At 71.8% G+C, this 114,390-nt stretch carries 96 protein-coding genes (1 of these 96 cut by a window edge); 36 read left to right on the forward strand and 60 right to left on the reverse strand.

What is annotated here, in order from left to right; translation table 11 throughout:
• Nucleotides 1–1,863 carry the 3' portion of a GH92 family glycosyl hydrolase gene (locus tag ACZ7OH_RS07570; RefSeq protein WP_470280091.1) on the forward strand. It extends 1,260 nt beyond the left edge of the window, so 1,863 of the gene's 3,123 nt are visible here — the last part of the coding sequence; the start codon falls outside the window, past its left edge; the stop codon is at nt 1,861–1,863.
• A complete protein-coding gene (locus tag ACZ7OH_RS07575; RefSeq protein WP_470280092.1) occupies nt 1,860–3,959 on the forward strand; it encodes an FUSC family protein in 2,100 nt (699 codons plus the stop codon). Before ACZ7OH_RS07570 ends, ACZ7OH_RS07575 begins: the two co-directional genes overlap by 4 nt.
• 48 nt (nt 3,960–4,007) lie before the next feature.
• Here the strand turns inward: ACZ7OH_RS07575 and ACZ7OH_RS07580 are convergent, their stop codons facing one another.
• Together ACZ7OH_RS07580 and ACZ7OH_RS07585 are read right to left on the reverse strand one after the other, a co-directional pair.
• Nucleotides 4,008–4,637 (reverse strand): DUF4360 domain-containing protein, encoded by a 630-nt coding sequence (locus ACZ7OH_RS07580; protein WP_470280320.1) that lies wholly within the window; start codon nt 4,635–4,637, stop codon nt 4,008–4,010.
• A 569-nt stretch (nt 4,638–5,206) separates the two neighbouring features.
• Nucleotides 5,207–5,611, reverse strand: coding sequence for a nuclear transport factor 2 family protein (locus ACZ7OH_RS07585; protein ID WP_470280093.1), 405 nt, complete (start codon nt 5,609–5,611; stop codon nt 5,207–5,209).
• Nucleotides 5,612–5,700: 89 nt separating this feature from the next.
• Between ACZ7OH_RS07585 and ACZ7OH_RS07590 the strand changes: the two genes are divergently transcribed.
• From ACZ7OH_RS07590 to ACZ7OH_RS07600, 3 genes are all read left to right on the forward strand, one after another.
• The gene (locus ACZ7OH_RS07590) at nt 5,701–6,132 is read left to right on the forward strand and encodes a MarR family winged helix-turn-helix transcriptional regulator (protein ID WP_470280094.1); all 432 of its coding nucleotides are present in this window, start codon (nt 5,701–5,703) and stop codon (nt 6,130–6,132) included.
• 99 nt (nt 6,133–6,231) lie between these two features.
• Entirely contained in the window at nt 6,232–7,212 is a 981-nt protein-coding gene (locus tag ACZ7OH_RS07595; RefSeq protein ID WP_470280095.1) for a malate dehydrogenase, read from the forward strand.
• Between the two features lie 132 nt (nt 7,213–7,344).
• Nucleotides 7,345–7,929, forward strand: a complete 585-nt coding sequence (locus ACZ7OH_RS07600) for a ClpP family protease (protein WP_470280096.1) — start codon at nt 7,345–7,347, stop codon at nt 7,927–7,929.
• Between the two features lie 170 nt (nt 7,930–8,099).
• Here the strand turns inward: ACZ7OH_RS07600 and ACZ7OH_RS07605 are convergent, their stop codons facing one another.
• The 5 genes from ACZ7OH_RS07605 to ACZ7OH_RS07625 all read right to left on the reverse strand — a co-directional run bounded on the left by ACZ7OH_RS07605 (nt 8,100) and on the right by ACZ7OH_RS07625 (nt 13,508).
• On the reverse strand, nt 8,100–8,546 hold the full coding sequence (locus ACZ7OH_RS07605) for a DUF6294 family protein (protein ID WP_470280097.1): 447 nt from the start codon (nt 8,544–8,546) through the stop codon (nt 8,100–8,102).
• A gap of 199 nt (nt 8,547–8,745) precedes the next feature.
• Nucleotides 8,746–10,800: a M3 family metallopeptidase gene (locus ACZ7OH_RS07610; RefSeq protein WP_470280098.1), complete on the reverse strand. Its 2,055-nt coding sequence runs from the start codon at nt 10,798–10,800 to the stop codon at nt 8,746–8,748.
• Nucleotides 10,801–10,894: 94 nt separating this feature from the next.
• A complete protein-coding gene (locus tag ACZ7OH_RS07615; protein ID WP_400906916.1) occupies nt 10,895–11,602 on the reverse strand; it encodes a histidine phosphatase family protein in 708 nt (235 codons plus the stop codon).
• Between the two features lie 24 nt (nt 11,603–11,626).
• Nucleotides 11,627–12,469, reverse strand: a complete 843-nt coding sequence (locus ACZ7OH_RS07620; protein ID WP_470280099.1) for an undecaprenyl-diphosphate phosphatase — start codon at nt 12,467–12,469, stop codon at nt 11,627–11,629.
• 1 nt (nt 12,470) lies between these two features.
• Complete coding sequence (locus ACZ7OH_RS07625; RefSeq protein ID WP_470280100.1) at nt 12,471–13,508, reverse strand: LLM class F420-dependent oxidoreductase; 1,038 nt, start codon at nt 13,506–13,508, stop codon at nt 12,471–12,473.
• Nucleotides 13,509–13,594: 86 nt separating this feature from the next.
• Between ACZ7OH_RS07625 and ACZ7OH_RS07630 the strand changes: the two genes are divergently transcribed.
• From ACZ7OH_RS07630 to ACZ7OH_RS07640, 3 genes are all read left to right on the forward strand, one after another.
• Complete coding sequence (locus ACZ7OH_RS07630) at nt 13,595–14,563, forward strand: aldo/keto reductase (RefSeq protein ID WP_470280101.1); 969 nt, start codon at nt 13,595–13,597, stop codon at nt 14,561–14,563.
• Nucleotides 14,564–14,654: 91 nt separating this feature from the next.
• Nucleotides 14,655–15,662, forward strand: coding sequence for a YncE family protein (locus tag ACZ7OH_RS07635; protein WP_470280102.1), 1,008 nt, complete (start codon nt 14,655–14,657; stop codon nt 15,660–15,662).
• A complete protein-coding gene (locus ACZ7OH_RS07640; protein WP_400906902.1) occupies nt 15,659–15,883 on the forward strand; it encodes a DUF5703 family protein in 225 nt (74 codons plus the stop codon). The genes ACZ7OH_RS07635 and ACZ7OH_RS07640 overlap by 4 nt, the downstream gene beginning before the upstream one ends.
• Here ACZ7OH_RS07640 and ACZ7OH_RS07645 read toward each other — a convergent pair.
• From ACZ7OH_RS07645 to ACZ7OH_RS07665, 5 genes are read right to left on the reverse strand one after another with little or no spacing between them, the layout of a single operon-like run.
• Complete coding sequence (locus ACZ7OH_RS07645) at nt 15,880–16,602, reverse strand: SRPBCC family protein (protein ID WP_470280103.1); 723 nt, start codon at nt 16,600–16,602, stop codon at nt 15,880–15,882. The two genes, ACZ7OH_RS07640 and ACZ7OH_RS07645, sit on opposite strands and share 4 nt — an antisense overlap.
• On the reverse strand, nt 16,592–17,191 hold the full coding sequence (locus ACZ7OH_RS07650; protein WP_470280104.1) for an ArsR/SmtB family transcription factor: 600 nt from the start codon (nt 17,189–17,191) through the stop codon (nt 16,592–16,594). The genes ACZ7OH_RS07645 and ACZ7OH_RS07650 overlap by 11 nt, the downstream gene beginning before the upstream one ends.
• Before the next feature lie 31 nt (nt 17,192–17,222).
• Nucleotides 17,223–18,116 carry an alpha/beta fold hydrolase gene (locus ACZ7OH_RS07655; RefSeq protein ID WP_470280105.1) on the reverse strand — a complete coding sequence of 298 codons (894 nt, stop codon included), beginning with the start codon at nt 18,114–18,116 and terminating at the stop codon, nt 17,223–17,225.
• The gene (locus ACZ7OH_RS07660) at nt 18,116–19,438 is read right to left on the reverse strand and encodes a M20/M25/M40 family metallo-hydrolase (RefSeq protein ID WP_470280106.1); all 1,323 of its coding nucleotides are present in this window, start codon (nt 19,436–19,438) and stop codon (nt 18,116–18,118) included. Before ACZ7OH_RS07660 ends, ACZ7OH_RS07655 begins: the two co-directional genes overlap by 1 nt.
• 55 nt (nt 19,439–19,493) lie before the next feature.
• Nucleotides 19,494–20,147, reverse strand: coding sequence for a GntR family transcriptional regulator (locus tag ACZ7OH_RS07665; protein WP_470280107.1), 654 nt, complete (start codon nt 20,145–20,147; stop codon nt 19,494–19,496).
• Nucleotides 20,148–20,265: 118 nt separating this feature from the next.
• On the opposite strand from ACZ7OH_RS07665, the gene ACZ7OH_RS07670 reads away from it, so the two are divergent.
• From ACZ7OH_RS07670 to ACZ7OH_RS07680, 3 genes are read left to right on the forward strand one after another with little or no spacing between them, the layout of a single operon-like run.
• Nucleotides 20,266–21,021, forward strand: coding sequence for an HpcH/HpaI aldolase family protein (locus ACZ7OH_RS07670; RefSeq protein ID WP_470280108.1), 756 nt, complete (start codon nt 20,266–20,268; stop codon nt 21,019–21,021).
• Nucleotides 21,018–22,334, forward strand: coding sequence for an MFS transporter (locus tag ACZ7OH_RS07675; protein ID WP_470280109.1), 1,317 nt, complete (start codon nt 21,018–21,020; stop codon nt 22,332–22,334). Before ACZ7OH_RS07670 ends, ACZ7OH_RS07675 begins: the two co-directional genes overlap by 4 nt.
• Nucleotides 22,331–23,122 carry a carbon-nitrogen hydrolase family protein gene (locus tag ACZ7OH_RS07680; RefSeq protein ID WP_470280110.1) on the forward strand — a complete coding sequence of 264 codons (792 nt, stop codon included), beginning with the start codon at nt 22,331–22,333 and terminating at the stop codon, nt 23,120–23,122. Before ACZ7OH_RS07675 ends, ACZ7OH_RS07680 begins: the two co-directional genes overlap by 4 nt.
• Nucleotides 23,123–23,147: 25 nt before the next feature.
• Here the strand turns inward: ACZ7OH_RS07680 and ACZ7OH_RS07685 are convergent, their stop codons facing one another.
• Nucleotides 23,148–24,155: a LacI family DNA-binding transcriptional regulator gene (locus tag ACZ7OH_RS07685; RefSeq protein WP_470280111.1), complete on the reverse strand. Its 1,008-nt coding sequence runs from the start codon at nt 24,153–24,155 to the stop codon at nt 23,148–23,150.
• A gap of 180 nt (nt 24,156–24,335) precedes the next feature.
• On the opposite strand from ACZ7OH_RS07685, the gene ACZ7OH_RS07690 reads away from it, so the two are divergent.
• From ACZ7OH_RS07690 to ACZ7OH_RS07700, 3 genes are read left to right on the forward strand one after another with little or no spacing between them, the layout of a single operon-like run.
• Entirely contained in the window at nt 24,336–25,316 is a 981-nt protein-coding gene (locus tag ACZ7OH_RS07690) for a hypothetical protein (protein WP_470280112.1), read from the forward strand.
• Between the two features lie 22 nt (nt 25,317–25,338).
• Nucleotides 25,339–26,514, forward strand: coding sequence for a CaiB/BaiF CoA transferase family protein (locus tag ACZ7OH_RS07695; RefSeq protein WP_470280113.1), 1,176 nt, complete (start codon nt 25,339–25,341; stop codon nt 26,512–26,514).
• A gap of 42 nt (nt 26,515–26,556) precedes the next feature.
• Nucleotides 26,557–27,783: an epoxide hydrolase family protein gene (locus tag ACZ7OH_RS07700; protein WP_470280114.1), complete on the forward strand. Its 1,227-nt coding sequence runs from the start codon at nt 26,557–26,559 to the stop codon at nt 27,781–27,783.
• On the opposite strand, the gene ACZ7OH_RS07705 is transcribed toward ACZ7OH_RS07700, so the two are convergent.
• Nucleotides 27,780–28,538, reverse strand: a complete 759-nt coding sequence (locus ACZ7OH_RS07705) for a DinB family protein (protein ID WP_470280115.1) — start codon at nt 28,536–28,538, stop codon at nt 27,780–27,782. The two genes, ACZ7OH_RS07700 and ACZ7OH_RS07705, sit on opposite strands and share 4 nt — an antisense overlap.
• A gap of 55 nt (nt 28,539–28,593) precedes the next feature.
• Nucleotides 28,594–29,349, reverse strand: coding sequence for an HpcH/HpaI aldolase/citrate lyase family protein (locus ACZ7OH_RS07710; RefSeq protein ID WP_470280116.1), 756 nt, complete (start codon nt 29,347–29,349; stop codon nt 28,594–28,596).
• 116 nt (nt 29,350–29,465) lie between these two features.
• Between ACZ7OH_RS07710 and ACZ7OH_RS07715 the strand changes: the two genes are divergently transcribed.
• Complete coding sequence (locus ACZ7OH_RS07715) at nt 29,466–29,624, forward strand: hypothetical protein (RefSeq protein WP_470280117.1); 159 nt, start codon at nt 29,466–29,468, stop codon at nt 29,622–29,624.
• Between the two features lie 11 nt (nt 29,625–29,635).
• Here ACZ7OH_RS07715 and ACZ7OH_RS07720 read toward each other — a convergent pair whose 3' ends face one another.
• From ACZ7OH_RS07720 to ACZ7OH_RS07745, 6 genes are all read right to left on the reverse strand, one after another.
• Entirely contained in the window at nt 29,636–30,391 is a 756-nt protein-coding gene (locus tag ACZ7OH_RS07720) for an alpha/beta fold hydrolase (RefSeq protein WP_470280118.1), read from the reverse strand.
• A 16-nt stretch (nt 30,392–30,407) separates the two neighbouring features.
• Nucleotides 30,408–30,776, reverse strand: coding sequence for a DoxX family protein (locus tag ACZ7OH_RS07725; protein ID WP_470280119.1), 369 nt, complete (start codon nt 30,774–30,776; stop codon nt 30,408–30,410).
• Between the two features lie 58 nt (nt 30,777–30,834).
• Nucleotides 30,835–33,132: a glycosyl hydrolase family 95 catalytic domain-containing protein gene (locus ACZ7OH_RS07730; RefSeq protein ID WP_470280120.1), complete on the reverse strand. Its 2,298-nt coding sequence runs from the start codon at nt 33,130–33,132 to the stop codon at nt 30,835–30,837.
• A 99-nt stretch (nt 33,133–33,231) separates the two neighbouring features.
• On the reverse strand, nt 33,232–33,993 hold the full coding sequence (locus tag ACZ7OH_RS07735; RefSeq protein WP_470280121.1) for an SDR family oxidoreductase: 762 nt from the start codon (nt 33,991–33,993) through the stop codon (nt 33,232–33,234).
• A gap of 58 nt (nt 33,994–34,051) precedes the next feature.
• Entirely contained in the window at nt 34,052–37,645 is a 3,594-nt protein-coding gene (locus ACZ7OH_RS07740; RefSeq protein WP_470280122.1) for a CARDB domain-containing protein, read from the reverse strand.
• Between the two features lie 294 nt (nt 37,646–37,939).
• Complete coding sequence (locus ACZ7OH_RS07745) at nt 37,940–38,380, reverse strand: winged helix-turn-helix transcriptional regulator (RefSeq protein ID WP_470280123.1); 441 nt, start codon at nt 38,378–38,380, stop codon at nt 37,940–37,942.
• A 131-nt stretch (nt 38,381–38,511) separates the two neighbouring features.
• Between ACZ7OH_RS07745 and ACZ7OH_RS07750 the strand changes: the two genes are divergently transcribed.
• Nucleotides 38,512–39,708: a thiolase family protein gene (locus ACZ7OH_RS07750; protein WP_470280124.1), complete on the forward strand. Its 1,197-nt coding sequence runs from the start codon at nt 38,512–38,514 to the stop codon at nt 39,706–39,708.
• Here the strand turns inward: ACZ7OH_RS07750 and ACZ7OH_RS07755 are convergent.
• The gene (locus tag ACZ7OH_RS07755) at nt 39,639–40,049 is read right to left on the reverse strand and encodes a hypothetical protein (RefSeq protein WP_470280125.1); all 411 of its coding nucleotides are present in this window, start codon (nt 40,047–40,049) and stop codon (nt 39,639–39,641) included. The genes ACZ7OH_RS07750 and ACZ7OH_RS07755 overlap by 70 nt on opposite strands.
• A 44-nt stretch (nt 40,050–40,093) precedes the next feature.
• Nucleotides 40,094–41,044 (reverse strand): non-homologous end-joining DNA ligase, encoded by a 951-nt coding sequence (gene ligD, locus ACZ7OH_RS07760; RefSeq protein ID WP_400906847.1) that lies wholly within the window; start codon nt 41,042–41,044, stop codon nt 40,094–40,096.
• Nucleotides 41,045–41,083: 39 nt separating this feature from the next.
• Between ligD and ACZ7OH_RS07765 the strand changes: the two genes are divergently transcribed.
• Nucleotides 41,084–41,923 carry a PHP domain-containing protein gene (locus tag ACZ7OH_RS07765; protein ID WP_470280126.1) on the forward strand — a complete coding sequence of 280 codons (840 nt, stop codon included), beginning with the start codon at nt 41,084–41,086 and terminating at the stop codon, nt 41,921–41,923.
• Nucleotides 41,924–41,927: 4 nt separating this feature from the next.
• On the opposite strand, the gene ACZ7OH_RS07770 is transcribed toward ACZ7OH_RS07765, so the two are convergent.
• Genes ACZ7OH_RS07770 through ACZ7OH_RS07800 form a run of 7 tightly spaced genes read right to left on the reverse strand, consistent with a single transcriptional unit; the run spans nt 41,928 to nt 57,833 of the window.
• Entirely contained in the window at nt 41,928–43,961 is a 2,034-nt protein-coding gene (locus ACZ7OH_RS07770) for an MDR family MFS transporter (protein ID WP_470280127.1), read from the reverse strand.
• A gap of 28 nt (nt 43,962–43,989) precedes the next feature.
• Entirely contained in the window at nt 43,990–44,469 is a 480-nt protein-coding gene (locus ACZ7OH_RS07775) for a GNAT family N-acetyltransferase (RefSeq protein WP_470280128.1), read from the reverse strand.
• Between the two features lie 45 nt (nt 44,470–44,514).
• Complete coding sequence (locus tag ACZ7OH_RS07780) at nt 44,515–45,684, reverse strand: glycosyltransferase (RefSeq protein WP_470280129.1); 1,170 nt, start codon at nt 45,682–45,684, stop codon at nt 44,515–44,517.
• Nucleotides 45,684–46,490, reverse strand: coding sequence for an alpha/beta fold hydrolase (locus ACZ7OH_RS07785; RefSeq protein WP_470280130.1), 807 nt, complete (start codon nt 46,488–46,490; stop codon nt 45,684–45,686). Before ACZ7OH_RS07785 ends, ACZ7OH_RS07780 begins: the two co-directional genes overlap by 1 nt.
• Entirely contained in the window at nt 46,487–46,792 is a 306-nt protein-coding gene (locus tag ACZ7OH_RS07790; RefSeq protein WP_470280131.1) for an acyl carrier protein, read from the reverse strand. Before ACZ7OH_RS07790 ends, ACZ7OH_RS07785 begins: the two co-directional genes overlap by 4 nt.
• Nucleotides 46,789–51,075 (reverse strand): beta-ketoacyl synthase N-terminal-like domain-containing protein, encoded by a 4,287-nt coding sequence (locus tag ACZ7OH_RS07795; protein WP_470280132.1) that lies wholly within the window; start codon nt 51,073–51,075, stop codon nt 46,789–46,791. Before ACZ7OH_RS07795 ends, ACZ7OH_RS07790 begins: the two co-directional genes overlap by 4 nt.
• 2 nt (nt 51,076–51,077) lie before the next feature.
• On the reverse strand, nt 51,078–57,833 hold the full coding sequence (locus tag ACZ7OH_RS07800) for an SDR family NAD(P)-dependent oxidoreductase (protein WP_470280133.1): 6,756 nt from the start codon (nt 57,831–57,833) through the stop codon (nt 51,078–51,080).
• Nucleotides 57,834–58,612: 779 nt separating this feature from the next.
• Between ACZ7OH_RS07800 and ACZ7OH_RS07805 the strand changes: the two genes are divergently transcribed.
• A complete protein-coding gene (locus ACZ7OH_RS07805) occupies nt 58,613–59,722 on the forward strand; it encodes a threonine synthase (protein ID WP_470280134.1) in 1,110 nt (369 codons plus the stop codon).
• Nucleotides 59,719–60,336, forward strand: coding sequence for a helix-turn-helix transcriptional regulator (locus tag ACZ7OH_RS07810; RefSeq protein ID WP_470280135.1), 618 nt, complete (start codon nt 59,719–59,721; stop codon nt 60,334–60,336). The genes ACZ7OH_RS07805 and ACZ7OH_RS07810 overlap by 4 nt, the downstream gene beginning before the upstream one ends.
• On the opposite strand, the gene ACZ7OH_RS07815 is transcribed toward ACZ7OH_RS07810, so the two are convergent.
• Nucleotides 60,324–61,718, reverse strand: a complete 1,395-nt coding sequence (locus ACZ7OH_RS07815; RefSeq protein WP_470280136.1) for an amino acid permease — start codon at nt 61,716–61,718, stop codon at nt 60,324–60,326. The two genes, ACZ7OH_RS07810 and ACZ7OH_RS07815, sit on opposite strands and share 13 nt — an antisense overlap.
• 158 nt (nt 61,719–61,876) lie before the next feature.
• Between ACZ7OH_RS07815 and ACZ7OH_RS07820 the strand changes: the two genes are divergently transcribed.
• The 4 genes from ACZ7OH_RS07820 (at nt 61,877) to ACZ7OH_RS07835 (ending at nt 67,414) form a co-directional block, all read left to right on the forward strand.
• Entirely contained in the window at nt 61,877–62,782 is a 906-nt protein-coding gene (locus tag ACZ7OH_RS07820; RefSeq protein ID WP_470280137.1) for a glutaminase, read from the forward strand.
• Nucleotides 62,783–62,826: 44 nt separating this feature from the next.
• Nucleotides 62,827–63,831 carry a LacI family DNA-binding transcriptional regulator gene (locus ACZ7OH_RS07825; protein ID WP_470280138.1) on the forward strand — a complete coding sequence of 335 codons (1,005 nt, stop codon included), beginning with the start codon at nt 62,827–62,829 and terminating at the stop codon, nt 63,829–63,831.
• 80 nt (nt 63,832–63,911) lie between these two features.
• Nucleotides 63,912–66,758 carry a glycoside hydrolase family 2 TIM barrel-domain containing protein gene (locus ACZ7OH_RS07830; protein WP_470280139.1) on the forward strand — a complete coding sequence of 949 codons (2,847 nt, stop codon included), beginning with the start codon at nt 63,912–63,914 and terminating at the stop codon, nt 66,756–66,758.
• A 62-nt stretch (nt 66,759–66,820) separates the two neighbouring features.
• A complete protein-coding gene (locus tag ACZ7OH_RS07835) occupies nt 66,821–67,414 on the forward strand; it encodes a hypothetical protein (RefSeq protein WP_470280140.1) in 594 nt (197 codons plus the stop codon).
• 19 nt (nt 67,415–67,433) lie between these two features.
• Here the strand turns inward: ACZ7OH_RS07835 and ACZ7OH_RS07840 are convergent, their stop codons facing one another.
• Nucleotides 67,434–68,129, reverse strand: coding sequence for a TetR family transcriptional regulator (locus tag ACZ7OH_RS07840; protein WP_470280141.1), 696 nt, complete (start codon nt 68,127–68,129; stop codon nt 67,434–67,436).
• Nucleotides 68,130–68,217: 88 nt separating this feature from the next.
• Between ACZ7OH_RS07840 and ACZ7OH_RS07845 the strand changes: the two genes are divergently transcribed.
• A complete protein-coding gene (locus tag ACZ7OH_RS07845) occupies nt 68,218–69,354 on the forward strand; it encodes an FAD-dependent monooxygenase (RefSeq protein WP_470280142.1) in 1,137 nt (378 codons plus the stop codon).
• A 249-nt stretch (nt 69,355–69,603) separates the two neighbouring features.
• Here ACZ7OH_RS07845 and ACZ7OH_RS07850 read toward each other — a convergent pair whose 3' ends face one another.
• A complete protein-coding gene (locus ACZ7OH_RS07850) occupies nt 69,604–70,281 on the reverse strand; it encodes an NUDIX hydrolase (RefSeq protein WP_470280143.1) in 678 nt (225 codons plus the stop codon).
• 83 nt (nt 70,282–70,364) lie between these two features.
• On the opposite strand from ACZ7OH_RS07850, the gene ACZ7OH_RS07855 reads away from it, so the two are divergent.
• The 5 genes from ACZ7OH_RS07855 (at nt 70,365) to ACZ7OH_RS07875 (ending at nt 74,817) form a co-directional block, all read left to right on the forward strand.
• Nucleotides 70,365–71,366: an SPFH domain-containing protein gene (locus ACZ7OH_RS07855; protein ID WP_470280144.1), complete on the forward strand. Its 1,002-nt coding sequence runs from the start codon at nt 70,365–70,367 to the stop codon at nt 71,364–71,366.
• A complete protein-coding gene (locus tag ACZ7OH_RS07860) occupies nt 71,363–72,232 on the forward strand; it encodes an NAD(+)/NADH kinase (protein ID WP_470280145.1) in 870 nt (289 codons plus the stop codon). The genes ACZ7OH_RS07855 and ACZ7OH_RS07860 overlap by 4 nt, the downstream gene beginning before the upstream one ends.
• Nucleotides 72,233–72,327: 95 nt before the next feature.
• Complete coding sequence (locus ACZ7OH_RS07865; RefSeq protein WP_470280146.1) at nt 72,328–72,633, forward strand: DUF6403 family protein; 306 nt, start codon at nt 72,328–72,330, stop codon at nt 72,631–72,633.
• Complete coding sequence (locus tag ACZ7OH_RS07870) at nt 72,626–73,951, forward strand: hypothetical protein (RefSeq protein ID WP_470280147.1); 1,326 nt, start codon at nt 72,626–72,628, stop codon at nt 73,949–73,951. Before ACZ7OH_RS07865 ends, ACZ7OH_RS07870 begins: the two co-directional genes overlap by 8 nt.
• Complete coding sequence (locus ACZ7OH_RS07875) at nt 73,948–74,817, forward strand: hypothetical protein (RefSeq protein ID WP_470280148.1); 870 nt, start codon at nt 73,948–73,950, stop codon at nt 74,815–74,817. Before ACZ7OH_RS07870 ends, ACZ7OH_RS07875 begins: the two co-directional genes overlap by 4 nt.
• Here ACZ7OH_RS07875 and ACZ7OH_RS07880 read toward each other — a convergent pair.
• The 16 genes from ACZ7OH_RS07880 to ACZ7OH_RS07955 form a co-directional block, all read right to left on the reverse strand.
• Nucleotides 74,805–77,027 (reverse strand): glycoside hydrolase family 15 protein, encoded by a 2,223-nt coding sequence (locus tag ACZ7OH_RS07880; RefSeq protein ID WP_470280149.1) that lies wholly within the window; start codon nt 77,025–77,027, stop codon nt 74,805–74,807. The genes ACZ7OH_RS07875 and ACZ7OH_RS07880 overlap by 13 nt on opposite strands.
• Before the next feature lie 296 nt (nt 77,028–77,323).
• Nucleotides 77,324–78,019 (reverse strand): TetR/AcrR family transcriptional regulator, encoded by a 696-nt coding sequence (locus ACZ7OH_RS07885; RefSeq protein ID WP_470280150.1) that lies wholly within the window; start codon nt 78,017–78,019, stop codon nt 77,324–77,326.
• A 2-nt stretch (nt 78,020–78,021) separates the two neighbouring features.
• Nucleotides 78,022–79,155, reverse strand: coding sequence for a glycerate kinase (locus ACZ7OH_RS07890; protein ID WP_470280151.1), 1,134 nt, complete (start codon nt 79,153–79,155; stop codon nt 78,022–78,024).
• Nucleotides 79,152–79,529, reverse strand: coding sequence for an allophanate hydrolase-related protein (locus ACZ7OH_RS07895; protein WP_400906778.1), 378 nt, complete (start codon nt 79,527–79,529; stop codon nt 79,152–79,154). The genes ACZ7OH_RS07890 and ACZ7OH_RS07895 overlap by 4 nt, the downstream gene beginning before the upstream one ends.
• A 10-nt stretch (nt 79,530–79,539) precedes the next feature.
• Complete coding sequence (locus ACZ7OH_RS07900) at nt 79,540–80,991, reverse strand: NCS2 family permease (RefSeq protein WP_470280152.1); 1,452 nt, start codon at nt 80,989–80,991, stop codon at nt 79,540–79,542.
• 124 nt (nt 80,992–81,115) lie between these two features.
• Complete coding sequence (locus ACZ7OH_RS07905) at nt 81,116–81,598, reverse strand: nucleoside deaminase (protein ID WP_470280153.1); 483 nt, start codon at nt 81,596–81,598, stop codon at nt 81,116–81,118.
• 3 nt (nt 81,599–81,601) lie between these two features.
• Complete coding sequence (gene pucD / locus ACZ7OH_RS07910; protein WP_470280154.1) at nt 81,602–83,893, reverse strand: xanthine dehydrogenase subunit D; 2,292 nt, start codon at nt 83,891–83,893, stop codon at nt 81,602–81,604.
• Complete coding sequence (locus tag ACZ7OH_RS07915) at nt 83,890–84,360, reverse strand: (2Fe-2S)-binding protein (protein ID WP_470280155.1); 471 nt, start codon at nt 84,358–84,360, stop codon at nt 83,890–83,892. Before ACZ7OH_RS07915 ends, pucD begins: the two co-directional genes overlap by 4 nt.
• Complete coding sequence (locus ACZ7OH_RS07920; protein ID WP_470280156.1) at nt 84,351–85,220, reverse strand: FAD binding domain-containing protein; 870 nt, start codon at nt 85,218–85,220, stop codon at nt 84,351–84,353. The genes ACZ7OH_RS07915 and ACZ7OH_RS07920 overlap by 10 nt, the downstream gene beginning before the upstream one ends.
• A gap of 194 nt (nt 85,221–85,414) precedes the next feature.
• On the reverse strand, nt 85,415–87,103 hold the full coding sequence (gene gcl / locus ACZ7OH_RS07925) for a glyoxylate carboligase (RefSeq protein ID WP_470280157.1): 1,689 nt from the start codon (nt 87,101–87,103) through the stop codon (nt 85,415–85,417).
• Nucleotide 87,104: 1 nt separating this feature from the next.
• On the reverse strand, nt 87,105–87,992 hold the full coding sequence (locus ACZ7OH_RS07930; RefSeq protein WP_470280158.1) for a 2-hydroxy-3-oxopropionate reductase: 888 nt from the start codon (nt 87,990–87,992) through the stop codon (nt 87,105–87,107).
• Complete coding sequence (locus ACZ7OH_RS07935; protein WP_470280321.1) at nt 87,989–88,801, reverse strand: hydroxypyruvate isomerase family protein; 813 nt, start codon at nt 88,799–88,801, stop codon at nt 87,989–87,991. Before ACZ7OH_RS07935 ends, ACZ7OH_RS07930 begins: the two co-directional genes overlap by 4 nt.
• 143 nt (nt 88,802–88,944) lie before the next feature.
• Nucleotides 88,945–89,802 carry a 2Fe-2S iron-sulfur cluster-binding protein gene (locus ACZ7OH_RS07940; RefSeq protein WP_470280159.1) on the reverse strand — a complete coding sequence of 286 codons (858 nt, stop codon included), beginning with the start codon at nt 89,800–89,802 and terminating at the stop codon, nt 88,945–88,947.
• Between the two features lie 34 nt (nt 89,803–89,836).
• A complete protein-coding gene (locus ACZ7OH_RS07945; RefSeq protein ID WP_470280160.1) occupies nt 89,837–91,582 on the reverse strand; it encodes an NAD(P)H-dependent oxidoreductase subunit E in 1,746 nt (581 codons plus the stop codon).
• Nucleotide 91,583: 1 nt separating this feature from the next.
• Nucleotides 91,584–93,497, reverse strand: coding sequence for a molybdopterin oxidoreductase family protein (locus ACZ7OH_RS07950; protein ID WP_470280161.1), 1,914 nt, complete (start codon nt 93,495–93,497; stop codon nt 91,584–91,586).
• Nucleotides 93,498–93,510: 13 nt separating this feature from the next.
• On the reverse strand, nt 93,511–94,506 hold the full coding sequence (locus ACZ7OH_RS07955) for a 2-dehydropantoate 2-reductase (protein WP_470280162.1): 996 nt from the start codon (nt 94,504–94,506) through the stop codon (nt 93,511–93,513).
• Nucleotides 94,507–94,684: 178 nt separating this feature from the next.
• Here ACZ7OH_RS07955 and ACZ7OH_RS07960 point away from each other — a divergent pair, with 178 nt between their 5' ends.
• Nucleotides 94,685–95,422, forward strand: a complete 738-nt coding sequence (locus tag ACZ7OH_RS07960) for a GntR family transcriptional regulator (protein WP_470280163.1) — start codon at nt 94,685–94,687, stop codon at nt 95,420–95,422.
• A gap of 31 nt (nt 95,423–95,453) precedes the next feature.
• On the opposite strand, the gene ACZ7OH_RS07965 is transcribed toward ACZ7OH_RS07960, so the two are convergent.
• The 4 genes from ACZ7OH_RS07965 to ACZ7OH_RS07980 are packed head-to-tail and all read right to left on the reverse strand — an operon-like array spanning nt 95,454 to nt 101,971.
• Nucleotides 95,454–96,830, reverse strand: a complete 1,377-nt coding sequence (locus tag ACZ7OH_RS07965; protein ID WP_400906750.1) for an OFA family MFS transporter — start codon at nt 96,828–96,830, stop codon at nt 95,454–95,456.
• Nucleotides 96,831–96,862: 32 nt separating this feature from the next.
• Nucleotides 96,863–98,989, reverse strand: a complete 2,127-nt coding sequence (locus ACZ7OH_RS07970) for an acetate--CoA ligase family protein (protein ID WP_470280164.1) — start codon at nt 98,987–98,989, stop codon at nt 96,863–96,865.
• Between the two features lies 1 nt (nt 98,990).
• A complete protein-coding gene (frc, locus tag ACZ7OH_RS07975) occupies nt 98,991–100,220 on the reverse strand; it encodes a formyl-CoA transferase (protein ID WP_470280165.1) in 1,230 nt (409 codons plus the stop codon).
• Between the two features lie 14 nt (nt 100,221–100,234).
• Complete coding sequence (locus ACZ7OH_RS07980; protein WP_470280166.1) at nt 100,235–101,971, reverse strand: thiamine pyrophosphate-binding protein; 1,737 nt, start codon at nt 101,969–101,971, stop codon at nt 100,235–100,237.
• A gap of 269 nt (nt 101,972–102,240) precedes the next feature.
• On the opposite strand from ACZ7OH_RS07980, the gene sucC reads away from it, so the two are divergent.
• The 3 genes from sucC to ACZ7OH_RS07995 are packed head-to-tail and all read left to right on the forward strand — an operon-like array spanning nt 102,241 to nt 105,119.
• Nucleotides 102,241–103,386, forward strand: a complete 1,146-nt coding sequence (gene sucC, locus ACZ7OH_RS07985) for an ADP-forming succinate--CoA ligase subunit beta (RefSeq protein WP_470280167.1) — start codon at nt 102,241–102,243, stop codon at nt 103,384–103,386.
• Between the two features lie 3 nt (nt 103,387–103,389).
• Complete coding sequence (gene sucD / locus ACZ7OH_RS07990; protein ID WP_470280168.1) at nt 103,390–104,271, forward strand: succinate--CoA ligase subunit alpha; 882 nt, start codon at nt 103,390–103,392, stop codon at nt 104,269–104,271.
• Entirely contained in the window at nt 104,271–105,119 is an 849-nt protein-coding gene (locus ACZ7OH_RS07995) for a LysR family transcriptional regulator (RefSeq protein ID WP_470280169.1), read from the forward strand. Before sucD ends, ACZ7OH_RS07995 begins: the two co-directional genes overlap by 1 nt.
• Here ACZ7OH_RS07995 and fdhD read toward each other — a convergent pair.
• The 3 genes from fdhD to ACZ7OH_RS08010 all read right to left on the reverse strand — a co-directional run bounded on the left by fdhD (nt 105,107) and on the right by ACZ7OH_RS08010 (nt 108,541).
• The gene (gene fdhD, locus ACZ7OH_RS08000) at nt 105,107–105,940 is read right to left on the reverse strand and encodes a formate dehydrogenase accessory sulfurtransferase FdhD (RefSeq protein WP_470280170.1); all 834 of its coding nucleotides are present in this window, start codon (nt 105,938–105,940) and stop codon (nt 105,107–105,109) included. The genes ACZ7OH_RS07995 and fdhD overlap by 13 nt on opposite strands.
• A 1-nt stretch (nt 105,941) precedes the next feature.
• The gene (locus tag ACZ7OH_RS08005; protein ID WP_470280171.1) at nt 105,942–107,252 is read right to left on the reverse strand and encodes an OFA family MFS transporter; all 1,311 of its coding nucleotides are present in this window, start codon (nt 107,250–107,252) and stop codon (nt 105,942–105,944) included.
• 878 nt (nt 107,253–108,130) lie between these two features.
• Nucleotides 108,131–108,541, reverse strand: coding sequence for a histone-like nucleoid-structuring protein Lsr2 (locus tag ACZ7OH_RS08010; protein ID WP_470280172.1), 411 nt, complete (start codon nt 108,539–108,541; stop codon nt 108,131–108,133).
• A 218-nt stretch (nt 108,542–108,759) separates the two neighbouring features.
• On the opposite strand from ACZ7OH_RS08010, the gene ACZ7OH_RS08015 reads away from it, so the two are divergent.
• Nucleotides 108,760–109,659 carry a class I SAM-dependent methyltransferase gene (locus ACZ7OH_RS08015; RefSeq protein WP_470280173.1) on the forward strand — a complete coding sequence of 300 codons (900 nt, stop codon included), beginning with the start codon at nt 108,760–108,762 and terminating at the stop codon, nt 109,657–109,659.
• A gap of 14 nt (nt 109,660–109,673) precedes the next feature.
• Here ACZ7OH_RS08015 and dinB read toward each other — a convergent pair whose 3' ends face one another.
• On the reverse strand, nt 109,674–110,867 hold the full coding sequence (dinB, locus tag ACZ7OH_RS08020) for a DNA polymerase IV (RefSeq protein ID WP_470280174.1): 1,194 nt from the start codon (nt 110,865–110,867) through the stop codon (nt 109,674–109,676).
• 155 nt (nt 110,868–111,022) lie between these two features.
• Between dinB and ACZ7OH_RS08025 the strand changes: the two genes are divergently transcribed.
• Both ACZ7OH_RS08025 and ACZ7OH_RS08030 read left to right on the forward strand, forming a co-directional pair.
• The gene (locus tag ACZ7OH_RS08025; protein WP_470280175.1) at nt 111,023–111,442 is read left to right on the forward strand and encodes a hypothetical protein; all 420 of its coding nucleotides are present in this window, start codon (nt 111,023–111,025) and stop codon (nt 111,440–111,442) included.
• Between the two features lie 166 nt (nt 111,443–111,608).
• Entirely contained in the window at nt 111,609–112,121 is a 513-nt protein-coding gene (locus ACZ7OH_RS08030) for a 2'-5' RNA ligase family protein (RefSeq protein WP_470280176.1), read from the forward strand.
• A 24-nt stretch (nt 112,122–112,145) separates the two neighbouring features.
• On the opposite strand, the gene ACZ7OH_RS08035 is transcribed toward ACZ7OH_RS08030, so the two are convergent.
• Genes ACZ7OH_RS08035 through ACZ7OH_RS08045 form a run of 3 tightly spaced genes read right to left on the reverse strand, consistent with a single transcriptional unit; the run spans nt 112,146 to nt 114,288 of the window.
• A complete protein-coding gene (locus ACZ7OH_RS08035; protein ID WP_470280177.1) occupies nt 112,146–113,234 on the reverse strand; it encodes a hypothetical protein in 1,089 nt (362 codons plus the stop codon).
• A 9-nt stretch (nt 113,235–113,243) separates the two neighbouring features.
• The gene (locus tag ACZ7OH_RS08040) at nt 113,244–113,834 is read right to left on the reverse strand and encodes a hypothetical protein (protein ID WP_470280178.1); all 591 of its coding nucleotides are present in this window, start codon (nt 113,832–113,834) and stop codon (nt 113,244–113,246) included.
• 19 nt (nt 113,835–113,853) lie between these two features.
• Nucleotides 113,854–114,288 carry an XRE family transcriptional regulator gene (locus ACZ7OH_RS08045; RefSeq protein ID WP_470280179.1) on the reverse strand — a complete coding sequence of 145 codons (435 nt, stop codon included), beginning with the start codon at nt 114,286–114,288 and terminating at the stop codon, nt 113,854–113,856.
• Nucleotides 114,289–114,390: the final 102 nt, after the last annotated feature.

The following is a 114,390-nucleotide window of genomic DNA, read 5'->3' on the forward strand; positions in this document are numbered from 1 at the left end:
CAGCTCGGCCGCGTCGAGGTCGAAGGCGCCACCGAAGACCAGCGCACCACGCTGTACTCCAACCTCTACCGGCTGTTCCTGTACCCGAACGTCGCCCACGAGAACACCCCGAAGGGCATCCGGCACGCCAGCCCGGTGGTGCGGCGCCGGTGGCCGAGCACCCGGCGCCGCACCGGCGCGAAGGTCGTCGACGGCGAGCTGTACGTCAACAACGGCTTCTGGGACACCTACCGCACCACCTGGCCCGCGTACGCGCTGCTCACCCCGGAGCACTGCGGCCGGATGGTCGACGGGTTCGTTCAGCAGTACCGCGAAGGCGGCTGGATCGCCCGCTGGTCCTCACCGGGCTACGCGGACCTGATGACCGGCACCAGCTCGGACGTCGCGTTCGCCGACGCCTACCTCAAGGGCGTCCGGAACTTCGACGTCGAGGCCGCCTACGACGCCGCGCTCAAGAACGCCACCGTCACCTCGCCGCACCGCTCGGTCGGGCGCAAGGGCCTCGACCAGTCGATCTTCCTCGGCTACACCCCGGTGTCCGTCCACGAAGGACTGTCCTGGGCGCTCGAGGGCTGCATCAACGACTTCGGCCTCGCGAACCTGTCCGAGGCGCTTTCGCGGGAAAGCGACGGGCCGCGGGCGCGGAGGTACGCGGACTACGCCGCTTACTTCCGCGAGCGTGCGAAGCACTACGTCCACCACTTCGACCCGAAGATCGGCTTCTTCCAGGGCCGCCACCGCGACGGCCGCCGCAAGTTCGGTCCCGAAGGCTACGACCCGGCCGCGTGGGGCGGCGACTTCGTCGAGACCAACGCGTGGAACACGGCGTTCACCGCGCCCCACGACGGCCCGGGCCTCGCCGCGCTGCACGGCGGCAACGACGGCCTCGAAGCGAAGCTCGACGAGTTCTTCGCGACCCCGGAGACCGGGCAGCGCCCCGGCGCGTACGGCGGCCTGATCCACGAGATGACCGAAGCCCGCGACGTCCGCATGGGCCAGTACGGCCACTCCAACCAGCCCTCGCACCACATCCCGTACGTCTACAACCTCGCCGGCGCGCCCGCGAAGGCCCAGCGCGTCGTGCGCGAAGTGCTGCGAAGGCTCTACCTGGGCAGCGAGCTCGGCCAGGGCTACCCCGGCGACGAGGACAACGGCGAGATGTCGGCGTGGTGGGTGTTCAGCGCCCTCGGGTTCTACCCGCTGGCCGTCGGCAGCCCGCGCTACGCGATCGGCTCGCCGCTGTTCGAGAAGGCGACCGTGCACCTGGGCGAGGGCCGGAAGCTCGTCGTCCGCGCGCCCGGCAACACCGACGAGACCGTCTACGTCCGCGGCCTGACCGTCGACGGCGAACCGCACGACACGACGACCATCGCCCACGCCACCCTCGCCGGGGGCGCCGAGCTGATCTTCGACCTCGCCACCGAACCGACCGGCTGGGGTGCGCCGCCGCCACCCGCCGCCCACCCGGCCCCGGTCTCCGACCTCACCGGCACCGCCACCAGCGAGGACGCCAAGAACCTCGGCGCGCTCTTCGACGACACGACCCGCACCCAGGTCACTTTCGGCAGCGCCAAGCCGTCGATCGAGTTCACCGTCACCGGCGAACCCCGCGAGGTCACGCTGTACACGCTCACCTCGGGCACCCGCCGCGGCGACCCCAGCGCGTGGGTCCTCGAAGGCTCCGACGACGGCGAGCACTGGACCACCCTGGACGAACGTCACGACGAGCTGTTCCGCTGGCGCCGCCAGACCCGTCCGTTCGCGCTCGCCGCCCCGGCGGCCCACCCGCGCTACCGGCTGCGGATCACCGCCACCCGCGGCCGCCGCGCCACCCTCGCCCAGTGGGAGCTGCTCGCCCGATGAACCACTTCCGCACCGCCGCACTCGACCGGCTGGCCGCGGCCGACCCCGGCCTGGTCCGGCTGCGGCTGGCCGGGTCCGCCGTGCTCGGCATCGTCCTGGCCGTGGCCGCGCTGCTGCCCACGCACGTCCCGCTCACCGTGATGCTGGTCGGCGCGATCGCCGCGATGATGACGGCGTTCACCGTCAACGACGCCACCCCCGGCGGCCAGGCCGTCACCCTCGTGCTGGCGTTCCTCACCGGGGCCGCGTCCATCACCGTCGCCAGCCTCGGCTCCGCGTTGCCGCCGATGGACAGCATCGTGTTCGTCCTGCTGATCTTCGTCGCGGTCTACGCCCAGCGCTTCGGCGCCCGCGGCACCGCGCTCGGGTCGATCGGGTTCTTCCTGTTCTTCTTCCCGATGTTCCTGCAGGCCCACCTCGCGCAGGTGCCGCAGCTGGTGATGGCGCTCGGGGTCGGCGTCCTCGCCAACGCCATGGTCCGGTTCGTCCTGCTGCGCCACAAGCCCGAGGCGGAGTTCCTGCGCGTGCGCCGCGCCTTCCGCGCGCGGCTCGCCGCCGTCGTGCGGGCCGCCGAGGCCCACCTCGCCGTCAACGGCAGTGAGCGCACCCGCAAACAGCTCCGCCACGCGCTGGCCCGGCTCCACGAGTGCGTCCTGCTCATCGAGGACGCCGCCCCCGACGTCGTCGACGCCCGCGCCGCCGACCGGCTGCGCCGCCGCGCCATCGAGGTCGAGCTCGCCGTCCAGTGGCTGGCCATCACCGTCCAGCGCACCTGCTCCGACGAGCTCGCCGCGGAAGTCCGCGACGACCTCATCGCCCGCCTCGCCCGCTTCCGTGCCCTGATGGAACGCGACCCGCGCGAGCTCCCGCTGATCAGCCAAACCGGCGAGTACAGCCGGATGCTCGTCGAAGGCAGCCGCATCGACGAGCACGCCGCACCCGGCGACGGCGTCCGCAAGGCCCTCGCCGAGCTCGCCCTGGCCGACGACCGCGCCCAGCGCGCCGCCGCCCCGGAGTCCACTGTGGACTCCCTCGACGACGACGACGAAGACGAAGACGACGACGAGCCGACGCCCGCGTTCGCCTACGACAACCGCACCCGCAGCGCCATCCAGGCCGTCGTCGGCGGCGGGCTCGCCGTGCTCGGCGGCACCCTTGTCTCCCACCAGCGCTGGTACTGGGCCGTGCTCACCGTCTTCGTCGTGTTCATCGGCGCCTCCAGCGCCGGCGCCACCTTCGTCAAGGGCGTCCGCCGCCTCGGCGGCACCCTCATCGGCATCGTCGGCGGCGTCCTGCTCGCGCTGCTGGTCGGCGGCAACACCCCGGCGACGCTCTCGCTGATCCTGGTCTGCGTGTTCGGGATGGTCTACACCGCCCGCGTCTCCCAGGTCGTGATGGCCTTCTTCATCACCAGCATGCTCGGCCTGCTCTACAGCCTGCTCGGCACCTTCAGCCTCGCCGTGCTCTGGATCCGCGTCGCCGAAACCGCCGTCGGCGCCGCCGCCGGCATCCTCGCCGCCGTCGTCATCGTCCCGGTCCGCACCCGCTCGGTCATGCTCGACGACATCAGCGCCGTCCTGGACGAACTGGAAGAGTTCCTCGAGCACGCGCGCGACCTGCTCGCCGGCGAAGAGAACGTCAACATCATCGAACTCTCCCGCGACCTCGACCGCGCCGTCGAACAGGTCCGCACCACCGTCGAACCGCTCACCCACCCGGTGAACCTCCGCAGCGCCCGCCGCGACTACGGCTGGCACGTCCTCACCACCCTCGAGACCATCGCCTTCCGGGCCCGCCACGTCGCCGCCCGCGCCCAGCCCGGCATGCTCACCGGCCCCGACACCGACCGCCTCCGCCAGTTCACCGGCCGGCTCCTGGCCAACATCGACGTCCTCCGCAAAGCACTCGACGCACCGGGTGGCCCCACCCCCGGCACGCTCGTGCGCGACGACGGCACCCCGGTGTCCGACCGCGTCGACCAAGCCGAAACCCGCGCCGTCCTCTCCAGCCTCAGCCACCTCGACGAAGCACTCGTCTCCCTCGGCCGCGTCTTCGACCTCCAGGCAACCGACCCCCGCGCCCCCGCGAAGAAGTGACCACCGGGGCGGCGCGCGCCCGCGCCGCCCCGGTTCACCGCGTCCCGGTCACGGGCACTGCAGCCACGCGAAGTGGTACACCGTGGTGATGCTGCCGTCGGTCGAGTCCATCGTGACGTAGCTCGTCGTCTTCTTCGGATCCGACGTCCCGGCCGCGGTACGCAATTCCGTGTTGATGTTCAGATTGCGTTCCTCACCACACGGCTTGAACACGATCGCGCCGACTTCCGTCGAATCGGTGAAATGCCAGTCGTCCTCGAACGGGCCCGCCAGCGGATGCTGGACGTACGCGGTCGGAGAATTGCCCTGAAAATAGTAGTTGGCTCTTTCCAGGCCGGTCGCGCCGCGTTCCAGGTGCGCGAATCCGCGGTAGTCGGCCTGCGCGATTCCGTAGGTGAACCCCTGCGGAACGTGCACGCGCAGGCCGATCTGGCAGTTCTTCCGCGCGTCCAACGGGCCGGCGCCGACCCCGACCAGCGCGGTGTAGGCGCTGTAGGTCACGGTGAACGCCGTGTTGTCCTGCGAAACCGCCACCGCGGACGTGTTCGGCGGACAACCCGTGCCGATGGCGTTCACGACGTCGATGACGATTTTGTCGGGCGGCGGAGGAGTGTTCCACGAATGCGGGGTGACCACAGAGGACAGCGCCAAAACGGCAGCAACGACCGCAGAAAGCATCGGAATCCTTCCCAATACATTCCCAAAGGGGACGGGGGCGCCGACCATGGTAGCGAATGGATCATGGTCCGAAACCCCGCTGAACGGAGCAACACGCAGTAGCCGTCCCGCCACGCGGTATACCGATAATTTCGAGCCGCCATTTAGCGGCCACGAATAAAGGGGACCGGAAAACGATTTCGTGCCTCCGGACCGCCGCCCGCCGTCCGCGATCACCCCGCGACGTCCGGGCTTGATCGTTTCACTCCGCCAGGTAGCCGGCGGCCCGCCCCAGCGTCGCCACGTCGGCCGCCCGCCACGGCCCGGCCGTGATCACCACCGCGTGCTCGATCCCCCACTCCGCGAACTCCGCGCGAACGACTCAGTCGAACACGTCGCACGCGCCGGCGTACCGCGCCACCAGTCGCAGGGTCCTGCGCTCACCCGCCCCGCCGATCAGCACCCGCGGGCGCCGCACCGGGCGCGGGTTCCCGATCGGACGGTCGAGCCGGTAGTGCCCGCCTTCGAACGCCGAGGAGTCGCCGTCCGGCTCGTCACGCGGTCCACCCGCAGGCAGTCCAGCGCGACGCTCATCGCCCGTCTCCTCCCGGCGCGAACGGCAGCGGGCCACCGATCGAGCTCAGGTGGATGCCGGCCAGGCGCCACCGGTCGTCGTCGCGGATCAGGATGTGGGTGGCGCGGAACTTGCCGTTCGCCGGGTTGCCCTGGTGGGTCGCGAGCTGCTCGTGGACGCCGATCGCGATGGCCGTGCCGCCGAAGTCGCGGACCTCGACGTCGGTCCAGTCCAGCTTCTCGGTGACCAGCCGGCCGCCGGCGTAGCGCCCCAGCCACTGGTCGCGGTCCAGGACGAAGCCGAGCGGGCCGACCAGACGGAAGCCGTCGTTGACCAGGCCGGCCAGGACCTCGGTGTCCCCGCGCTCTTCCGCGGCCGCCCACACCCGGCCGAACTCGTGGATCTCTTCCTCGACGCTCATCGCGTCCCCCTTCCGGTTCGATGCGACCAACGTTAGATATCTAATGATTCGATGTCAAACGCTTAGACCTCTGCGGTAAGGTTCACCCCGTGCCAGCACCCGCCACCGCCCCCATCGGCGTCGTCCTCGCCCGCACCGCCAAAACCGCGGGCCGCGCGTTCGACCAGGCCCTGGCCGCCGCCGGCGGCTCCCAGCCCGTCTGGCAGATCCTCATCTCCCTCAAAACCAGACCCGTCGCCAACCAGCGCGAACTCGCCGACGCCGTCGGCATCCAGGGTGCGACCCTCACCCACCACCTCAACGGCATGGAAACGGCCGGCCTGGTCACCCGCCGCCGCGACCCGGAGAACCGCCGCGTCCACCTGGTCACGCTCACTCCGGAGGGGGAACAGCTCTTCCTCCGGCTCGCCTCGGCCGCCATCGCCCACGACGAACGCATGCGAAAAGGCCTGTCCGACGCCGAGATCGCCCAGCTCGCCGACCTCCTCCACCGCCTCGCGGCGAACGTCTCCGATACCTGATCGATCCAGCGAGAGTGACTGGACGCACCCGACCGGCGACCACGAGGAGGGATAGGCTCCAAGGCACTAGCCAAAGTCGTCTCAAGCTGGAGTACCGCAATGACCCAAGCCCCTGTCAACGTGACCGTCACCGGCGCCGCCGGCCAGATCGGCTACGCGCTGCTCTTCCGCATCGCGTCCGGTCAGCTCCTCGGCCAGGACGTCCCGGTGAAGCTGCGGCTCCTCGAGATCCCGCAGGCGGTCAAGGCGGCCGAGGGCACCGCCATGGAGCTCGACGACGGCGCGTTCCCGCTCCTGGCCGGCACCGACATCTTCGACGACCCCAAGCAGGCCTTCGAAGGCACCAACATCGCCCTCCTCGTCGGCGCCCGCCCCCGCAGCAAGGGCATGGAGCGCGGCGACCTCCTCGAGGCCAACGGCGGCATCTTCAAGCCCCAGGGCGAAGCCATCAACGCCGGCGCCGCCGACGACATCAAGGTCCTCGTCGTCGGCAACCCCGCCAACACCAACGCCCTCATCGCCCGCTCGCACGCCCCCGACGTGCCCGCCGACCGCTTCACCGCGATGACCCGCCTCGACCACAACCGCGCCCTCGCCCAGCTCTCCAAGAAGCTCGGCGTCCCCGTCACCGAGCTCAAGAAGCTCGCCATCTGGGGCAACCACTCCGCCACCCAGTACCCCTCGGTCCAGCACGCCGAGGTCGGCGGTAAGCCCGTCGAGGTCGACCAGGCCTGGCTCGAGAGCGACTTCATCCCCACCGTCGCCAAGCGCGGCGCCGCCATCATCGAAGCCCGCGGCCTCTCCTCCGCCGCCTCGGCCGCCTCGGCCGCCATCGACCACGTCTACACCTGGGTCAACGGCACCCCGGACGGCGACTGGACCTCCGCCGGCGTCGTCTCCGACGGCTCCTACGGCGTCGCCGAGGGCATCATCTCGTCCTTCCCCGTCACCGCCAAGAACGGCAAGTACGAGATCGTCCAGGGCCTCGAGATCGACGACTTCTCCCGCGCCCGCATCGACGCCTCCGTCGCCGAGCTCATCGAGGAACGCGACACCGTGCAGAAGCTCGGCCTCATCTGAGCCTCCGCAGTCACCAAGGGCCGCCGTCCGGTGTGGACGGCGGCCCTTTCGCGTGATCGCCGGCAGCGAACTCCGCACGCTCACAGCGAAACCGCCACCTCCGGCCCGCCCCGCGGCCCTACCGTCACCCCCATGACGCTTCTCGCCGCACCCGACATGCAGCAGGCCCCGAGCACCCCACCCGAAGACTCGGTCTACCAGCAGCTCCTGCGCGACCGCATCGTCTTCCTCGGCTCCGAGGTCAACGACGACGTCGCCAACCGCCTCATCGCTCAGCTCCTCCTGCTCGCCGCCGACGACCCGGCGAAGGACATCACCTTCTACATCAACTCCCCCGGCGGCTCCGTCACCGCCGGCATGGCCATCTACGACACCATGCAGCTCGTCAAACCCGACGTCGCCACCTACGGCCTCGGCTTCGTCGCCTCCATGGGCCAGTTCCTGCTCTCCTCCGGCACCCCCGGAAAGCGCTACCTGCTGCCCAACACCCGCATCGTCATGCACCAGCCCTCGGCCGGCATCGGCGGCGCCGCCACCGACATCGCCATCCAGGCCGAGGTCTTCGGCAAGATGAAGCGCCGCATCGCCGAAATCACCGCCCGCCAGACCGGCCAGAGCGTCGAACGCATCACCACCGACGCCGACCGCGACCGCTGGTTCGACGCCGACGAAGCCCTTTCGTACGGCTTCGTCGACCACATCGTCTCCGGCGCCTGACACGCCCCTGGCGACCGACCTCTGGCGCCCCGAAGACCGCTGCTGCTAGCCCGCACTGGCCGCGGGCCATTGGTGCTTCCAGCACCCCGATCGGCTCAACACCGGGCACGCCGCACTCGCGGTCGCTTGCCCCGATGCCACACGGGCACCGGGGCAAGCGACCGCGACGATCAGCAGTGACTCGTCAGCCTCATGCTGTGGATCCGGTCGAACCACGCCGGGTCGAACGACCCCGCGTCGAACCACCACGTCCACTGGTTCTTCACCGTGCCCCGCACGAACTTCGGGTCACCCCCGTGCGTGATCGGGCCCAGCACGAAACCGCTGGTGTCCACGGCCACCGGCCACATCAGCCACGCGTCGTTGCTGTCGCTGCTGACGATCACCGCCTCGAAGGACGCGCTGCCGTTGCGGTTCAGCGTCCACTTCGCCTGGTCCATCGTGCAGTCGCCCGCCGTGATGCGGCCCCAGCTGAACCAGCAGGAACCCGCGCCCGTGCAGGTCGCCTCCGTGGTCGCCGCCGTCTGCGTCCCGGCCGACGCCGGCCCGACGAACAGGCTGCTCAACGCGAGAACGAACAAGGCCACGATGATCGGCGCCCGACGTGATCCGTTCATCGAATCTCCCTCCCCTGGAGTTGTCGAAGCACCAAAACTAGCTCCGCACTGCTCCCGGCGGGGGTCACGGACGTGCGGTTCCGGGGGAAGTCGCCTCCGCCCGTCTTAGCTGTGTTTTCGGGCGGACATAACGACTCGGGGCCGGGTTTTGAAGAACCCAGCCCCGCAGTATAGGCCGTTATACACTAAGAGTAGGAGATCAGACTCCGCTGAGGCCGCGGCGGGCCAGGAGCGGTTCGATCTCGGGGTCGCGGCCGCGGAAGGCCCGGAAGGCGTCCATCGGGTCGATGCTGCCGCCCCGGCCCAACAGGGTGCGGCGGAAGTGGTCGCCGTTCTCGCGGGTCAGTCCCCCGCTCTCCCGGAACCACTGAACCGTGTCGGCGTCGAGGACTTCGCTCCAGATGTACGAGTAGTACCCGGCGCTGTAGCCGCCGCTGAAGACGTGGGCGAAGTACGTCGTGCGGTAGCGCGGCGGGATGGCCTCGACCGCGACGCCCGCCTTGACGAGCGCGTCCGTCTCGAACCGCTGCACCTCCTCCACGCGGTCGTCGACGCCGAGGCGGTGCCAGGCCTGATCCAGCAGGGACGCCGCCAGGTATTCGGTGGTGGCGAAGCCTTCGCCGTACTGCTGGGCGGCGAGGAGCTTGTCGACCTGCTCCTGCGGCAGGGCCTCCCCCGTCTCGTGGTGCTTGGCGTAGTTGGCCAGCACCTCCGGCCACAGCATCCACATCTCGTTGACCTGGGACGGGTATTCGACGAAGTCGCGCGGCACGTTGGTGCCGGAGAACGTCGGGTAGCGGACCGCCGAGACGAGGGCGTGCAGCGCGTGGCCGAACTCGTGGAACGCGGTGACGACCTCGTCGAAGGTGAGCAGGGTCGGTTCCCCCGCCGGCGGCTTGCCGACGTTGAGGACGTTGACCACGACGGTCTTGCGGTCCAGCAGTTCCGACTGGTCGACGAAGGTGTTCATCCACGCGCCGCCGCGCTTGGCGTCGCGGGTGTAGAGGTCGAGCAGGTACAGCCCGAGCGGCGTGCCGTCGGCGTCGAACACCTCGAAGGTCCGGACCTCCGGGTGGTACTTCGGCAGGTCGGTGCGCTCGGTGAAGGTGAGGCCGTAAAGCTTGGTGGCGGCGAAGAAGACGCCGTCGAGGTACACGCGGTCGGCTTCGAAGTACGGCCGCAGCGCCTCGGTGTCGACGTCGAAGCGCTCGCGGCGGACCTGGGCGGCGTAGTACGGCCAGTCCGACGGACGCAGCGTCGCGCCGGGGACGTCGGCTTCCAGCAGCTGCTGCAGTTCCGCGGCTTCGGTGCGGGCGTTCGCGACGGCGGCGGGCGCCAGCCGCTCCAGCAGGCCGGCCGCGGCCTCGGCGGTCTTGGCCGTTTCGTCGGCGATGACGTACGCCGCGTGGTTCGGGTAGCCGAGCAGCGCGGCCCGTTCCGCCCGCAGGTGCGCGATCTCGGCGACGAGGGCGTTGTTGTCGAAGTCGTTGCCGCGGTTGCCCCGCGCCATCGACGCGGCGTGGATCCGCGCGCGGACGTCGCGGTCGGTCAACGTCTCCAGCGGCGACGCCTGGCTCGTCGGCAGCGTCAGCGGGATGACGTACTTGCCGTCCTCACCGCGGGCGGAGGCGGCTTCGGCCGCGGTGGCGATCGCGCCGTCGCCGAAACCGGCCAGCTCGGCGCGGTCTTCGATGACGACGGCCAGCTCGTTGGTGTCCTTCAGCAGGTTCTGCTGGAACTTCGTCTGCAGCGTGGACAGCTGCGCGTTCAGCTCGCGCAAGCGGGCCTGCTCGGCCTCGCCCAGCCCGGCGCCCGCGCGGCTGAAGTCGAGGTGCCGGCGCTCGAGCAGCCGCCGCGACTCGGAGTCCAGGCCGAGCTCGTCCCGCTTCGCGTGCAGCGCGTCGATGCGGGCGAACAGCTTCGGGTTCAGGTGGATCGCGTCGTGGTGGGCGGCGAGCTTCGGCGCGAACTCCGCCTGGATCGCCTGGATTTCGTCGGTGCTGTTGGAGCCGGAGAGGTTGTAGAACACGCTCGCGACCCGGCTCAGCAGCTCACCCGCGCGCTCGAGGGCGACGATGGTGTTCTCGAAGGTCGGCTCGGCGTCCTGCGCCGCGATCTGGTCGATCTCCGCCGCGTGCTCGGCCAGCCCGGCTTCGAACGCGGGCCGGTAGTGCTCGTCGGCGATCCGGTCGAACGGCGGCAGGGCGTAGGGCAGCTCGCTGGGTGCGGCGAACGGGTTGTCCGGCGAAATCATCGGGGCAGGCTCCTGGTGGGGGTACAACACTCGGTCCCGCCACCCTACGTGGTCCGCCTGTGCCGATGTCAGCGCTTTCCGGAGGTGGCCAGGCTCACCGGCCGGTGGTACCGCCGACGACGGCGTCGCTGCCCGAAACGGCCTTCTTGCCCCGCTTCGGCTTGGGCTCCGGCGGCACGATCCCGCGCAGGTCGCCGCCGTGGTCGTTGACGCGCATGACGAACGGCCGCGTCTCGGTGTAGCGCACGACCGAGATGGACGCCGGGTCCACGACGATCCGCTGGAACGCGTCCAGGTGCTGGCCGAGGGCGTCGGCGAGGATGGACTTGATCACGTCGCCGTGGCTGCACAGGAGCCAGACCGCGTGGTCGCCGTGCTCGGCGGAGATCCGCCGGTCGTGCGCGCGGACGGCGGCCACCGACCGCGCCTGCATCGCCGCGAGCCCTTCGCCGCCGGGGAAGACCGCGGCGGAGGCGTGCGCCTGCACGACCCGCCACAGCGGCTCCTTCGCCAGGTGCTTGAGCTCCTTGCCGGTCCAGTCGCCGTAGTCCACTTCGGACAGCCCGGGCTCGACGACCTTGTCCAGACCGCGCGCGGAGGCGAGCGGGCCGACGGTCTGCTTGCACCGCAGCATGGGCGAGACGACGAGCCCCGAAAGGGGCACGCCGTCGAGCCGTTCGACGAGCTTCTCCGCCTGGGCGCGGCCGGTGTCGTCGAGGCTGACCTTCGGGGACCGCCCGGCGAGGATGCCGGAGCCGTTGGCCGTCGACTTGCCGTGCCGGAGCAGAATGACCGTACTCACGGCCCCCACCCTACGTGGACGCGATCAGTGGCCGACCGGGCCCGCGTTCGGATCGAGCACGCCGGTGAAGATCAGCACGAACAGCAGCGCGCCGAGGACCAGCCGGTAGACCACGAACGGCACGAAGCTGCGCGTCTTGATGTAGGACATCAACCACGCGATCACCACGTACCCGACCCCGAACGCCACCAGCGTCGCCAGGATCGTCGGGCCCCACTGGGCTGGCACGCCGCCCGAGCCGATGTCCTTGAGCTTGTACACACCCGAGCCGAACACCGCCGGCAGCGCCAGCAGGAACGAGTACTCCGCCGCCTCGGCGCGGGTGTAGCCCAGCAGCAGGCCCGCGCTGGTCGTGCCGCCGGAGCGGGAGACGCCCGGGACCAGCGCCAGCGCCTGGGCGAAGCCGAAGCCGAGCCCGTGCGGGACCGTCAGCTGGTCCAGCGTCCGCTCCTGCTTCCCGGTCCGGTCGGCGTAGAGCAGGATCAGGCCGAACACGATGAGCACGGTGGCGGTGATCCGCAGGTCGCGGAACGCGCTGTCGATCTGGTCCTGCAGCAGCAGGCCCAGCACCACGATCGGCAGCGAGCCGACGATGATCAGCCAGCCCAGCCGGGCGTCCGGGTCCTGGCGCCACTCCCGCTTGTACAGCGAGAAGAACCAGGCCTGCAGGATCTTCCCGATCTTCTTGCCGAAGTAGATGATCACCGCCAGCTCGGTGCCGATCTGGGTGACGGCGGTGAACGCCGCGCCCGGGTCGTCCCAGCCGACGAGCGCCGCGACGATCCGCAGGTGCGCGCTCGAGGAGACCGGGAGGAACTCGGTCAGGCCCTGGACCAGGCCCAGGACGAGTGCTTCGAACCAGCCCACGTCAGGCCACCCCCGCCAGCTCGAGCGCCTCGACGGCGGTGGTCAGCGCACCGGCCGGGTCGGGGGTGAACGGCGACACCGACAGGGTCGTCACGCCGGCCTCGGCGAATTCGGTCATCTTCTCCGCGATCCGTTCCTTCGGGCCCAGCAGCGACGTCGCGTCGAGGAACTCCAGCGGCACCGCCGCCATCGCCCCGGCGCGGTCGCCGGCCAGGTATTTCTCCTGTACGTCGGCGGCTTCGGCTTCGAAGCCCATCCGGCCGGCCAGCCGGTTGTAGAAGTTCTTCTCCCGGCTGCCCATGCCGCCTAGGTAGAGCGCCGCGTAGCCGCGGACGGCGTCCGCGCACACCTGCCAGTCGTCGCCCGGGACGAGCGGCACCGTGGGCACGACGTCGAAGCCGTCGAGGGTCCGGCCGGCCCGCTCGGCGCCGGTCCGCAGCTGCGCCAGCTGTTCCCCCGCGTGGGCGGGCGAGAAGAACACCGGCAGCCAGCCGTCGGCGATCTCGCCGGTCAGCTCCAGGTTCTTCGGGCCGATCGCGGCCAGGTAGAGCGGGATGTGCTTGCGCGCGGGCCGGACGGTCAGCCGCAGCGCCTTGCCGGGGCCGTCCGGCAGCGGCAGCGTGAAGTGCTCCCCCTCGAACCTCAGCCGCTCGCGCCGCAGCGCCGACCGCACGATCGAGGCGTACTCGCGGGTGCGGCCCAGCGGCGAGGCGAACCGCACGCCGTGCCAGCCCTCGGACACCTGCGGGCCCGAGACGCCCAGGCCGAGCCGGAACCGGCCGCCCGAGAGCGTGTCGAGGGTCGCGGCGGTCATGGCGGTCATCGCCGGGGTCCGGGCCGGGATCTGCAGCACGGCGGCGCCGACGTCGATCCGCGACGTCTGCGCCGCGATCCAGGTCAGCACGGTCACAGCGTCCGAGCCGTAGGCCTCCGCCGCCCACACGACGGCGTAGCCCAGGTCGTCCGCTTGTTTCGCCAGGGCCAGGTTCGCGGGGTCGTTCCCCGCTCCCCAGTAGCCAAGATTCAGTCCGAGTCGCACGGGGCCAGACCCTAACGGGGGCCGTTGGGGCGACACGACTCACCTTGGTCAGGTCCGGAAGGGGGAGCCCACTAGGCTCGGCGGTCGTGGAAAAGCGACTGCTCGGCCGCTCGGGACTGCGTGTCTCGCGGATGGCGCTCGGCACCATGACCTGGGGTGGCGACACCGACGCGGAAGAGGCCGCCAGCCAGCTGGTCGCCTTCGTGGACGCCGGCGGCACCCTGGTGGACACGGCCGACATCTACGGCGAGGGCGAGAGCGAGCGGGTGCTCGGCTCGCTGCTCGGCGACCTCGTGCCCCGCGACGACGTCGTCCTCGCGACCAAGGCGGTCGCCCGGCGCACCGACGGTCCCTTCGGCGGCGGCGCCTCCCGCGGCGCCCTGCTCACCGCGCTCGACGGCTCGCTCAAGCGGCTCGGCACCGACCACGTCGACCTGTGGCAGCTGCACGCCTGGGACACCTGCGTGCCGATCGCCGAGACCCTCGCCGCCCTCGAGTACGCCGTGAACAGCGGAAAAGCCCGGTACGTCGGCGTCTCGAACTACGCGGGCTGGCAGCTGGCGACGGCTGCCGCCGGTGCCGCCGCGGTCGCCCCCATCGTCTCCACCCAGGTCGAGTACTCGCTGCTGGAGCGCGGGGTGGACCGCGAGGTCGTCCCGGCCGCCGAGCACCACGGCGTCGGGCTGCTGCCCTGGGCGCCCCTGGGTCGCGGGGTGCTGACCGGCAAGTACCGCGCCGGCACGCCCGCCGACTCCCGCGGCGCGAACAGCGCGTACGCCGGGTACGTCGAGCACCACCGCACCGACCGCGCCGCCCGGATCGTGCAGGCGGTCGCCACCGCCGCCGACGGGCTCGGCACGTCGCCCCTGGCCGTGGCGCTCGCCTGGGTCCGCGACCGGCCCGGCGTCGTCGCCCCGGTCGTGGGCGCGCGGGACACCGGTCAGCTCACCGGCTCGCTGGCGGCGGAGGACATCACCCTGCCGCCGGCGATCCGCTCGGCGCTCGACGACGTCAGCGCCATCGAGGTCGGCTACCCGGAGCGCTGGCCGCATTAGGTGTCTGTTGGGTGACATGCGCGTGACGGCAAGACGATCGTGGAGGATGCTGGTGTTGACCGCCCGTCGAGGGACACCTGGAGGCAGCAACGTGCGTCGGTTCGCCGCCGTGTCGTGGATCGCGATCCCGCTCGCCGGTGTCCTGGTGCTCTCGGGCTGCTCGTCGGCCAAGTCCGACAGCGACGAACTTCAGATCGTCGCGAACCCCGTCGCGGCGAAGCCGGCGGTCTCCCCCGCCGTGACCGTGCGGCCCGCCGGTCAGGTGCTCCCCACCGGATCGGTGTCGGCCCTCGCCGTCGCCCAGGGGACCCTCGTCGTGGCTCTCGCTCAACCGCCGTCTTTGCAGCTCTACGACCTGAACGCGCTCGCGTCACCTCCGGTGAATATGCCGTTATACGGCAACGCGGAGAAGCTGACCGTGGCGCCGGGGCGGGTCGAGATCGCCGAGCCGGCGCAGGGTGTGGTGCAGCAGCTGTCGTTGCCGGACCGGAAGCTCACGGAGACGAAGACGGGCGGGCAGCCCGCGTCGAGCATCGCCTACGGCGCCGACCGGCTGGTGGCGATGGGGCCGGCGAAGGACATCCAGGTGCTGCCGGCGACGGGTCCGGCGCGGACGATCGGCGGGCAGCTCTACAGCGCCGACGACGTCGTGGACACCGGCAAGGGGGTCGTGGTGCTGGACCGGCTGCGGACCGCGGTGTTCTCGGTCGACGTCGCCGCCGGGAAGGTCAACGAGGGCCTGCGCGCGGGCGACGGCGCCGCGAACGCGGTGGCGGACTCCTTCGGGCGCGTGCTGGTGACGGACGCGCGCGCGGGCGCGCTGATCGCGTTCTCGGCTTCGCCGCTGATCATGCGGCAGCGCTACCCGGTGCCCGGGGGCGCGTACGGGATCGCCTACGACGCGCAGCGGAGCCTGGCCTGGGTGACGCTCACCGAACGCAACGAGGTGGTGGGGTTCGACGTCCGCGGCGGCGAGCCCGTCGAGAAGTACCGGTTCCCCACCGTGCGCCAGCCGGACTCGGTCGGGGTGGACGAGAAGAGCGGCCGCGTGCTCGTCGGCTCGGCCGCCGGAGAAGGGACCCAGGTGATCCAGCCATGACAGCGGTCAGCGAGGCGGTGGTCGAAGGGGATTGGGAGTATCGCCGTCTGCACCTCCCCCCGGGCGTGTCCCGGCGTGCGGCGGCGATCCAGCTCTCCATCCACGCGGAGTTCGCCGGCTGGGAACTGCGGAACGTCCGGCTCTACGCCGACGGCACGCGCCGGGTCTGGCTGCGGCGCAAGAAGACGAACGAAAGCCTCCCGGGCGCGCTGCCGACCTAACCGAACACGCGGTTCAGCCAGTCGGTCCAGGACTTCTCTTCCGCTTCGGCGTCCGCTCCCGAGGCGAAGAGGTGGTGGGACGCGACCATCGGGCCGTGGAAGCCCTTCATGAACCGGAGCATCGCGTCCGCCGTGCGGATCCCCACCGTCTGGTCGTTGGCCGCGTAGACGACACCGCCGAGGGAGACCCGGTCGCCGACCGCAGGCCGCGAAGACAGCCCCAGTGCGTTGCCCAGCCGAGCCCACGCGGAGGGCCAGTCCCCCACCGGCGGGCCGAACGCCGTGACCGGCACCGCCGTGCGGCCGGCGAAGTGCGTCACGTACTCGACCAGCGTGCGGAAGAACAGCGCGTTGCCCGCGGTCATCGCCTCGAACTCGTCCTCCCAGTCGTCGCCGGGCAGGAAGCCGCTGGTGACGCAGCGGATCACCGCACTGCCGCCCTCGCGGCCTTCAATCAGGAACTCGTAGGCGATCTTCCTCCCGTCTGGCGCGGGATCGCTGCCGTAGACGAGCTTTTCGAGCGGATCCCACTCCCGGATCCGATATTCCGGCTGGTACCCGCCGAAGGCACCGCGGACCACCCCGCCGGTGCCGCCCTCGACCTCGTTGCGGCCCATGAACCACGAGTCGATGCCGGGCCCGGTCGCGATGGCGTCCCACACCTGCTCCGGGGTCGCGTCGACCTCGGCGACGTCGGTCGCCTCGAACTCATGCCCCACTGGCGGTCTCCTCCGGGACGCTCGGGTGGACGGCGACGACCACCCGGTGCGGGCGGCCCTTCTCGGCCGTTTCGTCGTGGTACTTCCCGACCAGGGTGGTGACGGCGGTGGCGAGCTCCTCGGCGAACGCGGCCCGGTCGGCCGCGGAGGCGAACCGGATCTCGCCGTCGATCGCGAAGGTCGCGACGCGCCGCTCGGCCTTCGCCGCGCCGGTGATCAGCACGCCGACGTCCCGCACCAGCCGGCCGGCGACGGCGAGCAGCCACCGCGCCGAGAGCCGGTCCGGCGACTGGGCCGGGTCGGGCTGGACGGCGGCGAGCGCGGCCGGCGAGATGACGTACGACGACGCCGTCGCCCGCATCATCCGCTCGGTGACGTTGCCCTTCCGCCGCTCCTCGACCAGCTCCACCAGCCCGTGCGCTTCCAGGGCCCGCAGGTGGTAGTTGACCTTCTGGCGCGGCAGGTCGACGCGCACGGCCAGCATGGTCGCCGACGCCGGCTCGGCCAGTTCGGCCAGCAGCCGGGCGCGGATCGGGTCCAGCGACACCTCGGCCGCGGCCGGGTCTTCGATCACCGCCACGGAGAACATGCGCCCAGCATCCAGCCGAACAAAGATGTTGTCAAGAACTCTCGTCTTGTCGGTAACCGGCGTTGACCAGCGCGACCACCCGCGGCAGCACCTGCGCCGCGGCCTCCAGCGGCACGACGTGCCCGACGCCGGGCAGCACCACCGCCGTCCCGTCGTCGAGGCCCGCGGCCCACTGCTCGACGTCGGACGCGCGGACGATCCGGTCCCGCTCCCCCACGATCGCCGTCACCGGCAAGCCCGCGACCTGCGCCAACGCCGCGTCCCGGGCGTAGGCGTCCAGCGCCGGGCGGAACAGCGACACCGTGTGCGGCCAGTTGCCGCGGACCATCTTCACGGTCAGCTCGACCAGCTCCGGGTCCGGGTCGTCGCCGAAGAGCCACCACCGCAGGCCCGCGCTGACCGCCCGGCTCGTGTGCTCCCGCACCACGCCGAAGAGCTTGGACCCGAGCACCGCTTCGAGGTCGCGGGCCAGCTTGCCCAAGGCGTTCGGCCAGGCCGCCGAGACCTCGGTAGCTAGGGTCCCCGACGACGTGGCGAGCAGCACCAGCCCCGAGACCCGTGCCGCGAACAACGCCGGGTGCCGCTGGGACAGCGACATGATCGCCAGCCCGCCCATGTCGTGTCCGACCAGCACCACCCGGCCGGCCGGGACCTCGTGCTCGAGCAGCTCGGCGAGGTCGTCGCCGAGCTGCGCCATCGTCGCGGTGCCACGCCGCGCCCGCCCCGAGCCGCCGTGGCCGCGCTGGTCGTAGGTCAGCACGGCCACCGGCCCGTCGGCGGCGTCCGGCACCAGCGGCGCGATCCGGCCCCAGCTGCGCTGGTCGAGCGCGTAGCCGTGGACGAACACCACGGTCACCGGCGCGCTCGGGTCGCCCCTGCGCACCACCTGCAGGGACGTGCCGTCGGCGAGCGCGAACGCGGTCATCAGGACGTGCGCAGGAACCGGTCCAGCACGCGGGTGCCGAACTTCAGCGCCTCCACCGGGACGCGCTCGTCGACGCCGTGGAACAGCGCCGAGAAGTCGAGGTCCGCGGGCAGCTTGAGCGGCGCGAAGCCGAAGTTGCGGATGCCCAGGTCCTGGAACGACTTCGCGTCCGTGCCGCCGGAAAGCATGTACGGCAGCGTCTTCGCGCCCGGGTCTTCGGCGAGCACCGCGGCGGTCATGGCGTCGACGAGGGCGCCGTCGAACGTCGTCTCGACCGGCGGGAGCTCCATCCACTCCTTCTCGATGTCCGGGCCGAGCAGCTCGTCCAGCTCGCGGTCGAAGGCTTCGAGGCGGCCCGGCAGGATCCGGCAGTCCACGGCGGCTTCGGCGACCGACGGGATGACGTTCGACTTGTACCCGGCAGTGAGCATCGTCGGGTTCGCGGTGTCGCGCAGGGTCGCGCCGATCATCCGGGAGATGTTGCCCAGCTTGGCGACCGAGCCTTCGAGGTCGTCCTCGGGGAAGTCCCAGCCGGTGATCTCGGTGACGCCGGCGAGGAACTCCTTCACGGAGTCGGAGAGCACCAGCGGGAAGCGGTGGTTGCCGAGCTTCGCGACGGCCTCGGCCAGCTTCGTCACGGCGTTGTCGCGGTGGATCATCGAGCCGTGCCCGGCGGTGCCGCGCACGCGCAGCTTCATCCAGCGGATGCCCTTTTCGGCCGTCTCGATCAGGTACGCGCGGACGTCGTCCTTGAGCGTGATCGAGAAGCCGCCGACCTCGCTGATCGCCTCGGTGACGCCTTCGAACAGCTCGGGGCGGTTCTCGACGAGCCACTGGGCGCCGTACTTGCCGCCGGCTTCTTCGTCGGCGAGGAAGGCGAAGACGAGGTCGCGCGGGGGCACGACGTTGTTCATCTTGTAGTGCCGGGCCAGCGCGAGCGCCATCCCGCACATGTCCTTCATGTCGACCGCGCCGCGGCCCCAGACGTAGTCGTCCTGGACCGCGCCGGAGAACGGGTGGACCGACCACTCCGAGGCGTCGGCGGGGACGGCGTCGAGGTGGCCGTGGATGAGCAGCCCGCCGCGGGATCGGTCGGCGCCTTCGAGGCGGACGATCACGTTGTGCCGGTTCTTCCCGCCCGACTCGACGTAGGTGATCTCGTAGCCGGCGTCGGTCAGCTTCTCCGCGACGTACTCGGCCGCCGCCCGCTCGCCGACCAGCGTGTCGGGGTCGCCGGTGTTGGTCGTGTCGATGCGGATGAGCTCGCTGGTCAGCGTGACGGCCTCGGCCGCGGCGGCTTCGATCAGGTTCGGTTCGGTCACCGGCCATTCCTATCATTCGGGTGGCCGGTACCGCCGCACGTGGGATGCTTGCGGATCAGCCGCGGTCGAGGGCCGAGACCACTTCCGACACCGGGCGCAGGTGCTGGTTGAGGATCCGCAGCGCCTCCTCGGCGTCGTGGGCGTCCAGGGCGGCCACCAGCGCGCGGTGCTCGGCGTCGATCACCGGGAGCCGCTCCGGCCGGGCCTCCAGGGCCCGCACGGCGACCCGCTGCTGGCGCGAGCGCAGCGTGTCGTACAGCTCGGTCAGCACGGAGTTGCCCGCCGCGTTGACGATCGCGCGGTGGAACGCGCGGTCCAGGCCGGACACCGCGAACCAGTCGCGGGCCTTGCCGGCGCGGTCCATCTCCTCGATCAGGCCGGCCATCTCCGCGGGCGCTCCCGCCCGCGCCGCGCAGACCTCGCCGATCGCGTGCCCCTCGATCAGCCGGCGGCTCTGGTAGACCTCTTCCAGCTCACGCGCGGTGACCGTGCGGACCTGCGCGCCCTTGCGGGGCAGCAGGCTGATGAAGCGCTCGGCCTCCAGGCGGTGGAACGCCTCGCGGACCGGCGTCCGGGACACCCCGACCACGCCGGACACCCACTGCTCGTCCAGGAACCGGCCGCCTTCGAGCTCGCCCGCGATGATCCCGTCGCGCAGCCAGGCGTACACGCGGTCCCGCGCCGGCCCGGCCGGTGCGCTGGTCGTCATGCCTCTCCCCTCGTTGTCCCGGCGGCCAGTTTAGCGTCTGGACCCACAGATATCCATCGTGTATACACGGTGCACACAACGACCGGAGCTACCGTCGTCCGTGCGCAGGAGGTTCCCGATGTCCCCAGTCCCCGCCGACCGGCGCTACGCCGTCTGGCTCTCCGATCCCTCGTTCGCCGCGGCCGAGATCGCCCGCGGGATCGGCTACGGCGCCGCCGTCCTCGACATCGAGCACGGCGCGTTCGACCTGGCCGACCTCGAGCGGTTCGTCCCGTTCCTGCGCGCGCTGGGCCTGGAGGTGCTCGCCAAGGTCCTCGGCCCGGAGCGCGGCCCGATCCAGCAGGCCCTCGACTTCGGCGCCGACGCCGTCGTCATCCCGCACGTCGAGAACGCGGCGCACGCCAAGGCCGTGACGGCGTTCGCGAAGTTCCCGCCGCTGGGCGACCGCAGCTTCGCCGGCGGCCGCACCACCGGCTACCGCGGCTTCACCGACGAGTGGGTCGCCGAGCAGGACCGCGGCACCCGCTGCCTGCCGATGATCGAGGACGCCGGCGCGCTCGAAGACGTCGCCGAGATCCTCGCACTGGACACAGTGGACGGTGTCTTCGTCGGGCCGTCCGACCTCTCGCTGCGGCGTGAGCGGGGCGCGTACAGCCGCGAGGAAGGCGACTTCGCCGATCTGAAGCGCGTCGCCGACGCGGCCCGCGCGGCCGGGAAGCCGTGGGTCCTGCCGGCGTGGAGCCGCGAGGAGAAGGAGTTCGCCCTCGCCCACGGCGCCGGGCAGCTCGCGTTGACGATGCAGCACGGCGCCCTCGTGGCCGGCCTCACCGCCGCGTTCGAAGAGACCACGTCGCTCGCGAAGCAGGCGCGATGACGACCGCGGTCCGCGCTGCGACGCGGAAGAGGACCCGCTGGACGATCGCCGGCGTGCTCGGCGTCGGGTCGTTCGTCAACTACGTCGACCGCGTCAACCTGTCCATCGCCGGGCCCGAGATGATGCGCGAGTTCCACCTCAGCGCGGCCCAGCTCGGCGTCGTCGCCTCGGCGTTCCTCTGGACGTACGCGGTGCTGCAGCTGCCGATCGGCGCGATCCTCGACCGGATCGGCGTCCGCTGGGTCAACCGCGCCGCCGCCGTCCTGTGGGCGATCGCGTCGTTCCTGACGGCGTCGGCGGGCGGGCTCGGCCTGCTCCTGGTCTCGCGGCTGGTGCTCGGCTTCGGCGAGGCGCCCACCATCCCGGCGGGCTGGAAGGCGATCGGCCAGTGGTTCCCGCGGTCCGAACGCGGCCGCGCCACCGCGATCTTCGACGGCTGCGCCAAGATCTCCAACGTCCTCGGCATCCCGGTGATGGCGTTCCTCGTGACGGTGTTCAGCTGGCACGCGGCGTTCGTCTTCACCGGTGTCCTCAGCCTCGGCTACCTCCTCGTGTGGTGGCTGCTCTACCTGACGCCGAAGCAGGCCCTCGAACGCGGGCGGCTGTCGCCCGAGGAGTTCGCGTACCTGCGCGAGGGCGGCGCGGACGACGAAGACGCGCCGGCGCCGAGTTCGCTCACCGGCCTGGGCCACCTGCTGCGCCGCCGCAAGACCTGGGGCCTCGCGCTCGGGTATGCGTCCTACACCTACGCCTACTACGTGCTGCTGACCTGGCTCCCGGGCTACCTGGAGAAGCAGTTCGGCGTGAAGCTGCTGGCCGGCGGCTTCTACACGATGATCCCGTGGCTGGTCGCGGTGCTCGCGCAGTTCCTCGTCGGCGGGATCGTGCTGGACCGGCTGATCGCCCGCAGCGGCGACGAGACCAAGGCGCGGCGGATCGTGCTCGTCGTGAGCATGCTGGTCTCACTGTCGGTCGCCGGGGCCGCCTACGCCGGGTCGGTCGCGGTGGCGCTGGTGTTCCTGTCGATCGGCGCCGCCGGGCTCGCCGTATCGGTGCCCGCCGGGTCCAGCATCGTCGCGGTCATCGCACCGGAAGGCTGCTCCGGCACCCTCGGCGGGCTGGTCAACTTCGTCGCCAACATGATCGGCATCGCCGCGCCGATCGTGACCGGCGCCGTCGTCGACGCGACGGGCTCGTTCGCCGGCGCCTTCCTCGTCACCGGCGTGGTGCTGCTCGCCGGGATCTTCTGCTACACGGTCGTGCTCGGCAAGCTCGACCGCATGCCCGCCCCTCCCCGGAAGGAAACCGCATGACGCACGTGGCACTGGCGCAGTACGCGCCCGGCGACGATAAGGCCGCCAACCTGACGCTGATCACGAAGCTGGTGGGCGACGCGGCCGACCGAGGCGCGCGGGTGGTCGTGCTGCCCGAGTACGCGATGTTCACCGTCCCGGCGATGGACCACCGGTTCGTCGACTCCGCCGAAGCGCTCGACGGCGAGTTCGTGACGGGCCTGCTCTCGCTGGCCGCCGCGCGGGGCGTCACGATCGTCGGCGGCCTGAACGAGCGGCTCGACGGGTCGCGGATCTCCAACACCCTGGTCGCGGCCGGTCCGGACGGCGTGACAGCCCGCTACCGCAAGATCCACCTGTACGACGCGTTCGGCTTCCGCGAGTCCGACGTCGTGCGCGCCGGGGAGATCACCGAGCCGGAGACGTTCGAGGCCGACGGCCTCCGCTTCGGCCTGCAGACGTGCTACGACCTGCGCTTTCCCGAGGTCACGCGGCGGCTGGCCGACGCGGGCGCCGACGTCGTGCTGCTGCCGGCCGAGTGGGTGCCCGGGCCGCTGAAGGAGTACCACTGGAGCACGCTGGTCCGCGCCCGCGCGATCGAGAACACGCTGTACGTCGCCGCCGCGGGCCAGGCCGCGCCGACCGGGTCGGGCACCAGCATGCTCGTGGACCCGATGGGCGTGGTCGTCACGTCGCTCGGCGAACAGACCGGAGTGGCCGTGGGCGAGGTCTCCGCCGAGCGGATCGCCGAGGTGCGGGCGAAGAACCCGGCGCTGGAGCTGCGGCGGTTTTCGGTGGTGCCGCGCTAGCGGCCGGGGACGGGGTACCGCCGGCTCAGGCGACGGTCGCGATCGTTTCGCCCGCCACCGGCGGGCACGTCAGCAGCCGGTGCCGCGGCGGCTCCCCCGTCCCCGGCTCGACCAGTGAAGCCAGCAGCCGCACCGCCGCCCGGCCCAGCGCCCGCCTCGGCACCTCGAACCCGCTGACCACCGGCCCCGCCGTGCCGCCCGGGGGCCGTCCCAGCACCGCCAGCGAGACGTCCCCCGGCACCGAAACCCCCGCCGCGCGCAAGGCCCGGCGCGTCCCGTCGAACACCGCGAACGTGTCGGTCTCCTCGACGACCAGCGCCGTCACGCCGTCGGCCAGCCAGCCCGCGATCGTCGCCGGCGCGAGGTCCGTGCCGTCGGTGCGGGTCACCGCGAGGGACAGTCCGGCGTCGATCGCCGCCCCGCGCACGCCGCGTTCGCGGTCGCCCGACGACGGCGCCTCGTCCGGCTCGCGCAGGTACCGGACGCGCCGGTGGCCCGCGCGCGCCAGCCGCGTGATCACCTCCGCCGACGCCGACACGTAGTCCGCGCCCACGTGCGGGATGCGGCCGCCCAGCTCGGTGCGCCGTCCGATGTAGACGATCGGGAAGCCCGCGTCCAGGAGACCGGCGATCGCATCGACCGGGACGTGCCGGCCGAGGAACAGGCAGCCGTCGGCGAGCCGGGTGCGGCGGATCCGGTCGGGTGCCGCGCTCGACGCCGCGAACATGATCAGGTCCTTGCCGAGCGCGGCCGCTTCCGCCTCGACGCCGGCCAGGATCGGGTAGTAGACGTCGGCGATGTCCGGGAACGCGGGGGTGAACGTGTACACGCCGAGCAGGTTGTTGTGCGTCGACGTCAGCCGCGAAGACACCGGATCGGGGACGTACCCCAACCGCTCGGCCGCTTCCAGCACGCGCAGCCGCGTCCGCTCCGACAGCCGGACGCCGGTGCGGTTGCCGCCCAGCACCACCGACACCGTCGCCTGCGATACCCCCGCCACGCGCGCGATGTCGGCCTGCCGCACCCTGCCCATCGCCACCTCGCTCGGAGTCAGCCGATCCGATCCAGCGTGCGGGCGCGTCCGGAGGCCGTCAACGGTTTTGCCCGAAACTGCAGCAAACCTGTCCCGACCGTACTAATACGTATTACTCCCTTGATTCGACGTGGCCGGCCGTGACACCGTCGCCGCACACCGGACCTCGAAGGAGCGGTCATGACCCTCACCCGACGCGGCCTGCTGGCCGGCGCCGCCGCGCTCGGCGCGAGCGCGATGATCCCCGCCGTCGCCACCGCCGCACCCGCCGGCTTCCCGGACTACCGCTACCAGCGGCTCGCCCTCGTCAAGAGCAAGCTGCGCTACAACCCGACCGGCGAGCTGATCTTCCCGTGCATCCGCGGCACGAAAGACCGCATCCCCGACGCACTCGCCGCGTACTACCTCTACTACGCGCCGCACGACGCCCCGGGCGGCATCTGCCTGGCCTACGCGAACTCCCTCGACGAGGAGTTCACCGAGTACGCCGGCAACCCGATCATCAAGAACTCCTGGCCGGGCGAGTACTCCGTCAGCCACGTCTCCTCGCCGCACGCGCTGTGGAACGACGACGTCAACCGGATCTACCTGTACTTCCACGGCGAGAACACCGTGACCCGGCTGGCCAGCTCCGCCGACGGCATCCACTTCACCTACGAGAAGGAAGTCCTGTCGACGCGGCTGCAGCCCGCGGGCACCACCGAGACGTCGTACGCGCGGGTGTTCCGCCAGGACCTGCCGTCGAAGAACGCCCGGTACGTCATGGTGTTCATGCTCAACAACACCACGAACCACCGCGACATCGGCTGGGGCTGGTCGCCCGACGCGCTGAACTGGACGTTCTCGCAGACTCCCCTCGTGCGCCACACCGACGTCGGCGCGAACGACATCGGCGGCCCGCACCTGCTGTACCGCAACAACAGCACGTACGTCGTCTACAACACCGACATCGCGCACGGCGGGAAGCTGATGATCACCGAGGTCGGCAACGACTTCTCGAAGCGCAACCACCTCGGCACGTTCCACACCCCGCTCGCCGGCGCGCCGGACAACGGGCGGTCCGCGGCGCCCAGTTTCGGCACTTACCAGGGTCGCGAGTACATGATCTACGAGGCCGGCGAGCGGCTCGCCGGGAACATCGCCATCGCCCGCGCGGTCTGACCCCGGGTGGCAGGATGCGGCCATGCGCTCCCTGCCCCTCGACGGCGTCACCGTCGTGTCCTGCGAACAGGCGGTCGCCGCGCCCCTGGCCACCCGCCACCTCGCCGACCTCGGGGCCCGGGTGGTCAAGATCGAGCGGCCGGGCACCGGCGACTTCGCCCGCGCCTACGACGAAACCGTGCACGGCCAGTCCAGTCACTTCGTCTGGCTGAACCGGTCCAAGGAAAGCGTCACGCTCGACCTCAAGAGCGACGCCGCCGCGCCGGTCATGGCGGCGCTGCTCGACCGGGCCGACGTGTTCGTGCAGAACTTCGCCCCCGGCGTCGCGGACCGGCTCGGGCTCGGGGCGGCGGCGATCCGCGCGGCACGGCCGCGGCTGATCACGTGCTCGGTCTCGGGCTACGGCTCGAGCGGGCCGTACCGCGACGCGAAGGCGTACGACCTGCTCATCCAGTCCGAAGCCGGCCTGGTCTCGGTGACGGGGTCGGAGACCGAGCCGGCGAAGAGCGGCATCCCGGCCGCGGACATCGGCGCGGGGATGTACGCGTTCTCCGGCATCCTGTCGGCGCTCTACGACCGGGAACGCACCGGGCAGGGCACCGAGCTGGAGGTCAGCCTGTTCGACTCGCTGGTCGAGTGGATGGGGTTCCCGCTCTACTACGCCGGCTACGGCGGCACGCCCCCGCCGCGCACCGGGACCAGCCACCCGGCGATCGCGCCCTACGGCACCTTCGCCGCGGGCGACGGGACCGAGATCGTGCTGGCGGTGCAGAACGAACGCGAGTGGGCGGCGTTCTGCGAACACGCCGTCGAACGGCCCGAGTGGGTCACCGACGAGCGGTACGCCACCGGCAGCGCCCGCGTCGCCCACCGGCCGGAACTGGAACGCGAGATCGACGCGATCTTCGCGCGGCTGACCGGCACCGAGCTGGAGTCGCGGCTGAGCCGGGGCCGGATCGCCCACGCGCGCCGCCGCGACCTGCCCGACGTCCTGGCGCACCCCCAGCTCACGGCACGCGACCGGTTCGCGGAGGTCGCGACGCCGCGCGGGCCGGTCCGGGCGACGCTGCCGCCGATCACCGTCGCCGGCCGCGAGCCGCGGATGGACCCGGTGCCGGCACTGGGCGAGCACACCGACGCGGTGCTGGCGGAGTTCGGGTTCGACGCGGCGTACCTGCGCCGCCGGGGCGTCCTGTAAAGCAGGTGATCTTGCGGGCGGCCGTCTGCGAGAATGACCGTCATGACCGCCTTTCCCTTGGCGCCCAAGCCGATCCACGTGCCCGACGCGGTCCTCGACGACCTGCGCGCCCGGCTGGCGCTGACCCGGCCGCCGGTGGACGAGGACAACGAGGACTGGTCGTACGGCGTCCCGGCCGGCTACCTCGGCGAGCTGGTCGCCCACTGGCGCGACGGCTTCGACTGGCGCAAGGCCGAAGCCGCCATCAACGCCTACGAGCACTACGAAGTGCGCGTCGCCGGGGTCCCGGTGCACTTCATGCGCAAGGCCGGCCGCGGCCCGCGCCCGATCCCGCTGATTCTGACCCACGGCTGGCCGTGGACCTTCTGGCACTGGTCGAAGGTGATCGACGCGCTCGCCGACCCGGCCGCGTCCGGCGGCGACCCCGCCGACGCGTTCGACGTCATCGTGCCGTCGCTGCCCGGGTTCGGGTTCCCCGGCCCGCTCACCGGGTTCCCGGACGTCAACTTCTGGAAGGTGTCCGACCTCTGGCACACGCTGATGACCGAGACCCTGGGCTACGAAAAGTACGCCGCCGGGGGCTGCGACATCGGCGGGATCGTCACCAGCCAGCTCGGCCACAAGTACGCCGAGGAGCTCTACGGCATCCACATCGGTTCGGGCCTGCCGCTCGACTTCTTCACCGGCCCGCGCGCCTGGAGCTTGACGCGCAACCGGCCCCTGACCGACGACCAGCCCGCCGACATCCGGGCCCGGATCATCGAGCTGGACCACCGTTCGGCAGCCCACCTGACCGTGCACATGCTCGACGGCGCCACCCTCGCGCACGGGCTGAGCGACTCCCCCGCCGGTTTGCTCGCCTGGCTGCTGGAGCGCTGGGCAGCGTGGAGCGACAACGGCGGCGACGTCGAGTCGGTGTTCACCAAGGACGACCTGCTCACCCACGCCACGATCTACTGGGCGACCAACTCGATCGCCACCTCGATGCGCTACTACGCCAACGCGAACCGCTACCCCTGGACGCCGTCGCACGACCGCACGCCGGTCGTGGAGGCGCCGACCGGCCTCACCTTCGTCACCTACGAGAACCCGCCGGGCATCCACACCGCCGACGAGCGGGTCCGGGCGTTCGAGAACGGCCCGCAGGCCGCGTGGTTCAACCACGTCAACGTCGCCGCCCACGACCACGGCGGCCACTTCATCCCGTGGGAGAACCCGGACGCCTGGGTGGCCGACCTGCGCCGCACCTTCCGGGACCGCCGGCCCTAGAGCGTACCTGCCTCGAGCACCGCGAGGTCGCGCACGGCGTAACGGTGGTGCTCGGCTTCTTCCTTCAGCACCACCTTGAGGCAGCGGCGCACGACGTACTCCTGCTCGGGATACGGGTCGGCCGGCTTGCGGCCGCACACCCGGTCGAGCTCGGCCTCGGTGAGTTCGTCGACCACACGCCGCATCACGGCCATGCGGGCTAGGCGCGGCTTGAGCACCTCGTCGAGCGTCGGGGTGGCTTCGAGGGTGAGGCCGAGCTTCGCCGCCTCCTCGGGCGGCGTCCCCCCGGCGGGGAAGCCCAGCGGGTGGTAGGGCGCTTCCTCCTCGAGCACGGCGTTGCCGAGCCAGGCATCGCAGGCGAACAGCAGGTGCCGGTGCGTCTCGGCGAACGACCACTCGCCGTCGACCCGCTCGTGCAGCTTGGCCTCGGGCAGCAGCCTCGCCCGGTCGAGCGTCGCGGTCCACGCCTTCTCGATGGCGTCCCAAGCGGTCCGGTAGTCCTCGGGAGAAACCGCGTTCCGCGCCAGCACCCGCGCGGGGTGCCGCCGGTCGAGCTCCGCCTCGACATACGCGGTGACGTCGACGTCGTTGACGACGACGCGCTCGAAGTCGCCACCGAGGTAGACGTCGGTGCCGTAGCAGTCGACGATCTTCAGGCCGGTGACCTCGCAATCGCGGATCTCGAGACCCGCGAGGTCGCACAGGTGGATCCGGGCGCCGCGGAACTGGTCGGTCTGGACGTATTCGGAAGCCATCGCAGCAGTCTCGCACCACGGCCGGCAACTCCGCAGGCGTTTCCCCGGACCGGCCCTAGTCCCCCAGGATCCGCCGGGCCCGGGCGAGCACCGGCTTGTCCACCATGGAGCCGTCCACAGTGGACGCCGACTCCCCCGCCGTGACGACCCGGCGGGCCCACTCCCGTTCGGCTTCGGTCGGCGCGAACCCGGTGCGGACCGGTTCGATCTGACGCGGGTGGATGCAGAGTTTGCCGCCGAAGCCCATCCGGCGGGCGTACCGGACGTCGGCGGCGAGCCGGTCGTCGTCGCGCAGGTCGGTGGTGACGCCGTCCACCGGCGGGGCGAGGCCGGCCGCGGCGGACGCGACCACCAGCCGCGAGCGCGCGTAGGCGAACGGTTCCGGGTCCTCGGGCGCGACGCCGAGCTCCGCGGCCAGGTCGACGCTGCCGAACGCCAGCCGCGTCACCGACGGGACAGCGGCCAGCTCACCGGCGCGTTCGACGCCGCGCGCGGTCTCGACGAGCGCCACGACCTCGCGGAACCCGGCCAGCACGCCGGCGGTTTCGGCTTTCGGCACGACGACCGGGACGCCGCGCGCGGCCACGAGGGCGGCGTCGGCGTCGAACCACGGCGTGCCGGGGGCGTTGATCCGGACCGCGGCGCGGTGGGTTTCGAGCCAGGCCGCGACCGCCGCGCGGGCGGCGTCCTTGTCGGCCGGGGCGACGGCGTCTTCGAGGTCCAGGATCACGACGTCGGCGCCGCTCGCGACGGCCTTGCCGAAGCGGTCGGGCCGGTCGCCGGGCACGAACAGGTAAGTGGTCGCGGGCACGCCCCTCAGCCTAGTAAGGGATCGCGGCACCGGAGAGTGCGCGTTCACCCCATGCGGCGACGGTCCCCTCAGGACGAACGTGGAGTTCGTCGAAAGACCTACGTGAGGAGAAGGCCATGCGCGGCGACTGGATCTACGACTGGGTGCGAGTGGAAATGGAGTACCGGGCCGGGTCTCCCCAGCCGGTCCGGCCCCGGCGGGAAGCACCGCGCCACTGGGCGGCGCTGTGGGCAGGCCTGTTCTCGGCCCGGCGGGTCGAGGTGCGGCACGGCTAGCTGGTGACCGGCTACGCGTGCGCGTCGAGGAACCGCCTCAGCTCCGGGTTCACCGCTTCCGCGTGGGTGTAGCTCAGGAAGTGGGCACCGCCGTCGACGACGACCAGGGGTTCGGCCGCGGGCAGCGCGTCCGCCAGCTCGGTCGCCCGCTCGACGGGGTAGGCGAGGTCCGCCGAGCCGTGCAGCACCAGCGCGGGGCACGTGATCTCACCCGCCCGTGACAGCACCTCGTCGCGGTCGACGAGCGCCCCCATCGTCAGCTTCAGCTGCGACGGCGGCACCGACGCCCACCGCTTCTTGTCCGCCGAGGCGTCGAAGTCGCCGAAGCAGATCTGGGCGACGCCGTCGAGCACCTCGGGTGGCGCTCCCCCGCTGACCCACGCGTCGAGCACCGCCCGGTAGCCGGCGGCGACGGCGGGGTCCTCGGCCGCCGCCGACGTGCCGAGCACCGCGATCGCGGACACGCGCGAGGGCGCCAGCAGCGCCATCCGCAGCGCGACGAACCCGCCCTGGCTGGTCCCGACCACCGCCGCGCGCGAAACGCCGAGGTGGTCGAGTACGCCGAGGACATCGCGGGCGACGTCCCAGTAGTCGAACGGCTCAGTGGCGGGCGTACCGCCGTGGCCGCGCTCGTCGACCGTGACGCACCGGAAGCCGTCGAGGGCCGCGAGCTGCGGGGCGAACATGCCGCCGTCCATCAGGAAGCTGTGCAGCAGCACGACCACCGGCCCGTCGCCGCCGTGATCGGTGTAACCGGGAAGCGTCATCGATCCTCCGGGAGTCTCAGCTGGCGAACCGGCCCACCGCCACGAACGCCGCCAGCACCAGCAGCACGACGTTCATCGGCAGCGCCTTCGTTTCCTTGCGCCGTACGTGCACGATGATCGCACCGATCTGGACCACCGCCAGTCCGGTGGCGGCCAGCGGCGTCAGCACCGGCGCGATGCCGAGCGCCCACGGCAGGATCAGCCCGATCGCGCCGAGGATCTCGACGGCGCCGATGCCCTTGACCGCCGCGTCGGAGAAGTCCGCCGTCCAGCCCATGTTCGGGTTTTCCAGCAGCTTCTTCCGCGGCGTCGCGAGCTTCATGCCGCCGGCGGCGAGGTACAGCGCGGCGAGCAGACCCGCCACGACCCACAGGACGACGTTCACGGTGACCTCCGGTCCGAAGAAAGTGATTGAACACTACACCTCTTCCGGAGGCTGCTCCTCAACTTGGCTGGACCGTGACCGACTGCCCCGGCCGCAGGCCGATCACCCGGCGCCACCGCCCGGCGCGCACCTCCGTCCGGGTCCCGCCGACGCTCGTGATCACCGCCCGCGTCACCTTCCCGGCGCGCCAGGCCAGGTCGACCTCGAAGCCGCCGCGCGCGCCGATGCCGGTCACCCGGCCCGACCCGGCCCACGCCGAGGGCAGCGCCGGCAGCAGCTCCAGCACCCCCGGCCGCGAGTAGACGAGCATCTCGGCCATCGCCGCCGGCGCGCCGAGGTTCGCGTCGATCTGGAAGATCGTGTAGCTGCCCTGGCTGTACATGTCGAAGAAGTTCGGCGCGGTGCCGTTGCCGTGGGCGACCGACGGCCGCAGGACCGTGAGCAGCAGCTGGTACGCGCGGTCGGCGTCCTTGAGCCGCGCCCAGCACGCCGACCGCCACGCGCACGCCCAGCCGTAGCTGTCCATCCCGCGCGCGACGAGCAATGCGCGCACGCCGTCGAGCAGCTCCGGCGGCGCCGTGTCGGCGGCGATGCGGTCGCCTGGGAAGAAGCCGATCAGCGGGGACAGGTGCCGGTGCGTCGTCTCGCCGAGGTTGTCCGGCGACATCCACTCCTCGAGCCAGCCGGTCGTCGGGCTCACCTTCGGCAGGTACAGCTTCCGCTGCAGGCCCGCGATCCGGTCGCCGTACGCGCGGTCGCGCCCCAGGATCGCGACGGCTTCGCGGTAGTGCTCGAACAGGTCCCAGACGATCTCCTGCGAGTAGGTGTTCCCGCGGGCGTCCTGCGGGCCGTGCTCGGGCGACCAGTCGTGGTCGTCGACGAGCACTTCGCGGCCGTCGACCGTCATCGGGACCAGCCGGGCCTCCCAGAACTCGGCCGCGCCCTTCAGCAGCGGGTAGATCCGCGCGAGGTACGCCTTGTCCTGGGTGAACGCGTAGTGGTCCCACAGCGAGTTGCACAGCCACGCGTTGCCGCCGGGGTGCCACCACCAGCCGGAGCCGCCGTAGATGTTCGTCGAGAACGCGACGGCCCAGCCGGCGATCTTGCCGCTGGTGTTGCGGAAGCGGTTCCTCGGGTCGTTGAACAGCCGCTGCGTGCTGTCCGTCCACACGGGAAGCTGCGCCAGGCAGTAGTCGGCCAGGGCAGTGAAGCTCCCGGGCAGCGCCGCCCGGTCGGCCAGCCAGTAGTTCATCTGGACGTTGATGTCGGTGTGGTAGTCGCTCATCCAGTCGGGCGTGTTGGTGTTCTGCCACAGCCCCTGCAGGCCCATCGGCAGCCCGTCGCGCGAGCCCGTGATCGTCAGGTACCGGCCGAACTGCAGGTAGCTCGCCTCCAGTTCCGGGTCCGGCGTGGCCGGGTCGTCGTGGCGGGCCAGCAGCCGCGACCACGTGTCCAGCGCCCGCTTCGCCGGCGGCGACTGGCCCAGGTCGACGGTCATCCGGTCGTAGAGCCGCCGGTAGTCGGCGACGTGCGTCGCCAGCAGCGCGCCACCCCCGGCGCGCTGGGCCTTCGACGCCTTCTGCTTCGCGAGGGCCAAGGGATCGAGGGACGCGTCGAGGAACTTCCGGGCCGCGTCGGGCACGTAGTTGGTGCCGCCGCTCACGACGATGACGACCTCGCGGCTACCGCTGAACGTCGCTCCGGACGTGGTGCACGCGTACTTCAGGCCGTTGGCGAACGTCCCGGTGAACGCCGCCGCGCCGGACATGGTCTCGCCCCGGGTGGGCTCCAGCGAGACCGAGCCGGTGACGGGCCCGCCGCTGAGCCGGATCACCACGACGTCGTCGGGGTGGCTCGCGAAGTACTCGCGGCGGTACCGCACGCCCTGGTGCCGGTAGGTGAGCACGACGACGCCGTTGCTCAGGTCGAGCGTGCGGCGGTACTCGGTGACGCCGGTGTGCGCGGGCACTGAGATCCGCAGCTTCGCCAGCAGGCCGAGGGTGCCGAACTTCTCGCGTTCGTAGGGGAACTGGCCGTCGTCGTCGAGGACGTCGTTGGCGCCGCCGGTCCACAGCGACGCGTCGGCGAGGTAGAGGAAGTCGGCGGCCGGGTCACCCCCGACGAGGGCACCGATCCGACCATTGCCGATCGGCAGGCCCTGCTCGATGATCTTGTCCTCGGCCGCGGGCGCCGGGTACCACAGCGTCGTCGCCCGGCCGTCCGGCACGAGGTCCGCCTCGGCCGGACGCAGGACCTCCGCATGGGCAACGAAAGGAGGAATGCCGCTGAAGGCGAGACCGGCGCCGACCGCGCCACCGAGCTTGAAGAAGGTACGGCGAGAGGGAGGGTTCGACATGTCGGATCCGTTCGGCGTTGAAGGCGGGGACCGGCGTGCAGCCCGCCAAACATATGACCTATCCGGATCCGAGGTCAAGATTCTTCGTAATTAATCCGATTACATATGAGCGTGCTCGGTGAGGTACTCCTGGAACGTGATCTCGCCGTCGCGGTGCTCGGGCGCCAGATGACCACCGTCGGCGTAGGCCCGGAACGTCTCCCCCGGCACCTTCAGCGGCACGATCCGCCGGAACCGCCCGTTCGCCTCGCCGACGGCCTGGGCCAGCTCGGTCGCCGTCAGGATCTCCGGGCCGCCGAAGTCCGGCACCCGGCCCGCCGGGTCGTCCTGCGCCAGCGACGTCAGCCGGCGAGCGAAGTCCCGGACGTCCACCGGCTGGAAGGAGACCCGCGGCACGGGCACCACGGGGAGCCGGGTCGCGCCCGCGAGGAGCGTCCGGACCAGGCCGTGGAACTGCGTCGCCCGCTGGATCGTGTGAGGCAGACCGGAAGAGGCGATGAGCTCCTCGGTCTCGTGCTTGGTCCGGTAGTAGCCGAGCGGGACGCGGTCGACGCCGACGATCGAGACGTAGACCAGGTGCGTGACGCCCGCCCAGCGGGCCGCTTCGACCAGCGTCGTGGCCAGCTCCGCTTCGCGCCCGAAGTAGTCGGTGGCGCAGTGGACGACGACGTCGACGCCGGCCACCGCGCTGTCGATGCCCCGCCCGGTCCGCAGGTCGCCGCGGACGACGTCCGGCGCGGCCCGCCTGCTCAGCACCCGGACCTCCTCGCCCGCCGCCCGCAGCCGCGCCACGACCGCCGAGCCGAGCTGCCCGGTGCCGCCGGTGACCAGGATCCGCACGTCGACCACCTCCGGCGCCATCCTGGCACGGCGGTGCCCGCCGGGAAAACGCCTTCCCGGCGGGCACCGCACGCTCTGCTCAGTTGCGGACGATGGTGAAGGTGGACGTCGTGTTGCGGATGTCCTGGTCGTTGTCGCTCAGCGTCAGCCCGGTGAAGGTCGCCGACCCGACGGCCGGGCCCTGGCCCGGTTCCGGCAGCTCGTTGGCCCAGATCCCGATCCCGGACTTGGCGTCGAAGGCGTCCCCGCTGCGGTGCGCGCCGGTGATCGACACGTTCGTCAGCACGGTGTCCTCGACCGGGTGCTCCGGCGTGGTGCCGTCGTACTTGGTCTGGAACATGATCCCGCTGTAGGTCGGGCTCTGGATGTCCACATCGGACACCCGGATGCCGCGGAACTCCTTCGACGCGGAGAACAGCCAGATCGCCGGGAAGGTCTGCTGGCCCCAGAAGTGGCCGCCGTCCCGGACGAGCGAGGCGTTCTGGACCGTCGTCGGCTGCGGCCCGAACCCGAGGAACGGGTAGCCGAAGTCGAGCGAGCTGATCGTGATCGCCGAATACGTCAGCGTGTCCGCGATGTAGAGGTTGCGGAAGGTGTTGTTGTACCCGCCGTAAACCGCCAGTCCGGCCGCGCGCCACGGGGTGAGCGAGGTCAGGTTCTCGAACACGTTGTCGTACTGGTTGCCCTGGTTGATGTCCGTGGCGGCGAACAGCGCGAAGCTGTCGTCGCCGGTGGACCGGGCCTCGTTGTTGGTGACGTGGTTGCCGGTGCTCCCGTTCGTGAGGTTGACGCCGTCGGCGAAGGTGTCGCGGATCCGGGAGTTCTTGATCGTGGTGTTGTCCACGTTCGTGCCCCAGACCATGACCACCTGGTGCTCGACCCAGATGTTGTCGATCGTCAGGTTGGCGACGTTCGTCAGGTTGAACACCTTGCCGGGGCCGTCGATGCGGGAGGTGTAGTTCCCGAACACCGCGAACCCGCTGAACGTCGACCCGTTCGCGCTCGCCTGCACGTCGATGCCGATGTCGGTGTTCTCCTGGCCCGAAGGCGCGGAGAACTTCGTGAACCACGGCCCGGCGCCGGTGACCGTCACCGCTTTGCCGTAGACGTTCAGCTTGCTCGACAGCGAGTAGTCCCCGGCCGGCAGGTAGACGCCGGTGAGCGTCGTGTCCTGGCGGACCTTGTCGAGGGCGTTCTGCACGTCCTGCTGCGTGAACCCGGCGGGCACCGCGAAGTGCGCCGGGTCGGGGTTCGCGACCGCGGTGGCCTGCTCGAAGTTCACGAAGTCGATCGCGTAGTTCGTGCTGTTGGCCGCGTCCTTCTGCAGCTTGATCTTGTGCCCGGCGGGCACGGTGGTGCCGAGCATCGTGCTGGCCTCGTCGTAGATGTGCCGCGGCCCGGCGCCCGGCGAGTTGCCCGGGCCGGTTTCGGCGCCGTAGAGCCACGCGTAGTGCGAGGTCAGGTCGATGGCTTTGAGGAACGTGCCGTCGACGTAGACGTTCAGCGTGGAGTCGATCCCGCCGCCGCCCGCCGAGTCCGGGATGGAGAACCGGGTGACGAGCGTGTTGGTGGACGCGCGGGTGGTGAACTCCACCGACGAGCCGGTCGAGTTCAGCGTCACGGCCTTGCGGCCCGACGCCTCGCCCGCGAGGTCGCCGATCGTGCGGTTCGGCCCGATCACCGAAGCCCCGCCGGCCACGACGCCGTCTTCGGCCTCGTACATGTCGTAAGGCATGTTCGCGCCCCGGCCGACGAACAGCGCCTGCGTGCTCGTGTTGTTGGCCTGCTTGACCGGCAGCTCGTTCGCGTCGGCGTCGACGACGGTCTTGACCGTGTACCGGCCGTTGGCGGCGGTCCACGTGCCGACGGTCACCGGTGCCGCGGTGGCTCCCGCGGCGATGGTGCCGGTGTAGCTGCCGGTCAGGGTCTTGACGACGGTGCCGTTCTGGTCGGCGATCGTCACCGTGACGCCGTGGGCGCCGCTCGCGCTCGCGATCGTGCCCTGGTTGCGCAGGGTCGTGGTGAACGTGACCGTGTTGCCCGCGGACGGGTTGTTCGGCGACCACGCCGTGGCCGCGACGAGGTCGGAGCTCTGCACCGGGCTGACGACCAGGGCCGTCGAGCTCGTGTAGGAGTTGTTGTCCTCGTTCTGCTCGATGACGGCGTTGGCCTCGTCGACCTTCGCGGTCAGCTGGTAGCTGCCCGCGTCCCGGGTGCCGATGTTCGCCGACACGGTCGTCGACGCCCCGGCGGCCAGCGCGCCGACGTTCGCGGTGCCGACCTTGGTGGTGCCCAGGTAGAGGTTCACGTTCGTGGCGCCCGAAGCGGCCGTGCCGATGTTGCGGACCGTCGCCGACGCGGTGATCGCGTCGGTCTCGACCGGGTTCTGCGGCGACCAGGACACGCCCGAGACCGTCAGGTCCGGGTTGGGCGCGGGCACACCGAAGACCTGGAACTCCGCGGCCTGCCCGCCGCCGGCGCCGGAGTTGGCGGTGACGCGCAGGCGGACGTCGGCGACGCGGCCGCTCACCGGGATGGTGACGGTGTTGCCGCTGTTCGGGTCGAAGCTGTAGGTCTGCGCGGCGGACAGCGTCGTGAACGCGGTCGAACTCTGCTCGCGGCCTTCGACGGCGATCGTCTGGGTCCGCGGGCCCCACGCGGGGTCCGGGTTGAGCTTGACGGTGACGTGGTCGACGTCGGCGTTGGAGCCGAGCGCGACGGTCAGCAGGTTCGGGTAGGTCCCGCCGCCGCCTTCCCAGTACGTCGTCAGGGAGTCGTCGTTGGCGTTCGTGGCGACGAAGGTGAACTGCGCCGAGGACGCCGTGATCGGCTTGCCCAGCGCGAGGTTCGTCCCGGACTGCGTGCCGGTGCGGGTCACGGTGTTGCTGTTCGCCGACTGGTTGCCCGCGGCGTCCTTCGCGCGGACGTAGTAGGCGACGGTCGTGCCGTCCGGCTGGGTGTCGGTGTAGGTCAGGACGGTCCCGGCGACGCTGCCGCGGAGCTGGCCGTTGGCGTAGACGTCGTAGCCGGTGACGCCGGTGTTGTCGGTCGAAGCGGACCAGGTGAGCCGGATCTGGCCGCTCGCCGGCTGGGTGTAGGCGAGGTTGCCGGGCGCGGACGGCGGTTGCGTGTCCCCGCCGGCCGGCCCGTGCACCTCGAACTCCGAGAGCTGCGCGGCGGGCCAGCCGGTGTTGGCCGTGACGTTCAGCCGGACGTACCGGGTGTTCCCGGTGACGTCCACGGTCACGGTGTTGCCGGTCGCGGGGTCGAAGCGGTAGCCGGCCGAGGCCTTCAGATCGCTGAAGCCGGTGCCGGTGGTGCTGCCCTGCACGCTGAAGGTCTCGGTGCGGGCCTCCCAGTTCGACGGCAGCTTGAGCACCAGCTGGGCGATGGCCGACGTCGTGCCGAGGTCCGCCTGGATCCACTGCGGGAACTGGTTGTTCGTGCTTTCCCAGTAGGTGGCCTGGTTGCCGTCGCCGACGTTCACCGCCGGATATTCGCCGAGCTGGCTGCTGGCGGTGTAGGTCGCGGAGGCGGCCTGGGCCGCGGGGTGGACGGCGGAGGCCGCGGGGGTGGCGGCCGGGGCGGCGCTCGCCGCCACGGCGGGCGCGGCCAGGAGGAGGGACAGGGCGGCGTAGGTCGCCGCGCGCGACAGGAGTCGCTTCGTTCTCATGGGGTCCTCGGATCCGGGGAGGAGGGGAGACGCGTGGGGACGGCAGAACCAGGGAACGGGCACGCGCGGACCGGACCCGGGGGCGCGCGCGGGCAGCACGGGACAGCCGTCATGGGCACCTCTTCGTCGAGGGCTGGGCGGGATCTTCCTGACGTCTGCTGTGATTTCTCGCGCTGTTGTCAGGTTCTTGCACTGATTCGTTCAAGAGTTACCGTGACGGGGGTCTCAAGTCAACGCCCGGCCGCGAAAAAGGCCTCCTCGCGGGGGATGCGAGGAGGCCTTGGGGAGCTTCGGTCAGGAGTGGACGGCGCCCAGCCGGATCGCCCGGGTGCCCGGGGCGTTGACCGGGTCGCCGCAGTGCGCGCAGACGGTCGCCGGTTCCAGCACCTCACCGCAGGCGTGGCGCCAGAGCGTGGGCGGCTCGCCCTCGTGGACGTACTTGTCGCCCCAGGCCATCAGGCCGAGCAGGATCGGCTGCAGCGCGCGGCCGGCTTCGGTCGGGTAGTACTCGAAGCGCGGCGGGTGGTCTTCGTACTGGCGCTTCTCGAGCACGCCGGCGTCGACGAGCTTGCGCAGCCGTGCGGCGAGGATGTCGCGGCTGGCGCCGGTGTTTTCGGCGATCTGGTTGAACCGCCGCTCCCCCAGCATGATCTCGCGCAGCGCGAGCAGGCTCCACCGTTCGCCGACGACCTCGAGGGCCTCGGCGACCGAGCATTCGCGACCACGCCGGGTCATGCCACCTCCCTGGGGTTGAAAATCCAACCTAGCACTTCAGTCGCGTGTGACCTGGCGTACAGGTGAGTTGTGTAATCCAACTTACTCGGCGTATACCGAAGACATCCCCGATCTGCGAGGAGGCAGACGCCATGACGGACGCGGTGATCGTCGACGCGGTACGGACCCCGATCGGCAAGGGCAAGCCGAACGGTTCACTGGCCGGGGTGCACCCGGTCGACCTGCACGCCCACGCGCTCCGCTCGCTCGTCGAGCGCACCGGCGTCGACCCGGCCCGGATCGACGACGTGATCAGCGGGGCCGTCGGCCAGATCGGCGAGCAGAGCATGAACACCGCCCGCTGGGCCGCGCTCGCCGCGGGCCTGCCGGAGTCGGTGCCTGCGGTGACCGTCGACCGGCAGTGCGGCAGCAGCCAGCAGGCCGTCCACTTCGCCGCGCAGGGCGTCATCGCCGGCGCGTACGACGTCGTGATCGCCTCCGGCGTCGAGTCGATGAGCCGGGTGCCGATGGGCAGCCAGGTGGCCGGGCGCGACCCGTTCGGCACGCAGGTCGCCGCCCGCTACCCCGACGGCCTGGTGCCGCAGGGCATCAGCGCGGAGCTGATCGCCGCGAAGTGGGGCTTCAGCCGGGCGCAACTGGACGAGTTCTCCGCGGAAAGCCACCAGCGGGCGGCGAAGGCGTGGGCGGACGGGAAGTTCGCCGGCGAGGTCGCGCCGCTCAAGGCGCCCGGCCCGGACGGCGTGCTCGTCGACGTCACGACCGACGAGACCGTGCGGCCGTCGACGACCCCGGAGATCCTCGGCGGGCTGAAGCCGGCGTTCCGCGCCGACGTCTGGGAGCAGCGGTTCCCCGAGCTCGGCTGGCACGTGACGGCCGGGAACTCCTCGCCGATCAACGACGGCGCCGCGGGGCTGCTGCTCACCAGCTCCGAGACGGCGAAGGCGCTCGGGCTGCGGCCGCGCGCGCGGATCCACAGCTTCGCCGTCGCCGGCGACGACCCGCTGTACATGCTGACCGGCGTCATCCCCGCCACCCGCAAGGTCCTCGCCCGGGCCGGGCTGTCCGTGGGCGACATCGACGCGTTCGAGGTCAACGAGGCGTTCGCCAGCGTCGTGCTCGCGTGGCAGGCCGAGATCGGCGCGGACCTGGCGAAGGTCAACGTCAACGGCGGCGCGATCGCCCTCGGCCACCCGCTCGGCGGCAGCGGCGCTCGGCTGATGACGACGCTGCTGTCGGTGCTGGAGCAGACCGGCGGCCGCTACGGCCTGCAGACGATGTGCGAGGCGGGCGGCCTCGCCAACGCCACGATCATCGAGCGCCTGGACTGACGGGCCAGGTACGCCCGCAGCGCCGCCACGGCTCCCCCGGGATCCGTGGCGGCGACCGGGAACACCTCGTCGAAGCCGAGGTCGAGCAGGTCCGCGCGCGTGTTCTTCAGCCGGCCGCCGAGGACCACCGGCAGGCGGGCGAGCGCCGGGTCGGCGCGCACGCGGCGCAGCACGTCGGCGCCCGAAGCGCCGTGCACAGTGGACAGCACCAGGCAGTCCGGCCGTACGCGGCGGCAGGCGTCGAGCGCCTCGGCCGCCACGCACACGGTGTGGCCCTCGCGTTCGAGGACCACCTGCAACGCGACCAGGCTCCACGCGTCCGCGTCCAATCCCGACAGCACGACTTTCACCCCGGGCAGAGCGGCGAGCCCGCCCGGAAAATACGTCAGTCGGGTTCGGGTGGCTCTTCGACGCCGTCGCGGTCGGCCCACTCCAGCAGCGGATCCAGCGAAAACACGGCTTTGTCCATGCCGGCGTGGAGGTCGCCGAGCTCGGCGAAGCGGGCAGGGACCGTCGCGATGGTGAAGTCGCCCGGCTCGGCGTCGTCGACCTCGTCCCAGCGGATCGGCGTCGACACCGTGCCTTCCGGGTTGCCGCGGACCGAGTAGGCGCTGGCGATCGTGTGGTCGCGGGCGTTCTGGTTGTAGTCGACGAAGAGGGTGCGCGGGTCGCGGTCCTTGCGCCACCAGGTCGTGGTGACGTCGTCGGGCGCGCGGCGTTCGACCTCGCGGGCGAAGGCCAGCGCCGCGCGGCGGACGTCGGAGAAACCCCAGCGGGGTTCGATGCGGACGTAGACGTGCAGGCCGCGGCCACCGGAGGTCTTGGGCCAGCCGACCGCGCCGAGCTCGTCGAGGACCTCGTGCGCCACGTGCGCGACCCGCCGGACGCGGTCGTAGCCGCAGTCGGGCATCGGGTCGAGGTCGATGCGCCACTCGTCGGGCTTTTCGGTGTCGGCGCGCCGGGAGTTCCACGGGTGGAACTCCACAGTGGACATCTGCACCGCCCAGGCGACGTGCGCCAGCTCGGTGACGCACAGCTCGTCGGCGTGCCGGTTGTAGCGCGGGAAGGTCACCCGGACGGTCTCCAGCCACGGCGGCGCGCCGTTCGGGACGCGCTTCTGGTGGACCTTCTCCCCCGCCACGCCGGACGGGAACCGGTGCAGCATGCACGGCCGCTCGCGCAGGGCGTTGACGATGCCGTCGCCCACCGAGAGGTAGTAGTTGACCAGGTCGAGCTTCGTCTCGCCGCGGGCCGGGAAGTAGACCCGGTCCGGGTTCGAGATCCGCACCGTGTGCGGGCCGACTTCCAGCTCGATCGCCGCCGACTTCTGCGCCATGGCCAGACCGTAGCCCAAAAACCGCGTTACGGTGGGCCGGTGAGCCTCCCGCCGGACGGGCACGTCCACACCGAGTGGTCCTGGGACACCGTCACCGGGTCGATGATCGGGTCGTGCGAGCGGGCGCTCGAACTGGGGTTGCCGTCGGTGGCGTTCACCGAGCACGCCGACCTCACGCCGTGGCTCATCCCCGAGCCGGTCCGGCCGCTGCTGCCGGACCACTTCCGGGTGCGGTTGCGGCCCGACGGTGTCCTGGAGCCGCCGGACCTCGACGTTCCGGGCTACCTGGCGTGCGTCGCCGAGTGCCGCGAACGGTTCCCGTCGCTGCGGATCCTCTCCGGGGTCGAGCTGAGCGAGCCGCACTGGCACCGCCCGCGCGCCGACGCGCTCCTCGCGGCCCACGACTTCGACCGGGTGCTGGGCTCGGTGCACTCCCTGCCCGGCGACGACGGGCACTACCACGAACTGACCGTCGTGTCGGGCCGGCCGCCCGGCGACATCCTGCGGGCCTACCTGTCGGAGGTGCTCGCGCTGGTCGAGTCGACGGCGGAGTTCGCGGTACTCGCGCACATCGACTACGCGCTCAGATCGTGGCCGGCCGAAGGGCCGCCATTCGTCGCGCAGGACTTCGAGGAGGAGTTCCGGATCGTGCTGCGCGCCCTCGAGGCGAGTGGCCGTGCCCTGGAGGTCAACACCCAGGTGCCGCTGCCGGGTGAGGTGGTGCGCTGGTGGTTCGAGGCCGGCGGGGAGGCGGTCGCGTTCGGCAGTGACGCGCACGAGCCCGGCCTGGTCGGCCGCGGCTTCGCGGAGGCGGCGGCCTTGGTGGAGTCGTGCGGCTTCCGCCCGGGCCGCACGCCGCACGACTTCTGGCGCCGCTGACCGCTCAGGCCAGGGCGTGCCGGCCGTAGGCGCGGGACTCGGCGCTCTGGTCGAGCAGCCTCGCGGCGACCCGGCCGATCGCCGCGTCCAGGTCGGCGCGGTTGCCCGTTCCCCAGTCGCCGAGGCGGTCGGCGAGCCAGTCGTGCCAGGCGCCGACGACCTTCGCGAACTCCTCCCGGCCCGGCTGGGTCAGCTCCCAGCCGTCGCGGACGTAACGCAGGTGACCGGTCAGCTCCAGGCGGTTGAACGCCGGTTCGAGGACCTGGGCCGGGACGCCGAAGTACTCGCCGATCGCCCGGAGCGTCGCCGGCTCGCCGCGGCGTTCGCGCAGGTGGACCTGCAGCAGGCACCAGATGCCGCCTTCGTCCAGCTCGGTCCCCGCCCGCGAGACGATCGCCGGGGCGACCTTGCGGCGTTCCCGGAAGAACAGCGTCGCGACCGCGCGTTCCAGCTCGCGGTCGTCCGTGCGGGCTTCCGGCATCGCGAAGCCGTCGCCGAGGTCCGGGGCCGCCGCGCGGGCCGTGTCGCGTAGCGGGACCTCCTTGAGGAAGAACGCCAGGACCAGGGCCACCAGCCCGACCGGCGCCGCCGCGAGGAACACGACGTGCAAGGAGTCGCTGTACGCCTTGATCACCGGCGCGGACACCGCGCCCGGCAGCGCGTGCAAAGCGGTGGGTACTTGCAGAGCCCGAGGATCGACGCTCGGCGGCAACGAAGCGACCGCCGCGGCCAGGTTCGGCGTCAGCTGGTTGGCGTAGACCGTGCCGAAGATCGCCGCGCCGAACGAGCTGCCGATCGAGCGCAGGAACGTCACCCCGGACGTCGCGACACCCAGGTCGGCGTAGTCGACGGTGTTCTGCACGGCGATCGTCAGCACCTGCATGCCGAGCCCGATGCCGAGGCCGAGCACCGCCATGTACGCCGACGCCTCCCAGAACCCGGTGTCGGTGTCGAGCCGCGAGAGCAGGTAGAGCCCGATCGTCATGCCCGCGGCGCCGGCCAGCGGGAAGATCTTGTACCGCCCGGTGCGGCTCACGGCGTTGCCCGCCGCGATCGACGCGACGAGCAGCGCCAGCACCATCGGCAGCAGCCGGACCCCGGACGTCGTCGCCGACGTGCCCTGCACGTACTGCATGTACGTCGGCAGGTACGACAGCGCGCCGAGCATCGCGAACCCGACGACGAAGCTCATGATCCCGCCGACGGTGAACACCGGGTTGCGGAACAGCCGCATCGGCAGCATCGGTTCCTTCGCCCGCAGCTCCACGAAGACGAACGCGGCCAGCAGCACCACCGACCCGGTCGCCATCCCGATGATCGTCGGCGAGCCCCACGCGTACTGCGTGCCGCCCCAGCTCGTGACGAGCGTGAGGCCGGTGGCGGCGAGGCCGATGAGCAGGATGCCCAGGTAGTCGATCACCGGCTTGATCGCTGCGCGGGCGTTCGGCATCGCCGACGACGCCACCACCAGCACGACGACGACCAGCGGGATGTTGACGTAGAACGCCCAGCGCCAGGACAGGTGGTCGACGAAGAACCCGCCGAGCATCGGCCCGGCCACGGTCACCACGCCGAACACCGAGCCGAGTACGCCCTGGTACTTGCCGCGCTCGCGCAGCGGGACGACGTCGGCGATCAACGCCGTCGAGGTGACCATCAGCCCGCCGCCGCCGAGGCCCTGCACGGCGCGCCAGACGATCAGCCAGACCATGCTGTCGGCGAACCCGGCGCAGAACGAGCCGACGCCGAACACGATGACCGACAGCTGGAACATCAGCTTGCGGCCGAAGAGGTCGCCGAGCTTGCCGACGACCACGGTCATGATCGTCTCGGCCAGCAGGTAGGACGTCACCACCCAGGACAGGTGCCCGGCGCCGCCGAGGTCGCCGACGATGGTGGGCAGCGCGGTGCCGACGATGGTCTGGTCCAGCGCGGCCAGCAGCATCCCCAGCAGCACGGCACCGAACACGGCGTTGACCCGGGCCTTGCTCAGCGGCGCGGGTCCCGGCTCCCGGGCGACCTCCGCGGTGGCCGTCATCCGCACCCTCCTCGCTCGGCCTCCGAGGCTAGTGCGCGCCGTCCACTGTGGATAGCCACTCGTTCCGGTGACGCAGGGTCAGTTCGAACGGCTCGAACCCCTGCGCGCGGTAGAAGGCGATCGCCGGTTCGTTCGCGGCGTAGGCCGTGACGAGGATTTCGTTCGCCCCCTTTTCCCGCGCCCAGGCGAAGAACGCGGCGACCAGTTCGGCGCCGATCCCCGACCGGCGGTGCGCCGGGCCGACGCGCATGCTCTCCAGCACCGCGGTCACCGCGCCGGGCCGCAGCTCGTTCGGGGGGCGCAGCCGGCCGATCAGGTGCCCGCCGCCGGCCAGCAGGCACAGGCAGTCCGGATCGTCGACCAGCTTCGCGTAGTAGGCGGCGCCTTCGCGGTCCGGCCAGCCCAGGTCCATGCGCGGGTCGTGCTGCCCGGCGTCTTCGGCGAACAATCCGGCGGCCGACTCGACGAGTTCGGGGACGTCTTCGGGAGCGCAAACGGAAACAGTCATACCCAGCACCGTAACCGCGTGATTTTTCGGAGTAAATATCAACTTTCAGGGCTGTAGACGAGCGAGGCTTTCCAAGGCGAGCTGTTCCAGATGGCCTGCCGCGGCGGCACTTCCGCCCGCGGCGTGGAAGGACGCCGCCACGGTCTCCGCCGCCCGCCGGTACGCCGGCTCGGTCAGCACCTCCCCGATCGCCGCCGCGACGCGCTCGGCGTCGGCGCGGCCGAACCGCAGCCGGATGCCCGCGCCCGCGGCCACCACCTGCGCGGCCACGATCGGCTGGTCGTCGCGGATCGGGGCGACGACCAGCGGCAGGCCGTGCCACAGCGCTTCGCAGACGGTGTTGTGGCCGGCGTGGCACAACACCGCGTCCACCCGAGGCAGCAACGCCAGCTGCGGAACCCGCGGCAGCACCAGGACGTTCGGCGGCACCGGGCCCAGTACTCCGCCGGGGTCGACGAGCACCGCGCGCGCGTCCAGGCCGGCGAACGCCTCGGCCGCGGTCGCCAGGAACCGGGCGCCCGCTTCGGTGTTGGCGGTGCCCAGCGAGACCAGCACCGTCTGCCGGAGCGGGTCGAGCCACTCCCACGGGAAGTCCGTTGTGGACGGACGCTCGCCCAGCGCCGGCCCGACGAGCCGCACCCGCGGCGGGAGCGCGGCCGCGCCGAGCAGTTCGCGGGTCGTGAACGCCAGGACGCCGTGCGGCGAGAACCGCGGATCGGCCGAACCGCGGCCGCCGGCGATCCGCGCGCGCAGCTCGCCCAGCAGCGAGCCGACCCAGTCGGCGACCTTCGGCATGCCCGCGAGGGGGTCGACCAGCTCCGCCGACGTCGTCGCCGACGTGACCCACGGCAGCCCGCGTGCCTCGGCCAGCAGGCCGCCGGCCAGCGCCTGCTGGTCGGCGACCACGACGTGCGGGGCGAACGCGTCGATCGCCGCCGCGACGCCGGGGGCCATCGCGTCGGCCAGCGGGACGAGGAAGTCCTCCCAGAGGAACCGCAGCGCGGCCGGTCCCTTGAGCCCGGCCGGGCGCGCGGGCGCTCCGGCCGGCAAGCCGCAGGAGAAGACCAGCGCGTCCGGGCCGGCCAGCTGCCAGAGCAGTTCTTCGTGCCCGGCCCAGGCGACCTCGTGCCCGCGCGCGGCGAGCTCGGCCGCGACGCCGGCGGCCGGGTTGACGTGCCCGACCAGCGGCGGGACGACGAACAGGAACCGGGCCACTACCGCGTCCGCACCGGGACGCGCGAGGTGTCGCGGACCCAGCCGAAGATCAGGTCGATCACCTCGGCGGTCCGCTCGACCAGCACCGAGTGGCCCTGGTCGGGCAGCACGACGCAGCGGCAGCGCTCCAGGTGCGTCTCGAAGTGCGACACCTGCTCGGCGAGGCCGGAGTCGCCGCCGAAGATGGCGAACACCGGGCAGCGCACGGCCGAGAGGTCGGCGGCGATCGTCGCGCTGCGCGGGATGTCCTCGGCGATCGTGGTGGTCTGGAGGATCTTGTTCGCCGCCTTCGACAGCCGCGCGGTGTGCGCGCCGTGGTTGTCGGCGATCCAGCCGATCACCTCGTCGATCGCCAGCCGGGTCTTCGCGTCGGCGAGGCCGGCGGCCATGTGCCGCGTCCACTCTTCCGTCGGCGGTTCCCCTTCGATGACGACGACGCTCGCCACCCGGTCCGGCCGGGCCGCCGCGAGCCCGAACGCGACCGACGCGCCGAAGGAGTTGCCGACGACGTGCACCGGCCGCGTCACCCCGCACGCGTCGAGGACCGCGACGAGGTCGCCGACGAACTCCTCGAGGTGGTAGCCGGACTCCGGGCGGGTCGTGCGGCCGTGCCCGCGCAGGTCGTACATCAGCACGTCGAGACCGCGCTCGGCGAACGCCGGGCCGAGCGTGAAGTAGTAGCTCGCGAGGCTGTCGGTGAGCAGGCCGTGCACGCACACGACGATCGGGGCGTCCCCGTCCAGCGGCACGTTTGGGGCGAGCCGCTGGACGTGGACGTCCAGCTCGCCGGCGCGGATCTTGCTCACGCCGTCGCCCGCAGCGAAGCGACGATGTAGCGGACGAGCTCGCCGACGGTCAGCGCGATGATCTCGTCGAGGTCGCGCTCGGCGATGAAGGTCGCGAAGTTGACGCGTTCGCCGTAGTGCTCCCGGAGCTGCCCGGACAGCGCCACCAAGTCGACGCTCTCCAGCTCGAGGTCGTCGTGGAAGGTCGTGTCCATCGTGATTTCGGCGTCATCGAGGCCGTACTCCTCGAGCAACTCCCGCAGCATGCCGCCGAGCTGGGTGAGCACGGTCGCTTCGTCCGTCGCCGTGGTCTCGATGCTCATTCCGCGGTCTCCTTCGTCTCTTCGGTCCAGGCCACGACGTAGCGCCGTGGCGGGGCGCCGGGCAGGCTCTCGACGTCGGTGCAGTGCACGAGGAAGTCGTTGCCGGCCGCGTGGACGGTCAGCGCGTCCGGCGCCGCCGCGACGACCTCGAAGTCCCGGGGCTCGCCGCGCAGACCGGTGCCGAGCAGCTTCGCCACGGCTTCCTTGGCCGTCCAGAACCGGGCGAACCAGCGCTCCGGGTCGCCGGACAGGCCGGCGAACAGGGCCTGCTCACCCGCGCCCAGTGCTGCGTCCACAGTGGACTCCTTGCGGGCGGCGACCTCTTCGACGTCGATGCCGCACCGCGCGTGCCGGGCGATCGCCACGCCGACCTCGCCGCGGTGGGCCACCGAAACCGTCAGCGGCGGGAGCACGCGGCCGTAGGCCCCGGTCGCGTGCGGGCGGCCGGCCTCGTCGTTGCCGATCCGCAGCTCGGCCGGGAACATCTCGGCTTCGCCGCGCGCCCACAGGAACTGGCGGACGGCGTCCTTCGCCGCGATCCGGCCGAGCAGCCACTGGCGCCGGCCGCGCGGCGGACGCCGGTCGTAGGCGTCGCGTTCGGCGCCCGCGAGGTAGTTGCGCATGATCAGCTCGCGGGTCGCCAGGTCCGGCCACTGCTCGTGCACCAGCGCCCAGCCGCCCGGCTGCTCGATCGACAGCGTCGAGCGCTCCGGCGTCCGGTCGGCCTGGCGGATGTGCGGGGTGCTGTCGAACCGGCGGTCGCGCCAGCCGGTGAACTCGGCCCAGACCTGTCCGCCGTGGACGAGCTGCATGTCGGCGTCGAGGAACTCCTCGCTCAGCCCGGTGATCTTGACCAGGCACTCCAGCCGCTCCCCCGGCGCCGGGTGCGGGCCGTGGAACCGGATCTCGCGCATGCCGACCGGGAAGACGGTGGTGCGCTCGCGCAGCCGGGACATGATCCAGTAGCCGAGCACCTGGCCGACGTTGTCGAGCAGCGCGCCGGGCGCGGCGGGGGTCGTCAGGACGGCCCGGACGTGCCGCTCGCCGACGGCCGTCAGCTCGGTGACGCCTTGGAAGCGCGGGCCGTGGAACATCCAGCGCTCGTCGTACAGCTGCGCCGCCGTCGTCTCGGGGACCTGCTCCGCCGACGCCGGGAACGCCCAGGGTGCGGGCGCGCCCGCCGGGTACGCCGGAGCGAGTTCGACGGTGGCCTGGGAGTAGCCGTCGAGGGCCGCGAGGACGCGGTCCGGGCCGAGCGGCCGGACGCGCACGCCGACCGTGACCGCCGGCACGGCCGTGATCCACTGGGTCAGCCGGACGTCGTGCACCGCGACCGCGCGGCGGCCGGGCGCGGCCTGCTCGGCGAAGCCCATCAGGTGGTCGATCACCGTGGTCGCCGGGACGACCGGCCAGCGGTCCCCGGGCTCGGCCTGGGGCGGCTGCTTGAAGAAGCAGTGGTCGAGCAGGTACGGCATCGCCTCGACCGACACGGTGAGCGTCGTGTCGAGCGGTTTCGGCGCCGGCAGGTGGCGGCCGGGCCGGGCGAGCACCGAGGAGGCCAGCTCGGCGGTGTCGGCCAGCAGGGCCGCGAACTCCGCGGCGAGCGGCCCCTTCGCGGCCAGTTCGTCCACAGTGGACTTCCCGACGGCCGGCAAGGCGATCCGCGCGCGGACGCCGTCGTCCAGGGAGATCAGCCGGCCGCCGAGGTCGAGCTTGACGGCCTTGTGCGGGGCCGGGCGGTCGCCGGGCAGCCGCGCGAAGTCGAGGCCGAGGCCGTCGGCCCACAACGCGGTCGCGACGCGGCGCAGCTGGGCGAGGCCGGGCCGGTGCGCGGAGTGCGCGGCCACGACCAGGTGGTCTTCGCCGTGCAGGGTGTCGCCGACCAGCGAGCCGAGCTGGCCCGCGCCGACCTGCACGAACGCCCGGACCCCGGCCGCGTGCAGCGCGCGCACGAGCGGCCGGAACCGGACCGGCTCCAGCAGGTGCCGCACAAACAGCTCGCGGACCCCCGCCTCGGTGGCCGGGTACTCCGACACCGTGGTCGCCGACCAGAGCGGCACCCGCGGCGGATGCAGAGTGAAGCGGGCCGCCGCCTCGCGGATGGGGCCGAGGTAGGGCCGCAGCATCGGCGTGTGGAACCCGGACCGGAACGGCAGCACCTGGGCCACGATCCCGGCGTCGCGGAAGCGCGTCACGAGCGTTTCCACCGCCGTCGCGGGGCCGCAGATCATGGCCTGGTTGGGCGAGTTGTCGTGGGAGAGCACGACGTCCGTACGCCCGGCCAGCTCCTCGAGCACGCGGGGCGCGGGCGCGCCGACCGCGGCGAACGCGAGGCCGGGGACGACGAGCGCGTCCGGGTCGAAGCCGGCGAGGAACGCGTCGACCTCTTCTTCGGCGTGAACGCCGGCGACGGCCATCGCCGTCCACTCGCCCAGGCTGTGGCCGGCGACGGCGTCCGGCGTGACGCCCATCCGGCCGAGCGCGGAGCTGAGCAGCCGGCCCAGTTCGAACACCGCGGTGCCCTGGCGGCCGACGTCGCCGACCTCGACGTCGTCGTGGTCCCACGGGAGGCCGAAGTGGCGGGCGACGTCGGCGCAGTTGAGCGCCAGCTCCGACTCCAGGCCGGGGAAGACGAAGGCGAGCTTGCCGCCGCCCGGCCCGAGCAGCGGGCGGTCGGCGAACCAGACGTCGTTGCGGCCGCGCCACGGCTTTCCCCGGCCGACCGCCTTGCGAGCCAGCGCCAGGCGCTTTTCGGTCGGGTCGACGACGCCGAGCCGGACGGGCCCGTCGCCGGTCCCCCGCGTTCCGGGCCGGTCGAGCAGGTCGCGCAGCTCGTCGACGCTGCGGGCCGCGAGCCGCAGCACGCGTTCGGGCTCGCGGACGACGACCGGCGTGGCGCGCCCGGGCGCCTGTTCGAGGAGGACGTGGGCGTTGATCCCGCCGAACCCGAACGCGTTGACCCCGGCCCGGCGCACCGGCGTATCCCAGTCCTTCGCGGTGTCCAAAGTGGAGAACCGGGTCTTCGCCAGCGCGGGGTGCGGGTCGTCGCAGTGCAGGGTGGGCAGCAGGACCCCGTGGTGGACGGCCAGGGCCGCTTTGACCAGCCCGGCGATCCCGGCGGCGGGCATCGTGTGCCCGATCATCGACTTCACCGAGCCGAGGACCGCCGCGCCTGCGGGCCCGAAGACCTCTTCCAGGGTGGCGAGTTCGGCCGCGTCGCCGGCCGGGGTCGCCGTCCCGTGGGCTTCCAGGAGCCCGATCGAGTCCGGGTCGGCCGGGTCGAGCCCGGCCGCGGCCCACGCCTGGCGGACCGCGCGGACCTGGCCGCCGGAGTCCGGGTTGGCGAGGCTGGCGGTCCGCCCGTCGGAGGCGACGCCGGTGCCGGTGATCACGGCGTACACGCGGTCGCCGTCCCGCTCGGCGTCGGCCAGGCGCTTGAGCACGACGACACCGGTGCCTTCACCGATGAGCACGCCGTCGGCGTCGCGGTGGAACGGGCGGATGCGCTCCGACGGCGACAGCGCGCCGAGCTGCGTGAACACGCTCCAGAAGGTGATGTCGTGGCAGTGGTGGACACCGCCGGCGAGCACGACGTCGCAGCGGCCGGACGCGAGTTCGCGCACGGCGTGGTCGACGGCGATCAGCGAAGACGCGCAGGCGGCGTCCACGGTGTACGCCGGGCCGCGCAGGTCGAGGCGGTTGGCCAGCCGGGACGCGGCGAGGTTGGGCACGAGCCCGATCGCGGACTCCGGTGCCTCCGGGCCGAGCTGGTCGGTGAAGGCCTGGCGGACGGCGTCGAGCCGGTCCGCGCCGAGTTCCGGCAAGAGCTCACCGAGCGTCCGGACGAGCTGGCTCGCCGTCCGGACGCGCTGGTCGAGCCGGACCAGGCCGGGCGTCAGGTAGCCGCCGCGGCCGAGGACGACACCCACTTTCGCGCGGTCGGCGGGCAGCCGGTCCGGGCCGCCGGCGTCGGCGACGGCCTGCGCCGCGACCCGCAGCGCGATCAGCTGGTCGGGTTCGGTGGCGGGCACCGAGTTCGGCATGATCCCGAAGCCGGTGACGTCCACTTCGGCCAGTTCGTCGACGAACCCGCCGCGGCGGCAGTAGACGCGGTCGGCGCGCCGCTCGTCGGGGGCGTAGTGGATGTCGTCCCACTTCTCGGGCGGGACGTCGGTGATGGCGTCGACGCCGCCGACGAGGTTGCGCCAGTACGCCGCGAGGTCCGGGGCGCCGGGCAGCAGCACCGACATCCCGACAATGGCCACCCGCGTCTCCGTCACCACCGTCACCACCCGGAAGCGGTGTGGACGACGGCGGCGACGTCCTGGCGGCCCCAAGCGAGCTCCCGCAGCAGGCCGAGGGTGCCTTCGTCCGGGTCGATCAGCTCGATGCCGCGGCGGGCGTAGTCGCGCATCAGCTCCGGCGTCACCATGCCGTCGTGGTCGCCGGTCGGGGCCCACGGTCCCCAGTGGACGGTCACCGCCCGCCCGGCGGGCCACCGGCGGCCGAGGGTTTCGAGGGCGTCGTTGGCGGCGGCGTAGTCCGACTGGCCGCGGTTGCCGAGCGTCGCGGCGATGCTGCCGAAGAGCACGACGAACTTCGGTTCGTCGGGCAGGTCGGCGGTGGCCTCGAGGAGCGTCCGGGCACCGTCCACTTTGGTGCCGTAGACGCGGGCGAACGACTCGGGCGTCTTCTCGGCGACGAGCTTGTCCTCGATGACGCCGGCGGCGTAGACGATGCCGTCGAGCCGGCCGTACTCGGCGTGGATCTCCTTGACGGCCCGGTGCACGGCTTCGGCGTCGAGCATGTCGACGGACTGGTAGCGCACCGGGCTGCCGAGGTCTTCGAGCTGCTTGAGCGTCGTGCGGACTTCGCGTTCGCCCTGGACGCGTCGGACGGTCTTCTCGATTTCGGCGGGGGTCTTCAGGCCCTTTTCGATGAGGGCAGCTCGCAGGGCCTTGGCGTCCTGGGCGTGCGGGAACTCGTCGTCCTCGGCCGGGACGGGGGTGCGGCCGAGGAGTTCGACGCGGCAGCGGGTCGCCGCGGCGAGGGTGGTGGCGAAGCGGGCGGTGATGCCCTTGGCGCCGCCGACGAGAAGGACGACGGAGTCGCGGTCCAGGCCGATGGCGGCCGCTTCGGCGGCGCCGTCGCCGGCCGGGCCCGCACCGCTGCTGCCCAGGAGGCCGAGGGTCTGCTCGGTGGGCTCGAGTCCGCGCCGGTGCACGCCGTCCCGGATGACGACGGGTTCGCGGTCCACAGTGGACAACTCGGCAACCAGCTGGGCGGCGTCGGCGTGTTCGACGACCCGGGCGAGGGTGCCTGGGTACTCGCGGGAAATGCTGCGGTGGAAGCCGCGGAGCCCTTCGGCGGGTCCGGCGGTGAGCAGCCATCGAGGCCCTTGCGCGAGAATCGCTTGGTAGAGCGGGAAGGCGGCTGGCAGGACGGCGTCGCCGCCGGGGAGGTGGAGGTAGCCGTCGAAGCCGGCGCGGACGTCGTCGCCGATTTCGGCTTCGGCGCCGTGGGCGGTGAGTTCCGCGCGGACGGCTTCGGCTCGGACGCCGGAGCCGAGCACGAGGAACCGGCTCCCGGCGAGGTCGGGAGTGGTGGCCGGGGCGAGGTCGAATTCGGTCATGACGTACCGCTTCGGCGCGACGATCACCGGCCGCGGTTCGGAGCGGTCGACGGCGGGCTCACCGTGGTTCGCCGCGGGCTCGCCTCCCGCGCCGAACATCTCGGCGATCCCCGCGGCCGTGCGCGCCTTCGCGAGTTCTTCGACGTCTCCCGCGCCGAGGCGAACCGTCAGCTCCCCCGCGATCTCGGCGCGCTTGATCGAGTCGATGCTCAGGTCGGCTTCCAGGTCGAGGTCCGGCTCGATCATCTCCACCGGATAGCCCGTCCGGGCGCCGATCACCTCGACCACGGTCTCCAGCACCGAGCGCCCCGATGTGGCGCTAGGTGCATCAGACGCCACAGTGGGGCGCGCCGCGCCGACCAGTTCGGCGATCGCCGCCGCCGTGCGAGCCTTCGCGAACTCCTCGATGTCGCCGCCGGCCAGGCCCAGCCGGGTGGCCAGCTCGCCCGCGATCTCCACCCGCTTGATCGAGTCCACGCTCAGGTCGGCTTCCAGATCGAGGTCCGGCTCGATCATCTCCACCGGATAGCCCGTCCGCTCCCCGATCACCTCGACGATCGTCTCCAGCACCGGCCGCTCGGCCGGCACCTGAACCGCCACCGGAACCGGCAGTGCCTCGAGGACCGGCACCGGCGCCGGCACGGCAACCGGCGCCTCACTGCCGAGGTACCCGAGCAGCACGTCCCGCTGAGCGGCGATCATCTCCCGGCTCGTGCGCAGGAAGTCGGTGACCATCGCTTCCGCGGTCGACTCCGGCACGGCGGCCGGCAACCCGAGCGAGACGCGCGAAGCCGGACGCAAAGCTCCCGCCGGGATGGCACCGTCGGCGGTGCGGAGGAGGTGGCCGTCGACCGTCCACCCGGGACGCTTCGAACGCGGCACGGACGCCGCGTCGACCGCGTCGCGGCCGCGGAACAGCCAGCCCGTCTCGACGCCGACGCCGGCCACCGCCAGCTGCGCCAACGCGCCCAGGAAGCCCGGCAGGCCGCGGCGGCCCGGCTGTTCGAACCCGACCGTCCGGTGCGGCCGGTCGCCGAGGATCGCGCCGACCTGCCTGGCCAGCACCACCCCCGGCCCGGCCTCGACGAACACCCGCGCGCCGGCCGCGTACATCGCCTCGATCTGCTCGACGAACCGGACCGGCGACCCGACCTGCGCGGCGAGCTCGCCGCGGATCTCGTCCGGGGACTCCGGGTACGGCGCCGCGGTCCGGTTCGCATAGACCGTGACGGCGGGCCGCACGACGCCGATCGCGTCGAGGTCGCGGCCGAACGTCTCCCCCGCCGCCGCGACCAGCGGGCTGTGGAACGCGCACGCGACCGGGAGCCGCTTGGCGCCGAACCCCGCCGCGCGCAGCTGCCCGACCGCGGCTTCGACATCCGCGGTCGGACCGGAGATCACCGTCTGCGAGGGCGAGTTGTGGTTGGCCGGCACCACAGCGGAGCTGATGAGCACCGAACCAACAGCTGACGCCGACGCCGAGACCGCCGCCATCGCGCCCGGGTCGCCCGCCGGGATGGCGCCGAGGATGGCCGCCGCTCGTGCGTGGCTGGCGTGCAGCAATGCCTCCGGCGTCAACGCGCCCGCGGCGGCGAGCGCCGTCAACTCGCCGTAGCTGTGGCCGCCGACCATCGCGGGCCGGACACCGGCGCGGGTCAGCAGCCGGAACGCGGCCAGGCCGGTGAGACCGAGCGCGGGCTGGGCGACGCGGGTGTCGGTCACGCTGTCGGCGAGGGCTTGCCGCGCGGCTTCGCCGAACACCGCCGGGCCGAACACGACGTCGGCGGTCGGCGGGTCCAGCCGCAGGTACCGCTGCAGCTCCGGGAAGGCGACGAAGAGCTCGGCGAACATGCCCGGCCGCTGGCTGCCCTGGCCGGGGAACAGCACCGCGACTTCGCCGGGTTCGGCGTCGTCGGCGCGGTGCACGCCCGGGGCGTCCTGGCCCGCGAGCGCCTGCCGCAGCAACCCGGTCAGCTCGTCGACAGTGGACGCCACGACCGCGAGCCGGACCGGCCGGCCCTGAGCGCGCAGCGACGCCGAAAGCGCGAGGTCCCGCAGCCGCCACGGCTGCTGTCCCGCCGGGACGTCCGAAGCCAGCGCCAGCAGGTCGCGGACCGCGGCGTCGCTGCCGAAGACGAACAGCTCGGCCGGCCACTCGTCCGCGGAGAGCGCCGGCGGAACGCTGTCGTGCGCGCCGAGCACGACGTGGAAGTTGGTGCCGCCGAAGCCGAACGCGCTCACCCCGGCGATCCGCTCGGCGGGTGGCGCGGCCCACGGCTGCGCGGCTGTCTGGAACACGAACGGGCTCGTCTCGGCGTCCCACGCGGGGTTCGGCTCGGACAGGTGCAGTGTCGGCGGTTTGACGCCGGTGTGCAGGGCCAGCGCGGTCTTGATCAGCCCCGCCAGTCCCGCGGCGCACTTGGTGTGCCCGATCTGGGACTTCACCGACCCGATCGTGCAGCCGCCCGGCGTAGCGCCGGCCTCGGTGAACACCTTCGTCAGCGTGCCCAGCTCGGTCCGGTCGCCGACGACGGTCCCGGTGCCGTGCGCCTCGACCAGCCCGACGCGCGCGGGCGAGACGCCGGCGTTGCGGTACGCGCGGGTCAGCGCGGTGTGCTGGCCTTCCGGCCGGGGCGCCGTGAGGCCCAGCGCGCGGCCGTCGGACGCCGCCCCGACCCCCTTGATCACGGCGTAGACGCGGTCACCGTCGCGTTCGGCGTCGGCGAGCCGCTTCAGCGCGACGCAGGCGACGCCTTCGCCGAGCGCGATGCCGTCGGCCGCGCTGTCGAAGGTCGCCGAGCGGCCGGTCGGCGAGAGGGCGTGCGCCGAGGCGAACAGCAGGTAGTCGTTGATGCCGTTGTGCAGGTCCGCGCCACCGCACAGCACGAGGTCGCTGGTGCCGGCCGTCAGCTCCTTGCAGGCGACGTCGACGGCGGTCAGCGACGACGCGCACGCGGCGTCCACGGTGTAGTTCGCGCCGCCCAGGTCGAGCCGGTTGGCGATCCGGCCCGCGATGACGTTGGCCAGCACGCCCGGGAAGGAGTCCTCGGTGATCCGCGGCAGCTGGTCGTCCAATGCGGACGGCAGTTCGCCCACATAGGACGGCAGGACGGTCCGCAGGGACATCGCGTTCGACAGGTCGCTGCCCGCCTCGGCGCCGAACACGACCGAAGTCCGGGCCCGGTCGAACGGGCGGTCCTCGTACCCGGCGTCCACGAGCGCGCGGTGCGCGGCCTCCAAGGCCAGCAGCTGCACGGGTTCGATGCTGGCCAGCGACGACGGCGGGATGCCGTACTTCAACGGGTCGAAGCCGATCTCGGGCAGGAACCCGCCCCAGCGTGACGGCGTCCGCTCGCCCTGGCCTTCGGGGTCGTAGTAGAGCGAAGTGTCCCAGCGCTGCGGCGGCACCTCGGTGACCGCGTCCGCGCCGGCCAGGACGTTCGCCCAGAACGCCGCCAGGTCGGGGGCCTGAGGGAACATGCAGGCCATCCCGACGATCGCGATGTCGAGCGGCGCGGGCGCCGGGGGTTCCGGCGTCTCGACGGCGAAGGCGGCCGCCCGCTCGCGCAGGACCTCGTTCGCGCCTTCGCCGACGGCGTGGTGCAGGTCGGCGATCGTGGTGACGGCCGAGCGCAGCACGGCGACCTCGCCCGCCATGAACATGCCTTCGGCGAGCTGCCGGTCTTCGCCGACGTCCCGCAGTTCGGCGCCGACGCGCTCGATACCCTTGCTGGCCAGGCGAAGCCGGCCGACGTTCAGCTGCTCCAGCCGTTCCCAGGCGTCCCGGCTGGGCACGCCTTGCTCGGCGAGCTCGGCCTTGATCGCCGCGTACTCCTCGGTGAACGGGCTGCGGACGCAGCGGGTGGCGTGGCCGGGCGCGGTCTCCAGGAGGTCGGTGTGCTCGGCGCCGAGCAGGCTGCGCTGGAACAGCGGGAGCACGGCGCCGGCGTCGACGGCCTCGCGGGTGAAGAGGTAGGCGGTGCCCATGAGCACGCCGATCGCGGCGCCGCGCGCGGCCACCGGCGCGGCGAGGGCGGCGACCATCGCGGCCGAGCGCTCGTCGTGGATCCCGCCCGCGAACAGCAGCTGCAGGTCGCCGGCCGCGTCCGGGGTGGCGGCGACGAAGTCGGCGAGCACGCCGAGCTGCGCTTCCCACAACGGGAAGCTGGTGCGCGGCCCGACGTGGCCCCCGCACTCCGAGCCCTCGAAGACGAACTTGCGGGCCCCCGCTTCGAGGAACTGCTTCAGCAGTCCCGGCGACGGCACGTGCAGGAACGTCGAGATCCCGGCGTCTTCCAGGGCCGCGGCCTGCGCGGGGCGGCCGCCGGCGATGATGGCGTGCGTGGGCCGCAGCTCGCGGATGACTTCGAGCTGCGCGGCTTTGACGTCCTCCGCGGCGAAGCCGAGGACGCCGACGCCCCAGGGCGCGTCACCGACGGCTTCGCGCGTCCGTTCCAGGACATCGCGAGTCTGGTCCGGACCGGACAGGGCCAGCGCGATGAACGGGAGCGCCCCGCCCGCGGCGACCTCGGCGGCGAACGCGGGCTGGTCGCTGACGCGGGTCATCGGTCCCTGGGCGATCGGCAGCACCGTGCCGAACGCGCGGCTGCCCGCGCTGCCGGGGCCGAGCACCGGAACGTCGGCGCGCAGGGCGTCGCCGATGGCGTCGGCCAAGCCGCGCACGGCGGCGGTCACGGTGCCCCAGCGGTCGCGGAACCGGGTGGCGAGGAAGACGTCCTGGCCGGCTTCGACCGGTTCCGCGCCGTGCCGCGCAAGGCGGCGGACGCCGTCGACGACCGTGGTTTCGGAGCCGTCCAGCCCGGTGAGCGCGCGGGTGAGCGCCGCCGGCAGTTCGGCTTCCGGCAGCAGGGCGAGCTGGGTGTCGACGACGACCCCGGCGGCACCGCCCGCGACCGCGGCGGCCGCCGTATGCGGGCCGATCCCGCCCGCGGCCCAGACCGGGACGTCGAAGTGGTCGAGAAGGGCCTGGAGCAGCACGAACGTGCTCAGTTCGCCGGTCCGGCCACCGCATTCGTGGCCGCGCGCGACCAGGCCGTGCGCTCCGCCGCCGACGGCTCGCGCGGCCGACGCCCGGCTGGTCACCTCGGCCAGCACCCGGCGGTCCGGGAAGTCCCGTGCGGTGCACGGGGAGTCTTCGGTCAGCAGGATGGTGGTCACGGCTTCGGGCAGCTCGGCGACCGGGCCGGTCAGCCGGACGCCGAACGCCGGAACGCCCCACTCGGCGAGGAGCGCGAGCTCGTCCGCGGCGGCCCCGCCGCCGGTCAGGTCGAGGACGCCGAACCCGCCGCCGCGCGCGGCGGCGGCGACCGCGCGCGCCGACGGCCACCGCACCGGGGAGACGGCGACGATCAGGCCGGCCGATCCGCGATCGGCTTTCGGGACACGCATGGGAACTCCCGCTACGCACGAAAGGGTGATGGCAACGGGGAGTACTTAAGCGGGTTCGCACCGCCGCCGTCAACAACCCACCGCGATTTCGTCGTGCTGGTTCAGAAAATTCGGGATGGACCAGCCGGAAGACGCAAGAATTTAACGTCGCCGTCACGTTCCGCCGGTCGGGAAGGCGCGCCGGAGCCGGGCAGGGTGGCCCGGACCTGCGGCCCGTCTGGCACACACCACCAGATGGGGCAAGCCTTCTCACCCGGCGGACGCAGTGCGACTGACCACACCGGACCACGACGTCCGGCGGTCCTGCCGAATTCCGCGCAGCCCGCAAAGCGCCGTGCCGGTAAAAAGCGCCACGACGAAAGAACGTCACCGCAATACGGAACCCACGGAATTCCGGAGTGAATGGCCGCTATTCTCCCGGCATTTTTACCCACAGTCGAAAGTAGCGCCCAGGGCCGGCCCGATTCGCGGCACCGGAACCCGGAAGTCCACTGTGGATTCCCGGATGTCCCGGGTTCGTCGTGCTCACGCGACCTCGCGTACTCCGGTTCGGGACGCCCCGCAAGCCGGGGGAGACCGCCCCGACCAGCACGACTCCAGGTATTCAGCCGGACACCATCGGTACCTCCAGTCCCCCGTCCGACGCTCGCCGACAAGAATTTTCCACTCTCCGGTGACAGATTTTCCTTAGAAGAAGCTGAAAGCGATTCGCATACTCACCGGTAACGATGGACGCATCGTCTAGGCTTGTACTTTCTGTCCAGAGCGGGGAGGTGGTCGTGGAGTACTGGTACGCCGACGAGCGGTCGGGGACGCGCTACCCGGGCGACCCGCTGCGGTGGCGCGGCGACGACGGCGCGCCCCTGACCGTCGGCCCGCTGCCCGGCCTCACCCCGGGCGACGTCGACACCGGCGTCCGGTCACTCTGGCGCTACCGGGCCGCCCTGCCCGGCGACCTGCGCCCGGTCTCGCTCGGCGAGGGCTGCACCCCGCTGGTCCCGCGGCCGTGGGGCGACGGCGACGCGCGGTTCAAGCTCGAGTGGTTCAGCCCGACCGGCAGCTTCAAGGACCGCGGGTCGAGCGTCATGATCTCCGCGCTGGCCGGCGCCGGGGTCACCGAACTGCTGGAGGACAGCTCCGGCAACGGCGGCTCGTCGGTCGCGGCCTACAGCGCCGCGGCCGGGATCGCGGCCACCGTGCTCGCCCCCGAGGGGACATCACCGGCGAAGGTCCTGCAGACCCGCGCGTACGGCGCGGACGTCGAACTGGTCCCCGGCACGCGCGACGACACCGCCGCCGAGGCCGTCCGCCGCTCGGCGCGCACGACCTACGCCAGCCACAACTGGCACCCCTTCTTCCTGCAGGGCACGAAGACGCTGGCGTACGAACTGTGGGAGGACCTGGGCTTCCGCGCGCCGGACGCCGTCGTCACGGTCGCCGGCGCCGGCAGCATCGTGCTGGGCTGCGACCTCGGGTTCGGCGAGCTGCTGGCCGCCGGGTCGATCACCCGGCGCCCGCGTCTGCTGGTCGCCCAGCCGCGCAACTGCTCCCCCGTCGACGCCGCCTTCCACGACCGGCAGCCACCGCCGTTCGCCCCGACCGTCGCCGAGGGGACCGCCATCCGGCACCCGGTCCGCCTCCCCGAGGTCATCACGGCGATCCGCCGGTCGGGCGGCGACACCGCCGCGATCGAGGAGGACGCCATCGCCGCCGCGGCCCGCCGGCTGGCGTCCCTCGGCCTGTACGCGGAACCGACGAGCGCGACCGCCGCCGCGGCCGTCGACGTCTTCCGCGCGCGGGGCGCCATCCGGCCCGGCGAGACGACTGTCGTCGTCCTCACCGGGTCCGGGCTGAAGGCCGCCGGCCGGCTGCGGGAGCTGATCGGATGACCGAGGACGAGCTCCTGCTGCGCGAGGCCGAGAAGATCGCCCACGCCGTGGGCCGGATGTTCCCGGGGCTGTGCGAGGTCGTGCTGCACGACCTGCGCGACCCGGCTCACGCCGTGCGTGCGATCGAGGGCGGCTTGTCCGGGCGCGCCGTCGGCGACCCGGCGACCGAGCTCGGCCTGGCCCGGATCGCCGACCCGGAGTTCCCGGACGTGCTCCAGAGCTACCCGAACCGCTTCCCCGACGGACGGCCCGCGAAGAGCACGTCGATCGGTATCCGCAACTCCGGCGGGGAGTACGTCGCGGCGCTGTGCCTCAACCTCGACGTCTCCCTGCTGGGGTCCGCGGCCCGCGCCTTGACGCGCTTGGCCCGCACCGACGAACCGGCCCCGCTGACCGAGTCGCTGCGGGCCCGCACCGGCGACGAGCTGCGCGCGCTGGTCGAGGACTACGCGACCGAGCGCGGGCACACCCCACGCGGTCTGCCCGCGGCCGCGAAGAAGGACCTCGTCCGGACGCTCAAGGACCGCGGGTTCCTCGAGCTGAAGAACGCGGTGCCGGCGCTGACCGACCTGCTCGGGATCTCCCGGGCCAGCGTCTACAACTACCTGCGCTGAGCGGCGGGTTCCCGCCGCTTCGCCACGAACCGCCAGCCCACCGCGAGGACCACGGCCAGCACCGGGATCGAGTAGAACGCGATCTTCTCCGCGCCGTCGGAGAAGCCCATCAGGACGACCACCAGCGCCAGGAACGCCAGCGTCGCCCAGCCCGAGTACGGCGCCCACGGCATCCGGTAGGACGGGCGCTCGAGCTCGCCGCGCAGCGCGGCCTGGCGCAGGCGCAGCTGGCAGAACACGAGCGTCGCCCACGTCGTGATCACGCCGAGGGAGGCGATCGCGATGGCGATGTCGAACGCGTCCTTGGGCACCAGGTAGTTGAGCACCACGCCGAGCAGGTAGGCGACCGAGGTGAACAGGATGCCGCCGTAGGGCACGTGGCGGCTGCTCATCCGGCTGACGAACGACGGTGCTTCGCCCTTTTCGGCCAGCGAGCGCAGGATCCGGCCGGTGGAGTAGAGGCCCGAGTTGACGCTGGAGAGCGCCGCGGTCAGCACGACCGCGTTCATGACGTCGCCGATGCCGGGGATGCCGAGGCGGCTGAACACCGTCACGAACGGGCTCTCGTCACCGTCGTAGAACGGCCACGGCAGCAGCATCGCCAGCATCAGCACCGAGCCGACGTAGAAGACGCCGATCCGCCACACGACGCCGTTGATCGCCTTCGGCAGCACCTTGCGGGCGTCCTTCGTCTCGCCCGCCGCGATGCCGACGACCTCGATGGCCGAGTAGGCGAAGATGACCGCCTGCAACGTCATCAGCGCGATGCCGATGCCCGCCGGGAAGAATCCACTGTGGTCGGTCAGGTTGTGCACGCCGGCCGGTGTGCCGCCGATGTCCGCGCTGGTGAACACCAGGCCGAGCGCGGTGGCCAGGAAGACCACGATGGCCAGCACCTTGACCACCGAGAACCAGAACTCCAGCTCCCCGAACAGCTTGACGCTCAGCAGGTTCACCGCGAGCAGCACGCCGAGGGCGACCAGCGCGGTGCACCACTGCGGCACGTCCGGCAGCCACTTGTGGACGTAGATCGCGACCGCGGTGATCTCCGCGATCCCGGTCATCGCCCAGTTGACCCAGTACATCCACCCCGAGACGAACCCGGCCCACGGGCCGATGAACTTCCGCGCGTAGGTGACGAAGCTGCCGGAGCTGGGCTCGTGCAGGACGAGCTCGCCGAGCGCGCGCATCACGAAGTAGGCAGCCACCCCGCAGATCGCGTAGGAGAAGACCAGCGACGGGCCGACCTGGTGCAGCTTGCCGCCGGCGCCGAGGAAGAGCCCGACGCCGATCGCGCCGCCGATGGCGATCATCTGCACTTGGCGGTTGCCCAGCGCTTTCGAGTAGCTTTCACCTTTTTCGGTGAGGAGCGAGGAATCCATGGTTGCCAGACGCTAGAGGCTGTGCGGCAGGTCACCAAGCGCACTAAGGAAAACTTAAGGTGTGCCGGAGATCACCACCCGCTTTCGGTGGTGCTGCCCCGTTCTGGTTTGACAGGGCCGCCGCACGACCCGCCGGCCGCGGCTTCTAAGCTGCGGCCGTGGACCTCGCGGCGCTGCTGGACCGGATCGCCGGCGACGTCGCGCCCGAGGTCGGCCGCGGCGCCGTCGCGGACTACATCCCCGCCCTGGCACGGATCGAGCCGAGCGCGTTCGGCATGGCGGTGGCCGAAGTGGACGGTGGGCTGCACGGCGTCGGCGACTGGCGGCGGCCGTTCTCGGTGCAGAGCATGTCGAAGGTGTTCACCCTCGCGCTGGTCCTGTCCCGCGGCGACGGCGTGTGGACGCGGGTCGGGCGCGAGCCGTCCGGCGACCCGTTCAACTCGCTGGTGCAGCTCGAGCACGAGGACGGCATCCCCCGCAACCCGTTCATAAACGCGGGCGCGCTGGTGGTGACCGACGAGCTCGCCCGCCAGGGCGACGCGGCCGACGCGCTGCTCGCCTTCCTGCGCGAGGAGAGCGGGCGGCCGGACATCGACGTCGACCCCGAAGTGGCCGCGTCCGAGGCGGGGCACGCCGACCGCAACCGCGCGCTCGCCTACTTCATGGCGTCCTACGGCAACATGCGCCACCCGGTGCCGTCGGTGCTCGACCAGTACGTCCGCCAGTGCTCGATCGCGATGAGCTGCGCGGACGTCGCGCGCTCGGCGTTGTTCCTGGCCCGCCACGGCATCCGCAACGACGGCACCCGGCTGCTGGACCTGAGCGCGGCGAAGCGGATCAACGCGGTGATGCTGACGTGCGGCACCTACGACGCGGCGGGCGAGTTCGCCTACCGGGTCGGGCTGCCGGGCAAGAGCGGCGTCGGCGGCGGCATCCTGGCGATCGTCCCCGGCCGGTGCGCGGTCTGCGTGTGGAGCCCCGGCCTGGACGCTCGCGGCAACTCGGTGGCGGGCGTGGCGGCGCTGGACCGGTTCACGACGCTGACCGGCTGGTCGATCTTCTAGCCTCCGCGGCTGGCGCACCCGGCCGAGGCGGGCATACTCGACGGATGTCTTCGAGCAGCACGGAACCCCGGCGGGTGACGATCCACGACGTCGCCCGCTCGGCCGGGGTGTCGCGACAGACCGTGTCGCGCGCGCTGAACGACAAGGCCGAGATCGACGGCTCGACCAAGCAGCGCGTCCTCGACGCCGCCCGCGAGCTCGGGTACCGGCCGAGCCGGTTCGCCCGCGGCCTGGTCCGGCCGGACACCACCACCATCGGCCTGGTCGTGCCGGACCTGCTCAACCCCTTCTTCACCGAGGTCGCCTCCGGGGCGCTGGCGGCCGCCCGGGCGCGCGGCCGGCACGTCGTCGTCTACGACACCGCCGGCGACGCCGAGCAGGAGCTCGCCACGCTGCGGGTCATCGGCGCCCAGGTCGACGCCGTCGTCGGCTACTTCAGCCGGTCCGAAGAGGACCTCGACCGGTTCACCCCCGGCGTCCCGGTGGTGCTGATCGGCCGCGAGCCGCGCCTGCCGCGGTTCAGCGGCATCTCGATCGACGGCGAGGACGGCGTCCGCGAGGCCGTCGCCCACCTCGTCGGGCGCGGGCACCGGCGGATTGCGATGCTCGACGACGACGGGCTCGAACCCAGTGTCCGGCAGCTCTGGTTCCGGCGGGCCGCCGCCGCGCACGGCATCGCGGTCGCGCCCGGGTGGATCGCGCGCGCCGCCCAGACCGTCGACGGCGGCGGTGCGGCCCTCGCGAGCCTGCTCGCCGCCCACCCCGACGTCACCGCCGTGTTCGCCTTCAACGACGTGATCGCCATCGGCGCCCTGCGCGAAGCCCGCCGGTTCGGCCTGCGCGTCCCGGCCGACCTCGCGGTGATCGGCTTCGACGGGCTCGCCCTCGGCACCCTCGTCGATCCGGAGCTCTCCAGCGTCGCCCTCGACACCCGCGCGCTCGGCGCGCTGGCCGTCGACCAGGCGGCGCGGCTCGTGACCGGTGCCGCGCCCCTCGAGCCCGGCGAGCTGGTCGTCCGCGCCCGGCTCCACCTGCGCGAATCCGCTTGATCGCTTGACACGCCGCGGCGGCGGTCAGCACACTGCGGCTGCGCCCGTGAACGTTCACGGGAACGCTCACGGGAGGTGTCATGGGGTACGTCGAAGACCCGGGCCCGGGCTACGGTTCGGTGGCCCCGCGCGCGGCCTTCGGCTCCGACGCGCCGTCGCTGTCGTTGGCCGGCACCTGGCGGTTCCGCCTGTCGCCGAGCCTCACCGCCGCTCCCCCGGACGTCGCCGATCCCGGGTTCGACGACTCCGCGTGGGACGAGCTGCCGGTGCCGTCGCTGTGGCAGCTGCACGGGCACGGCAAGCCCGCCTACACGAACGTGCACTACCCGTTCCCGGTCGACCCGCCGCACGTGCCGTCGGAGAACCCGACCGGCGACCACCGGCTGCGGTTCGACCTGCCCGCCGGCTGGCCGTCCGGGCCGGCGCTGCTGCGCTTCGACGGGATCGACTCGTGCGGCCGGATCTGGCTCAACGGCACCGAGCTCGGCGTCACGAAGGGCAGCCGGCTGCCGGCGGAGTTCGCGGTCGGGCCGCTGCTGAAGCCGCGCGGCAACGTCCTCGTCGTGCGCGTGCACCAGTGGTCGGCCGGCAGCTACCTCGAAGACCAGGACATGTGGTGGCTGTCCGGGATCTTCCGGGCGGTGACGCTGCTGGCCCGGCCGGACGGCGGCATCGGCGACCACTGGATCCATGCCGGCTACGACCACACGACCGGGCTGGGCACGGTCCGGGTCGAGACCGGCCCGGACGCCGTGCTGGACATCCCGTCGCTGGGTGTCGCCGGGCACCCGGCCGGAGAGGCCCTGGAGCTGCCCGTCGAGCCGTGGAGCGCCGAGACGCCGAGGTTGTACGAGGGCACGCTGTCCACTGTGGCCGAACGCGTGCCCGTCCGGATCGGGTTCCGCACGGTGTCCATCGAGGACGGGCAGCTCAAGGTCAACGGGCGACGCATCCTGCTGCGCGGGGTCAACCGGCACGAGCACGACCCGCGGACCGGGCGCGTCGTGTCGCGGGAGACCGCGCTCGCCGACGTCCTGCTGATGAAGCGGCACCACGTCAACGCCGTCCGGACCAGCCACTATCCGCCGGATCCCGTATTCCTCGAGCTGTGCGACGAGTACGGCCTGTGGGTCATCGATGAATGTGACCTGGAGACGCACGGCTTCGGGCCGCTCGGGTGGGACCGCAACCCGAGCTCCGAGCCGATGTGGACGGACGCCTACCTCGACCGGATGCGCCGTACGGTCGAGCGGGACAAGAACCGGCCCAGCGTGATCCTCTGGTCGCTGGGCAACGAAAGCCACACCGGCGACAACCTCGCGCGGATGGCGGCGTGGGTGCGCGAGCGCGACCCGAGCCGTCCGGTGCACTACGAAGGCGACCACGACTGCTCCTATGTGGACGTCCACAGCCGCATGTACGCGACACCGTCCGAAGTGGAGCGGATCGGCCGCCGCGACGACGACAACGAGCGTCGCCGCGACCTGCCGTTCATCCTCTGCGAGTACGCGCACGCGATGGGCAACGGGCCGGGCGGCCTGCTGGAGTACCGCGAGCTGTTCGAGCGGTACCCGAACTGCCAGGGCGGGTTCGTCTGGGAATGGATCGACCACGGCTTGGCCGCGCCGGGCCACTTCGCCTACGGCGGCGACTTCGGTGAGCTCCTCCACGACGGCAACTTCGTCATCGACGGCCTGCTCTTCCCGGACCGCACGCCGTCGCCGGGGCTGACGGAGTTCGCGAAGATCATCGAGCCGGTCCGGATCGACGCGGATTCATCCGGTATCCGGGTTTCGAACCACTACGACTTCGCGGACACCGGGCACCTGAGGTTCACCTGGGTACTCGAGGAGGAAGGAATCGCTGTCGATCAAGGCGTTCTCGACGTACCGACCGTCCGATCCGGACAGAGTGTGTCGGTTCCGCTGCCGTCGTTGCCGGTCACGAGCGGCGAGTCGTGGTTGACGGTCTCGGCTTCGTTGACGTCCGGGACGGCCTGGGCGCCTGCCGGGCACGTCGTCGGGTGGGGCCAGCTGCCGGTTTCGCCCGCACCGGCCCGTGCTCTGCCGTCGCCGCGGGGTCCGGTGTTCCGCACGTCCGGCGGGCTCATCCTCGGGTCCGCCGAGTTCGACCCGGCGACGGGCACACTGACCACGCTCGGCGGCCACCCGGTGCGGGGGCCGCGGCTGGACGTCTGGCGCGCCACGACGGACAACGACCGCGGTTCGTCGCCGGGGCCGTCCGAGGCGTCGCAGTGGCTGGCGGCGGGCCTGCACCGGATGCAGCACCGGGTGATCGCGGTGGACGCCGACGGCGACGAGCTGCTGGTACGCACCCGCGTCGCCCCGCCGGCGCAGCCGTTCGGCCTGTTCGCGGACTACACGTGGACGGCCTTCGACGGCGGCCTGCGGCTGCGGGTCGACGTGACCCCCGACGGCGAGCTCCCGGGCACGCTCCCCCGGCTCGGCCTGGCGATGGCGGTCCCGGGCACGTTCGGCTCGGCCGAATGGTTCGGGCGTGGCCCCGGCGAGGCGTACCCGGACAGCCGCCAGGCGGCACGGATCGGGCGGTTTTCGAGCAGCGTCGACGGCCTCCAGACGCCGTACGTCTACCCGCAGGAGAACGGCAACCGGACGGACGTGCGCTGGGCCCGCCTGACGAACCCGGACGGAACGGGCCTGCGCATCGACGGCGACCCGACGTTCGACTTCACGGCCCGCCGCTGGACCTCGGCGGCCCTGGAAGCGGCGCGGCACACCGACGAGCTGGAGTCGGGTTCGCTGGTGCACGTGACGCTGGACGCGGCCCACCACGGCCTCGGGACGGCGGCCTGCGGCCCCGGCGTGCTGCCGGAGTACCGGCTCATGCCGCGGAAGACGTCGTTCACCCTGTCCTTCCGGCCCGTGGCGGGTGGTGTCGCAAATTGAGACCCCGGTACGCGCCCGGATGCGGTCTCGTTGAGGTCCAACCGCCGACAGGAGCGTCCCGGATGACCCCTTCCACGACGACCCCCACGAGCGCCCGGCAGCTCAGCACCCCGGGCGCGCTGGGCCTCGCCGATCTCGTCGCGCTCTTCGACGACCTGCAGTTCACCCTCGAGTGCTGCGAACGGCTGGTGGCCGAGTTGGCCCGCCCGCGCGTCGACGCGGTGCTCGTCGAGGCGCTGTGGGTGTCCGCGCTCAACTGCTACGCCCGCTGCTTCCGCACCGGCGACCGCGGCCTGCACCTGACGGTCGACGACGTCAAGGCCACCGGCGTGCCGGGCGAGGTCGCCGAGTGGCACGCGCTGCTGGGCCGGATCCGCGACTTCTCGATCGACGGGCCGGTCAACCCCCGCGAGGCCTACTCGGTCGGCGTCTCACAATCCTCGACCGGCGAGGCTTCGGGCGTGGTCATCACGTCGTCCCCGCGGCCGCTGGTGGACGAGGTCACGGTGAAGCAGACCGGGCGGCTGACCTTCGAGCTGAGCCGACAGGTGGACGAGCGCATCAAGGAACACCAGCAGAAGGTGTTCGCGGCGGCGTCGAAGCTGACGTCCGCCCAGCTGGCGGCGTTGCCGGAGATCGAAGTCGCGTCTCAATAAGTCTCATTAATGCGTCTCATTATTCGACGCCGGGCAAGTGGCGGTAGACCGTGGCGCGGGACACGCCCAGCGCCGTCGCGATGTCGGCCGGGGCGTGGCCGGCGTCGTAGAGCCGGCGGGCCGCCTCGATCGTCTCCGGGCTCATCACCGGTGGCCGGCCGCGGCGGGTACGTGGTCTGGGCTCGGGTTCCGAAGCCGCGTACAACCGGTCGACACCGTCGAGGACCGCGGCGCGCAGCTCGTCCACCGGGGCGTCGGCGAACAGCACCACCGGGTCGCTGAGCATCGCGATCGCCTGCGCCGCGCGGACCCGGCCCGCCAGGTCCGCGTCCGGGCCCGCGACCAGGTGGTTCGCCTTGAGCATGCCGTCGCGGAAGCGGTCGAACACCGGCTTCGACGCGGTGAGCCCGAGGTCGCGCAGGTTCATCCGGAGCAGGTAGCGGTGGCTCAGCCACACGCCGAGCAGCCCCTCGATCGCCGCGGCGCGCGGGTCGGCGGCGGCCGCGGCCTTCGTCATGGCGGCGTCGAGGTCGTCGAGGAGCGGCTCAGCCAGCGCCGTCACGATGTCCGCCTTGCCCAGGAAGTGGTACAGCACCGCGGTCTTGGTGACGCCGACGCGTTCGGCCAGCTCCCGGACCGACACCGCGTGGAAGCCGCGCTCGGAGAACTCCTCGAGCGCGGCCCGCAGGATCCGGGCGCGGGTGTCGTCGGTCATCGCCCGAGCCTAGCGGCTTGCCTGACCGTTGGACAGGAGCGTACGGTCGTGACTGACCGATGGTCAGGACTTCGATGGGGGTTTCACCATGGCCGAGCAGACTGTACTGATTTCCGGCGCGGGCGTCGCCGGGCCGACGCTGGCGTACTGGCTGGCCCGCGCCGGCTTCCGGCCGACCGTCGTCGAGCGTGCCGCCGGGCTGCGCTCGAGCGGCAGCCCGGTCGACGTGCGCGGGCCGGCCGCGCGCGTCGCCGACCGGATGGGCATCACCGGGAAGCTGCGCGAGGCGAGCACCGCCGTGACGTCGCTGAAGTTCGTCGACGACGCCGGGCGCCGGACCGGCCGCGTCACGATGGGCGGCGACGGCGGCATCGAGCTGCCGCGCACCGACCTCGCGGCGATCCTGCACGAAGCCGCGCGCGAGGACGCCGAGATCGTCTTCCACGATTCGATCACCGAACTGCGCCAAGACGACGGCGGCGTCGACGTGACGTTCGAGCGCGGCGCTCCCCGGCGGTTCGACCTGGCGATCGGCGCCGACGGCCTGCACTCGGGCGTGCGGCGGCTGGCGTTCGGGCCGGAGCACGCGTTCGTCGAGCACATGGGCGTCTACATCGCGACGATGCCGCTGGCTGAGCCGCCCGCCGACCGCACCGAGCTGGTGATGTACAACTCGCCGGGCCGGGCGGTGGCCGTGCACCCGTCGCGCGGCCACGGGATCGTCGCGTTCATGTTCCGCGGCGCCGCCGTCCCGGGGTTCGACCACCGGGACACGGTGCTGCACAAGCGAATGCTCGCCGAGGCGTACGAGGGTGCGGGCTGGCGCGTGCCGGAGCTGCTGGAGCGCGTACGCGAGGCCGACGACCTCTACCTGGACTCGGTGAGCCGGGTGCGGATGGCCGGTTGGGCGTCCGGACGGATCGCGCTGGCCGGGGACGCGGCGTCGTGTGTGTCCCTGTTCGGCGACGGATCGACGCTGGCGATGGCCGGCGCGTACACGCTGGCGGAGGAGCTGGGCCGCACGCCGGGTGACGCGGCCGCGGCGTTCCGCCGGTACGAGGCGGCCCACCGGAAGCTGGTGGAACCCAAGCAGCGCAACGTGTCCACGGCGGCGGCGCTGCTGATCCCGGCCACCCGCGGCGGCCTGGCAGTCCGCAACTTCGGCACGCGCTTGCTGCCACTGGTCTCGGCCGCGCGACGGCTCGCGCCCACCCGCGCCGCGTAGCTGCCTGCACGGGCCCGCGAGGTCCGGGGGCGCGGGCGCCGAGTGCGTTGTGGCCCGCGCGACGGCCCGCGCCGCCTAGCTGCACGGACCGGCGAGGTCCGGGGCACGGACGCCGAGTGTGTCGTGGCCGCGCGACGGCTGGCCCCCACGCGTGCCGCGTAGCTGCACGGACCCGCGAGGTCGGGAGCGCAGCCGCCGAGTGCGTTGCGGCCGCGCGGCCGCCGGACGTGCGGCCGCGCGGCCTGAGCGTCACGCTCGCAACATCGGCGGGTACAGCAGTTCCGCCTTCCCGCGCCGGTACAGCTGGGCGGGGCGGCCGCCGTCGCGGGTGGTCGTGCGGCCGGTCGGTTCCAGCAGGCCCTCCGCGCCGGTTACCTTGCGGTGGAAGTTGCGCGGGTCCAGCCGCGTGTCCCAGACCAGCTCGTACACCCGCCGCAGCTCCGCGACCGTGAACTCCGGCGCGCAGAACGCCGTCGCCAGCGGCGAATACTCCAGTTTCGCCCGGGCGCGCTCCACGCCGTCCGCCAGGATCCGGTCGTGGTCGAACGCCAGGTGCTCGCGGGTCAGCGTCCGCACCGGCGTCCAGCGCGCTTCCGCGGCGTCCGTGCCCGCGCTCGGCGTCGGCAGGTCCGGCGCCAGCGCCAGGTAGGCGACGGTGACCACGCGCATCCGCGGGTCGCGGTCCGGGGCGCCGTAGCCGGCGAGCTGTTCGATGTGGACGGTCCCCGGCGCCAGCCCGGTCTCCTCCGCCAGTTCCCGGCGCGCCGCGTCCGAGAGGTCCTCGTCCTCGCGGACGAACCCGCCGGGCAGCGCCCACTCCCCCCGGTACGGCTCGACTCCCCGGCGCACGACCAGGGCGCACAGCTCGTCCCCGGTCAGGGTGAGCACGACGAGGTCGACGGTGACGGCGAACGGCGGGTGACCCATGCCACCACCCTACCTTCTAATCGTCAGCTTGACGATTAGACCGCCGTCCGCATATCGTCACCTCGACGATAAGAGGAGGGCTCATGGCCGACATCGACCGCCGCTTCGGGTTCCGGCACCTGCGTGGCGCACCCACCGTGCACATCCGCCACTACCGCCGCGGCAAGCTCGCGCACGACGGCGTCGGGCTGTCGTTCTGGTACCGGCCGCTGACGGCGGTCGTCTCGGAGGTCCCCGTCGACGACCGCGAGCTGCCGCTGCTGTTCCACGCCCGCACGGCCGACTTCCAGGACGTCACCGTGCAGCTCGCGCTGACGTTCCGGATCGAGGACCCGGCCTTGGCCGCGCAGCGCATCGACTTCTCCATCGACCCGGACACCGGCCGCTGGAGAAGCGATCCCCTCGCCCAGATCAGCGGGCTGCTCACCGAGAACGTCCAGCAGTACGCCGTGGAGGTGCTGACCCGCACCGACCTGGCGACCGCCCTGGTCGACGGCGTGAGCGCGGTCCGCGACCGGATCCGCGCCGGGCTCGCCGAGGAGGACACCCGCCTCGCGCAGACCGGCTCGGCCGTCGTCGACGTCCGCGTCGTCGCCATCCGGGCCGAGCCGGAGGTCGAGAAGGCCCTGCAGACGACCGCGCGGGAGAAGGTCCAGCAGGAGGCCGACCGGGCGACCTTCGAGCGGCGCGCGCTGGCCGTCGAACGCGAACGCGCGATCGGGGAAAACGAGCTGCAGAACCAGATCGAGCTGGCCCGGCGCGAGGAGCAGCTGGTGGCCCAGCGCGGCGCCAACGCCCGCCGCCAGGCCGAAGAGGCCGCGGCGGCGAGCCGGATCGAGACCGAGGCGCAGGCCTCGCGCAAGGAACGCCTGACGCTCGTGGAAGCCGAAGGCAAGCGCGCGCTCGGCGAGGCGGAGGCGGCCGGGGAAGCCGCCCGGCTGGCCGCGTACCGCGACCTGCCCGAGGGCGTCCTGACCGGACTGGCACTCAAGGAACTCGCCGGAAACCTGCCGCAGATCGACAGCCTGACGGTCACCCCGGACCTGCTCGCGCCGCTGCTGACGAAGCTGGGCGTGCGGTCGTGAGCCTCGCCTCGCGCGTCGTGCTGGTGCACCGGCGCACCGAGCTGGCCGAGCTGCTCGCCCGGCACGGCACGCGCGGCCAGGCCGAGTTCTTCCTGCGCACGCGCGGGCGGGACCTGGCCGAGGTGACCGAGGCGGACGCCGCCGTGCGCGCGGCGCTCGCCGCGGCGTCGGCGGCGATCCCGCTCGACTGGCGCCGCGGCGAGGTCGAACGGGCGGACCTCGACCGGTTCCTGTTCACCCCGGAGGACGTCGTCGTCGTGGTCGGCCAAGACGGGCTCGTCGCGAACGTCGCCAAGTACCTCGACGGCCAGCCGGTGGTGGGGATCGCGCCGGGCACGCCCGGGGTGCTCGTGCGGCACCCACCGGCCGCGGTCGCGGACCTGGTGCGGGCCACCGGCGACGTCGAGCACCGGACGATGGCCGAGCTCACCGCCGACGACGGGCAGCGGCTGCTCGCGCTCAACGAGATCTACCTGGGGCACGCCGGGCACCAGACGGCCCGCTACCGGCTGGGAGTCGGTGGCGGGCCGGCGGAACGCCAAGCGTCGTCGGGGATCCTCGTCGGGACGGGCACCGGCGCCACCGGCTGGTGCGGCTCGGTGTGGCGCGAACGCGGGAGCGCGCTGCGGTTGCCCGCGCCCGGCGAGGCCCGGCTCGTCTGGTTCGTGCGCGAGGCCTGGCCGTCGCCGACGACCGGGACCACGTGCACCGAAGGGGAGCTGACGCGGGCGCCGCTGACGGTCGAGGTCGAATCCGACCGCCTGGTCGCGTTCGGCGACGGCCTCGAGACGGACAGCGTCGCGCTCACGCGCGGCCAGACGGCGACGTTCGTCCCGGCTGCGAAGACCGTCCGGTTGGTCCGGTGAGCGACCGGGACACAATGCGGCAACGTTGTCACATGGCCGGGCATCGGCCGCCAGAATGACCTCCTCGCCGAAGATCGAAGTGCGAAGGTGGCCGGATGACGTGGCTTGTGTGGGTACTCGGCGCGGTGGTGATCGCCGCCGCCGGGTTCGGGGTCGTCGCCGTGCCCTGGTGGCGCGACCGGGATCTGCGCCGGCGGACCGCCTGGTCGGCCGCGCGCGCCGCGATCGACAGCGCGGCCGTGAGCCGGGACGCGGCCGCCGCTCCCCTGCTCGAAGCCGAGCAGCTGCTGACCCGGGCGGAGATCATCGCGGCCGGCCACGGCGGCGAGCGAGCGGCCCGGTCGGCCGAGGACCACGCGCGCCGCGCCGACGCGCTCTGGCGGGCGGCCGCCCGTGGTTGACCGGATTCGCTGGGCTCTGCTGGCCGTGGCCGTCGCCGTGCTGGTGACGTTCCTCTTGGTGCAGAAGCAGAGCACCGACGTCAGCTACGGCCAGGCGCCCGCGGCCGCGGATCCGATCCCGGAGGGCTCGGCGGGCGAGCTGAGCGGCGCGACCGTCCCCTCGGCCGAGCAGCTCACGGCGATGGTCAAGGCCTCCCCCGTGGTCCGGCTGCCGGGCGCGATCGCGACCTGGGACGACCAGGCCGTGCGGGCCGCGGCCGGCAAGGCGGGGGTCCGTGTGATCGTGGCCCCGCCCGGGCTCCCCAAGGACGCGCGCGACCGGGTGAAGAAGGTCGAGGACGCGACCATCCAGGTGATCGGCACCGAGGTCACCGGCGCGGGGCTGCAGGCCTCGCCCGACCGCGCGTCCGAGTGGATGCACGAGTTCGCCACCGGCGACGTCACGGAGTCGCTGACCACCCTGGCCGCACACCTCAACCACCAGCCGGACGCCCCGGACCAGCCCGCTCTCGCCCGCCGAGACCCGACCGCCGCCGAACTGACTGCCGCCACCACGGCGCTGCGCGGCACCGGCCGGTTCATCGCTCCGGGCGCGACGCTCAAGGACGCACCCGCCACCACCGCCGCGTTCCCCGGCGCGCAGCCGCTGTACGTGGCTCTCCCGCAGCAGCCGGCCGGGCAGCCGCTCGTCCACTTCGGACCGGCGCTGGCGAAGGAGTTCCCCGGCCGGCCCATCGTGGCGATGTACGGCCAGTGGGTGGAATACGACGGCCCGTTCGCCGCCGACTTCTCCGACGTCGCGACGGCCAGCTTCTACGGCCAGTTCGCCGACCGCCTCAGCACCTACGCCTACCCGCAGCGCAACGTCCTGGGCGCGTGGCTCGACCGCGTCACGGCCATCCGCTACGCCGGGCTGTTCGACCGCCCGCTCCCCTACACCCCGTTCGACCCGCTGCGGGTCGCCCTGCCCGTGCTGCCGTGGCTGTTCGCCGCCTGCGCGGTCGGGTTCCTCGTGCTCTCGGCCCGCCGGCTGGTCCGGCCGGACCGTCCCACCGGGGCCGGCGTGCCGACCCGCCTGGCCGGCCTGACCGCGCTCGCCGTCGAGGTCTCGGGGCTCACCGACGGCCCTTCGGCCGCGGCCCTGACCCGCGGGATCACGCAGCTGACGGCGGCCAGGGAGGCGTTCACCGGGAAGCTGCCCGACCACCACGTCCACGGCTTGCTCGACGCGGCCGAGGCGGAGCTCGGCACCACGGCCGATCTGCTGCGCCGCCCGGAGTACCGGCCGGCCGAATACCTGCGCGGGAGGCTCACGTGAAGCGGTTCTTCGGCTCCGCGTTCGGGGTCGCGGTGCTCGGCTGCCTGGTACTGGCGGGCTGGGCCGTGTGGTCGGCGGGGGTCTTCGACTCACCCGTGGCCCGGCAGCTGCGGTCCGCGTCGGTGTACGTCGCGCCCGGGATCACGCTCGACCAGCCGGCCGCGGAACGCGTGATCGGCAACCGGCGGCTGGTCGTGGGCTTCTTCGAACCGGGCGCGGACCTGAGCGACGCGTGCGACAGCCTGGGCAGCGCGGTCGACGGCACCCTCGCCGTGATGCTCAGCCGTGACGGTAACGACTACAAGAAGTACAGCTGTTCCCGGTTGCCCGGCGTGGGCGACGAGAACTTCGGCAAGGCGTTCGTCGCGGAGTCGATGATCGGCACCGGCATCGACGGCTTCGCCGCCCGGCCGGTGGACGCGCTCAAGGTGATGGTCGTCAACTACGACCTGCTGGTGCGGACCGGGGCGATCCCGGACGGCGGCCGGACGGTCAGCCCCTCGCTGCCGCGGTACCTGATCGCCACGGCCGCGGTCGCGGCCGTGCTCCTGGGGTCGTCGGGGCTCTACTTCGCCGCGCGCCGGGCCGGCCGGGTCGCGGTGGCGCGGAAGGAACGCCGCGAGACCGAAGGCGACGAGCGGACCGAGCTGGCGGCGGCCGCGGCCGTGCTGGCCCAGCGGATCATCGACCTGGACCAGCGGTACGCCCGGCAGAAGGGCCGGAGCAAGTTCGCCCAGGGGTACCGGAGTCTCGTGACGGACTACACCAAGCTGCTGCCGGACCTCGGCGAGGACACCCCGCAGCTGCGGGCCCGGGTCGAGAAGCTGCTGACCCGGGCCCGGAAGCTGAGCACTCAGAAGGGATAACGGGACTTCACGATCGACGGCGTGTCGAGGTTGTAGCCCGCGTCCATGCTCTGCGCGAGCCGCAGGTACTGGCCCTCGGCCCACATCAGCGGACCCGCGCTGCCGGTCGGGCGGCCCAGGCCGAAGCAACCGACGTCCGCGCGGTCCCAGACCTGCTCGGGCACGAAGTACCCGTCGTTGGCCGAGTCCGCCATGGACTTCAGGTAGACCGCGGCCGAGCGGCCGTTGGCGAGCTCGTACTGCCCCCGCTCCCCCGACAGCACCGGCCAGAGCCGCCCGAACCGCTGGCTTCCGCCCGCGGGCCAGCCGGTGCAGGCCGACGTGCTCTCGCCGTAGTTGTCGTGCGGGTAGCGGTGGAAGTAGACGTCGCCGTTGGGCAAGGTCACCTGCACCGGCGAGTTGCCGTCGGACGCGGCCGCCGTGGGGGCGACCGAGTTCGCGATCGTCGGGTCGTTCGCCGGGCGGATGCCGAGCCGGACGAGGTCGAGGAACCCGAAGTCGGTGACGTCGTGCTCGTAGAAGCAGCCTTCGTCGAAGCAGATCGTCGCGCCGTCGTTGGGGTTTCCGGAGCGGTCGAGGCGTTCGTAGTAGGTGTGGCCGCCCCAGTAGCCGGACGTCGTGACCGTCCAGCCGGCCAGGGAGTTGCGCCAGGAGTCCGCGGTCGACTCCCACGTCGTCGCGCTCGCGGTGTCGCCGTTGGCGCGCGCGATGGCGCCCGCCGCGATCAGGCCGGCGATCTCGGCGGCCACCGACGACGGCGACTTGCCGTACTGCTCCTCCCACCGCTCGGTGGTGTCCGGGCCGGTCGAGACGATGTGGTTCGCCGTCGTCTTGACCTTGGCGTACGTCGAGGCGTCGGTGAGGCCGGTCAGCCAGGCGAGCAGGATCGCGTCGGCGTCCTGGTCGAGCTGTTCGCAGCAGCCGAGCTGCTGGGCGCTGGCGCCGCTCACCCCGGAAACCGGGCTGTAGCGCGGGAACGACCCCGCCGGGTACGTCGTGCCGTCGCCGGCCGTGGGGCTGCCGATCCACTGGGAACTCCAGAGGAACTGGGCCATGCGCTTGGCCTGCGCGCTGTCGCCGGCGGCAAGGAGGCCGGTTGCCTGCTGGTAGAGGTCACGGCCCCAGACGCGGTGGTAGCCGTCGTTGAGGTGGTCGCCGTTCGTGTAGTCGCCCCACGGGGTCGCCAAGCCCGCGACGCTCGCGCCGGGGTGCTGCTTGTCCTCGGCGGTCTTGAGTGCCATTGCCGCGACGTAGTAGGCGCGGCGGCGTTGCGTGTCGCCGGAGACGCTGGCCGGTGCAGGTTTCAGACCGCCCACGTAGGAGTTCCAGCCGCTGCGGTAGGAGCTCGAGAGGGCGGTGAACCCGGTGCCCAGTGAGCCGCTTGCGTTGGATGTCGCCGCTGCTGTGGTGTCGCCGTAGCCCAGTGCGACCGTGAACGTCGTGTCCGTGCCGACCGGAATCTGTCCACATTGGACTACGTTGCCGGTGCCGGAGATGTTGTCGAACTGGTTGTTCAGGGTTTTGTCGGCGCGTAGGTCGACGAGGCAGTCGCTGGCCGCGCCCGTGTAGCCGTTGTCGTGTGCGGCGAAACCGGTCGAGACGCGCAGGGCTTGGACGACCGTTGTCGCCGTGCCGCCGAACAGTGTCTCGGTTCCGCTGGCTACCAGGCCGGTGCCGTCCCACCAGGCGTTGTCGTTAGCTCCGCCGCCGGCCATCGATGGGTTGGCCAGGAGGTAGAGGCGGTAGGTTCCGCCGTCCAGGGATTGGAAGCGGGTGTTCGTGACCAGGGTGGCTCGGGCCGGGTCCGTTGCGTAGTCCGTCGTTATCCGGTACTTGCCGCTCTTGGCCGTGTTCGTGACCGTGTACTGGAGGGCCTTCTCGTCGGGCATGGTCACGACGTGGTTCGTCGCGTCTCGCTCGAGGTCCACGAACGTGGTGCCGTCGGTGATCACGTACTGCATGTCCTGCATGTTCGGGACGTCGGCTCGGGGGTAGAAGACCTCCGACGTGACTCCGTTCGCGACGGTGAACCAGACTGGGCTTGCCGTTGTGGTCGATGTCCCCAGGGCGGACTTGTTGCCGGTGGCCCAAGAGGCTCCGCCGCCGCAGCAGTCGGTTGCCGTTCCTGCGGCCCCGGCTGGTGCCGGGAGTGCTCCGGTTAGCAGGATTGCTGCTCCTGCGCAGGCCAGGGCGGCTTTCCACCTGATCATTCGGGGCCTCCGACGGCGTTGTCGTGGATATGTTGTGGGCGGCAACATATTGGGCCTCTGGGCGGTGACAAGCAATGTCCGATGGGACTTTATCGATACAGCCCTCGGGTGGGTTTGTGCTCACGGCTTGTTCTTCGCCAACCCCGAAGCCGCGATTGTGACTACGGCCGGCAACACCGCGTCAAGGCGGGAAAGATGCCTTGACCCGGCGCTGCCGGCCGTGTTCTGGCTTCGGATCGGGGTTGCCGTGGGGGGTCTGGGTTGTCGTTGGGTTGTGATTGCTGGGGACCGTCGCTTTATGCGTTGGCTATGCGGTTCAGCCACTCTCGCATCAGCACACGCTCTGCCTCTGTCAGCGCTGTCGCGCCTTCCAGGCCCGCTTGGAGCGCTATCGCTCTCTCGGGCAGCTTTGAGCCTGACGGCTCCTCACTGCCCGTGAGGATCCTCGTCAACACCGTCTCGCGGGCCGTCTCTGACAGCTCTGGGTCGCGTTCTTCCTCTCGGGTCGCGATCAACGACAGCACTACGCCCATTCCTGTTGCGTGTACCAGTCGTGCCGCTCGCTCGACGCTCACCCTCAGCCTGCCTGCTGCCGCCACTCGCTCGACGATGCTTCGCAGCATTGCCTCTGCCTCGCGTGCTGCCGGTGACGTGCGGCCTGGGCGGGCGTCGCCGTACATCAGTACGTAGAACTCTGGGCGGGACAACCCGAACTCGATGTGCAAGTCCCAGCCGCGGCGGAGGTCCTCGACCGCGTCGCCCGTTGTGCCCAACGCCTTCTTGCTCGTCAGGTACTCGTCGAACCCGTATGCCGCCACCGCGTCCAGCAGGCCGTCCTTGTCTCCGAAGAGGCGGTACAACGCCGGGGGCTGGACGCCCGCCGCCGCGCTCACCGCTCGCGTCGACAGACCGTCGCGTCCCTCGGCCGCCAGCAGGGCCGCCGCCGCTTCGAGGATGCGTTCCCGGGTGTCGACCGCCGTCTTCGTTGCCATGGTTACGATGGTAACAAATCGTTAGTAGCGGTCGTTCTTCGTCGAGGGTTCAGGTGGTCCACCGCGATGCGGTGGGCCAGGCGGCGCAGCATCGGTACCGCCTCCGCCATGCAGCGCGCCGGGTCCGGTTCGACGTCCGTCAGTGCGTACGCCGCCGTGATGCCCGCTTTCGCCAGCTCTGCCGGGGACAACTGGCACCGGCCGGACACCGCGATGCACGGGATGCTCTTCGCCGCCGCTGCCCGGGCCACCCCTGCCGGGGCCTTGCCGGACAGCGTCTGGCCGTCCAGGGATCCTTCGCCGGTGATGACCAGGGACGCGCCGGACAGGGCCGCGTCGAACCCGAGCAAGTCCAGCAGCAGCTCGATGCCCGGCCTCATCCGGGCGCCCAGAACCGCCATCGCCGCGAACCCCACTCCCCCGGCCGCTCCCGCGCCCGGACGGGAAGCGAACTCCGGGCCGACGACCGATGCCCAATGTCGCAACGCCGCGTCCAGCGTCTCGACGTCCTCAGGCGACGCTCCTTTCTGTGGCCCGTAGACGAACGCCGCCCCGCTCGGGCCGTAGAGCGGGTTGTCGACATCGCTCGCCAGCTCGATGTCCACTTCGGACAGACCGGATACGTCCAGCGACGCGAGTTCCGAGAGCGCCGCGCCGCCGAAGGGAAGCTCCCGGCCTGCGCCGTCGAGGAGCCGGGCGCCCAGCGCCGTCAGCATGCCCGCGCCGCCGTCGGTGCACGCGCTTCCGCCCACCCCGAGCACGATGTGGCGGCACCCCGCCCGCATCGCCGCCGCGATGACGTCGCCCGTGCCCGCGCTCGTCGCCGTGAGCGGGGCCGAGGCGCCGGGCAGCCGGTGCAGCCCTGACGCCTCGGCCAGTTCCACCACCGCTGTGTCCCCGCGGAGCGCGTAGGACGCCGTCACCAGCGCCCCGATCGGACCTCGTGCCGGGACGCGCACCCGGCGGAAGCCGGCGGCGACGGCGGCATCGACCGTGCCGTCGCCGCCGTCCGCCACCGGAAGCTCCTGCACCTCGACGCCGGGGTGGACGTCGGCGAGGCCCGAAGCCACCGCCGACGCCACCTCGGCCGCGGTCAGCGACCCCTTGAACTTGTCCGGCGCGATGAGAACCTTCACGCGCTCGCCTTGTACGCCCGCCAGTCGCCGACCTCGGTGATGTCCCGCAGGGCGACGTGCGAGGTGTATGGCCGCCGCAGCAGCATCGCGAACGCCGAACTGCCGTCCGCCAGCTCCACCACCCCCAGCTCCAGCTCGTGCGGCTCGGACGGCAGCACCTTGTCCCGCAGGTCGTCCAGCGAGACGTCGTACACCTCGCCGGTCACCTCGGCACCGCCGTGCGACACCGGGTACAGCGCCGGGCACTGGTCGCCGACGGCGTAGAACCGGTACTTCGGCGCGGTCTTCGCCTCGGTCACGAAAGGCGCTCCGGCCAGCAGGTGGTGCAGCGGCTCACCGCGCATGGCGCCGCCGTTGAAGAACATCAAGGCCACGGGGATCTCCTTAGCGGAAGAGGGCTTCGACGCCGTCGACGGCGAAGTACACCGCGAACACCAGCGCCAGGAACGAAAGCAGCCAGCCGGCCTCGCGCCACTTGCCGCGGCCGATCTTGATCAGCACGAACGCGATCAGGCCCGCGCCGACGCCGTTGGTGATCGAGTAGGTGAACGGGATCAGCGCCGCGGTCAGGAAGACCGGGATCGTGTAGTCCGGGTCGTTCCACGGGATGTTGCGGCACTGGGCGACCATCATGCCGCCGATGACGACCAGCGCGGGCGCCGCAGCCTGGGCCGGGACGACCCCGGCGAGCGGGGTGAACAGCAGCGTCCCGGCGAACAGCAGGCCGGTGACGACGCTCGCGAGACCCGTCCGGGCGCCTTCGCCGACGCCCGCGGCGGACTCGAGGAACACCGTGTTCGGCGACGAGCCGGCGACCCCGCCCGCGATCGCGCCCGCGCCGTCGACCAGCAGGATCCGGCCCATCCGCGGGACCTTGCCGTTCTTCGACAGCCCGGCTTCGTCGGAGACGCTCGTGATCGTGCCCATCGCGTCGAAGAACCCGGACAGCACCAGCGTGAACAGGAAGACCGTGGCCGCGAGCGCGCCCGCCGAGGCGAAGCCGCCGAACAGGTCGATGTGGCCGAAGAGCCCGAAGTCCGGTGCGGCGACGACGTGGTCGGGCAGGGCCGGGGTGGTGAGGCCCCAGCCGCCGACGCCGAACGCCTCGTGCAGCACGACCGCGAGCACGGTGGCCACCCCGATGCTGATCAGCACCGCGCCCGGGACCTTGCGGGCCATCAGCACGATCATCAGCAGCAGGCCGAAGCAGAACACGACGATCGGCCAGCCGTGCAGGTGCCCGCTCGCCCCGAGGCGGACCGGGACCGTGGTCTGCGCCGCGTCCGGCATCCGGGTCACGAACCCGGCGCTGACCAGACCGACCAGGGCGATGTAGAGCCCGATCCCGACGGTGATCGCCATCTTGAGCGGCCGCGGGATGGCGTTCATGATCCGCTCGCGGACGCCGCTTACGGCCATCAGCACGATGCACACGCCTTCGAGCACGACCAGCCCGAACGCCTGCGCCCACGTCATCGACGGCGCCATCTGGAAGGCGACGATCCCGTTGATGCCGAGGCCGGCGGCCAGCGCGAGGGGCGCGTTGCCGACGAGTCCCATGAGGACGGTCATCACGGCGGCGGCCAGCGCGGTCGCGGTGGTCACCTGCGCGGCGGAGAGCCGGGCGCCGGTGATGTCGGCGGAAGCGCCGAGGATGAGGGGGTTGAGCAGCACGATGTAGGCCATCGCGACGAACGTCGTGACGCCGCCGCGGACTTCGCGGCCGATCGTGCTCTGCCGCGCGCGCAGCTCGAACAGCTTGTCGAGCAGCGATCGGTGCTGGGGTGGTTCGGGTACTTCGCCGATCTCGCGTTCGGGGATTTCTACCTGGGTCATGCGTCCTGCCCTTGCCGGTGGGTGTGCTCGGCCAGGCCTAGGCACAGCGCCGTGCCTGGGCGAGCGGGACGTTCGATTCGGTTGTGCTCCGGTCAGCTGGCCTTGTGGGTCAGAGGTCGGCGGGTCAGTAGTCGGTGCGGTCGCTCTTGTCGAGCCAAGCCGCGAACGGGGCGAAACCGTCCTTTGCGGACAGTCGGGTGACGGGGACCGTCCACGTTTCGCGCGGACGGTCGAAGAGTTCGTAGAAGGCGCGGTCGTCGAAGCCGGCCTTGGCCGCGTCGTCGCGGTCGGCGGCGAAGAGGACCTTGTCGACGCGCGCCCAGAGGGCCGACGACAGGCACATCGGGCACGGCTCGCAGCTGGAGACGAGTACGCAGCCGTCCAGTTTGAACGTGCCGAGTGCCTGGCAGGCCGTGCGGATCGCGACGACCTCGGCGTGCGCGGTCGGGTCGAGGTTCGCGGTGACGCGGTTGACGCCGGTCGCGACGATCTCGCCGTCCTTGACGATCAGCGCGCCGAACGGGCCGCCGCCGTTCGCGACGTTGGTCTCCGCGATGCGGACGGCTTCGTCGAGCCATTCGGTCTCGACGGAAAGCGACGTGGTCATGGGTCAGACTCCGGTGATGTGCTCGGGGCGGATGGGGACGCGCGGCAGCTCGAGGCCGGTGGCCGCGCGGATGGCGTTGGCGATCGCCGGCGTCGCGGAGATCGTGGGTGGTTCGCCGACGCCGCGGACGCCGTAGGGGGCGTGCGGGTCGGGGCGTTCGAGGACGTCGACGCGCATCGGGGGCATGTCGAGGATGGTCGGGATGAGGTAGTCGGTGAACGACGGGTTCCGCACCTTGCCGTCCTTGACCAGGATTTCCTCCATCACGGCGAGGCCGAGGCCCTGCGCCGAGCCGCCCTGGATCTGGGCGACGACGGCGTCGGGGTTCATCGCCTTGCCGACGTCCTGGGCGCAGTCCAGCTGCACGACCTTGACCAGGCCGAGGTCCAGGTCGACGTCGACGACCGCGCGGTGCGCCGAGAAGCCGTACTGCACGTGGGCGTCGCCCTGGCCGGTCTCCGGGTCAAGCGGGTAGGTCGGCCGGTGGTGGAACTCGCGGGTCTCCTCGATCGCGGTGCCGCCGAGCAGCTCGGCCAGGTCCGCGACGACTTCGCCGTCGGCCGCGACGACCTTCCCGCCGGTCAGGGACATGCCCTCGGCGGGCACCCCGAGCCGGGCGTAGACCGCCTCGGCGACCGCTCGGCAGGCGTTGCGGACCGCGCCGCCGGTGACGTAGGTCTGGCGCGACGCCGAGCTGGAGCCGGCGTCGCCGACGCTCGTGTCGGCCGGGTGCACGCTCACCCGCGTCAGGCCCAGTTCGGTGCGGGCGATCTGCTGCTGCAGGGTGACCAGGCCCTGGCCGACCTCGGCCGCGGCGGTGTGCACCATCGCCACCGCTTCGCCGCCGAGCACCTCCAGGCGGACGCGGGCGGTCGAGTAGTCGTCGAGGCCCTCGGCGTAGGAGATGTTCTTGATCGTGACGCCGTAGCCGATCCCGCGGACGACGCCTTCGCCATGGGTGGTGTTGGACGCGCCGCCGGGCAGCTCGCGGATGTCGCGTTCGCCGGTGGGCTCGGGCGGCAGCGGCAGGTCGCGGACGCGCTGGACCAGCTCGGCCACGGGCGCCGGGAAGTCGACCACCTGGCCGGTGACCACAGTGGACCCCTCGCTCAGCGCGTTGCGGATCCGCAGTTCCGCCGGGTCCATGTCCAAAGCGGACGCGAGCTTGTCCATTTGGGACTCGTAGGCGTACGTCGGCTGGACCGCGCCCAGACCGCGCATCGCGCCGCAGGTCGGGTTGTTCGTGTAGACGCCCCAGCCTTCGATGTGCGCGTTCGGCACGTCGTACGGACCGACGCTGAGCGTGGTGCCGTTGCCGACCACGACCGGGGTCTTCGACGCGTACGCGCCGCCGTCGAAGTACATCTTCGCCCGGACGTAGACGAGCTTCCCGTCGCGGGTGGCGCCGTGCTCGTAGTACATCTTCGCCGGGTGCCGGTGGACGTGCCCGAAGAACGACTCCAAGCGGTTGTAGCTCATCTTCACCGGCCGGCCGGTGCGCAGGGCGAGCATGCACGAGTGGATCTGCATGGACAGGTCCTCGCGGCCGCCGAACGCGCCCCCGACGCCGGACAGCGTCAGCCGCACCTTCTCCAGCGGCAGGCCGAGCGCTTTCGCCGTCTGGCGCTGGTCGACGTGCAGCCACTGGGTGGCCAGGTAGAGGTCGACGCCGCCGTCCTCGGCCGGCACCGCCAGCCCGGACTCCGGGCCGAGGAACGCCTGGTCCTGCATGCCGATCTCGTAGACGCCGGACACGACGACGTCCGCGGTGGCCGCCGGGTCGCCCTTGACGATCCGCTGGTGGCGGACCAGGTTCCCGCCCGGGTGCAGCTTCGGCAGGGTGTCGTCGTGCGCGGCCCGCTCGGGGTCGGTGATCGGCTCGAGGACGTCGTACTCGACGACGATCTCCTTGAGCGCCTGCCGCGCGATCTCCGGATGGTCCGCCGCGAGGATGGCGATCGGCTCGCCCTGGTAGCGGACCAGGTCGGCGGCCAGCGCCGGGGTGTCCTGGTACTTGAGGCCGTAGACGTTCTCGCCGGGCACGTTTTCGTGAGTGAGGACCGCGTGCACGCCCGGCTGGGCGAGCGCGCGGGAGACGTCGAGGCGGACGATCCGGGCGTGCGGGTGCGGGCTGCGCAGCGTGGCGCCCCACAGCATGTCCTCGTGCCACAGGTCCGAGGAGTACGCGAACTCGCCGCGGACCTTGAGCGTGCCGTCCGGGCGCAGCGGGCTCTCGCCGATGCCGCCGGCGATCGTGTCGTGCAGCTCCTGCGGGGAGCGGGCCGGCGCGCTCATCGGACGGCCTTCTTCGCAGCGGCGTCCCGGACGGCGTCGAGGATCTTCTCGTAGCCCGTGCAGCGGCAGAGGTTCCCCGCGAGGGCCTCGCGGATCTCGACGTCGCTGGGGTCCGGGACGCGCTCGATCAGGTCGTGCGCCGCGACCAGCAGGCCGGGCGTGCAGAACCCGCACTGGACGGCGCCGCGCTCGACGAACGACTCCTGCACCGGGTCCAGGGCGTCCCCGTCGGCCAGCCCCTCGACGGTGACGACCTCGCGGCCCTCGGCCTGCCCGGCCGCGACCAGGCACGCACACGCCGGGACGCCGTCGAGGTAGACCGTGCACGACCCGCATTCGCCCTGCTCACAAGCGTTCTTCGAGCCCGGCAGGCCGAGCCGCTCGCGCAGCACGTAGAGCAGGCTTTCGCCTTCCCAGACGTTGTCCGCCCGGCGGTGCTCGCCGTTGACGGTGACGTTCACGCGCACTTCGCGCTCCCTTCGCAGTATTCGCCCCAGGCCCAGGTCAGCGTCCTTCTCGCCATGACCCCCAGGGCATGGCGCCGGTAGGCCGCGCTCCCCCGGACGTCGTCGATCGGCGACGCGGCCCCGGCGACCAGGTCGCCGAAGCGGCGCTTGACCGAGTCGTTCAGCGCCTTCGGGGCGTCCCAGTCCAGCTCGCCGGCCAGGAACTCCTCGGCTTCGATCGCCCGCCGCGGGGTGGGCGCGGCCGAGCCGACGCCCGTGCCGACGCGTCGTTCCTCCGGGTGCAGCGCCAAGCCGAATGCGGCGACGGCGATGACCATGGCGTTGCGGGTGCCGATCTTGCTGAACTGCTGCGGCCCGGTAGCCGGGGCGAGCAGGACGCCGGTGATCAGCTCGTCCGGCTCGAGGACATTGCGCTTGACCCCGACGTAGAAGTCCTTCGCGGCGACGATCCGCGTGCCGCGTACCGACGCGATCTCGACCTCGGCGTCGGCCGCCAGCAACGCCGGGTGGGAATCGCCCGCGGGCGAAGCTGCGCCCAGATTGCCGCCCACGGAACCGCGGTTGCGGATCTGGGGGGACCCGACGGTCCGCGCGGCCATCGCGAGGCCGGGCAGCCGCGTGCCCAGCTCGGCGATGATCCGGGCGTACGGCACGGCCGCGCCGATCCGGATCCGGCCGCCGTCGGTGCCGTGCTCGTGGAGCTCGGCGACGCGGCCGAGGTCGAGCAGGGCGCCGGGGCGGCGGTGGTCGAAGTTGAGCTCGACCATCACGTCCGTGCCGCCGGCGATCGGGACCGCACCGGGGTTCGCGGCACGCGCGGCGAGCGCGTCGGCCAGCGAGGCGGGTCGGAGGAATTCCACTGTGGACGTCCTTTCGGGGGTGCTTCGTGAAGAAGTACACACGCTCGGGTGTGGCCGGGACCACGGCAAAACCCCTGAAAGACGGGTGAATTTACGGTCCTGGTTTGTACTTTCCGACAACCGCCTTCGCGGGCGCGCGGAAAGGCCGCCGCACGAGGTCAGGGTCTCGTGCGGCGGCCGTGGTCATGCGCGTGCTACGCGGGCTCGAACTCCTTGACGGCGTCGAGCGCGGCGCCCATGGCGGCGTTGCCCTCGCGTTCGATCATGATCTCCACCAGGACCGGGCGGCTGGTGCGCTCGGCCTCCTTGCGGGCCCATTCCAGGGACGTCCGGATCTCCCCGGGTTCGAGCACGCGGGTGCCCGAGCAGCCGTAGGCCTCCATGATCTTGACGTTGTCCGTGCCGTTCGAGTCGTAGTGGATGTCGACCTCGAAGTTCATGTCGTAGCCGGTCTCGGCCTGGCGGATCAGCCCGAGGTACTCGTTGTTGAGCATGATCAGCACGAACCCGACGTCGTACTGGGCGGCGACGGCCAGCTCCTCGACGAGGAACTGGAACGAGTAGTCGCCGACCACCCCGACGACTTCGGCTTCGGGCCGTGCCTTCTTCACGCCGATCGCGGCGGGGATCTCCCAGCCGAGCGGGCCGGCCTGGCCGCACACCTGGTAGTGCCGCGGCTTGTGCGCCGTCTGGAACTGGCCCGACCAGATCTGGTACAGCCCGATCGCCGTGACGAAGTACGTGTCCTCGCCGAAGGTTTCGTTGATCTCCTTGAAGACCCGCGGCGCCTTGATCGGCAGGGTGTCGAAGTCATCGCGGCGGGGAAGCGCTTCCTTCAGCTCCGCGATGCGCCCGACCCACTCCCGGCGCGGCTTCGTCTCGCGTGCGTCCAGCGCCGCCAGCAGCGCGTCGAGGAACTGCCGCGTGTCCGAGACGATCCCGAGGTCGGGCCCGAAGACCTTGCCCAGCTGGGTGGGCTCGATGTCGACGTGGATGAACTTCCGCTCACCGCGGTACACCGACAGCTCGCCGGTGTGCCGGTCGCCGAACCGCGCGCCCAGCGCCAGCACCAGATCCGACTCCAGGAAAGCCGCGTTCGCCCACCGCTGCGACGTCTGGATGCCGGCCATCCCGGCGAACAGCTCGTGGTCCTCGGGGAACGACCCCTTGCCCATGAGCGTCACCTGGACCGGGACGTCGAGCCGTTCCGCGGCGGCGCGCAGCTGCTCGCTCGCCTCGCCGAGGACGACCCCGCCGCCGGCCAGGATGATCGGGCGCTCGGCCGCCAGCAGCAGGTCCAGCGCGCGTTCCACCCGGGCCTGCGCCGGCTTCACGACGGTCACCGGCAGCGGTGAGTCGATCGACGAGTCCCACTCGATGTCCTGCTTCTGGACGTCGATCGGCAGGTCGATGAGCACCGGACCGGGCCGGCCCGAGCGGGCGATCCGGAAGGCTTCGCGGAAGATCCACGGCAGCTGCGCGGCCTCCTTGACCTGCACCGCCCACTTCGTCACCGGCTTGGCGATCTCGACGATGTCGACGGCCTGGAACGCCTCGGTGTGCAGCTTGTTCGAGGCGGCCTGGCCGGTGATGCAGATCATCGGGATCGAGTCGGCGTGCGCGGTGTAGAGCCCGGTGATCATGTTGGTCCCGGCCGGGCCGGACGTGCCGATGGCGACGCCGACGTTCCCGTTCGTCCTTGCCCAGCCGTCGGCCATGTGCGTCGCGCCTTCTTCGTGGCGGACGATCAGATGCTGGATCGCCCGACCTTGTAGGGCGTTATACAGCGGGAGGATCGCGGCGCCCGGGCAGCCGAAGACGGTGTCGACGCCTTCGCTCTCCAGGACGTCGACGACCGCCTGCATCGCGGGGATTCTGGGCATGTCACACCTCCGCCGGGACGCGGCCCGACAACTGTTCGACGACCTTCAGCAAGGCCGAGTGGTCCAGGGAGCCGTGGCCCATGGCGCGGCCGGCGGCGACGAGCTGGGCGACCAGCCCGGTGAGCGGGAGCGCGACGTCGGCCTGCCGGGCGGCGGCCAGCGCGATCCCCATGTCCTTGTGGTGCAGGTCGATCCGGAAGCCGGGCGCGAACTGGCGGTCCACCATGGACTTGCGCTTGAGCTCGAGGATCCGGCTGCCCGCGAGGCCGCCGGCGAGCACGTCGAGGCCGGTGGCGGCGTCCACACCGGACGCTTCGAGCAGCACGATCGCCTCGGCGACCAGGCCGTAGATCCCGCCCACGACGAGCTGGTTGGCGGCCTTCACGACCTGGCCGGCGCCGTGCGGGCCGACGTGCACGATCGTCTTGCCGAGCGCGTCGAGCACCGGCTTGGCCGCCTCGAAGTCGGCCTCGTCGCCACCGACCATGATGGACAGCGACGCCTGCTCGGCTCCGGCCTGCCCGCCGGACACGGGCGCGTCGAGCACGCGGATCTTCTTGTCCCGCGCGGCTTCCGCGACAGCGATCGACGTCTCGGGCCGGATGGTGCTCATGTCGATCAGGAGCGCGCCGGGCTCGGCGGCGTCCAGGACGCCGCCCGCGGCCAGCACGACCTCCTCGACCTGCGGGTGGTTCGGCAGCATCGTGATGACGACGTCCGCGCCGGCGACGGCGTCCGCGACGCTCGTCGCGGCGCGCCCGCCGGCGGCCGCCAGCTTCTCGCCGGCCGCGGCGTGCACGTCGAAGCCGCTGACGTCGTGCCCGGCCGCGACCAGGTGCGCGGCCATCGGGGCGCCCATCACGCCCAGTCCGATGAATCCCAGTTTCATGCTCGTCCCCTTCGGGTCTTCGGCAGCCAGTCCAGCGACGTGGCGGTGTCGGGTTCCGGGACGTACTCGATCCCGACGAACCCGGCGTAGCCGGCATCCTGCAGGTTCGCGAGGTGCCGGTCGATGTCCAGGGAGCCGGTGCCGGGCTGGTGCCGGCCGGGTGCGTCGGCGATCTGCACGTGCCCGATCCGGGAGATGTGCTTCGTCGCCAGCGCGTCCAGGTCGTCCCCGTTGACTGCCAGGTGGTACAGGTCGGCCAGCAGCCGTACGTTGTCGCGCCCGAGGTCGTCGAGCACGGCCACGGCGTCCGCGGCGGTCTTGAGCGGGTAGCGGTCCGCGCCGGAGAGCGGTTCGAGGACCAGTTGCGCGCCGATCCCCGCGGCGGCCTCGGCGGCCGTCGCGAGGTGGACGCGGGCGAGTTCGTCCTGCTTGGCGGGGTCTTCGCCGTCGAGCCGGTTGCCGTAGAGCGCGTTGAAGCTGCGGCACCCGGTGCGTTCGGCAATGCCGAGCGCGACGACGAGGCTGTCGGCGAACTCGGCCTCCCGGCCGATCCACGACACCAGCCCGCGCTCCCCCGCCGCCATGTCACCGGCGTAGAAGTTCAGCCCGCGCAACCGGACGCCGTCCAGGCTCTCGACGAAGGCGTCGACCTCGTCGCGCGCGGGGACCGCGGTGTCGAACGGCCACCAGTACTCGACGTCGGTGAACCCGGCCTCCCGCGCGGCGGCGGCCCGCTCGAGCAGCGGTACCTCCTTGAACAGGATCGACAGGTTGGCGACGTACGGCAGGGAGTGCCCTTCTTGTGGCATCGCGACCTCGAATTTCACTCTGCGGAATTTTTCTTTCGCATATCGAGAATAGCTGGTCCGCGGCCTCGGGGTCAACGGCCCGGGGACGACGAAGGCGCCGCGGCTCGACGAGCCACGGCGCCTTCGAGGCAAACTGGGTGCCGCTACCGGTTCTGGACGTGCTGCCAGCCGAAGCGGCCCTTGATGCAGAGGTTTCCGTGGGTCACCGAGCTGTCGTGCGGCGACGTCACCTTGACGATCTCGTTGTCCTGGACGTGCAGCGTCAGGGTGCAGCCGACGCCGCAGAACGTGCACACCGTCGTCGTCTCCTGCTGCCGTGACTCGTCCCAGGAACCGGCGGCGCGCTTGTCGTACTCTCGCTTGAAGCTCAGCGCCCCCGTCGGGCAGACCTCGACGCAGTTGCCGCAGTACACGCACGCGCTGTCCGGCAACGGGTTCGAGAACTCCGTCGAGATCCGCGCGTCGAACCCGCGCCCGGCCACGCTGATCGCGAACGAGTTCTGCCACTGGTCGCCGCACGCGTCGACGCACTTGTAGCAGAGGATGCACTTCCCGTAGTCCCGGACGTACAGCTCGTTGTCCACAATGGCCGGTTGCGCCACGGTCGCCGCGTCCGGACCGAACCGCGATGGGTCGGCACCCGCCGCCGCCATCCACTCCGCGACACCTGGGGTCGTCGAGAGGTCCGTCGCCGACGCCAGCAGTTCCAGAACGACCTTGCGGCTCGTGCGCGTCCGCTCGGAATCGGTGCGCACCACCATGCCCGGCTCGGCCTTGCGCGAGCACGACGGCACCAGCGTCCGCGAGCCTTCGACCTCGACCATGCAGACGCGGCAGGCGTTCGCCGGTTCGAGGGTGTCGCCGTAGCACAGCGTCGGGATCTCCTTGCCCGCCGCCGTGCACGCGTCGAGGATCGTCGATCCCTCGGGGACGCGCACCGTCGAGCCGTCCACTGTGAACTCGACCAGCCGACGGGGAATTCCGATGTCCACTCTGGTCATGGCTCCTCCACTGGGAAGCGCGTGTCGTCGCTGGTCACTGCAGTGCTCCCAACCGGTCGATGGCGGACTCGATGGCGTTCCACGCCGTCTGGCCCAGCCCGCAGATCGACGAGTCCCGCATGACCCCGCCCACCTCGCGCAGCAACGGCCGCTCCTCCGAACCGGCCTCGAGGACGCGCCGGATCGCCTCCTCCTGCCGCACGGTCCCGATCCGGCACGGGACGCACTGCCCGCACGACTCGTCGCGGAAGAACTCCGCGATCCGCAGTAGGAACCCGCCGAGGTCGGCCAGGTCGTCCAGCACCAGGACGACACCCGAGCCGAGGGTCGTCTTCGCCGCCCGCGCGTCCTCGAACGTGAGCGGCAGGTCCAGCTCGTCCGGCCGGACGAACCCGCCCGCGGCGCCGCCGAGGAGGATCGTGCGCAGCGAACGGCCCTCGCGCACTCCCCCGGCCAGCTCGACCAGCGAGCGCAGGGTCGTGCCGAACGGCACCTCGTAAACGCCCGGCCGTTCGACGTTGCCGGACAGGCAGAAGAGCTTCGGCCCGGCCGAGGCTTCGGTCCCGATCGACCGGTACGCGACCGCGCCTTCGGTGAGGATCAGCGGCACGTTGACCAGGGTCTCGACGTTGTTCACCACGGTCGGCTTGCCGAACAGGCCCTTTTCGACCGGGAACGGCGGCTTCGTGCGCGGTTCGCCGCGGAAGCCCTCGATCGAGTTGAAGATCGCGGTCTCCTCGCCGCAGATGTAGGCGCCCGCGCCGCGCCGGATCTCCATGTCGAACGAGAACCCCGCGTGGCCCATGATGTCCACGCCGAGGAACCCGCGTTCCCGGCAGACCGCCAAGGCGTTGCGCAGCAACCGCAGCGCCCGCGGGTACTCACCGCGCAGGTAGACGTAGCCCTGCCGGGCGCCGATCGCGAACGCGGCGATCGTCATCGCCTCGACCAGCGCGAACGGGTCGCCTTCGAGCAGCACGCGGTCCTTGAACGTGCCGGGCTCGCTCTCGTCGGCGTTGCACACCAGGTAGTGCGGCCCGGCGGGCTGCGCGGCGGTGGCCGCCCACTTCCGCCCGGTCGGGAACGCCGCGCCACCGCGGCCGAGCAAGCCGGAGTCGGTCACTTCGCGGATCACCGCGGCCTCGCCCATGCGCAGGGCGTTGCGCAGCGCGGCGTAGCCACCGGCCGCCCGGTAGTCGTCCAAACTGGACGGATCGACCACGCCGACCCGGCGCAGCAGCCGCAGTCCCGCCTTCTGGTGGATGACCGGCGGCGCACCGTCCGAAGCGGACGGACCCCGTCCCGCCGCCAACACGGCCGACGCGCCGGTCGCCGGGGCGAGCAGCTCGGTGGTGGCCGGGTCGCCGGCCTGGAACGTCAGCGCCGCGGGGGCTCGTTCGCAGACGCCGAGGCACGGGCTGCGCAGCCACGTGACCCCGCCGCGCGCCTTCCCCGCGGCGCCGACGTGCTCGGTGAGGACGTCGCACACGGTGTCCGCGCCCTTGAGCCGGCAGGCCAGGTCGGTGCACACGTGCACCACGCGTTCGGGGCGCTCCTCCAGCGCGAACAGCGAGTAGAAGCTGGCCACGCCGTAGGCCTCGGCCGGTGGCACGTGCAGCGCCTCGCAGATCAGGTTGAGCGCGCCCTGGCTGATCCAGCCGACCCGGTCGTTGACCGCGTGCAGCGCGGGCAGCAGCTGGTCGCGGCCACCGCCCTCGAAACCGGCGACCGCGTCCTGTTCCTCTCGCGACGCGACGGCGTCCAGGAGCTTGAGATCCACGTCAGACCGCCAGCTTCTCGACGCGGATGGCGGCGGCCTTGTACTCGGCGGTCCCGGCGATCGGGCAGGTAGCTTCGATGGTGATGACGTTGACGTCGACCTCGTCCGGGAAGTGGAACGTCATGAACGCCAGCCCGGGCTTCAGGCCCTTGTCGAGCCGCACCGGCGCGACGATCTCGCCGCGGCGCGAGGAGATCCGGACCAGCTCGTCGGGTTCGACGCCGAGCGAACGAGCGTCTTCCGGGCAGAGATCAAGGGTCTCGCCTTGCCGGAGCGGCGAGGGGAACCCGCCGGACTGGACGCCGGTGTTGTAGGAGTCCAGCCGCCGCCCGGTGGTCAGCCGGATGGGGAACTCCTCGGTGAGCAGGTCGACCGGCGGGCTGTGCTCGAGCACCGTGAACGGCGCCGGGCGGCCGCGCTCGGCCGGGTCCGCGGCCCACAGGCGGCCGTGCAGGAACGTCGGTTCGAGGGTGTCTTCGGAGTAGCACGGCCACTGGATGCCACCCAGCTCTTCCAGCCGCGCGTACGACATCCCGGCGTGCATCGGGGACAGCGAACGCAGCTCGTCCCAGACCTCTTCGCCGCCGGTGTAGTGCCAGTCGTGCCCGAGCCGGCGCGCCAGCTCCGAGAGCAGTTCGATGTCGTCGCGGGCGCCTTCCGGCGAGTCGAGGGCCTTGCGGACGCGCTGGACGCGGCGTTCGGAGTTGGTGAAGGTGCCGTCGCTCTCGCACCAGGCCGCCGACGCCGGCAGCACGACGTCGGCCAGCTGCGCGGTCTTGGTCAGGAAGATGTCCTGCACGATCAAGTGGTCCACATTGGACAGCCGCTTGATCGTGTGTTCGCAGTCCGCTTCGGACTGCACCGGGTTCTCGCCGATGATGTACACGCAGGTCAGGTCGCCGCGTTCCATCGCGTCGAGCATCTGGGTGAGGTTGAGGCCCTTGTGCGGCGGGATCGACGAGCCCCACGCGGCGTCGAACTTCGCCCGGACGCCGGCGTCGAGGACGTCCTGGAAGCCCGGCATCCGGTCCGGGATGGCGCCCATGTCGCCGCCGCCCTGGACGTTGTTCTGGCCGCGCAGCGGGTTCAGCCCGGCGCCGTAGCGGCCGACCTGACCGGCCAGCAGCGCGAGGTTGATCAGCGCGAGGACGTTGTCGGTCCCGTTGTGGTGCTCGGTGATGCCGAGCGTCCACGACAGCTGCCCGCGGTCGGCGCGGGCATAGGTGTGGGCGAGCTCGCGGATCAGCTCGGCCGGCACGCCGGTGGTCTTCTCGGCGACCTCCAGCGTCCACGGTTCGACCGACGCGGCGAACTCGGCGAAGCCTTCGGTGGCGCGCTCGATGAACGTCGTGTTGGCGAGTCCGGAGTGAATGATCTCGCGGGCGATCGCGTGGGCCAGCGGGATGTCGGTGCCGACCTCCAGCTGCAGCTGCCGGTGCGCCCAGCTCGCGGTGCTCGTCTGCCTCGGGTCGACGACGAAGAGCTTCGCTCCCTTGTGGACGGCCTTGAGCACGTGCTGGAAGAAGATCGGGTGCGCCTCGCGGGGGTTGCCGCCCCAGATGACGATGACGTCGGCGTCCTCGATCTCCTGGTACGACGACGTCCCGCCGCCGCTGTCGAACACCCGGGCCAGCCCGGCGACGCTCGGTGCGTGGCAGGTGCGGTTGCACGAGTCGACGTTGTTCGTGCCGATCACCGCGCGGGTGAACTTCTGGGCGACGAAGTTCATCTCGTTGGTCGCGCGGGCGCACGAGAACATCCCGAACGCCTCGGGCCCCTTGCTTTCGAGGGTCCGGCGGATCCCGGCGGCGGCCCGGTCGAGGGCCTCTTCCCAAGTAGCCGGCCGCAGCACGCCGGAGTCGCGCACCAGGGGCTGGGTGAGCCGCGCGTACGGCTCGGGGTTCCTGCGCTTCACGGGCACCTCCGGTTCAGTGCGCCCCGACGGGGACGGGCGGGTTGCTGGTGTGGTCGAGCAGCGAGATGGCGGCGTGGACGTGCCGCAGCGCCGGCGCGGGCACGCCGGTGAGGCCGGCCAGCTCCACGACCGCGCCGATGATCGCGTCGATCTCCAGGGGCTTGCCCGCTTCGAGGTCCTGCAGCATCGACGTCTTGTGGTGCCCGACGCGCCAGGCGCCGTCGATGCGCTTTTCGACCGAGACACCGGGGTCGCTGCCCGCCGCGCGGGCGATCGCGAGGGTCTCGGTCATCATCGTGGCGACGAGCGCGCGCGTGTCTTCGTGCTCGCACATCTGGGCCATGGTCGCCCGGGTCAGCGCCGAGAGCGGGTTGAAGGCGACGTTGCCCATCAGCTTGATCCAGATGTCGTCGCGCAGGCGTGGTTCGACCGGAGCCTTGAGGCCGCCGGCGATCATGGCCGCGCTCAACACCTTGCAGCGCGCGGAAATCTCGCCGTCCGGCTCGCCGAGGGAGAAGCGGGTGCCTTCCAGGTGCCGGATCACGCCCGGTTCCTCGATGACGGTGGAGCAGTAGACGACGCAGCCGATCGCGCGCCGCAGTTCGAGCACGGCGGTCACCGAGCCGCCCGGGTCGACGGTCTCGACCCGCCGGCCTTCGAGCGGATGTCCCTTCAGGCCGTGGAAGTACCACCACGGGATGCCGTTCTGCGCCGCCACGATCGCCGTCTCCGGGCCGAGCAGCGGGGCGAGCAGGGGCCCGCAGGAAGCGTAGGAGTTGGCTTTGAGGCCCAGGAACACGAAGTCCACTTCGCCGACTTCGGCCGGGTCGTCCGTCACGTGGGGATGAGCGGTGAAATCACCGCGTGGGCTGAGCACGCGGACGCCGTGCTCGCGCATCGCGGCGAGGTGGGCGCGCCGGGCGATCAGGTGCACCTCGGTCCCGCCGCGGTGCAGCGCGGCCCCGACGTAGGCACCGATCGCCCCGGCCCCGAGAACAGCCACCTTCATGATGTGCCTCCCTGGTCGCTCGATTGCATACAGTATCCTGGATCCGCTGATGAAACCAGGTTTTCGCGGCCGGGAGAGCGCGGGAAACTCCGACAGGGTGAGATTCTGGGATTTTGCATACCAAAACCTGTATCCTGAGCAGAGATCATCGCGTTCCTCTCCCCTTCCGAGGTGTCCCGTGAGCCAGCCCGCTTCGCCCCTCCCCGACCGCGGCCCGACCGGCCGCCGCACGGCCAAGGGCTCGCTCAGCTCGACCGCCGCCAAGCGCGTCGAACGGCCCGCGCCGCTGCGGCAGGTCGTCTACGAGGCCCTCGCCGAGCTGATCATCAACCGCACCCTCGAACCCGGGCAGCACCTGGTCGAGGCCGACCTGGCCGAGTACCTGGGCGTCAGCCGGCAGCCCGTCCGCGAAGCCCTGCAGCGGCTGCAGAGCGAAGGCTGGGTCGACCTCCGGCCCGCCCAGGGCGCGTTCGTGCACCTGCCCACCGACGAAGAGGCGGACCAGCTGCTGAGCGTCCGCGGTGTGCTGGAAGCGCACTCCGCGAAGCTCGCCGCCGGCCGGGCCACCCCCGCCGACGTGTTCCGCCTGTGGGAACTGCAGAAGGCGGGCGTCCGGGCGCTTGCCAAGCAGGACACCGAAGGCCTGGTGAGCGCCAACGCCGAGCTCCACGCGTTCATCACGGAGCTGTCCGGGAACGCCGTGCTCGCGGAGTTGATCGGCCTGGTCGACCGCCGGGTCCGCTGGTACTACACGCCGATCGCCCGGCCCCGCGGGCGCGACGCGTGGAACGAGCACGAGGAGCTGATCCAGGCCATCGCCGCCCAGAACGCCGACGACGCCGAGGCGATCATGGCCAAGCACACCGAACGGACCCGCCAGGCCTACCACGAACGTCCGGAAGCTCCCCGATCCTGATTTCGGCAGGACCGGGGAGCGGGATACCGGACTAGCCGCCGGCTGCGGCCGACGGCCGCGCCACCAGCTCGGTTTCGGCGAGCTGGTGGCGTGTCCGGCCGGGCTGGCGCAGGAACAGCGTCAGCACCGCGGACAGGAGCGCGATGCACCCGGCGAGGATGTACGCGCCGGTGTAGCCCCACGCGCTGATGACCCCCGCGGCGAGGCCGCCGCCGCCGACGCCACCGACTAGTTTCGCGCTGTAGACCAGGCCGTAGTTCGACGCGTTGTTGTTCTCGCCGAAGTAGTCCGGCACCAGCGCCGCGAACAGCGGGTAGAACGCGCCGCCGCCGAACCCGGTCAGGAACGCGAACACCATGAACAGCACCAGGTTGTGCGTGTTCCCGGCGTACAGCACGCCGAACTGCGCGCCGGCCGCGATCACCAGCACCAGCGTGAGCGTCTGCTTGCGCCCGAGCTTGTCCGACGCCCAGCCGACGACCGCGCGGCCGGTGCCGTTCACGATGGCCAGCACGCCGGCCGAGGAAGCCGCGACGAACGCGCCGAAGTGGCTTTCCTTGGCGAACGGCACCTGGAAGTTGATGCCGAACAGCGAGACGCCGCCGATGATCACCAGGCACACCCACATCAGCGGGAGCATGCCGGTCCGGATCGCCTCCATCGGCGTGAACTGGCGGACCGCCGGCGGGTTCTTGGCGAGGGTCGTCACCCCGGCCTTGCCCTTGGCCCACGTGAGCGGGTCGACCTCCTTCGGCCACCAGCTCTTCGGCGGGTCCTTGAACAGGAACCCGCAGACGCCGACGACGACCAGCATGTACAAGCCGATGCCGTCGAGCACCCCGGTGACGTTCTCGTGCCCGAGGAACGCGCTGAACAGGTAGATGAACGGCACCGAGCCGTAGGCGAACCCGCCGTTCACGAACCCGGTCCGCGCGCCGCGCTTCTCCGGGTACCACTTGCCGACCATGTTGATGCAGGTCGCGTACACGAGCCCGGCGCCGGTGCCGCCGAGGACCGAGTACCCGATGAACGCCAGCGTGAGGTTCCCGCTGTGCGCGATGGTGAAGTAGCCGATACCGCTGAACAGGGCACCGAAGAGCATAGCCGTCTTCGCCGAGACGACGTTGCGCTCCCGGAGCCGCCCGGCCGGGAACGCCACGCCGGCCTGGAACACCGCCCAGATGCTGGCCAGCCAGAACGCGTCCGACAGCGTCCAGCCGTACTTCTCTTCCAGCGTGCCTTCGACGGCGCCCCAGCCGTACTCGAACACGCTGACCGCCATCATGGCGATCCACGGCAGCCAGACCATCCAGCTGCGTGAGCGCCCCATGATGTCCTGCGGCGACTCGCCTACCCGGTAAACTCTTCCGTTCTGGTCAGTGATCTCCTGATACGTGGCTGCGGTCATGTGAGTTCTCCTTCGTCACCGTTGACTCAGGTTCAAAGCAGGCCCGCGGCCCGCGCCCAGCGGTACTTCGCGCCGAGCACGGCCACCGGCTTCTCGGTCGTGTACGGGTACGCGACGACGCCGCGGTCGTACAAATAGTCGCTCGCCTCCTCGACTTCGACGTCGCCGGACAGCGACGCGACAACAGGCTTGTATATCCCTTTCGCCCGGTACTCCTCGACCACTTCGGACACCAGTTCGGCGAACACCATCGGCGGGGTGACGATGGTGTGCCAGTAGCCCAGGATCAGGGCGTGGATGCGGTCGTCCTCGAGGCCCAGCGCGATGGTGTTGCGGTAGGTCGAGGGTGGCTCGCCGCCGGTGATGTCGACGGGGTTGCCGGCCGCGCCGAACGGCGGGATGAACTCCCGGAACGCCGTGTCGAGGTCCGGCGGGATCTCCATCAGGCTCAGCCCGTTGTCGACGCAGGCGTCCGACAGCAGCACGCCCGAACCGCCGGCGCCGGTGATGATGACGACGTTCTCGCCCCGCGGCGTCGGCAGCAGCGGTATGCCGCGGGCGTACTCGAGCATGTCGTTCAGCCCGGGCGCCCGGATGACCCCGCTCTGGCGGAGGACGTCGTCGTAGACCTTGTCGTCGCCGGCCAGCGCGCCGGTGTGCGAGCTGGCCGCCTTGGCCCCCTGCGACGTCCGGCCGGCCTTCAGCACGACGACCGGCTTGCGCTGCGAGACCCGCTTGGCCGTCTCCGCGAACGACCGGCCGTCCTTGAGGTCTTCGAGGTGCATCGCGACGAGCTGGGTGTTGTCGTCCTGCTCGAAGAAGGTGAGCAGGTCGTCCTCGTCGATGTCAGCTTTGTTGCCCACGCCGACGATCGAGGACACGCCCATCTTCGCCGAGCGGCTGAAGCCGAGGATCGCCATCCCGATCCCGCCGCTCTGGGACGACAGCGCCACGCCGCCCTTGACGTCATACGGTGTACAAAATGTCGCCGACAGGTTCTCCGGCGTGTAGTAGTAGCCGTAGATGTTGGGCCCCAGGACGCGCACGCCGTGCTTGCGCGCGATCGCGACGACCTCGTCCTGCAGCGCGATGTTGCCCGTCTCGCCGAAGCCGGACGGGATGAGGATCGCGCCCGCCACGCCCTTGCGGCCGGCCTCCTCCAGCGCCGCGGGGACGAACTTCGCCGGGATGGCGAAGACCGCGACGTCGACGTCCCCGGGGACGTCGGTGATGCTCGCGTAGGCCTTCCGGTCGAGGATCTCGGCGGCTTTGGGGTTGATCGGGTGGATCTCGCCCGCATAGCCGCCGTTGACCAGGTTCTTCATCACCGAGTTGCCGATCTTGCCGGCTTCGGCGGACGCGCCGATCACCGCGACCGACGCCGGTTTCATGATCCGGTTCATCGAGGCGAGAATCTCCTCCTGGGTGAACCGGACCGGTTCCTTCGCCGCGTCCGGGTCGACCAGGATGCGGACGTCGACCGCGGTGGCCCCGGTCGCGGTCGCGAGCACGGGGTTGAGGTCCACTTCGGCCAGCTGGGGGAAGTCGGCGACCAGCTGCCCGAGCCCGGTGATCACGGCGGCGAGCGCGTCCCGGTCGACCGGATCCGATCCGCGGACCCCGCGCAGGATTTCCGCCGCCTGGATACCGTCGATCATGGACAGCGCTTCCCCGGTGGTCGTCGGCGCGAGCCGGAAGGTGACGTCCTTGAGCACCTCCACCAGGACGCCGCCCAGGCCGAACGCGACCACCTTGCCGAACGTCGGGTCGGTGACCGAGCCGATGATCACCTCCTGCCCCTCGGTGAGCATCTGCTGCACCTGGACACCGACGATCCGCGCGCCGGCGTTGTACGCCTTCGCGTTCTCGACGATCTTCGTGAAGCCCGCCTTCACCGCGTCGGCGTCCCGCAGGCCGACGAGCACGCCGCCGGCCTCGGTCTTGTGCAGGATGTCCGGCGAGACGATCTTGAGCACCACCGGCAGCCCGATGGCTTCCGCGTGCGCCACGGCTTCCTCGGCCGTGGTCGCCAGCCGCTCGGCCGGAGTCGGGATACCGTAGGCCTCGCACACCGCACGCCCCTCGGGCGCGGTCAGCGAGGACCGTCCTTCGGCCGCCGCCTCGGCGAGGACCTTTTCGACCGCCGCGCGATCCCCCACGTCAGATCACCCCCGCCGCGCGGAACTTGTCCAGCTCGGCTTCGGTGTACCCGAGTTCGGTCAGTACCTCGTCGTTGTGCTCGCCGAGCAGCGGCGGCCGTTCGATCTCGACGGGCGAGTCGGACAGCTTCAGCGGGCAGCCGACGGTCTTGAAGCTGCCGCGCTCCGGGTGCGCCACCTCGACGACCGAGCCGAGCTCTTCGAGGGTCTCGTCCTCGATCAGCTCCTTGGTCGACAGGATCGGGCCGCACGGGATGTTGCAGGCGTTGAGCTGCTCCATCACTTCCCACTTGGTGTGCTTCTCGGTCCACTCCTCCACGAGGGCGAACATCTTGTCCAGTTTGGACAAACGGACCTCCGGCGTGGCCCACGCCGGGTCCTCGGCCAGCTCCTCCTTGCCGATCAGCCGCGCGAGCGGTGCCCACCCGGGTGGCTGGACGATCACGTAGATGAAGTCGTTCGGGCCGCCGGGCGCGCACTTGACCGCCCAGCCGGGCTGGCCGCCGCCGGAGGCGTTGCCCGACCGCGGCACCTCGTCGCCGAACTGGTCGTTCGGGTACTCCCCGAGCGGACCGTGGGCCAGCCGCTGCTGGTCGCGCAGCTTCACGCGGCACAGGTTGAGCACGGCGTCCTGCATCGCGACCTGGACGCGCTGGCCGCGGCCGGAGGAGGTCCGCTGGTACAGCGCGGCGAGGATGGCGGCCACCAGGTGGATGCCGGTGCCGGAGTCGCCGATCTGCGCGCCGGTCGCGGTCGGCGGCCCGTCCTCGAAGCCGGTCGTGCTCATCGCGCCGCCCATGGCCTGCGCGATCACTTCGTACGCCTTGAAGTCGGCGTAGCGGCCCGGCCCGAAGCCCTTGATGGAGGCGTAGATCAGCCGCGGGTTCAGCGCCGAGAGCTTGTCCCACGGGTAGCCGAACCGGTCGACGACCCCCGGGCCGAAGTTCTCCACGAGGATGTCCACTCCGGACACGAGCTTCTCGAAGACTTCCTTGCCCTCCTCGCTCTTCATGTTGAGCGTGATGCTGCGCTTGTTGGAGTTCAGCATCGTGAAGTAGAGGCTGTCGACGCCGGGCAGGTCGCGCAGCTGCCCGCGGGTGATGTCGCCCCGGCCGGGCGTCTCGAGCTTGATGACGTCCGCGCCGAGCCAGGCGAGCAGCTGCGTCGACGACGGACCGGACTGCACGTGCGTCATGTCGAGGACGCGCACGCCCTCCAGTGCCTTACCCATGCCTTGGCCTCCGCTCACTTGTACATGGTCTGGTTCATGGTTCCGGGGGCGTACACGTCGGGATCGACCCAGACGTTGATCAGCGACGGCTTCCCGGACTCCCGCGCGCGCAGCAGCGCCGGCCCGATGTCGGCCGGGTCGCGGACCTCTTCGCCGTACCCGCCGAGCATCCGCGCGAACTCGTCGTAGCGGACGTCGCCGAGGGTGTTGCCGACGCGCTCGCGCGGCAGGCCGTACTTCGCGGCCTGGCCGTAGCGGATCTGGTTCATCGACGAGTTGTTGCCGACGATCCCGACGAACGGCAGGTCGAACCGCACGAGCGTCTCGAAGTCCCAGCCGGTGAGGCTGAAGGCGCCGTCACCGAAGAGCGCGACGACCTCCTTGTCCGGGCGCGCGTGCTTGGCGGCCAGGACGAAGGGGATGCCGACGCCGAGCGTCCCGAGTGGACCGGGGTCCATCCAGTGGCCGGGCGACTTCGGCTGGACGACCTGGCCGGAGAACGTGACGATGTCGCCGCCGTCACCGATGTAGATCGAGTCCTCGGTGAGGAACTCGTTGATCTCGTGGACCAGCCGGTACGGGTGGATGGGGCTCGCGTCGGAGTGCTGCAGCGGCAGCCGCTTCTGCTTCGCCTTGTCCTCCACGGCCTGGAGCTCTTCGAGCCACGTCTTGCGCGCGACGGCGCCGTTGTCGCCACGGCCGGATGCGGCCTCGGCCACCGCGGCGAGGACCTGACCGGCGTCGCCGACGATGCCGAGGTCGACGTCGCGGTTCTTGCCGACGGTCCGGTAGTCGAGGTCGATCTGGACGACGGTCGCGTCCTTCGAGAGCCACTTGCCGTAGCCCATCCGGAAGTCGAAAGGCGTGCCGACGATGACGATCACGTCGGCGTTGTCGAAGGCGTAGCGGCGCGAAAGCTGGAAGTGGTGCGGGTCGCCCGGCGGCAGCGCGCCGCGGCCGGCGCCGTTCATGTACGCCGGGATGTTGAGCGTGCGCACGAGGTCGACGGCCGGCTCGGTGGCCCGCGTGGTCCAGACCTGGCTGCCGAGCAGGATCGCGGGCTTCTTCGCGTGCACCAGCAGGTCGGCCAGCTTTTCGACGTCGGCGGGGTCGCCGGCGTTCTTCGTCGACGCGCGGTAGCGGCCCGCTCCGGGGATGCGGGCCTGGTCCAGGGGCACGCGCGCATCGAGGACGTCACGCGGGATCTCCAGGAACGACGGCCCGGGCGCGCCGGCGTAGGCCTCGCGGAAGGCCATGCTCACCAAGTCCGCGACGCGCGCGGTGTGCGGCACGGTGGCGGCGAACTTGGTGATCGGCGTCATCATGTCCACGTGCGGGAGGTCCTGCAGGGACCCCATCTTGTGCTGGGTGAGCGCGCCCTGGCCGCCGATCAGCAGCATGGGGCTCTCCGCGCGCAACGCGTTCGCGACGCCGGTGACGGCGTCGGTCGTGCCCGGTCCGGCGGTGACCACCGCGCAGCCGGGCTTGCCGGTGATCCGCGCGTAGCCGTCGGCCGCGTGCGCCGCGACCTGCTCGTGCCGGACGTCGATGACCTGGATGCCTTCGTCGACGCAGCCGTCGTAGATGTCGATGATGTGGCCACCGCAGAGCGTGAAGATCGTGTCGACCCCTTCGGCCTTCAGCGCCTTCGCCACGAGGTGGCCGCCCGAGATTTCGGCGGGCGCGGGCTCGGCGCCGTTCGTCGCCGCGGCACTCTCCCCCGCGGTGGTGCCGGTCGTTGTCAGCGCCATTGCTCAACTCCTCTGGTCCGCCGCCGGATCTCTCTTGTCCGGCGGTGCGTACTCCGGTTCGCTGGTCGCCGCTGTCGGCGTCCGTCGAGGTCAGCGGCCTCTTCGTGGCAGACTGTAGATTGCATACCGTATGGGGTAGGCATATAGTCACTCTTCAAGCAGCCCGTGTCCAGGGCCATCCGCAGGGTTTTTCCCGGGCCTCGATCCCGCCCCCGCGGACCACCACTCCACGCCCTTGCCCTGCCCCGCCACGGAAAGGACGCCCCCTCATGGAGCTCTTCGAACACGAAGCGCGTGACCTCTTCGAGAAGCACGGCGTGCCCGTCCCCCGCGGCCGGGTCGCCGCCGATCCCGCCGCCGCCCGGGCCGCGGCGGCGGCCCTCGGCGGCCCGGTGGTGGTCAAGGCTCAGGTGAAGACCGGCGGCCGCGGTAAGGCGGGCGGCGTCCGGGTCGTGTCCACGGCCGACGACGCCGAACAGGCCGCCGACGACATCCTCGGCATGGACATCAAGGGCCACACCGTGCACCGCGTGCTGGTGACCGAGGCCAGCGAGATCGCCGAGGAGTACTACCTGTCCTTCTTGCTGGACCGCGCCGGGCGCACGTTCCTCGCCATGGTGTCGACCGAAGGCGGGATGGAGATCGAGGAGGTCGCGGCGACCCGGCCGGACGCCCTGGTCCGCGTTCCGGTCGACCCGCTCGTGGGCGTCGACGCGGCCGCGGTGGCCGCCGCGTTCCCCGCCGACGTCCGCGGCGAGGTCGCCGGTGTCGTCGAGAAGCTGTGGGACGTGTTCGTCGCCGAGGACTGCACCCTGGTCGAAGTGAACCCCCTCGCCAGCACGTCGACCGGGATCGTCGCCCTGGACGGCAAGATCACCCTCGACGACAACGCGTTCTTCCGCCGTTCCGCGTCGTTCGACGACACCGCGGACGGCGATCCCCTGGAACGGGAAGCGCGGTCGAAGAACCTCAACTACGTCAAGCTCGACGGCGACATCGGCGTCATCGGCAACGGCGCCGGCCTGGTCATGTCCACTTTGGACGTCGTCGCGGCGGCCGCGGCGGAGGCCGGTGCGCGCGGCCCGGCGAACTTCCTCGACATCGGCGGGGGCGCGTCGGCGCAGGTGATGGTCGACGGGCTGTCCGTGATCCTCGGCGACCCGCAGGTGCGCAGCGTGTTCGTCAACGTCTTCGGCGGCATCACCGCGTGCGACGCCGTCGCGACCGGGATCGTCCGGTCGCTGGGGATCCTGGGTTCCCGCGCCACCAAGCCCCTGGTGGTCCGCCTCGACGGCAACAACGTCACCGAAGGCCGGCGGATCCTCGCCGACGCCGCCCACCCCCTGGTCACCGTGGTGGCCACCATGGACGACGCCGCCCGCGAGGCGGCGAAGCTCGCGATCGCGGAGGTCTGAGCCGTGGCCATCTTCCTGGACGAGACCAGCCGGATCGTCGTCTCCGGCATCACCGGTTCCGAAGGCGCCAAGCACACGCGCCGGATGCTGGCCGCCGGCACCAACGTCGTCGGCGGCGTGAACCCGCGCAAAGCCGGGCAGCGGGTGGAGATTTCCGGTCGTTCGCTGCCCGTGTTCGGCAGTGTCGCGGAGTCGATGGCGTCGACCGGCGCCGACGTCTGCGTGCTGTTCGTGCCGCCGCCGTTCGTCGCCGACGCGGTGATCGAGGCCGTCGACGCGGGGATCGGGCTCGCGGTGGTGATCACCGAGGGCGTCCCGGTGCACGACAGCGCCCGGCTGTGGTCCCACGCCGTCGCGGCGGGTGGGCGCACCCGGATCATCGGGCCGAACTGCCCCGGCATCATCTCCCCCGGCAAGTCCAACGCGGGCATCATCCCGGCCGACATCACCGGCCCGGGCCGGATCGGGCTGGTGTCCAAGTCAGGCACGCTGACCTACCAGCTCATGCACGAGCTGCGCGACATCGGGTTCTCCACGTGCGTCGGCATCGGTGGCGACCCGATCATCGGCACGACGCACATCGACGCCGTCGAAGCGTTCGAAAAGGACCCGGAGACGGACCTGATCGTGCTGATCGGCGAAATCGGCGGCGACGCGGAGGAACGGGCGGCGGAGTTCGTGCGGGCCAACGTGTCGAAGCCGGTCGTCGGGTACGTCGCGGGTTTCACGGCCCCGGAGGGCAAGACGATGGGCCACGCGGGCGCGATCGTCTCGGGCTCGGCGGGGACGGCGGCGGCGAAGAAGGAGGCGCTGGAAGCGGCGGGCATCCGGGTCGGCCGCACCCCGAGCGGGACGGCGGCACTGGTCCGCGAAGTGCTCGGCTGATGGAGCTGCGCCAGCTGGCGGTGGTGGTGGCGGTCGCCGAGGAGGGCGGCTTCACGGCGGCCGCCCACCGGCTGCGGACGGTCCAGTCGACGGTGTCCACAGTGGTCCGCGCGCTTGAGCGCGACCTGGGGACACCGTTGTTCCACCGCACGACGCACCGGGTGGAGCTGACGCCCGCCGGCGAGGCGTTCCTGCCCGCCGCGCGGGCGGCCCTGGAGGCGGCCGCCCGAGCGCGCGCGGCCGTCTCGCCGGTGAGCGGCCGGGTCCGGCTGGGCGTGTGCCCGGGGTTACTGGCGGACTGGCACCGGGCGCTGGCGGCGCTGCGGCACGTGCACCCGGGACTGGCGGTGGAGGTTCGGCAGGTCCCGGCTTGCGATGGGCTCGGGGCGGTGACGGAGTCCACAGTGGACGTCGTGCTGGCGGTGGTCGCGGCTCTCGGGCCGTCTGGCTGCTCGCGGGGTGACGAATCAGCCGCACCCGGGCTGGCTACCACGCTCCTCGCGTGCGAGGAACTCGTCCTCGCCACCGCGCCCGGCGGGTCGCCGTCGGCGCCCGCCGATCTGTCGGAGCTGTCCCTTGTGGACTTCCCGCCCGGCTGGGCCGTCCGGGAGGCCGTCGACCGCGCCTTCCCCGGCCGCCGGCTCTCACTCGAGGTCGACGATCTCGCCGTGGCCGCCGGGCTGCTGCGGGCCGGGCTCGCCGCCTGCGTGCTGCCCTCCTCGGCCGCCGCGCGGTTCCCCGATCTGACCGTCCGCCGGTTCGACCGGCCGCCGCCCTGGCAGCTCGGTGCCGTGCACCGGGCCGACGTCTCTCCCGCCGTCGCCGCGGTGCTCGGTCAGCTCGGCTGAAGGCCCAGCCGGTCGGGTCGCGTGTAGACGTTCATCGACGTGCCCCGCAGGAACCCCACCAGCGTCAGCCCCAGTTCGGCCGCCAGGTCCACCGCCAGCGACGACGGCGCGGAAACCGCCGCCAGCAACGGGATCCCGGCCATCACCGCCTTCTGCACGAGCTCGAACGAGGCCCGTCCGCTCACCATCAGCGCCGTCCCCGACAGCGGCAGCCGGCCGTCGCGGGTCGCCCAGCCGACCACCTTGTCCACCGCGTTGTGCCGGCCGACGTCCTCGCGCAGGCACAGCAGCTTGCCGTCGGCGTCGAACAGCCTCGCCGCGTGCAGGCCGCCCGTCCGGTCGAACACCCGTTGCGCCGCACGAAGTTCGTCGGGCAGCCCGGCCAGCGTCGCCGGGTCGGTGCGGAACGGGTCCGCGGCCACCGGCCACGTCACCGTCGTCCGGACCGCGTCCAAGCTCGCCTTGCCGCACAGCCCGCACGACGACGTCGTGTAGAAGTTCCGCTCCACCGACGCGTCCGGCGGCGCGACACCGGGCGCGAGCACGACGTCGAGGATGTTGTAGGTGTTGCCGCCGTCGGCCGTGGCGCCGGCGCAGTAGCGGATCGAGTGGATCTCCGTGGCCGCCCGCACCACGCCTTCGCCGACCAGGAAGCCGGCGGCGAGGTCGAAGTCGTCGCCCGGGGTGCGCATCGTGATGGACAGCGCTTTCCCGGCCACCCGGATCTCGAGGGGTTCTTCGACGGTCAGCGTGTCCGGCCGCGCGGTGGGCACGCCGTCGTGAACCCTCAGCACCCGGCGCCGGCTCGTCATCCACCCCACGTCAGGCCGCCGGCAGCAGCGACTTCGGGCGGCCCGGCTGGGTCAGCCGTCCGGAGAGCACCGCGCCGGCCAGGCTCAGCACGCCCGCCGCCGCGAAGGCGCCGACGAACCCCTGCGACGTCACGACGAGCGCGGCGAGCCCGATCCCGACCACCGCGCCGACGGCCTTGGCGGAGTAGAGGATCCCGAAGTTCTGCGCGGCCGATTCCTCACCGAAGTACTCGCGCACCAGGCCGACCAGCAGTGTGTAGCAGCAGCCGTTGCCGAACCCGGCGAGCGCGACACCCAGCAGTAGCCCGACGGCGTGCCGGTGCTCGCCCGAGTAGAAGAGGACGAACTGGGCGACACCGCCCGCGAGCAGCGCGAACCGCAGGATCCGGTGCCGGCCGAGCCGGCCGGCGAGCCGTCCGATGAGCACCCGCCCGCTGCCGGTGGCCGCGGCGAGCAGCGCCAGCGCGGCCGCGGCGAGCCCGGGCCCGCTGCGCTCGGCGACGAACGTCGCGAGGTAAGCGAGGTCGAACAGCAGCACGGCGGCCGCGAGCACGACGACCAGGTAGAGCGCGAGCGTCGTCCCACACCGGAACAGCTCGGCCGGCCGGTAGTGGCGGACGGCCGGGCGCCGGTTGTGCGCGCGGTCGAGGGCCCACGCGCGCGGCTCGGGCGTAGCGGGCCACCAGTGCCGCGGCGGGTACCGCAGCAGCAGTGCGCACCCGGCGATCACGACGAGGACGACGGCCGCGGTGACGTCGAGGAGCACCGGCCGCGCGGCCGGCAGGGCGGCGGCGAGCACGACGAACGGCACGCTGCCGTAGGCGAACGCGCCGCTCACGACGCCCGCGCTGGGCGCGGTGCGGTCCGGGAACCAGGCCAGCACGGCGCCTACGCAGGTCGCGTAGACGAGGCCGGTGCCGAGCCCGCCGAGGACGGAGTAGCCGAGGAAGACGGTGAGCAGGCTGCTCGCGTGGCCGAGCGTCACGAGCCCGGCAGCGCAGAGCACGGCGCCGGCGGCCATCGCCGCGCGTGCGGGGAGCAGGCCGCGTTCGCGCAGCCACGCCGTCGGAAAAGCGGCCCCGGCCTGGCAGATCGCCCAGACCGCGAGCGAGAGCGCGATGGGGCCGAACGTCCAGCCGTGCGCCCGGGTCAGCGCGGGGACGAGCGCGCCGAAGCCGTACTGCTGCACCCCGGCGGCCAGCATCGCCGCCGCGGCCAGCCAGGTGATCCACGTCCGCGGCCGGCCGAGCAGCTCCCGGTCGGACTCGCCGACGCGGTACCGCCGTCCGTAGACGTCCCGGAGCTCGCGGACCTCGGCCATCGTGACCACCTCGTCCTCGACTGAAGATTGTATGCAGTATGGAGTAGTCCGAGTGTGCGCTCGACGGGCTCGAATGTCCAGGGGAAAGCGCTTCGCGGCGGAGAGGCCCGAGAGGGCGAGAAGTAAGGCGGCCCGGTGGCCATCGAGGGAGGAGGCGGCCACCGGACCGTGCTCCGGCGCGGTACCGGCCGCGCGGAGCACTGACAGTCTGGCGATCGGAGCCACCCTCCGACAAGCTTTACCGGCCGGGAAATGTCCGCGCGCCGCGGCTTCGTCGCGCCAGGTCGACGGCGCGTGACCGCCGGCTACTCATAGGACCGGGTTTCGTGAAGATCCACATGCGACGGAGGGAATGCGCCGCGGTGGGACAGAACGGCTGGGACAGTCACGGACGAGGGTCAGGTCACCTCTGTCCACGAATACTGTCAGCGGTGGGACATCCGCTCAGCCGGGTGGCGGCGATGTGCGGCGCTTGGCGAGCACCGCATGGCACGAGAAGAGCGAGCCGCGAACTGCCGGTCCGGCTCAGCCTGTCCGGCAAACACAGCGCCGCCGATCCGGCGCGGCCTGCTTGGCGAACACCATCTGGCACGGGAGATCCCAGCCGGGGCCTGCCGATCCGACCCGGCCGGCCCCGGCCAAACACAGGCCGCCACGCGAAGGCCCGGCCGTGGCGCGCCGGCCCGCCCGACAAACACAGTCGCCACGCGAAGGCTCAGCTGCGGCGCGCCGATTCGGCCGCGCAGGCCGAGAACTGCAGCGCGCGGCCCCATTTCGCGCGCCGGGAGCTCCCCTGCTCCGGGCGCGCGAAACCGGCCTGTCATCCGGCAGCCCGGTCCGGGCGAGGGGCATTTCCTCCCCGGCAACCGGTTCCGGCGTCAGGCCTTCTTGCGCGTCGCGCGCTTGCGCGCCGGCTTGACCTCCGCCGGCTCGGCCGCCGCGGCCTGGTCGGCCTCGAAGCCCGCGATGATCTCGCTCGACAGGCGGCCGCGCTCGGCGACCTCGTAGCCGTTCGCCTGCGCCCACTCGCGGATCTGCCGGTTGCGCTCGCGGTCGGTGCCCGAGCCCGACGGGCCCGACAGCGACTGGCCGGTCGCGAGGCGCACCTTGCGGCCGCCGGTCCGCCGCGCCGCGGCGACGTAGCGGGCGAGTTCGTCACGGAGCGCGGAAGCGTTGCCCTCGGACAGGTCGATTTCGTACGTCACCCCGTCGAGGCTGAAGGGGACGGTCTGCGAAGCCTCGCTCCCGTCGAGGTCGTCCACCATCTCGACGTGCACCCGTTGCGCCATGGTTCGTCGTTCCTCATCTTCTCCAGAACACGGTCGGACAGACCCTAACCTGTCGAATCCCGTCCGGCACGCGCGACACCCGTGAAGCGTCCACAATGGCCGCCCGGGCGACCGCGTCGCCCGCGTCCAGGGTGACCGCAACCGAGCCGAAATGCGCGCCATCTTGTCGAAGATTTGTATTTGTGATATGCTTGGAATCGAATCGGTACCGTAGCCGCATGACCACCGCCGACTTTCCCGGTATTGCTCCCGGCATCAGCCGGACCGCCTTCACCGCGGCCGCCGCACGCGCGGCACATTTGCTCGTCGACGCCGCGCCCGTCATCTTCTCCGACCCCCTCGCCGCGCCGCTCCTCGGCGAACACGCCGAAGAACTCCTGGCCTATCACCACCTCCACGGCACGCATCCCGTGCTGGCCGGCGCCCGCGCCCAAGCGGCGTGCCGCAGCCGGTTCACCGAAGACCGGCTCCTCCGCGACAATTCCGGTATAGACCAGTATGTGATTCTCGGCGCCGGGCTGGATTCGTTCGCGTATCGGAGCGTACCCGGCCGATTCCGGGTGTTCGAGGTCGACCGGCCGGCGACCCAGGCCGGCAAACGGGAACTGCTCGAGCGCGCCGGCGTCGCCGTGCCCGCGTCGGTCACCTTCGTCCCGGTCGACTTCGAAGCCGATCCGCTCCGGGAACGGCTCGTCCAGAGTGGACTGGACCCGTTCCGCCCCGTGTTCGTCAGCTGGCTCGGTGTCACCATGTACCTGACCCGGAAGGCGATTCTCACCACATTGACGGATCTCGGCGGTTTCGCACCCGGCTCGGAAATCGTGACCGATCACCTGCTTCCGGCGGAACTGCGGGACGCGGCCGGAAACGGCTACGCCGAAGCCGTCGCCCCGGTGGCGGCGGAACAGGGCGAGCCGTGGCGCACGTTCCTCTCCCCCGCGGCCGTGGCCGATCTCCTGCGTGAGGCCGGGTTCGAAGTCGTCGAACAGGCCGGCCAGCGCGAGAGCGTCCCCGCGGAGCTGTGGAACCGCACGGACGCGCTGCGTCCCGCCGCGCTTTCCGCACTCGCCCACGGCCGCATTCCCGGGCCGCCCGGAAAAACGGCCGCCGGAAGCTGACGGGATTCCGCCCGTCAATCCGGCAGCAGTGGCACTTCGAGGTCGTCCGCGCGGCCGAGCAGGATCGCCCGGGTGACCGCCGCCTTGCCGAAGCGGTCGCGCACCGCGTCCAGCGCCGTGTCGAGCTGGGTCGCCCGCTGCCGCTCGAACGGCAACGCCAGCTGGAACGGGTCTTCGTCGGCCAAGTTGGACAGCGCGGCGCCGAGCAGCGTCAGGCCGCGGTCGGAGATCATCGGCAACGCCGCCACGAGCAGCTCGCGCGCCGCGGCGAGCAGCTCGCCGGTGCCCGCGGTCGGGTCGTTGAGCGTGTGCGAGCGGGTGACCCTGGTGAAATCGGCGAAGCGCAGGCGGATCGTCACCGTCCGGCAGACGCGGCGCGCGGCGCGCAGCCGGCGGGCGATCCGGTCGATCAGCGTCACGAGCACGACGTCGAGCTCCGCCGGCGTCCGCCTGCCGCGGCCGAGGGCCCGCTGGGCGCCGATCGACCGGCGCCGCCGGCCGACCTCGACACGGCGCGGGTCCCGGTTGTGCGCCAGGTCGTGCAGGTGCCCGCCGGCCGCCCGGCCGAGCATGCTCACCAGGTCGACCGGCTCGGACGCGGCCAGCTGGCCGACCGTCGTGATGCCCCGCGCGCGCAGCTTCTCGGTGGTGACCTTGCCGACCCCCCACAGCGCGCCGACCGGCAGCGGGTGCAGGAACTCGAGCTCCGCGTCGTGGGGGACGACGAGCAGGCCGTCTGGCTTGGCGACGCGGCTGGCGACCTTGGCGAGGAACTTCGTCCGCGCGACCCCTACCGTGATCGGCAGCCCGGCGCGCTCGGCGACGGTCGCGCGCAGCCGCTCGGCGATGTGACTGGGCCGTCCGCCGATCCTGGTCAACCCCCCGACGTCGAGGAAGGCTTCGTCGATCGAGAGGCCTTCCACCCACGGCGTCGTGTCGTGGAAGACGTCGAAGACGACCTTGCTCGCGGCCGAATACGCCGACATTCGCGGCGGCACGACGACGGCGTGCGGGCACAGCCGCCGGGCCTGCGCGCCGCCCATCGCAGTGCGCACGCCATAGGCCTTGGCCTCGTAACTCGCGGCCAGGACGACCCCGCCGCCGACGATCACCGGGCGCCCCTTCAGCGCCGGGTCGTCGCGTTGCTCGACCGACGCGTAGAACGAGTCGAGGTCGGCGTGCAGGATGGGCCCCTCGGGGACGGTCATAGAACATATGTTCGCATACGCGGGGGCTGAAGTCCGCTGTTCCGTCCGCCGCGGAACCCCTGCCGCTGGACGAAACTGAGCGTTTTCCCGGTTGTCGCCCCGCTGTTGCCCCGGTCACACTCGACGGATCGATTCACCCGACCACTGGGGGCGACATGTCCGAGAAGTGCCGATGCGGCGACCACCACGCGTGGGCCAGCCCGAATCCCGACGACCGCCCGGCGGCGGTGAGACAGCCGCTGCTGGCGTCGACGCTGGCCGGTGAGGACCGCGACGAAGACGCGGGCCGCCTCGACCCGACCGACCGGGTCACGTGCCGCACGCACCGCCGCTGGCTGCACGACTGCGTGGCATCGCCGGTCCACACGAACCCGGCGATCGGGTACCGCTGGTGCCGCCGCTGCGACCACCAGGCGCTGGTGGCGGTCGACGAGCTGACCGGCGAGGTGGCGATCCACTGCGGACTGTGCGGTCGCAGCCCGCGGAGCCGGGCGAACCTGGAGTTGGTGGAGTTGTGCCGGCGGAGTTTGGCGTTGGCCCGCTCGGGGCGGTTCCCGGAGTCCGCTGCCGCGTGAATGCCGCTGTAGGACGGTTGCCGGGCTCCACGGTCGCGTGACCGCCGCCATGCCGCGGGCGATCGTCGCGTGGGTGCCGCTATGCAAGTCGTTGCCGGGATAGTCGGCCCCGCGAGAGCTGCCAGGCCGCGGCTGACTGCCGCCGCGTGGCTGCCATGATGCTGGGGTGCCCGAACCCGGAACCACCGCGCTGGTGATCCTGCTGCCCGCCGCCGAGCCCGCGCTCGACGCGGCCCGACGGGTCGATCCCGGCCTGGTCCGGCCCGGCTTGCCCGCTCACGTCACCGCGTTGTACCCCTTTCTTCCCGATGCCTCGTTGAACGATGAGGTCCTGGCCGCCGTTCGGTCGCTTGCCGCCGGCGTTTCGCCTGCCTCTGTCGAGCTGTCCGAGGTTCTCGTGGCGCCGGGGTTCCTGGCGCTTCCGGCTCCGTCGCTCCAGGGGATCACCGACGCGGTTTGTGACCGCTGGCCGGACGTTCCGCCCTACGGTGGCCGGTTCGGATCTCGCCCGCCCGCCCACGTGACCGTGGCGATGGGCGGTGAGGAGGAGACCCTCTCGCGGGTGGCCACCGAAGTCCGGCCGCTGTTGCCGGTGACCGGCCGGGTCGAAGCGCTGCAGCTGGTCGCGTTGACCGAGCGTGGGTGGGAGCCGCGGCTGGAAGCGCCGTTCGGCCGCTGAGCGGCGCGACGTAGTCCAGCCCACTCACCTCGCCGGGCTGGCCACCCCATCGACCGCCGCGCCGTCCAGCTTCCGGTACGCCCGCGCGATCGCCCGCAACCGCGCGACGTCAGCGGCGAACGGCTCCGCCTCCGCGGCCGGCGGCGGCTCCTCCTCCCCCGGCTCGTCCGGAAGGTCACGCACCAACCGCGCCGCCGCGGCGGCCGGCAGCTCCGGCGTCACCCTCGCCAGGATCAACCCGTCGTTCGTCTCGCTCATCGCCGTCAACAGCCGCTCCCGGCGCGACGGCCCACCCGGGTCGATGCGGACGATCTCCGGGAACCGCCGTGTCAAATGCGTCCGCAACGGCCGAAGCAGGCGAAGCGTCTTCGCGTCGCGGCGACCGGCCACCAACCCCGGCACCGACGGGATCGTCAACCCCACCACGATCAGCAGCACCGAAACCGCGGGGAAACCGACGTCGAGCGTGCACGGCAGCGTCGAGAACGGCCCGCGGCACAACGCCTTCACCGGATGCTCGGCCTGAAGAGCACCGATCGTCGCGACGACCTTGCCCGCGAGGTAGGCGACCGCGAACGCCGACGCCAGCAGCAACAACGTCAACCCCGCGCGCAGCGCGCCGCCGCTCGCGCGGATCGTCACCGCCGACACCACGCCGATGTCGAGCACCGCGAACCCGAGGTAGACCGTGTACACGAAGACGTAGACGACCAATGTCGGGTGCGTGCGGTACAGCTCGTCGAACACGCCGATGCCGCGCGGCAGCCCCGACGTGCTGAAGAACATCGCCGTCAGCAGGACCAGCGCGACGCCCAGCGCGCCCAGCCGGAGCCGGCCGCCGCGGTCGCGGGTTCCGCTGATCTCCGCGACCGTCAGGCCGATGCCGTACGCCGCGACCATCGTCGCGAGGTTCGACAGCAGCCGGCCGAGGCTCGGGTAGAGCTCGCTCTCGACCAGCTGCGCCCGGTTGGACAGGAAGCAGAACGCCGCCCCCAGCGCGATGAGCGAGACAGCCAGCCCGGTCCCCGCGCCGGTGCGCCGGGCGCGGACCGCGCGCCAGATCCCGACCGCCAACGCGAAGAGCCCGACCCCGACGAACAGAATGTCGATCACGAGACGGCACTATCCCAGGAGTGCCGCCAGCCGCCTAGCCTGATCCGCCGCCCGGCCGGACGCGCCCGGCTGAACGGCGGGCGGCTCGCTCGTCGCGGCGCTCATCAGCAGGACGGCGATCAGCTCGGCCTCGTACTCGTCGGTGCCGGTCGTCACGCGGGTGAGCAGGTGGGACAGCGCCTGCGGGGCGAGGTCCGGGGCCAGCTGCGCCGCTTCGGACTCCGACATCTGGCAGGTGCCCGTGTGCGCGCACAGCATGTGGGCGAGCTCGTGGGCGATGATGTGGTCCTGGTGCAGCGCCGACGTGTGCTCGACGTACGCGATCAGGTCGTAGTCCGGGCGGGCCTGCCACGCGCCGGACGGGCGGCCGGGCCGGTATTCGACCGGGACGAGGTCGATCTCGCGCCCGCGCCACGTCTCGAGGCGGTCGACCCAGGCGTTCATCGACCACGGACGCGGCACCGGAACGGCGGCGAGCAGCGCGCGCACCCGCTCGCGGGCGGCGCCCCGGAGGTCCGTCAAGCCGCGCTCGTCGATGTGCCCTCCCCGGCCACCGGGCGCCAGCCGGGTGCACCGGGGCGCGATCACGGACGAGGTCATCGTAGCCGACCGCGCGCGGTCACTCCGGCTTCCGGCGCCGGCTCTCGCGATGCCGGGTTTCGTCGTAGCCGGCCAGCTGGTCGAGCAGCGCCGTCACGGTTTCGCGGTCGCGCGGCGAGAGCCGCATCGCGCGCTGAGCCAGGTTGCGGGCCTCGCTGTCGCGCCACGCCACGACGTCCTCGACCTGACGGTCGACCTGCCCGGCGACCTCGTCGTCGAAGAAGTACGTCACCGGCACGCCGAAGAACTGCGCGAGGGCCTGGATGTGCGAGCGCTTCGGGTCCTTGCGCGCGCCGACGGCGAGCTGCTGGACGTGCGTCGCCGACATCGTCACGCCGGTCTGCTCCGCGACGCCGTGCGCGATCTCCCGGTAGGAGTACGGCTTGCGGTCCGGCGGGTGCACGGTGGCGATCAAGTGCCCCAGCCGTTCCGCGAAACTGCGCTCGTCGCTCACCACACACCACCTTCGGCCAGGAAACGTGACAACCGTTAGCCTAGCTGTTCCGAAAACTTGACACAGCCTGTCCCGGAAAGACTACGATACTCCCGTTCGGTG

The sequence above is a fragment of the Amycolatopsis sp. NPDC114478 genome, assembly GCF_055633805.1.

Bases quoted from the DNA above. Each gene is read 5' to 3' on its own strand.
- ACZ7OH_RS08040 (WP_470280178.1), bottom strand. From the start codon at position 113,834: ATGACCTCGTCCGTGATCGCGCCCCGGTGCACCCGGCTGGCGCCCGGT.
- ACZ7OH_RS07965 (WP_400906750.1), bottom strand. From the start codon at position 96,830: ATGACCGCAGCCACGTATCAGGAGATCACTGACCAGAACGGAAGAGTT.
- ACZ7OH_RS07940 (WP_470280159.1), bottom strand. From the start codon at position 89,802: ATGACCAGAGTGGACATCGGAATTCCCCGTCGGCTGGTCGAGTTCACA.
- ACZ7OH_RS07730 (WP_470280120.1), bottom strand. From the start codon at position 33,132: ATGTCGAACCCTCCCTCTCGCCGTACCTTCTTCAAGCTCGGTGGCGCG.
- ACZ7OH_RS07885 (WP_470280150.1), bottom strand. From the start codon at position 78,019: ATGGCAACGAAGACGGCGGTCGACACCCGGGAACGCATCCTCGAAGCG.
- ACZ7OH_RS07740 (WP_470280122.1), bottom strand. From the start codon at position 37,645: ATGAGAACGAAGCGACTCCTGTCGCGCGCGGCGACCTACGCCGCCCTG.
- ACZ7OH_RS07935 (WP_470280321.1), bottom strand. From the start codon at position 88,801: ATGCCACAAGAAGGGCACTCCCTGCCGTACGTCGCCAACCTGTCGATC.
- ACZ7OH_RS07845 (WP_470280142.1), top strand. From the start codon at position 68,218: ATGGCCGAGCAGACTGTACTGATTTCCGGCGCGGGCGTCGCCGGGCCG.
- ACZ7OH_RS07825 (WP_470280138.1), top strand. From the start codon at position 62,827: ATGTCTTCGAGCAGCACGGAACCCCGGCGGGTGACGATCCACGACGTC.
- ACZ7OH_RS07750 (WP_470280124.1), top strand. From the start codon at position 38,512: ATGACGGACGCGGTGATCGTCGACGCGGTACGGACCCCGATCGGCAAG.
- dinB (WP_470280174.1), bottom strand. From the start codon at position 110,867: ATGACCGTCCCCGAGGGGCCCATCCTGCACGCCGACCTCGACTCGTTC.
- ACZ7OH_RS07600 (WP_470280096.1), top strand. From the start codon at position 7,345: ATGACGCTTCTCGCCGCACCCGACATGCAGCAGGCCCCGAGCACCCCA.
- ACZ7OH_RS07610 (WP_470280098.1), bottom strand. From the start codon at position 10,800: ATGATTTCGCCGGACAACCCGTTCGCCGCACCCAGCGAGCTGCCCTAC.
- ACZ7OH_RS07715 (WP_470280117.1), top strand. From the start codon at position 29,466: ATGCGCGGCGACTGGATCTACGACTGGGTGCGAGTGGAAATGGAGTAC.
- ACZ7OH_RS07835 (WP_470280140.1), top strand. From the start codon at position 66,821: ATGACCCCTTCCACGACGACCCCCACGAGCGCCCGGCAGCTCAGCACC.
- ACZ7OH_RS07905 (WP_470280153.1), bottom strand. From the start codon at position 81,598: ATGACCACGTCGCTTTCCGTCGAGACCGAATGGCTCGACGAAGCCGTC.
- pucD (WP_470280154.1), bottom strand. From the start codon at position 83,893: ATGAGCGCGCCGGCCCGCTCCCCGCAGGAGCTGCACGACACGATCGCC.
- ACZ7OH_RS07850 (WP_470280143.1), bottom strand. From the start codon at position 70,281: ATGGGTCACCCGCCGTTCGCCGTCACCGTCGACCTCGTCGTGCTCACC.
- ACZ7OH_RS07800 (WP_470280133.1), bottom strand. From the start codon at position 57,833: ATGCGTGTCCCGAAAGCCGATCGCGGATCGGCCGGCCTGATCGTCGCC.
- ACZ7OH_RS07680 (WP_470280110.1), top strand. From the start codon at position 22,331: ATGACGCACGTGGCACTGGCGCAGTACGCGCCCGGCGACGATAAGGCC.
- ACZ7OH_RS07880 (WP_470280149.1), bottom strand. From the start codon at position 77,027: ATGATCAGGTGGAAAGCCGCCCTGGCCTGCGCAGGAGCAGCAATCCTG.
- ACZ7OH_RS07705 (WP_470280115.1), bottom strand. From the start codon at position 28,538: ATGGCTTCCGAATACGTCCAGACCGACCAGTTCCGCGGCGCCCGGATC.
- ACZ7OH_RS07995 (WP_470280169.1), top strand. From the start codon at position 104,271: ATGGAGCTGCGCCAGCTGGCGGTGGTGGTGGCGGTCGCCGAGGAGGGC.
- ACZ7OH_RS07675 (WP_470280109.1), top strand. From the start codon at position 21,018: ATGACGACCGCGGTCCGCGCTGCGACGCGGAAGAGGACCCGCTGGACG.
- ACZ7OH_RS07605 (WP_470280097.1), bottom strand. From the start codon at position 8,546: ATGAACGGATCACGTCGGGCGCCGATCATCGTGGCCTTGTTCGTTCTC.
- ACZ7OH_RS07810 (WP_470280135.1), top strand. From the start codon at position 59,719: ATGACCGAGGACGAGCTCCTGCTGCGCGAGGCCGAGAAGATCGCCCAC.
- ACZ7OH_RS07650 (WP_470280104.1), bottom strand. From the start codon at position 17,191: ATGTTCTCCGTGGCGGTGATCGAAGACCCGGCCGCGGCCGAGGTGTCG.
- ACZ7OH_RS07695 (WP_470280113.1), top strand. From the start codon at position 25,339: ATGCGCTCCCTGCCCCTCGACGGCGTCACCGTCGTGTCCTGCGAACAG.
- ACZ7OH_RS08010 (WP_470280172.1), bottom strand. From the start codon at position 108,541: ATGGCGCAACGGGTGCACGTCGAGATGGTGGACGACCTCGACGGGAGC.
- sucC (WP_470280167.1), top strand. From the start codon at position 102,241: ATGGAGCTCTTCGAACACGAAGCGCGTGACCTCTTCGAGAAGCACGGC.
- ACZ7OH_RS07855 (WP_470280144.1), top strand. From the start codon at position 70,365: ATGGCCGACATCGACCGCCGCTTCGGGTTCCGGCACCTGCGTGGCGCA.
- ACZ7OH_RS07770 (WP_470280127.1), bottom strand. From the start codon at position 43,961: ATGACGGCCACCGCGGAGGTCGCCCGGGAGCCGGGACCCGCGCCGCTG.
- ACZ7OH_RS07830 (WP_470280139.1), top strand. From the start codon at position 63,912: ATGGGGTACGTCGAAGACCCGGGCCCGGGCTACGGTTCGGTGGCCCCG.
- ACZ7OH_RS07735 (WP_470280121.1), bottom strand. From the start codon at position 33,993: ATGGCGCCGGAGGTGGTCGACGTGCGGATCCTGGTCACCGGCGGCACC.
- ACZ7OH_RS07745 (WP_470280123.1), bottom strand. From the start codon at position 38,380: ATGACCCGGCGTGGTCGCGAATGCTCGGTCGCCGAGGCCCTCGAGGTC.
- ACZ7OH_RS07665 (WP_470280107.1), bottom strand. From the start codon at position 20,147: ATGACGACCAGCGCACCGGCCGGGCCGGCGCGGGACCGCGTGTACGCC.
- ACZ7OH_RS07595 (WP_470280095.1), top strand. From the start codon at position 6,232: ATGACCCAAGCCCCTGTCAACGTGACCGTCACCGGCGCCGCCGGCCAG.
- ACZ7OH_RS07790 (WP_470280131.1), bottom strand. From the start codon at position 46,792: ATGAGCATCGAGACCACGGCGACGGACGAAGCGACCGTGCTCACCCAG.
- ACZ7OH_RS07655 (WP_470280105.1), bottom strand. From the start codon at position 18,116: ATGACCGCGTTCGCGCTCGCCGACGGCACGTCCCTGCAGGTGGTGCGC.
- ACZ7OH_RS07930 (WP_470280158.1), bottom strand. From the start codon at position 87,992: ATGAAACTGGGATTCATCGGACTGGGCGTGATGGGCGCCCCGATGGCC.
- ACZ7OH_RS07670 (WP_470280108.1), top strand. From the start codon at position 20,266: ATGTCCCCAGTCCCCGCCGACCGGCGCTACGCCGTCTGGCTCTCCGAT.
- ACZ7OH_RS07980 (WP_470280166.1), bottom strand. From the start codon at position 101,971: ATGGCGCTGACAACGACCGGCACCACCGCGGGGGAGAGTGCCGCGGCG.
- ACZ7OH_RS08015 (WP_470280173.1), top strand. From the start codon at position 108,760: ATGACCACCGCCGACTTTCCCGGTATTGCTCCCGGCATCAGCCGGACC.
- ACZ7OH_RS07580 (WP_470280320.1), bottom strand. From the start codon at position 4,637: ATGCTTTCTGCGGTCGTTGCTGCCGTTTTGGCGCTGTCCTCTGTGGTC.
- ACZ7OH_RS07815 (WP_470280136.1), bottom strand. From the start codon at position 61,718: ATGGATTCCTCGCTCCTCACCGAAAAAGGTGAAAGCTACTCGAAAGCG.
- ACZ7OH_RS07955 (WP_470280162.1), bottom strand. From the start codon at position 94,506: ATGAAGGTGGCTGTTCTCGGGGCCGGGGCGATCGGTGCCTACGTCGGG.
- ACZ7OH_RS07840 (WP_470280141.1), bottom strand. From the start codon at position 68,129: ATGACCGACGACACCCGCGCCCGGATCCTGCGGGCCGCGCTCGAGGAG.
- ACZ7OH_RS08005 (WP_470280171.1), bottom strand. From the start codon at position 107,252: ATGGCCGAGGTCCGCGAGCTCCGGGACGTCTACGGACGGCGGTACCGC.
- ACZ7OH_RS07575 (WP_470280092.1), top strand. From the start codon at position 1,860: ATGAACCACTTCCGCACCGCCGCACTCGACCGGCTGGCCGCGGCCGAC.
- ACZ7OH_RS07585 (WP_470280093.1), bottom strand. From the start codon at position 5,611: ATGAGCGTCGAGGAAGAGATCCACGAGTTCGGCCGGGTGTGGGCGGCC.
- gcl (WP_470280157.1), bottom strand. From the start codon at position 87,103: ATGCCCAGAATCCCCGCGATGCAGGCGGTCGTCGACGTCCTGGAGAGC.
- ACZ7OH_RS07865 (WP_470280146.1), top strand. From the start codon at position 72,328: ATGACGTGGCTTGTGTGGGTACTCGGCGCGGTGGTGATCGCCGCCGCC.
- ACZ7OH_RS07775 (WP_470280128.1), bottom strand. From the start codon at position 44,469: ATGACTGTTTCCGTTTGCGCTCCCGAAGACGTCCCCGAACTCGTCGAG.
- ACZ7OH_RS07720 (WP_470280118.1), bottom strand. From the start codon at position 30,391: ATGACGCTTCCCGGTTACACCGATCACGGCGGCGACGGGCCGGTGGTC.
- ACZ7OH_RS07700 (WP_470280114.1), top strand. From the start codon at position 26,557: ATGACCGCCTTTCCCTTGGCGCCCAAGCCGATCCACGTGCCCGACGCG.
- ACZ7OH_RS07690 (WP_470280112.1), top strand. From the start codon at position 24,336: ATGACCCTCACCCGACGCGGCCTGCTGGCCGGCGCCGCCGCGCTCGGC.
- ACZ7OH_RS07640 (WP_400906902.1), top strand. From the start codon at position 15,659: ATGACAGCGGTCAGCGAGGCGGTGGTCGAAGGGGATTGGGAGTATCGC.
- ACZ7OH_RS07900 (WP_470280152.1), bottom strand. From the start codon at position 80,991: ATGACCCAGGTAGAAATCCCCGAACGCGAGATCGGCGAAGTACCCGAA.
- frc (WP_470280165.1), bottom strand. From the start codon at position 100,220: ATGGGTAAGGCACTGGAGGGCGTGCGCGTCCTCGACATGACGCACGTG.
- ligD (WP_400906847.1), bottom strand. From the start codon at position 41,044: ATGGCGCAGAAGTCGGCGGCGATCGAGCTGGAAGTCGGCCCGCACACG.
- ACZ7OH_RS07685 (WP_470280111.1), bottom strand. From the start codon at position 24,155: ATGGGCAGGGTGCGGCAGGCCGACATCGCGCGCGTGGCGGGGGTATCG.
- ACZ7OH_RS08025 (WP_470280175.1), top strand. From the start codon at position 111,023: ATGTCCGAGAAGTGCCGATGCGGCGACCACCACGCGTGGGCCAGCCCG.